113 protein-coding genes and 1 other RNA gene are annotated in these 111,543 nt (G+C 61.9%); 44 read left to right on the forward strand and 70 right to left on the reverse strand.

Features of this window, described 5'->3' with window-relative positions:
- Positions 1–120 precede the first annotated feature (120 nt).
- Positions 121–900 (reverse strand): hypothetical protein, encoded by a 780-nt coding sequence (locus C0Z16_RS20795; protein ID WP_102633991.1) that lies wholly within the window; start codon positions 898–900, stop codon positions 121–123.
- Between the two features lie 159 nt (positions 901–1,059).
- Complete coding sequence (locus tag C0Z16_RS20800) at positions 1,060–1,725, reverse strand: hypothetical protein (RefSeq protein WP_102633992.1); 666 nt, start codon at positions 1,723–1,725, stop codon at positions 1,060–1,062.
- A 228-nt stretch (positions 1,726–1,953) separates the two neighbouring features.
- Between C0Z16_RS20800 and C0Z16_RS20805 the strand changes: the two genes are divergently transcribed.
- The 4 genes from C0Z16_RS20805 to C0Z16_RS38840 all read left to right on the forward strand — a co-directional run bounded on the left by C0Z16_RS20805 (position 1,954) and on the right by C0Z16_RS38840 (position 3,646).
- On the forward strand, positions 1,954–2,619 hold the full coding sequence (locus tag C0Z16_RS20805; RefSeq protein ID WP_102634137.1) for a recombinase family protein: 666 nt from the start codon (positions 1,954–1,956) through the stop codon (positions 2,617–2,619).
- A gap of 141 nt (positions 2,620–2,760) precedes the next feature.
- Positions 2,761–3,093, forward strand: coding sequence for a HigA family addiction module antitoxin (locus tag C0Z16_RS20810; protein ID WP_244201300.1), 333 nt, complete (start codon positions 2,761–2,763; stop codon positions 3,091–3,093).
- Positions 3,094–3,099: 6 nt separating this feature from the next.
- Positions 3,100–3,489: an HVO_A0114 family putative DNA-binding protein gene (locus tag C0Z16_RS20815; protein ID WP_102633994.1), complete on the forward strand. Its 390-nt coding sequence runs from the start codon at positions 3,100–3,102 to the stop codon at positions 3,487–3,489.
- On the forward strand, positions 3,467–3,646 hold the full coding sequence (locus C0Z16_RS38840) for a BrnA antitoxin family protein (RefSeq protein ID WP_407070686.1): 180 nt from the start codon (positions 3,467–3,469) through the stop codon (positions 3,644–3,646). The genes C0Z16_RS20815 and C0Z16_RS38840 overlap by 23 nt, the downstream gene beginning before the upstream one ends.
- A gap of 42 nt (positions 3,647–3,688) precedes the next feature.
- On the opposite strand, the gene C0Z16_RS20825 is transcribed toward C0Z16_RS38840, so the two are convergent.
- Complete coding sequence (locus C0Z16_RS20825) at positions 3,689–3,901, reverse strand: hypothetical protein (RefSeq protein WP_102634138.1); 213 nt, start codon at positions 3,899–3,901, stop codon at positions 3,689–3,691.
- A gap of 5 nt (positions 3,902–3,906) precedes the next feature.
- Positions 3,907–4,098: an antitoxin MazE family protein gene (locus C0Z16_RS20830; protein WP_102633996.1), complete on the reverse strand. Its 192-nt coding sequence runs from the start codon at positions 4,096–4,098 to the stop codon at positions 3,907–3,909.
- Positions 4,099–4,458: 360 nt separating this feature from the next.
- Between C0Z16_RS20830 and C0Z16_RS20835 the strand changes: the two genes are divergently transcribed.
- Positions 4,459–6,063, forward strand: coding sequence for an HNH endonuclease (locus C0Z16_RS20835; protein WP_102633997.1), 1,605 nt, complete (start codon positions 4,459–4,461; stop codon positions 6,061–6,063).
- A 206-nt stretch (positions 6,064–6,269) separates the two neighbouring features.
- Here the strand turns inward: C0Z16_RS20835 and C0Z16_RS20840 are convergent, their stop codons facing one another.
- The 5 genes from C0Z16_RS20840 to C0Z16_RS20860 form a co-directional block, all read right to left on the reverse strand.
- Entirely contained in the window at positions 6,270–6,461 is a 192-nt protein-coding gene (locus C0Z16_RS20840; RefSeq protein WP_102633998.1) for a hypothetical protein, read from the reverse strand.
- Positions 6,462–6,530: 69 nt separating this feature from the next.
- Positions 6,531–6,818 (reverse strand): hypothetical protein, encoded by a 288-nt coding sequence (locus C0Z16_RS20845; RefSeq protein ID WP_102633999.1) that lies wholly within the window; start codon positions 6,816–6,818, stop codon positions 6,531–6,533.
- Positions 6,819–6,831: 13 nt separating this feature from the next.
- A complete protein-coding gene (locus C0Z16_RS20850; protein WP_102634000.1) occupies positions 6,832–7,203 on the reverse strand; it encodes an integrase arm-type DNA-binding domain-containing protein in 372 nt (123 codons plus the stop codon).
- The gene (locus C0Z16_RS20855) at positions 7,200–7,406 is read right to left on the reverse strand and encodes a helix-turn-helix transcriptional regulator (RefSeq protein WP_208638638.1); all 207 of its coding nucleotides are present in this window, start codon (positions 7,404–7,406) and stop codon (positions 7,200–7,202) included. Before C0Z16_RS20855 ends, C0Z16_RS20850 begins: the two co-directional genes overlap by 4 nt.
- 124 nt (positions 7,407–7,530) lie before the next feature.
- Positions 7,531–8,229 carry a hypothetical protein gene (locus C0Z16_RS20860; RefSeq protein ID WP_146014328.1) on the reverse strand — a complete coding sequence of 233 codons (699 nt, stop codon included), beginning with the start codon at positions 8,227–8,229 and terminating at the stop codon, positions 7,531–7,533.
- Positions 8,230–8,659: 430 nt separating this feature from the next.
- On the opposite strand from C0Z16_RS20860, the gene C0Z16_RS20865 reads away from it, so the two are divergent.
- Positions 8,660–9,424, forward strand: a complete 765-nt coding sequence (locus tag C0Z16_RS20865; protein WP_102634002.1) for a hypothetical protein — start codon at positions 8,660–8,662, stop codon at positions 9,422–9,424.
- A 518-nt stretch (positions 9,425–9,942) separates the two neighbouring features.
- Here the strand turns inward: C0Z16_RS20865 and C0Z16_RS20870 are convergent.
- From C0Z16_RS20870 to C0Z16_RS20880, 3 genes are all read right to left on the reverse strand, one after another.
- A complete protein-coding gene (locus C0Z16_RS20870; RefSeq protein WP_158244504.1) occupies positions 9,943–12,834 on the reverse strand; it encodes a toprim domain-containing protein in 2,892 nt (963 codons plus the stop codon).
- A 555-nt stretch (positions 12,835–13,389) separates the two neighbouring features.
- On the reverse strand, positions 13,390–13,926 hold the full coding sequence (locus C0Z16_RS20875) for a hypothetical protein (RefSeq protein ID WP_102634004.1): 537 nt from the start codon (positions 13,924–13,926) through the stop codon (positions 13,390–13,392).
- Entirely contained in the window at positions 13,923–14,138 is a 216-nt protein-coding gene (locus C0Z16_RS20880; RefSeq protein WP_102634005.1) for a helix-turn-helix transcriptional regulator, read from the reverse strand. Before C0Z16_RS20880 ends, C0Z16_RS20875 begins: the two co-directional genes overlap by 4 nt.
- 615 nt (positions 14,139–14,753) lie before the next feature.
- Between C0Z16_RS20880 and C0Z16_RS20885 the strand changes: the two genes are divergently transcribed.
- Positions 14,754–15,458, forward strand: coding sequence for a hypothetical protein (locus tag C0Z16_RS20885; protein ID WP_102634006.1), 705 nt, complete (start codon positions 14,754–14,756; stop codon positions 15,456–15,458).
- A 140-nt stretch (positions 15,459–15,598) separates the two neighbouring features.
- On the opposite strand, the gene C0Z16_RS20890 is transcribed toward C0Z16_RS20885, so the two are convergent.
- Positions 15,599–17,083 (reverse strand): hypothetical protein, encoded by a 1,485-nt coding sequence (locus tag C0Z16_RS20890; protein ID WP_102634007.1) that lies wholly within the window; start codon positions 17,081–17,083, stop codon positions 15,599–15,601.
- Positions 17,083–17,280 (reverse strand): helix-turn-helix transcriptional regulator, encoded by a 198-nt coding sequence (locus C0Z16_RS20895; RefSeq protein WP_102634008.1) that lies wholly within the window; start codon positions 17,278–17,280, stop codon positions 17,083–17,085. Before C0Z16_RS20895 ends, C0Z16_RS20890 begins: the two co-directional genes overlap by 1 nt.
- 176 nt (positions 17,281–17,456) lie before the next feature.
- Between C0Z16_RS20895 and C0Z16_RS20900 the strand changes: the two genes are divergently transcribed.
- On the forward strand, positions 17,457–18,311 hold the full coding sequence (locus C0Z16_RS20900) for a hypothetical protein (RefSeq protein WP_102634009.1): 855 nt from the start codon (positions 17,457–17,459) through the stop codon (positions 18,309–18,311).
- Between the two features lie 80 nt (positions 18,312–18,391).
- Here C0Z16_RS20900 and C0Z16_RS20905 read toward each other — a convergent pair whose 3' ends face one another.
- The 3 genes from C0Z16_RS20905 to C0Z16_RS20915 form a co-directional block, all read right to left on the reverse strand.
- Positions 18,392–18,595, reverse strand: coding sequence for a hypothetical protein (locus C0Z16_RS20905; protein ID WP_102634010.1), 204 nt, complete (start codon positions 18,593–18,595; stop codon positions 18,392–18,394).
- Positions 18,596–18,702: 107 nt separating this feature from the next.
- Positions 18,703–19,572 (reverse strand): hypothetical protein, encoded by an 870-nt coding sequence (locus tag C0Z16_RS20910; protein ID WP_146014329.1) that lies wholly within the window; start codon positions 19,570–19,572, stop codon positions 18,703–18,705.
- Between the two features lie 247 nt (positions 19,573–19,819).
- Entirely contained in the window at positions 19,820–20,707 is an 888-nt protein-coding gene (locus C0Z16_RS20915) for a restriction endonuclease (protein WP_158244505.1), read from the reverse strand.
- 435 nt (positions 20,708–21,142) lie between these two features.
- Here C0Z16_RS20915 and C0Z16_RS20920 point away from each other — a divergent pair, with 435 nt between their 5' ends.
- Positions 21,143–21,415 carry a hypothetical protein gene (locus C0Z16_RS20920; RefSeq protein ID WP_244201292.1) on the forward strand — a complete coding sequence of 91 codons (273 nt, stop codon included), beginning with the start codon at positions 21,143–21,145 and terminating at the stop codon, positions 21,413–21,415.
- A 60-nt stretch (positions 21,416–21,475) separates the two neighbouring features.
- Here the strand turns inward: C0Z16_RS20920 and C0Z16_RS20925 are convergent, their stop codons facing one another.
- From C0Z16_RS20925 to phaC, 7 genes are all read right to left on the reverse strand, one after another.
- Positions 21,476–22,003 (reverse strand): hypothetical protein, encoded by a 528-nt coding sequence (locus C0Z16_RS20925; RefSeq protein ID WP_102634013.1) that lies wholly within the window; start codon positions 22,001–22,003, stop codon positions 21,476–21,478.
- Positions 22,004–22,149: 146 nt separating this feature from the next.
- Positions 22,150–23,256 (reverse strand): type II toxin-antitoxin system antitoxin DNA ADP-ribosyl glycohydrolase DarG, encoded by a 1,107-nt coding sequence (darG, locus tag C0Z16_RS20930; protein ID WP_244201293.1) that lies wholly within the window; start codon positions 23,254–23,256, stop codon positions 22,150–22,152.
- Positions 23,207–23,851 (reverse strand): type II toxin-antitoxin system toxin DNA ADP-ribosyl transferase DarT, encoded by a 645-nt coding sequence (gene darT / locus C0Z16_RS20935; RefSeq protein WP_102634014.1) that lies wholly within the window; start codon positions 23,849–23,851, stop codon positions 23,207–23,209. Before darT ends, darG begins: the two co-directional genes overlap by 50 nt.
- Positions 23,852–24,311: 460 nt before the next feature.
- On the reverse strand, positions 24,312–24,974 hold the full coding sequence (phaR, locus tag C0Z16_RS20940; protein ID WP_102634015.1) for a polyhydroxyalkanoate synthesis repressor PhaR: 663 nt from the start codon (positions 24,972–24,974) through the stop codon (positions 24,312–24,314).
- A gap of 131 nt (positions 24,975–25,105) precedes the next feature.
- Positions 25,106–25,846 carry a 3-ketoacyl-ACP reductase gene (locus tag C0Z16_RS20945; protein WP_102634016.1) on the reverse strand — a complete coding sequence of 247 codons (741 nt, stop codon included), beginning with the start codon at positions 25,844–25,846 and terminating at the stop codon, positions 25,106–25,108.
- A gap of 211 nt (positions 25,847–26,057) precedes the next feature.
- Positions 26,058–27,239 carry an acetyl-CoA C-acetyltransferase gene (locus C0Z16_RS20950; RefSeq protein WP_102634142.1) on the reverse strand — a complete coding sequence of 394 codons (1,182 nt, stop codon included), beginning with the start codon at positions 27,237–27,239 and terminating at the stop codon, positions 26,058–26,060.
- A 121-nt stretch (positions 27,240–27,360) separates the two neighbouring features.
- On the reverse strand, positions 27,361–29,193 hold the full coding sequence (phaC, locus tag C0Z16_RS20955) for a class I poly(R)-hydroxyalkanoic acid synthase (RefSeq protein WP_102634017.1): 1,833 nt from the start codon (positions 29,191–29,193) through the stop codon (positions 27,361–27,363).
- Between the two features lie 245 nt (positions 29,194–29,438).
- Here phaC and C0Z16_RS37455 point away from each other — a divergent pair, with 245 nt between their 5' ends.
- On the forward strand, positions 29,439–29,696 hold the full coding sequence (locus C0Z16_RS37455; protein WP_146014330.1) for a hypothetical protein: 258 nt from the start codon (positions 29,439–29,441) through the stop codon (positions 29,694–29,696).
- Between the two features lie 90 nt (positions 29,697–29,786).
- Here C0Z16_RS37455 and pgeF read toward each other — a convergent pair whose 3' ends face one another.
- Both pgeF and C0Z16_RS20965 read right to left on the reverse strand, forming a co-directional pair.
- Positions 29,787–30,644, reverse strand: coding sequence for a peptidoglycan editing factor PgeF (gene pgeF, locus C0Z16_RS20960; protein WP_102634018.1), 858 nt, complete (start codon positions 30,642–30,644; stop codon positions 29,787–29,789).
- Positions 30,641–31,909: an RluA family pseudouridine synthase gene (locus tag C0Z16_RS20965; RefSeq protein ID WP_102634019.1), complete on the reverse strand. Its 1,269-nt coding sequence runs from the start codon at positions 31,907–31,909 to the stop codon at positions 30,641–30,643. Before C0Z16_RS20965 ends, pgeF begins: the two co-directional genes overlap by 4 nt.
- A 38-nt stretch (positions 31,910–31,947) precedes the next feature.
- Here C0Z16_RS20965 and C0Z16_RS20970 point away from each other — a divergent pair, with 38 nt between their 5' ends.
- Complete coding sequence (locus C0Z16_RS20970; protein ID WP_102634020.1) at positions 31,948–32,808, forward strand: outer membrane protein assembly factor BamD; 861 nt, start codon at positions 31,948–31,950, stop codon at positions 32,806–32,808.
- A gap of 107 nt (positions 32,809–32,915) precedes the next feature.
- Here the strand turns inward: C0Z16_RS20970 and rlmD are convergent, their stop codons facing one another.
- The 6 genes from rlmD to surE form a co-directional block, all read right to left on the reverse strand.
- The gene (gene rlmD, locus C0Z16_RS20975; protein ID WP_102634021.1) at positions 32,916–34,346 is read right to left on the reverse strand and encodes a 23S rRNA (uracil(1939)-C(5))-methyltransferase RlmD; all 1,431 of its coding nucleotides are present in this window, start codon (positions 34,344–34,346) and stop codon (positions 32,916–32,918) included.
- A 165-nt stretch (positions 34,347–34,511) separates the two neighbouring features.
- The gene (locus C0Z16_RS20980) at positions 34,512–35,288 is read right to left on the reverse strand and encodes a 3'-5' exonuclease (protein ID WP_102634022.1); all 777 of its coding nucleotides are present in this window, start codon (positions 35,286–35,288) and stop codon (positions 34,512–34,514) included.
- A gap of 4 nt (positions 35,289–35,292) precedes the next feature.
- The gene (rpoS, locus tag C0Z16_RS20985; RefSeq protein WP_102634023.1) at positions 35,293–36,372 is read right to left on the reverse strand and encodes an RNA polymerase sigma factor RpoS; all 1,080 of its coding nucleotides are present in this window, start codon (positions 36,370–36,372) and stop codon (positions 35,293–35,295) included.
- 11 nt (positions 36,373–36,383) lie between these two features.
- Complete coding sequence (locus tag C0Z16_RS20990) at positions 36,384–37,331, reverse strand: peptidoglycan DD-metalloendopeptidase family protein (RefSeq protein ID WP_102634024.1); 948 nt, start codon at positions 37,329–37,331, stop codon at positions 36,384–36,386.
- 5 nt (positions 37,332–37,336) lie between these two features.
- Positions 37,337–38,503, reverse strand: coding sequence for a protein-L-isoaspartate(D-aspartate) O-methyltransferase (locus tag C0Z16_RS20995; RefSeq protein WP_102634025.1), 1,167 nt, complete (start codon positions 38,501–38,503; stop codon positions 37,337–37,339).
- Positions 38,500–39,258, reverse strand: a complete 759-nt coding sequence (gene surE / locus C0Z16_RS21000) for a 5'/3'-nucleotidase SurE (RefSeq protein WP_102634143.1) — start codon at positions 39,256–39,258, stop codon at positions 38,500–38,502. The genes C0Z16_RS20995 and surE overlap by 4 nt, the downstream gene beginning before the upstream one ends.
- Before the next feature lie 210 nt (positions 39,259–39,468).
- Between surE and C0Z16_RS21005 the strand changes: the two genes are divergently transcribed.
- The gene (locus C0Z16_RS21005) at positions 39,469–40,443 is read left to right on the forward strand and encodes an NADPH:quinone oxidoreductase family protein (protein ID WP_102634026.1); all 975 of its coding nucleotides are present in this window, start codon (positions 39,469–39,471) and stop codon (positions 40,441–40,443) included.
- A gap of 125 nt (positions 40,444–40,568) precedes the next feature.
- Here the strand turns inward: C0Z16_RS21005 and C0Z16_RS21010 are convergent, their stop codons facing one another.
- The 8 genes from C0Z16_RS21010 to ffs all read right to left on the reverse strand — a co-directional run bounded on the left by C0Z16_RS21010 (position 40,569) and on the right by ffs (position 49,304).
- Positions 40,569–41,393 carry an ABC transporter permease gene (locus C0Z16_RS21010; protein ID WP_102634027.1) on the reverse strand — a complete coding sequence of 275 codons (825 nt, stop codon included), beginning with the start codon at positions 41,391–41,393 and terminating at the stop codon, positions 40,569–40,571.
- A gap of 57 nt (positions 41,394–41,450) precedes the next feature.
- On the reverse strand, positions 41,451–42,263 hold the full coding sequence (locus C0Z16_RS21015; protein ID WP_102634028.1) for an ABC transporter ATP-binding protein: 813 nt from the start codon (positions 42,261–42,263) through the stop codon (positions 41,451–41,453).
- A gap of 75 nt (positions 42,264–42,338) precedes the next feature.
- Complete coding sequence (locus tag C0Z16_RS21020; RefSeq protein WP_102634029.1) at positions 42,339–43,376, reverse strand: ABC transporter substrate-binding protein; 1,038 nt, start codon at positions 43,374–43,376, stop codon at positions 42,339–42,341.
- Positions 43,377–43,524: 148 nt separating this feature from the next.
- Positions 43,525–44,775: a CaiB/BaiF CoA transferase family protein gene (locus tag C0Z16_RS21025; protein ID WP_102634030.1), complete on the reverse strand. Its 1,251-nt coding sequence runs from the start codon at positions 44,773–44,775 to the stop codon at positions 43,525–43,527.
- A gap of 60 nt (positions 44,776–44,835) precedes the next feature.
- On the reverse strand, positions 44,836–45,432 hold the full coding sequence (recR, locus tag C0Z16_RS21030) for a recombination mediator RecR (protein ID WP_102634031.1): 597 nt from the start codon (positions 45,430–45,432) through the stop codon (positions 44,836–44,838).
- A 323-nt stretch (positions 45,433–45,755) separates the two neighbouring features.
- Positions 45,756–46,082 carry a YbaB/EbfC family nucleoid-associated protein gene (locus C0Z16_RS21035; protein ID WP_006048866.1) on the reverse strand — a complete coding sequence of 109 codons (327 nt, stop codon included), beginning with the start codon at positions 46,080–46,082 and terminating at the stop codon, positions 45,756–45,758.
- Positions 46,083–46,159: 77 nt separating this feature from the next.
- Positions 46,160–48,916: a DNA polymerase III subunit gamma/tau gene (gene dnaX, locus C0Z16_RS21040; protein ID WP_102634032.1), complete on the reverse strand. Its 2,757-nt coding sequence runs from the start codon at positions 48,914–48,916 to the stop codon at positions 46,160–46,162.
- A gap of 289 nt (positions 48,917–49,205) precedes the next feature.
- Positions 49,206–49,304: signal recognition particle sRNA small type (gene ffs, locus C0Z16_RS21045), an RNA gene on the reverse strand.
- 442 nt (positions 49,305–49,746) lie between these two features.
- On the opposite strand from ffs, the gene trxA reads away from it, so the two are divergent.
- The 8 genes from trxA to C0Z16_RS21085 all read left to right on the forward strand — a co-directional run bounded on the left by trxA (position 49,747) and on the right by C0Z16_RS21085 (position 58,585).
- Entirely contained in the window at positions 49,747–50,073 is a 327-nt protein-coding gene (gene trxA, locus C0Z16_RS21050) for a thioredoxin TrxA (RefSeq protein ID WP_006048864.1), read from the forward strand.
- A gap of 237 nt (positions 50,074–50,310) precedes the next feature.
- Entirely contained in the window at positions 50,311–51,579 is a 1,269-nt protein-coding gene (gene rho, locus C0Z16_RS21055) for a transcription termination factor Rho (protein WP_006048863.1), read from the forward strand.
- 176 nt (positions 51,580–51,755) lie between these two features.
- Complete coding sequence (locus tag C0Z16_RS21060) at positions 51,756–52,301, forward strand: MerR family transcriptional regulator (RefSeq protein ID WP_102634033.1); 546 nt, start codon at positions 51,756–51,758, stop codon at positions 52,299–52,301.
- On the forward strand, positions 52,298–53,854 hold the full coding sequence (locus C0Z16_RS21065) for an MFS transporter (protein WP_102634034.1): 1,557 nt from the start codon (positions 52,298–52,300) through the stop codon (positions 53,852–53,854). Before C0Z16_RS21060 ends, C0Z16_RS21065 begins: the two co-directional genes overlap by 4 nt.
- 14 nt (positions 53,855–53,868) lie before the next feature.
- Positions 53,869–54,702, forward strand: a complete 834-nt coding sequence (locus C0Z16_RS21070; protein ID WP_102634035.1) for a M90 family metallopeptidase — start codon at positions 53,869–53,871, stop codon at positions 54,700–54,702.
- A 169-nt stretch (positions 54,703–54,871) separates the two neighbouring features.
- A complete protein-coding gene (locus tag C0Z16_RS21075; protein WP_102634036.1) occupies positions 54,872–55,138 on the forward strand; it encodes a type B 50S ribosomal protein L31 in 267 nt (88 codons plus the stop codon).
- A gap of 307 nt (positions 55,139–55,445) precedes the next feature.
- On the forward strand, positions 55,446–57,203 hold the full coding sequence (locus C0Z16_RS21080; protein ID WP_102634037.1) for an ArnT family glycosyltransferase: 1,758 nt from the start codon (positions 55,446–55,448) through the stop codon (positions 57,201–57,203).
- Between the two features lie 2 nt (positions 57,204–57,205).
- Positions 57,206–58,585 carry an MATE family efflux transporter gene (locus tag C0Z16_RS21085; RefSeq protein ID WP_102634038.1) on the forward strand — a complete coding sequence of 460 codons (1,380 nt, stop codon included), beginning with the start codon at positions 57,206–57,208 and terminating at the stop codon, positions 58,583–58,585.
- A gap of 201 nt (positions 58,586–58,786) precedes the next feature.
- Here C0Z16_RS21085 and C0Z16_RS21090 read toward each other — a convergent pair whose 3' ends face one another.
- Together C0Z16_RS21090 and C0Z16_RS21095 are read right to left on the reverse strand one after the other, a co-directional pair.
- The gene (locus C0Z16_RS21090; RefSeq protein WP_102634039.1) at positions 58,787–59,224 is read right to left on the reverse strand and encodes a carboxymuconolactone decarboxylase family protein; all 438 of its coding nucleotides are present in this window, start codon (positions 59,222–59,224) and stop codon (positions 58,787–58,789) included.
- Positions 59,176–59,676, reverse strand: a complete 501-nt coding sequence (locus C0Z16_RS21095; protein ID WP_102634040.1) for a MerR family transcriptional regulator — start codon at positions 59,674–59,676, stop codon at positions 59,176–59,178. The genes C0Z16_RS21090 and C0Z16_RS21095 overlap by 49 nt, the downstream gene beginning before the upstream one ends.
- Positions 59,677–59,974: 298 nt before the next feature.
- Here C0Z16_RS21095 and C0Z16_RS21100 point away from each other — a divergent pair, with 298 nt between their 5' ends.
- On the forward strand, positions 59,975–60,592 hold the full coding sequence (locus tag C0Z16_RS21100) for a ComEA family DNA-binding protein (RefSeq protein WP_102634041.1): 618 nt from the start codon (positions 59,975–59,977) through the stop codon (positions 60,590–60,592).
- A 233-nt stretch (positions 60,593–60,825) separates the two neighbouring features.
- The gene (locus C0Z16_RS21105; protein ID WP_027778431.1) at positions 60,826–61,254 is read left to right on the forward strand and encodes a YidB family protein; all 429 of its coding nucleotides are present in this window, start codon (positions 60,826–60,828) and stop codon (positions 61,252–61,254) included.
- Between the two features lie 135 nt (positions 61,255–61,389).
- Here the strand turns inward: C0Z16_RS21105 and clpB are convergent, their stop codons facing one another.
- Both clpB and C0Z16_RS21115 read right to left on the reverse strand, forming a co-directional pair.
- Positions 61,390–63,987 (reverse strand): ATP-dependent chaperone ClpB, encoded by a 2,598-nt coding sequence (gene clpB / locus C0Z16_RS21110; RefSeq protein WP_102634042.1) that lies wholly within the window; start codon positions 63,985–63,987, stop codon positions 61,390–61,392.
- Positions 63,988–64,119: 132 nt separating this feature from the next.
- Complete coding sequence (locus C0Z16_RS21115; RefSeq protein WP_102634043.1) at positions 64,120–64,629, reverse strand: Rrf2 family transcriptional regulator; 510 nt, start codon at positions 64,627–64,629, stop codon at positions 64,120–64,122.
- 299 nt (positions 64,630–64,928) lie between these two features.
- Between C0Z16_RS21115 and C0Z16_RS21120 the strand changes: the two genes are divergently transcribed.
- Entirely contained in the window at positions 64,929–65,471 is a 543-nt protein-coding gene (locus C0Z16_RS21120; protein WP_102634044.1) for a group III truncated hemoglobin, read from the forward strand.
- 54 nt (positions 65,472–65,525) lie between these two features.
- Here the strand turns inward: C0Z16_RS21120 and C0Z16_RS21125 are convergent, their stop codons facing one another.
- The 6 genes from C0Z16_RS21125 to C0Z16_RS21150 all read right to left on the reverse strand — a co-directional run bounded on the left by C0Z16_RS21125 (position 65,526) and on the right by C0Z16_RS21150 (position 72,180).
- The gene (locus C0Z16_RS21125; protein ID WP_102634045.1) at positions 65,526–66,002 is read right to left on the reverse strand and encodes a molybdenum cofactor biosynthesis protein MoaE; all 477 of its coding nucleotides are present in this window, start codon (positions 66,000–66,002) and stop codon (positions 65,526–65,528) included.
- Positions 66,003–66,019: 17 nt separating this feature from the next.
- Complete coding sequence (moaD, locus tag C0Z16_RS21130) at positions 66,020–66,277, reverse strand: molybdopterin converting factor subunit 1 (RefSeq protein WP_102634046.1); 258 nt, start codon at positions 66,275–66,277, stop codon at positions 66,020–66,022.
- 24 nt (positions 66,278–66,301) lie between these two features.
- The gene (locus C0Z16_RS21135) at positions 66,302–67,552 is read right to left on the reverse strand and encodes a molybdopterin molybdotransferase MoeA (RefSeq protein WP_102634047.1); all 1,251 of its coding nucleotides are present in this window, start codon (positions 67,550–67,552) and stop codon (positions 66,302–66,304) included.
- 284 nt (positions 67,553–67,836) lie between these two features.
- Positions 67,837–69,288, reverse strand: a complete 1,452-nt coding sequence (gene thrC / locus C0Z16_RS21140; protein ID WP_102634048.1) for a threonine synthase — start codon at positions 69,286–69,288, stop codon at positions 67,837–67,839.
- A gap of 8 nt (positions 69,289–69,296) precedes the next feature.
- Positions 69,297–70,628: a homoserine dehydrogenase gene (locus C0Z16_RS21145; protein ID WP_102634049.1), complete on the reverse strand. Its 1,332-nt coding sequence runs from the start codon at positions 70,626–70,628 to the stop codon at positions 69,297–69,299.
- Positions 70,629–70,932: 304 nt separating this feature from the next.
- Positions 70,933–72,180, reverse strand: a complete 1,248-nt coding sequence (locus C0Z16_RS21150; RefSeq protein ID WP_102634050.1) for a pyridoxal phosphate-dependent aminotransferase — start codon at positions 72,178–72,180, stop codon at positions 70,933–70,935.
- A 536-nt stretch (positions 72,181–72,716) separates the two neighbouring features.
- On the opposite strand from C0Z16_RS21150, the gene C0Z16_RS21155 reads away from it, so the two are divergent.
- The 11 genes from C0Z16_RS21155 to C0Z16_RS21205 all read left to right on the forward strand — a co-directional run bounded on the left by C0Z16_RS21155 (position 72,717) and on the right by C0Z16_RS21205 (position 85,221).
- Positions 72,717–73,091, forward strand: a complete 375-nt coding sequence (locus tag C0Z16_RS21155; protein ID WP_102634051.1) for an Mth938-like domain-containing protein — start codon at positions 72,717–72,719, stop codon at positions 73,089–73,091.
- Between the two features lie 359 nt (positions 73,092–73,450).
- Positions 73,451–75,175 (forward strand): glycosyltransferase family 39 protein, encoded by a 1,725-nt coding sequence (locus tag C0Z16_RS21160; protein ID WP_102634052.1) that lies wholly within the window; start codon positions 73,451–73,453, stop codon positions 75,173–75,175.
- A gap of 25 nt (positions 75,176–75,200) precedes the next feature.
- Positions 75,201–75,572, forward strand: coding sequence for an SMR family transporter (locus C0Z16_RS21165; RefSeq protein ID WP_102634053.1), 372 nt, complete (start codon positions 75,201–75,203; stop codon positions 75,570–75,572).
- 185 nt (positions 75,573–75,757) lie between these two features.
- Entirely contained in the window at positions 75,758–76,918 is a 1,161-nt protein-coding gene (locus C0Z16_RS21170) for a DegT/DnrJ/EryC1/StrS family aminotransferase (RefSeq protein WP_102634054.1), read from the forward strand.
- A 6-nt stretch (positions 76,919–76,924) separates the two neighbouring features.
- Positions 76,925–77,995 carry a glycosyltransferase gene (locus C0Z16_RS21175; protein WP_102634055.1) on the forward strand — a complete coding sequence of 357 codons (1,071 nt, stop codon included), beginning with the start codon at positions 76,925–76,927 and terminating at the stop codon, positions 77,993–77,995.
- On the forward strand, positions 77,992–78,927 hold the full coding sequence (locus tag C0Z16_RS21180; protein WP_102634056.1) for a formyltransferase: 936 nt from the start codon (positions 77,992–77,994) through the stop codon (positions 78,925–78,927). The genes C0Z16_RS21175 and C0Z16_RS21180 overlap by 4 nt, the downstream gene beginning before the upstream one ends.
- Positions 78,924–79,988: a bifunctional UDP-4-keto-pentose/UDP-xylose synthase gene (locus C0Z16_RS21185; RefSeq protein WP_102634057.1), complete on the forward strand. Its 1,065-nt coding sequence runs from the start codon at positions 78,924–78,926 to the stop codon at positions 79,986–79,988. The genes C0Z16_RS21180 and C0Z16_RS21185 overlap by 4 nt, the downstream gene beginning before the upstream one ends.
- Positions 79,989–79,998: 10 nt before the next feature.
- The gene (locus C0Z16_RS21190; RefSeq protein WP_102634058.1) at positions 79,999–80,892 is read left to right on the forward strand and encodes a polysaccharide deacetylase family protein; all 894 of its coding nucleotides are present in this window, start codon (positions 79,999–80,001) and stop codon (positions 80,890–80,892) included.
- 197 nt (positions 80,893–81,089) lie between these two features.
- Positions 81,090–81,551 (forward strand): peroxiredoxin, encoded by a 462-nt coding sequence (locus C0Z16_RS21195; protein ID WP_102634059.1) that lies wholly within the window; start codon positions 81,090–81,092, stop codon positions 81,549–81,551.
- A 355-nt stretch (positions 81,552–81,906) separates the two neighbouring features.
- Positions 81,907–83,781, forward strand: a complete 1,875-nt coding sequence (locus C0Z16_RS21200) for a PhoH family protein (RefSeq protein WP_102634060.1) — start codon at positions 81,907–81,909, stop codon at positions 83,779–83,781.
- A 216-nt stretch (positions 83,782–83,997) separates the two neighbouring features.
- Positions 83,998–85,221 carry a C40 family peptidase gene (locus tag C0Z16_RS21205; RefSeq protein WP_102634061.1) on the forward strand — a complete coding sequence of 408 codons (1,224 nt, stop codon included), beginning with the start codon at positions 83,998–84,000 and terminating at the stop codon, positions 85,219–85,221.
- On the opposite strand, the gene C0Z16_RS21210 is transcribed toward C0Z16_RS21205, so the two are convergent.
- The gene (locus tag C0Z16_RS21210; protein ID WP_244201294.1) at positions 85,205–85,516 is read right to left on the reverse strand and encodes a PfkB family carbohydrate kinase; all 312 of its coding nucleotides are present in this window, start codon (positions 85,514–85,516) and stop codon (positions 85,205–85,207) included. The genes C0Z16_RS21205 and C0Z16_RS21210 overlap by 17 nt on opposite strands.
- A 353-nt stretch (positions 85,517–85,869) precedes the next feature.
- Between C0Z16_RS21210 and C0Z16_RS21215 the strand changes: the two genes are divergently transcribed.
- Positions 85,870–86,676 (forward strand): SDR family oxidoreductase, encoded by an 807-nt coding sequence (locus C0Z16_RS21215; protein ID WP_102634062.1) that lies wholly within the window; start codon positions 85,870–85,872, stop codon positions 86,674–86,676.
- A gap of 88 nt (positions 86,677–86,764) precedes the next feature.
- Here C0Z16_RS21215 and C0Z16_RS21220 read toward each other — a convergent pair whose 3' ends face one another.
- The 10 genes from C0Z16_RS21220 to C0Z16_RS21265 form a co-directional block, all read right to left on the reverse strand.
- Positions 86,765–87,775, reverse strand: coding sequence for an inorganic phosphate transporter (locus C0Z16_RS21220; protein ID WP_102634063.1), 1,011 nt, complete (start codon positions 87,773–87,775; stop codon positions 86,765–86,767).
- Positions 87,775–88,401: a DUF47 domain-containing protein gene (locus C0Z16_RS21225; RefSeq protein ID WP_027798850.1), complete on the reverse strand. Its 627-nt coding sequence runs from the start codon at positions 88,399–88,401 to the stop codon at positions 87,775–87,777. Before C0Z16_RS21225 ends, C0Z16_RS21220 begins: the two co-directional genes overlap by 1 nt.
- 137 nt (positions 88,402–88,538) lie before the next feature.
- The gene (locus tag C0Z16_RS21230; RefSeq protein ID WP_102634064.1) at positions 88,539–89,924 is read right to left on the reverse strand and encodes a replicative DNA helicase; all 1,386 of its coding nucleotides are present in this window, start codon (positions 89,922–89,924) and stop codon (positions 88,539–88,541) included.
- 162 nt (positions 89,925–90,086) lie between these two features.
- Positions 90,087–90,539: a 50S ribosomal protein L9 gene (rplI, locus tag C0Z16_RS21235; protein ID WP_102634065.1), complete on the reverse strand. Its 453-nt coding sequence runs from the start codon at positions 90,537–90,539 to the stop codon at positions 90,087–90,089.
- Between the two features lie 27 nt (positions 90,540–90,566).
- Positions 90,567–90,842: a 30S ribosomal protein S18 gene (gene rpsR, locus C0Z16_RS21240; RefSeq protein ID WP_012432802.1), complete on the reverse strand. Its 276-nt coding sequence runs from the start codon at positions 90,840–90,842 to the stop codon at positions 90,567–90,569.
- A 2-nt stretch (positions 90,843–90,844) separates the two neighbouring features.
- Positions 90,845–91,144 (reverse strand): primosomal replication protein N, encoded by a 300-nt coding sequence (gene priB / locus C0Z16_RS21245; protein WP_102634066.1) that lies wholly within the window; start codon positions 91,142–91,144, stop codon positions 90,845–90,847.
- Positions 91,145–91,194: 50 nt separating this feature from the next.
- Complete coding sequence (rpsF, locus tag C0Z16_RS21250; protein ID WP_006048823.1) at positions 91,195–91,569, reverse strand: 30S ribosomal protein S6; 375 nt, start codon at positions 91,567–91,569, stop codon at positions 91,195–91,197.
- Positions 91,570–91,861: 292 nt separating this feature from the next.
- Positions 91,862–92,806: an anti-sigma factor family protein gene (locus C0Z16_RS21255; protein ID WP_102634067.1), complete on the reverse strand. Its 945-nt coding sequence runs from the start codon at positions 92,804–92,806 to the stop codon at positions 91,862–91,864.
- Entirely contained in the window at positions 92,796–93,662 is an 867-nt protein-coding gene (locus C0Z16_RS21260) for an RNA polymerase sigma factor (RefSeq protein ID WP_102634068.1), read from the reverse strand. Before C0Z16_RS21260 ends, C0Z16_RS21255 begins: the two co-directional genes overlap by 11 nt.
- A gap of 155 nt (positions 93,663–93,817) precedes the next feature.
- Positions 93,818–94,732 (reverse strand): LysR family transcriptional regulator, encoded by a 915-nt coding sequence (locus C0Z16_RS21265; RefSeq protein WP_102634069.1) that lies wholly within the window; start codon positions 94,730–94,732, stop codon positions 93,818–93,820.
- A gap of 321 nt (positions 94,733–95,053) precedes the next feature.
- On the opposite strand from C0Z16_RS21265, the gene gcl reads away from it, so the two are divergent.
- The 4 genes from gcl to lysM all read left to right on the forward strand — a co-directional run bounded on the left by gcl (position 95,054) and on the right by lysM (position 99,853).
- The gene (gene gcl / locus C0Z16_RS21270; RefSeq protein WP_102634070.1) at positions 95,054–96,829 is read left to right on the forward strand and encodes a glyoxylate carboligase; all 1,776 of its coding nucleotides are present in this window, start codon (positions 95,054–95,056) and stop codon (positions 96,827–96,829) included.
- Positions 96,830–96,925: 96 nt separating this feature from the next.
- Complete coding sequence (gene hyi, locus C0Z16_RS21275; RefSeq protein ID WP_102634071.1) at positions 96,926–97,735, forward strand: hydroxypyruvate isomerase; 810 nt, start codon at positions 96,926–96,928, stop codon at positions 97,733–97,735.
- Between the two features lie 107 nt (positions 97,736–97,842).
- The gene (locus C0Z16_RS21280; RefSeq protein ID WP_102634072.1) at positions 97,843–98,751 is read left to right on the forward strand and encodes a 2-hydroxy-3-oxopropionate reductase; all 909 of its coding nucleotides are present in this window, start codon (positions 97,843–97,845) and stop codon (positions 98,749–98,751) included.
- Positions 98,752–99,355: 604 nt separating this feature from the next.
- The gene (gene lysM / locus C0Z16_RS21290) at positions 99,356–99,853 is read left to right on the forward strand and encodes a peptidoglycan-binding protein LysM (RefSeq protein WP_102634074.1); all 498 of its coding nucleotides are present in this window, start codon (positions 99,356–99,358) and stop codon (positions 99,851–99,853) included.
- Positions 99,854–99,987: 134 nt separating this feature from the next.
- Here lysM and C0Z16_RS21295 read toward each other — a convergent pair whose 3' ends face one another.
- The 7 genes from C0Z16_RS21295 to C0Z16_RS37810 all read right to left on the reverse strand — a co-directional run bounded on the left by C0Z16_RS21295 (position 99,988) and on the right by C0Z16_RS37810 (position 106,605).
- Entirely contained in the window at positions 99,988–101,016 is a 1,029-nt protein-coding gene (locus C0Z16_RS21295; protein WP_102634144.1) for an asparaginase, read from the reverse strand.
- Between the two features lie 50 nt (positions 101,017–101,066).
- Positions 101,067–101,993 carry a CysB family HTH-type transcriptional regulator gene (locus tag C0Z16_RS21300; protein WP_020065801.1) on the reverse strand — a complete coding sequence of 309 codons (927 nt, stop codon included), beginning with the start codon at positions 101,991–101,993 and terminating at the stop codon, positions 101,067–101,069.
- Between the two features lie 76 nt (positions 101,994–102,069).
- Positions 102,070–103,128 carry a sulfate/molybdate ABC transporter ATP-binding protein gene (locus tag C0Z16_RS21305; protein WP_102634075.1) on the reverse strand — a complete coding sequence of 353 codons (1,059 nt, stop codon included), beginning with the start codon at positions 103,126–103,128 and terminating at the stop codon, positions 102,070–102,072.
- Positions 103,128–104,216, reverse strand: coding sequence for a sulfate ABC transporter permease subunit CysW (gene cysW, locus C0Z16_RS21310; protein ID WP_244201295.1), 1,089 nt, complete (start codon positions 104,214–104,216; stop codon positions 103,128–103,130). The genes C0Z16_RS21305 and cysW overlap by 1 nt, the downstream gene beginning before the upstream one ends.
- The gene (gene cysT / locus C0Z16_RS21315) at positions 104,213–105,109 is read right to left on the reverse strand and encodes a sulfate ABC transporter permease subunit CysT (protein ID WP_102634076.1); all 897 of its coding nucleotides are present in this window, start codon (positions 105,107–105,109) and stop codon (positions 104,213–104,215) included. Before cysT ends, cysW begins: the two co-directional genes overlap by 4 nt.
- 146 nt (positions 105,110–105,255) lie before the next feature.
- Complete coding sequence (locus C0Z16_RS21320; RefSeq protein ID WP_102634077.1) at positions 105,256–106,305, reverse strand: sulfate ABC transporter substrate-binding protein; 1,050 nt, start codon at positions 106,303–106,305, stop codon at positions 105,256–105,258.
- Between the two features lie 126 nt (positions 106,306–106,431).
- Entirely contained in the window at positions 106,432–106,605 is a 174-nt protein-coding gene (locus C0Z16_RS37810) for a hypothetical protein (RefSeq protein ID WP_158244506.1), read from the reverse strand.
- Positions 106,606–106,616: 11 nt separating this feature from the next.
- On the opposite strand from C0Z16_RS37810, the gene lexA reads away from it, so the two are divergent.
- The 3 genes from lexA (at position 106,617) to C0Z16_RS21335 (ending at position 108,506) form a co-directional block, all read left to right on the forward strand.
- Positions 106,617–107,267, forward strand: coding sequence for a transcriptional repressor LexA (lexA, locus tag C0Z16_RS21325; protein WP_102634078.1), 651 nt, complete (start codon positions 106,617–106,619; stop codon positions 107,265–107,267).
- Positions 107,268–107,371: 104 nt separating this feature from the next.
- Positions 107,372–107,716, forward strand: coding sequence for a hypothetical protein (locus C0Z16_RS21330; RefSeq protein WP_102634079.1), 345 nt, complete (start codon positions 107,372–107,374; stop codon positions 107,714–107,716).
- Between the two features lie 115 nt (positions 107,717–107,831).
- On the forward strand, positions 107,832–108,506 hold the full coding sequence (locus tag C0Z16_RS21335) for a DUF2939 domain-containing protein (RefSeq protein ID WP_102634080.1): 675 nt from the start codon (positions 107,832–107,834) through the stop codon (positions 108,504–108,506).
- Between the two features lie 24 nt (positions 108,507–108,530).
- Here C0Z16_RS21335 and C0Z16_RS21340 read toward each other — a convergent pair whose 3' ends face one another.
- Positions 108,531–108,995, reverse strand: a complete 465-nt coding sequence (locus C0Z16_RS21340) for a universal stress protein (RefSeq protein ID WP_102634081.1) — start codon at positions 108,993–108,995, stop codon at positions 108,531–108,533.
- A 276-nt stretch (positions 108,996–109,271) separates the two neighbouring features.
- On the opposite strand from C0Z16_RS21340, the gene nodI reads away from it, so the two are divergent.
- Together nodI and C0Z16_RS21350 are read left to right on the forward strand one after the other, a co-directional pair.
- Positions 109,272–110,186 (forward strand): nodulation factor ABC transporter ATP-binding protein NodI, encoded by a 915-nt coding sequence (nodI, locus tag C0Z16_RS21345; RefSeq protein WP_102634082.1) that lies wholly within the window; start codon positions 109,272–109,274, stop codon positions 110,184–110,186.
- Positions 110,187–110,212: 26 nt separating this feature from the next.
- Positions 110,213–111,040 carry an ABC transporter permease gene (locus C0Z16_RS21350; protein WP_102634083.1) on the forward strand — a complete coding sequence of 276 codons (828 nt, stop codon included), beginning with the start codon at positions 110,213–110,215 and terminating at the stop codon, positions 111,038–111,040.
- A 78-nt stretch (positions 111,041–111,118) separates the two neighbouring features.
- Here the strand turns inward: C0Z16_RS21350 and C0Z16_RS21355 are convergent, their stop codons facing one another.
- Entirely contained in the window at positions 111,119–111,541 is a 423-nt protein-coding gene (locus tag C0Z16_RS21355) for a hypothetical protein (RefSeq protein WP_102634084.1), read from the reverse strand.
- Between the last annotated feature and the right edge of the window lie 2 nt (positions 111,542–111,543).

Here is a 111,543-nt window from a genome sequence, read left to right on the forward strand (position 1 = left end):
TCTGGGCGAACTGCACGCGAGCGCCCGCAACAAGCTCAAGAGCGCTCAAAAGCGGCCTTCGATCATTGCCGCTTGCTGGATGCAGGCTACGCTGTGGTGACGTCATGAATTATGGAAGTCTCAATAGTGGGCAAGCACACTCGAACCCCTGGTGGGCTGTTGAGCCACGCCGACGGCATAGGCGCCACGTACGGCCGCGAGCAACGCCTGCTCGGCATCGCGCACCTTTGCCTGCACCGCGTCGACTGCGACGGTCGATACAAGCGCCTTGACCTCCTGCTCGATTTTCGCGACCCATGTGCGCTCATTACTGGAGTCGACGCTCGAGAGCGTGTTGCGCAGCGGCTCCAGCATCGAACTCAGTGACACGATGTCGGCGCTGAGTGCGACGAATTCGTCAGCCGATCCCTTCTGATCGGCACCCGCCAGGCGTGCGGCCGTGATCGCGTCACGCTTCGCGTTCAGCTCGGAGATCTTCGATTCGACTTCATCGAGCTTATTGCCGGCGACCTCGACCTTATCCATGACGTGGGCCAGCTTCTGCCTTGCCAAGGACAGGGCATGTGCCGCCGCACCGAAACGGTCGTCACCTACGGAGATCGGGGCCACGCCATAAGGCGCGATGATGTCGTTCACGCGGGCGATTGTCTGCTCAGCGATCGCAACGCCGTCGGCCTCGACTGCAGCACGGTCGGCCTCAACCTGCTCGATGCTGGCCGCCTCCGCGTGACGCTGCGCTTCTTTCAGGTCATCATGAAGCGACGCCAACGTGCGCTTGTGCGAGGCCTGTGCTTTCGCGTCGTTCGCGATGATCGCGGCGTTCACACGGCCGACGGTTTCGGTGATCTTGCCGGTAATCGCGTCGATGGTGCGCTGGTGCGCTGCTGCAACTGAATTCATTTTCTACTCCGTCTATTCGTTTTGGGTTCTAGTCCGCCGCAACGTGCAGGAGGACATGAATCCATGGTCGTGTCACGACCTGCGTATCCGCGAAATTTTTCGTTCTATCGGGAAAGAATCGGGGATTTTGTGGACGACCAGAAGGCCGTCCGGTGATCGTCAGACGCCGAGCAACTCCACGAGGCGAGAATCGGGGGTATGGCTCATGCCGTCGCCCCCGAGATGCCTGGCTCCGATCTGGCCTACGGCGCGCATTGCTTCGACGGCGTCGATAAGCGCGCGCTCAGCGCGAATAACATGGCCAACCATAGTCTCCGTCAGGATGCCGTACCCGACTCGGTCCACTGCTGCGCTGCAGCGCGCGACGGCGGCAGCAGCAGCACCAGTATCGAGTTGCGCCAGCGCCGTCTGTGTCGCGGTCAGGCGCCTGATAGTCGCACAGCACTCCTCGCCAACCGCAGCGAAGCGGCGCAACTCATCGGAATCGAGATCGGCTAGCTGACGGTTTGCCAGGATTGCCTCCATGCGTGCGACACATTGAAAAAAACGCCGCTCGAGCGCGCCAAGAGATTGCTGCAATGTCGCCAGTTCCTCGCTGAACTTCAACTCGACGTGATTGGCCTTCGATAGTGCAGTGGCTACGTCGTTGAGGCGATCGTCGTCGAGCGGCACGCGGTAATCGAGGTCGAAGCGCTTGAGCGCCGCATTTATCGCGGTGATTGAGCGGGCCGCGATCAGCTCTGCGGATCCTTCAACGATCAGTTCATCGATGGTTTTCTCCGGCACGGTTGCCGGGTTGTCTTGGACTGCTGCTGAATGACTCATTTTTACCGCTCCGTTACGTGAGTATTGCGGGGCGCGTCGTGCGCCTCCGCTGATCAAATCGTCACGTCACGACTGATCACTTGGCGCCATCTATCGGGAGGGAAACGGAGAAAGAGACGCATAACCCGTTGCGCGCACAACACGAAGAATGAGCGCCGCAAGGGTCTTTCCGGTACAGTGCCACACATTAAACGAACGACCTGTCGTGTGGCATCGGAGAAAAACAAGATGGCAAACGGGAAATTTGTGACGTACCTGCGCGTCTCGACCGCCAAGCAAGGTCAATCCGGACTCGGACTGGAGGCGCAGCAGGGCGCCGTCGACGCATATCTGAGCGGCGACGCCTGGGAAGTTGTCGGCCGGTTCGTCGAGGTCGAAACCGGCAAAGGCGCGAACGCACTCGACAAGCGTCCCCAGCTGCGCGCAGCACTCGCGCTATGCAAGAAAGCCGGCGCCACACTGCTCATTGCCAAACTCGACCGTCTTGCGCGCAACGTGCACTTCATCACCGGTCTTATCGAGACCGGCGTCGACTTCATTGCCGCCGATATGCCGCAGGCGAACAAAGTCATGATCCAGATGCATGCGGTAATGTCTGAGTGGGAGCGCGACGAAATCAGCAGACGCACGAAAGCCGCGCTGGCAGCAGCGAAAGCCCGAGGAGTGAAGTTGGGTGGCGCCGGACCCGCGAACCTGCGGCCGAACGTTGAGGCTCGCCAGAAGGCGGCCAATGAGTTCGCAGCGAAACTGTCGGCCACGTTGAGCGGGTTCGTCGCGCAGGGAATGACGCAGATCGCGATGGTCGCCGAGTTGAACGCGATCGGCATAAAGACGCCCACTGGGAAGGCATGGGCCAGGACGCAGCTACAGCGCACTCTCGCGCGCTTAGCCTAGCCGCGCACTCGCTTGCATCACGATCTTGACGGCGCCGAGCAGAAAGCCGGTACCATTGCGCGGTAACAATCCGCGAGGAAATCGACCATGGATAAGGATCAAAAGCATCTCGAAGCAGCGCTGCTGCGCTCGGTGCGCGCCATGAAGGCCGGAACGAGCGCGCGCCCTAAAAATGGCATGCGCCCGATCCATCCTGGCGAAGTGCTTCGGGAAGACTATCTCGCGCCGCTGGGCATGACAACAAACGCGCTTGCGAGCGCGCTACGCACGGCACTTTCCAAAATTGAAGACGTCGTGCACGAACGAAGGCAAGTCGACGCGGAACTGGCTTTGCGGCTCGCGCGCTATTTCGGGGGAGACGCCGAGTCCTGGCTGAACCTGCAGCAGACGTATGACCTGAAGGTAGCGCGGCGCGCACACAGTCACCGGATCGAGGCGGAAATCACGCCACGTGAGGTGCTGGATGACGAGTGAAAGACGATGGCCACAGTAACCATCGGCGTCGCCACAGAGGCCGACGTCTCCGCGCGCACGATCGCCGCCGTAAAATCGGGGCGTGAGGCGAAGATCGCATACATCACCTTCGCGACGCTCGATCTGCTCGTAAAGACGCTCACACCAATGTGCTGGCAGATCATTCAGGAAATGACTGGCGCCGGCGCGATGTCGATTCGCGAGCTCGCGCGGCGCGTCGATCGCGACGTCACGGGCGTAGATGAGGACGTGCATGCCCTGCTCAATACTGGCGTTCTCGATCACGACGAGAGCGACGCGATCGTGTTCCCGTATGACAAGGTGCACGTCGACTTTTGGATTGAGCCGAAGCACCTTGAGCGCACCGGACAAGATGAAGATACGCCAAGTAGCTAAAACCCGGCTGTCGGTGCGCGGGGCACGAATGGCCGCCGAGGTTCTCACTGACGCCGATGTTGTCGAGGTATTCCGCGCGACCGGCGCCGGCTGCGAGCAAAGGATCAATGACGCATTGCGCGTCTACCTGCTGGAGCATCCGCTCAAAGCGGATTGAGGGAGACGCCGGTTTTGCTGCCCTTCGGGGGTGTCACGGCAGTCAGTCCGCAACCGGCTCACGGGACAGCCCTGGAAAATCGTACTCGTCGAACACAACCTCGACAGCATCTACGAAGGGGGGCGCCTCTTTAGCACCGGGATATCCGTCCTGCACCTGCACGGCCACGATCGTGCGCGATCCGACGTCGGTGCATCGCCACAGGCCCGACTCGGTATAAAACTCCGTGCCGATCTGGAAGTCTGAGTGCTCCACTGCTGTCACTCCCAGTCGTCCATATCAGTTGCCCGCTCGATGAAATCCATATCTTCCTTTTCTCCCGCGCTCTCGCTGACGGCGCGCGACTGGCGGGCGCATTCCTCCGCGAAACCCGGCCGGCGCGTGTCCCAAATCTCATTAGCACGTAGCACGGCTTGGCGAAGGGCTTCGCGCTTCTCGCGGGGTGACGTCATGGCAGTCTCCACAATGAACGAACCGATTATAGGCCGCTGCGCAGCCGCCTTCACCGAGTTCGCAGCAGATTGGAGATCTCGCCCCCGACCGTCCGGCGTAATCGACAATCCCGCTGGGTCGGGCCGTCACACGATGCGGGATTCGAGCAGAGACGTTGTATGCGCCTCAATCACCGCTCGCACCATTGGAAGTGCACCCTCCACCCATGCAGCATGCTTCCAATAAGGTTGCAGTTCGGTTGAATATGTGCCGACGTGCGACATACCAGAGAACCTTTGTCACGTGGCATATCGGCTAAACTCAACCGCACTCGACCGCGATCTTGTGGGCCGGTCACTGAAAACGAGGAGAAAACTGGAATGGCATCACTTTACCTTGGCCGTTTGAAACCGGAAGAGCGGCAGCAACTCGTGCAGAAGTTATACGGGATGCAGCACGGCTCGTGCTTCATCTGCGAGCAGCCGATTGATTTACAGGTCCAAAAGAATACAATCGACATCGATCATGTTGTCCCGCTTACGCTTGGCGGCAAGGATGACCAGAGCAACTTTGCGCTAACACACGATAGCTGCAACCGTTCAAAGCAGGCATCAAATCTTGAGGTTGCCCGGATATTGCATCGTTTTAAGCGTCTCAAGGACGATCTTGAAACAGAAGACCGCAGCCCGAACCTCGGCGATTTGCTACAGCAGGCCGGCGGCGGCGATCAGCGACTGGGATTCAAACTGATGAACGAGGCGCTAACGTACAGCTTCGGTGAAATCGGCGACAACACCTTGCGCACGGTGCCCGTTTACCAAGATGCACTCAGCGGGTTCCGATTTTTTTTCGCAAACCTGCCAATCCAGTACCTCGCCCACGACGACCATATCAATCCCCGATCTATCGGTCCGAATATCTCGAAGCTAGTGGAAGAGTTTTATCAGAAGCGACCGCAACTGCATGTGCCGTTGGCGTGGATAAAGAGTGCGGAAGGACGAAGTGCCATTCACGTGTTCGACGGCCAGCACAAAGCTGCCGCGCAGATCATGCTGGGAGCGCGTGAATTACCAGTGAGGGTGTTTATCGACCCCGATCCAGATACGTTGATCACAACCAATACCAATGCTGGCACAACACTCAAGCAAGTAGCCTTCGATAAGTCAGTACAGCGTCATCTCGGTAGCTCGCTTTATCAGGACCGTATCGAACGCTTTCGCAAGGAAACCGGGCGACCAGAAGGCGACCTCAGTTTTTCAGAACGGGATTTGGTAAGTCACTTCAAAGGGCAATCGCGCGAGATCAAGCGCTATATCCTTGATGCGGTGCGTAACGCAGTCACCTCAGACTCAAGTAACAAACTACGCGATTTCATCGACTTTGGTGGGCGGGGAAAGGAGTCGCCGCTGTCTTACAGCTCGGTGGAGAAGACGTTCTACTCGTTCTTTGTCTATCAGGAAGTGCTGGAGACCCCGATCAACTACCGCGCTGAAGAGGGAGAAAATCCGCGACTGGTAGAAAGCGCACAGATTCTGCGCTTGATGAACCTGATTGCGGACTTGCTCTATGTCGACAGGTTCGACCCTGAGATCGGCACGGACAAGATCGAAAGCAAGCTGCAGAAGGGCGAAGCCATTAAGCATGATCACCTACGCGCCTTCCGCATGAGCAAGGAAGAGATTCTCTACAACTGGCTTCAATATGTTGGCCAAGTTGCTCGAAATTACTTTATCACCTTGGGTAGGCCCGATCCCAAAGATCGCCTGTTCCAGATTCCTTTTCCCGATCAGGTCTGGGGGAACATTCAGAAATTCATCGATAACCTTCTAGCGCTACCATTGTGGGTAAATACGGACTTCTCAGAGACAATTTTTGGCGGAAAGCAGGTTACTGGTTTCTGGCGCGCTGTATTCGAGACCGGCCGAACGCCGCAGGGTATGCAAGTTCTGGCAAAACCGATCAATTTGATTGAGATGATCAATTAACTACATCGATTACTGAGATGGACGGACTGCCTGTTAGGGGTGGCCGCCAACAGATAGAAGATCTGTTGGCAGCGGCGCGCGGCGCCTTTATCGGTGAGAGTTTGCGGGAGACGAGGACGGGATCGGGCGCACATAGGGCACGCCATACGACGACGGACATGAAAACGGCGCCCGTAGGCGCCGCGTTGCAGGTATGCCGTGAGGGGTTACTGCTTCTCTGCTGCTCTTTCCTTGGCGGCTTCCGCAACCCTGGCCCGTATCGCTTCGGGCGCGCTCGCGAGGAGCTTTGCAATGTAGTCAGCTGACGGTTCCCGCGCCGCGCCATCGTAACCATCGAGCAAGCGATAGGCGACGCCATTCACCTCTTCTGCGTTTTCCGGTCTATTGGCTGCTGTCATGGCAGTCTCCGCTTGCGGATAAGGTGTGCTGAGCACCTAAACCATCGTACATTGCGGGTTTACGCCGCGTCAATCTTTCTTTCCCGTCGTCGCAACCGCCCAAAACAGCCGCGGCTCACGCCGCGCGAGCGTGCCGAAAGCGGGATCATCCATAAGCGCGTCGATCGCGCGGAACACACTGGCGATCGCCTGCGAGTCACCGCGCCGGTACATTCCGCTCAGCAGGCCGAGCTGCATGCGAATATCACGCGCGACCTGCAGCGCGTAGCCGGATAAGCCGCCTCGTGCCACGTCAGCGATGGCCGCGCGGTACCCGTTCAGATACGCTGCGTCGACGTCGGCGCACGCCGTTGCCATCGGCGCGCCATCGTCAGGGACATGCGCCTATGACGACATGCCGGTGCCGCACACCGCGTCCAGCCGGCGTCCGGAACTTGTCGACCAGCGACAGCATCACGCCGGACAACTCCTGCCGCCGATAAGCAGCCCCCTCCGGATCCCGCCGCAGGAATAGCCGATCGCGGCAGGCCTGAGCCAGTTCGCGCGCCCTGTCAATATGGAGATCGTCAGCGTCGCCGATCAGCTCCGCATGTACCAGGCCGTCGGCGAGCGCAGGTCGGAACACCCACTGCGCGCTGTTGTCATCGGCGATGACCAGGAACAGGCCGCCGCCGTCGTCGTGCCAGCCGGGATTGCACACCGCGTGTGTGTGAGACTCGTTCAGCAGGAGCAGGTGACTCATACCGTCGCCGCCTTAGTGCCGCACGACGCGACCCACTCCTGAACGGCCGACCGCTTCCAGGCCGTCATCCGCGCACCAGTGTCAACCTGGGCGGGGAACGCCCCCTGTGCCAGCAGCCGATAGATCACCGACCGAGACAGCCCCGTGATGGTCTGAACTTCCTGCAGCTTAACAATCCTGTCCATTTCTTTTGCGTTTTCCATCCCAGCTCCTGCTGTCGTTATCATGCTTGGGATGGTGGCATCACGACGGAGGACCTGGAAGGACTAGAGAGGACTGCATGCGAAGATGCGCAACGCCCTGATTGCCGCACGGCGCACCCCTCGCTCAACTGCAGAACCCAGTAAGCGCGTTCGCCATCTCCGGATCCACGCGCTCCATCTGAGCCTTCCGCTTCTCGACCAGCGCGCGGATCCGCTCAACGGCCGGGCGTCTCTGCGCCTCCGGGAACTCATTAATTGCTGTGCTGACGATTTGAACCATCGCCTCCGTCATCTCCGTCAACCGATCGATGGTATGCGCCGCTTCGGAATGCTCCATCTGCAGCTTCAAGTTAGCCCGGCCCTCGCGCACACAGAGCAGCAGCGCCGCTGGATTGACGATGCGTTCGTTTCCGGTCGTAGGATCGACCCGGATACAAGCGCTGCGTACTTTCGCCAGATCGCGCTCAAGCTCGTCGTACCGGTCGAAGAACGACACGGGCGTGCGGGAAGTCGCGCTGCGCGCGAGCTGGTGCCGGCCATTCGAGATCGCCTTGATCTCAGTGACGGGCATCGGCATCGGCGCCACGTCGAGCGGCGGCCGCCCTGGGCCGCGCGCGGGCATCGGCGCCTCCGCCGCGACGCGCTCGGCCAATTTACGGGCATCGCGTTTTTCCACAGCCACCCATCCTTTGAAGGTTTCGGGGTTCACTTCTGGAAAGGCGCGACGCGCGATCGCAGGCCCCTGATCTGGACCGTGCGTCACGATAGCTTCTCGTATGGCTCGACGCGCGGCCTCCCGGTTTTTGTCTGCTGGCTTCGGCACGATCGCCCTCCTTGGGCGCGGTTTGAACGGGTTTGATTCGATTCAAACCAATCATCGTGTTACGACCGTGAAGCCGCAACCAGCAAGGTTTCCGCCCGGTTGGGTTCGTATCCAACTTTTCGGATTTCGCGCCGAGGACGCCTGTTTGGCCGCCTGCACGCTTTTTCGTTACCTCCGACCCCGCAACTAGATCATCGCCACAGTCCACCCCGTCGCCTGCATACGCCGTGCATAGGAGCATCAGCGATCGCACGTCCAATCCCATAAAGCCGCGACTCGATGGGCGGCGAACGAGTATGCTCGGCCAGTGAGGACGTTGGCGGCGCTACAATTCAGCGGTCGTGTGTCAGTCTGAAGGACCAACCGAAGTGGCGCGGGAGCAGACGTTGGCCTAAGTTATTCATCAGCAGCACTTACTTCGGGGAAAACATTGAAAGCCATTCTTAATAAATGCGAGAAAGCTGATTTTGACTATATTAGCAGCGTTCTTGATAGCTATTTTTCTCTCACTGACGATAAAGAACTAAAGCGTCTTTTGTCCGTGAGTGAGGCCGATCCAGCCGCGATGAAGTCGATGATTGCTTTGATGGATAAACAAATTCGGTATTATGCGTCGTCCGATGTAGCATATCTCACGCGCCTTGTCTTCAGCGATGAGCCAGGGGTTTCAGCCGACGAACTTGTGCAAGATGTCTGCGATAAGCTCAAGGTCAACATCAAAATGGGCGGAAGTGTTGAGGCCAAGCTCGAGCGCCTCGTAGCTGCAACTGTTGAAAAGGAGCTTTCGTCGAAAAGCCCGGAAGACCTTGCCAAAGCGTTCGAAAAGATGGGCATCGCCGAGACAAAGCGAGAACTCATCATGCAGCACCTGAAAGCGAACGGAAAGGTTGCGATCCTTCCCATCGTTATGGAGATACTGGGGCCGAAGATTACGTTGGGCATCATCGAGACGATCATCGTCACACTGATCGCGCAAATTATAGGGCGAGAGGCAGCAAAGCAGTTGATCAAGGAGCTTCTAAAGCGCAACCCGTGGATCAATGCATTAGGACCTATTCTTTGGCTGCTGTCAGGAACTTGGCTTGCCATCGATCTGCAGGGCCCGGCGTTCCGAAAGACGATCCCCATCACTTTGTATCTAGGCATTGTTGCGTTGCGCGACGGCACCGTCGACGCCTCCGATGCCGCTTCGTAGTACATCGGTTTCAACCCGGATAACCGGCTTCATCGTTCATCCTTAGTGCGAAAAAACCGAGTGGTGCTGTGCCGTCCGAAGAGCGCAGCACCACTCGGACGTCTCCCAACCAGATGCTTATCACCTCGAGCAAGTCGCCAATGTTCGCGCGGTGCGGCCGAACTCGGGACCACTCTTACGCTTGAGCCAGAACGGTAAGAGACCGTAAGAGCGACCGTAAGACCGCAAACCTTTGCTGCGTATACCTTTCTTACTCTCTTACTCTTTTATAGAGAGAAATAGATAGATAGATGAGGAGGAGCGTAATCATTGTGTAATCCATATGATTATGGCGGGAGAGGGATAGAGGGATGTATCTCCGGGAAATTGCGTAAGATCGTAAGAGAATCGCTAACACCCGTACTGGATAAGGGTTTTCAGTCTTACGCGCCACTGTAAGAGAACCGCGAATCAGCGTAATAGTAAGAAAAAACCCGGCTCGGCCGGGTTTTTGGTTTGCTCCAGGACTTACGCGACCGCTAGAAGTTGCCCGCTGCAGCGTCATCTTGCGTGGCAAACAGTCCGGCGAGAGGAACCGACAGATATCGATCGGTGCCGGCGCCCTTGAAGTACACCGGTTTTTCGCCCGGCCTAGCGCCCGGGATGCGCAGGAGCTGGCCACGCAGATCCGCATTGAAATTCGTCTTTGCCATCAACTCGACGCGGGCGGCGTTCTTATTGGACACCTGAAGATCGTTCCCGCTGCGACGCAAACCGTAACGGCCCAGCATCCGCTCTGCGGCCGGAAGACCAAAACCCGAAAGGCCTTCGACCTCATCGCCGCCAGCGATCTGCACGAGTTCGAGGATCGTCGCGTCGCCTCGATCCGTCCTCACGATGCTGGACGTCAACGCCTTGAGCCCGTCGAATCGGTCATCAGCATCTGGCTCGACATACACGTTCCACTCGAGGGACTCGATCAGATCTGTCGCCTGCTCGTCCGTCGCAACGTCGCTTGAGAACAGCGACCACGCACCCGCCAGCAACGTCCCGTACTGATCGCCATCGCGCTGATTGCCAAACTTACGCGCCGCTGCGCTCACGAATGTGCGGATGTTCTTGATCGTGATCGGCATCAGGCGCAACGATCGATTGATGATGCGACGAGCGAAATCGCCATTGCCGCGCAGCTTCGACAGTTCAATCTCCAGATCGGACCACGCCAGATCCCCGGCCTTGTTGTCACGTTTGTCGCGCAGCCGCAGGACGGTCAGGCGTTCGACGTCGGCCTGCTGCTTCAGCGCCGTCTGAATCGACGCCAGCGCGAACATCGAGCGAATATGGAACGACATCGCTTCGCCGCCGGCCGTACCCTTCAGCGTCTTGAACTTCGACTCCGTCGATGCCTGCCGGATCAGCGACAGCACGTTCTGGATCCGATCTGCGTCTCTTTCACGGTTCGATTCGGACTCGTCGAACAGCACCGGCAGAGCGTCAGCCTTCAGGAACTGGCGGATGCCGGCCTCCGACGTGTTGCCATTGGCGAGCAGCGCAATCCCGTCCTCGCCGTCGTCGGCGCCACTCGCGAGGGGCGCGAGGAACTGATTCAAAATCGTCGACTTACCGCAGCCAGCGCCGCCGGTCAGCCAGATATGCGGCCGCCATGCAATCGCACCACAGAGCGGCGCCAACGCCGCCCAGCCGGCCACCAGTAGCGCGGACGCGGGTTTCTCCCAGCGGAATTTCTCAGCCGTTGCGATTACCCATTGCCCCTCCTCGTCCGTCGCGACGTCATCGCCAAGCACCGGAAGATCGCGCGCGACTTCATACACGAATCGCGACACGATATCCGTCACTTCAGTCTTCAACCCGTCAACCCGCAGATGACTGCCCGAATGGAACACGACGCGACCGCTATCAATCCACGCGCCACGACCACGCGTATTCGAAGGATCGTAGATCCCCCGCTCCAGACACGCACGGATCAGGAAGTTGACCGCTGCAGCCTTATTGAATTTGGTCCCCTTCCCGCCCGAAAAATGCAGTTCCCACCAATTCGGAGGAGCCAGCTCGTACAGACCGTTTTCGGAGAAGTCAGCCTTTGTGATGGCTTTGACCTGCTTAGCCTCGTTCTGGAAAACGTAATACGTGCCCCGGTCGTGCCCAAGCAGCTTGAAATACCGGTTATCTGTCGGGCGGTCGATCGTCTCGCCTTTCGGCGCCGCCGAGACAGGATCCGACTGCACAACGGTCACGCCCGGCAACTCGTCGTCGCCCGGCGCGTCGAGCACCGCGACGCCATCCGCGCTCTGAATGTCTTTCCACGGCGGGATCGGCGCAGCCGCGACATCGACCGCCGCAGCCTCAACCGGTCCGACCACCGCCGGCGGGTTCAGCGTATTCGCGATGACCGCGCGCACCGCGTCGTCGCCCTCGAGCATCGCCAGATCGTTGAAGTCGTTCGGGCCTTTGACCTTGCCGGCCTCGTTGGCGACGCCCAGCGAGGCATCGAAATGCGGGACCGCCATCAGTGCGCCGATCGCCGCGCGTACCTCATTGGCTCGCGTGACGCCGGGATTCTTCACCGGCTTGAGCGTCCATTGATCGTTATCCGCGCACACAACGATCGTTGCATCGCGGAATGCCTCGCGCATGCTTTCCGCCACCGGCATGAGGTTCGGCGCATCGAATGCGATGATCACCGCGTGACCTGTCGCCGCATGCAGGGAGGCGCCTGTCGCGTAACCCTCGCAGATCAAGATGACCTGTTTTCCCTCATGCTCGAGCGGCTTGCCAATTGAGTAGTAGTGCCCGTGCTTGTTCGCGCCGCTCAGATAGTCCTTGTCGCGGCCGAGCTTCTTCGCATCCGGCAGGATCGCCTGCAGCGAGTGGATGACCTTGCGCGACCAGATCGGGATCAGCAGCGCATTCTTCGAAATGATCGACACCTCGCCGGTACTCTGATCGACCTTCTCCCACGTGCCCACGCGCAGGCCATACGACTGAATGCCCTTGCGCTTCAGATACGGATGATCGTCACCCTCGACATGCGTCGCCGCGTCCCAAATTCGATTAGCCAGCACTGCGGCCGCCGCGTGGCGCGCAGACTCTTCAGCCGCGCGGCGCGCGCGATCCGCGTCCATCTTTTCGCGATACGCACGCTTTTCCTCCGCGCTCATCGGCGCGCGCTCGACCTTCATCGACCAGGGGAATGAGACGTCGTAACCGTACTTGCTGTTGTGCCCGAACTTGCCGGCGGGACGATCGTCCGCGTGCAGGACGAACCAGCAGTCCTTTACGTTCTTGCCATCCCCGTCCGCATGAATGCGATGGAGCTTGCCGTCGGCGATGATGTCGGCCGGGTTGACGCGGATGTCCTGCTCGAACATCGCATCTACGAAGTCTTCGATAGCCAGTGTCTCATGCACCATGATGACCGCCGATCGAAAACGCGAAGAATACTCTTCCTGCAGCCGTAGCTGCATCGTTGTTACCTAAGTTCCTTTGCATCTCTTCCGGTTCCTAAATCGCCATCTCGCCATGGCGCCAGGGATTGGCTGTTAGCCTCCACCTGGTAACTTTGATGAACGCAGATCCCTCTGCGTCGCCTGCACCGCATGGCCGCCGCGTTTGTTCGGAGTGCCATGCGACGAATTATCCACGGCGGGCGAGGCACTCGAAAGGACTATATTTTCGCGTGGACCGCCTGCAGGCCATTGACGCACCAGAAAGCAATCGGCTTGTCGTGACAGATCGAGATCCACGGATTTTTTTCGACATGGGACAACGCTGGGCGCAAGCGGTTGCGGTACAATATGTACATCCTTTGCATCACCCAAAGTGCCCCTGAATAGCCGGCTCGCCACTGGTCTCAGGGGTTTTGGCTTTTTGGACTCGGACTTCTCCAGCATTGTCTCGCCGACCACGTCGCGATTGATGTAGAGAAGCCCGGACAATGCCGGGCCTTCGTGGAGCTGGCGATCCGCTCACGCAGCCGCGAGCTCGATGTGGTCGACGCTCGACGCGCTACGTCGCACCAACTCGTAATCGCTCACATCCCGGTACAGCCCCCAGCAATGCGGCACGCGCCGGCCAAGCAGCCCCGCACCGTGCCGGTGGACGTCGCCGCAGTGCGGACACTGGACGTGGAAATACCCGCCCGTCTCGGCAACGATGACCGCCGCGGGCAGTCCGCTCTGGGTCAGCACAGGCGCCGGCTGTGCAGCACGCTTTTCGTCTGCGATTCGGCTAGCAATGGCCTCCTCCGCGTATGGCCCGCGCCGACTGCATGCCCGCACGAACGCCCGCTGCGCCGTCGTGCCCCGGCCGCGCAGCGACCAGCGCGAACTCCACCATGACATCGGCGCGATCAGTGAAAGCATCCAGTTGTTCGGTCGACCAATGAATCGTACCGTCGACCCTGAACTCTTTAGGCGAACGAGAAAGTCGTCGCCGGAATAACCCAGCGTCTCGAAATATTCGTTTTGGTCGAGCGCGTCGCGTTCAGTTTCCGGCATGCTCATACTGCGCTCCCATTGGTTCGCGCGTCGATCCACGCGCGGACGACGTCGACATTCCAGCCTTTGGCCTTCTCGCCAAGTCGAACTGCTGCTGGGAACCTGCCCGCCGCGCACCAGCGCTCGAGCGTCTTCCTGCTGATCGCCAGCACCGTGATCAGATCCTTCTCACGAACGAATCCAGCCAAAGGCATCTCGTAAACCGCTTTCTCACTCACGTCTTTTCTCCTGTTGCGATGAGCGAATTATTGCTGTCACGATCAACCGCAATGACGCAACAAGACGCAAAGAGAGTTTTTTGACGCAACAGAAACCAACGCTGGCGCGGCGCGAGCGACATGGAAGCGAAGTCACATTTACATCCGTAACCTTGAGGTTCCCTACCGCACACCAACAGATTTGAGATCTGTCGCGTGAGACCACAGTCACCAATGCCGGCGGGGCGTTGCAGGGATGTCACGTCGCGATTGGGCGCACATAGGGCGCATGTAAGAAACCGTCGCCCGGCGACGCCGAATACAGGGGTAGCTTCAGAATTCGGACAATAAAGCACGCTAAGCGGTGGGCGCAGGTTGCGGGCCGCGCGTTCGTGTCTGCCTCTTGTCGGCCATCAAGAGAGACTCTCGTCGCCCGGAACGCATCACTGCCGATCTTTGTGCCGATGCCGGCGGCAGACGAGGGGACCACACGTTGGCGGCGCGCGACCGATGCTTCGCGGCGGGCAAGGACTTCGGCACCTGCGTGGCCGTCAACTAAAAGCCGTGGTGGCCGTTAAACAGATGCCTAATTCAGCCCCGACACGATCGCCCGGGGCACAAACAAACGAGTAGACCATGAAGAGACTGATTCTTGGCGCAGCCATCGCTGCTTCGCTTACTGCTTGCACGAGTGTTTCATTCAACAAGGACGGCAGCTACTCAGTCACGCAGCCCAACGGTACGGTCTGTACCCATCAAGGCGCTATGGTGTCGTGTAGTCGGTCCCCTGAGCAGCTGGCGGCAGCGCAGCAACAGATCCTGCAACGGGATGGTTACTCCAACGCGGAGCGGGTGCCCGCAGCCAACCCGGCGGGGCTGGCACAGGCGCAGGCCGATCGTGAGCAAGTACAGGCTTGGCAAAACTCGCCTGAGGGTAAAGCCTCGGCGGCGGATTGGGAAGCGAAGCAGGCGGAGTGGAAGAGAAAGAGAAAGAGCGCCGCCGCGGCCGGCGCAGTCGCCCATGCCGCAGATCCACAGTGGATCAAGGTATCGACCAATGGTGCCCCACTGACGACCTATCTGGACGCAGGGAACGTCCAGTATGACGGCGATTCCGCCACTGCCTTTCTCAAGGACATGCAAGCTGATGGTGGCCATGAGATTGAGGTATTGAAAATTAACTGCACCTATAAGTCGTACTCGACGCTGCAAACGGTCGGATACGCTGCAAACGATCAAACTGTCTGGAGCCAAATGGGCCGGGGCACGTGGGCTAAAGCAGCGGTGGGATCGGTGGGCGAGGTCGTCATCGACGGTGTATGCAAGGCACGCCCGAACTAAACCATACGCCCGCTGCGCGCGGGTAACAGGAGACCGACATGGCATGGCCAGGCGAACAGACACTCAGGATCGGCGCCGTGCAGTGTGCACGGTGACCGTTGACGCCGATGCCGCCGACGGTGACCCTGCCCCAGCGCAGACTAGCCATTTGCCAACCCCGACTTCTCTGCGTTGGCCGGGCTTTGCACGCCAGCGCCCGCCGTTACCCGTTTGATGAACCCGTCACCGCGCTCGAGCGTGAGCGTCTGGAACAGGCCTTGATACGGGATAAAGTCCAGATCGACGCCAACGACATAGAACGTCGACGAGAACGACCCGCGCACGATCCGCACATAGCTCCCCGGCTTGACCGTTTCATTCGCGCGGATGCGCGCCGTGCCGCGCTCGAGCAGGACATTGTCCTTATTCGACGCGACGACGATCGCCCGCCGGTTGTTGATCCAGTTCATCATGCTGGCGCTGCGTGTCGCCTGCTGTGCCGCCGGTTGCCCGCTCGACATGGTCGTCACGTCGTTGCCGCCCTGCTGGGTCTCCGTCTCTAGCATGCGGACACCGTAGAACTGCGCGGCCGAGTTGGTGTAGTGGCCGAGATCCACCGATTCCGGATCGGCGCCTATGGCGAACTGCTGGCTGACGATGTTGTCGACGAGCTCGAAGCGCGGCGCGCGCGTCCAGTAATAGTTCGAGACGTTCTCATCGCCGCGAGAGACATTCAGGGCGATCACGTCCTTGGCGTCGATATCGATGGGCGTCAGATTCAGCGAATCCGGCTGAATGACATTACCGTTGATATCCCTGAGCGGGTTCGGCCGATAGACGACGTATTCCCCGTCCTCCCTCGACTCAATGTAAAGCTCGTTCCAGGCGCCGACGTCTCCGAAATAGGAGAGCAGGCCGTGGATGGTGCCCTGCTGGTTCTGGGCGCCACCAACGTCGACGACGCCATTCGCGACCGACACGTCGAGATTGAACGCCGTCGGATTCGGCGAATTCGGAGGCATGAGCGAACTCAGGAACGGATTCATGATGCTTTTCACCACCTCAGTGATGAACTCAGATGCTGTCATAGACGTCTTGAAGCCGAGTCCGAACCGCTCGAACAAACGGAAGCTCGAAAGATAGTTTTCGCCGACCACGTAGCCCGGCATGTACTTGATCTGCATGATCTGCCAGAGCTTTCCAAGGTCCTGGCCATTTATCGTGACCGTGCGCATCGGCTTGCCATCGTTGCCCATCGCCTCATTACGCGAGATTCCGGAAACGAAACCACGCATCAGAATAGGCGGCTTGGTCGGATTGCCCGTCGACGCACCGGGCAGGTTATGCCGCATGCGGATTTCGATGAAATCCATTGGCTCGATCAGCCCATACATCGACTCGAACGAATTGCCTTGCGCATAGGGCTTATCGGGCACGGTCAGCGACCAACCGCCCGCTGGCTCGCGAACCGACTTCGATACGCACAGGCGCCCGCCCTCACCGAGCCACGGTGTCAGATCGATCGTCCTGTTCGTGTCGAGCACGCGTTGCGATACCGGCGTCTGGCCGTCGACTGTCTGACGTCCGATAGTTTTGAAAACCACGACGCGCACGTCGGGCACGTAGAGCTGAACGTTTGTAGCCATTACGCAGCACCCCCAGCGACGCTGCGCGACGCGATAAACGCGTTCACGTCTTCCTGGCGCCACGCGACAACGCGCGCATTCAGCACGACGGGCTTAGCGAATTTGCCCTCTCGGATCAGGTTGTAAATCATGGACTTTTTCAGCCCTACCGCCGCGATCACCGCAGGCAGGCGCAATAGTTGGGTTGTGCCGCTCATCTGGATCTAGTCCCGTTGTTGGATGACCCATTCTTGCGTCACGACTTTGGCCTGCGTTGGCCGTCTTTGGGCTTCTGTGCACGAAACGCACGCAAAGAAAAAGCCGCTCGAAGCGGCCTGCCCGCCCTACTCCGCCACCCGTCGCGACATTACATTAGGGCGAAGGAGGTGCCCCAATGGCCCAATTCAAAGTCTCAGTCGACCTGTCGCAGATGCTGAATGCAGTGCCGATCATCACCCGGCAGGTCTTCCCGCTGGTTAATCAGGCGGTGCGTGCGATCGCCGAGCAGACAGCCGCCAACTGGCAAAAGGAGGTATACCGAGCGAAGCTATGGAGCGGCGAGAAAGACGCCTATGTGAAGTCGATCACGTGGGCAATGGCGGGCCACTTCGCGGCCGTCGTGCAGGCCGACTACAAGAACGCTGACGAGATCGAGACCGGGCGCCCGCCGCACGATCTTAAGACGATGCTTTCGACTAGCCCGAAGGTCCGTCGCACCAAGGACGGCCTGCGCTTCATGATCATTCCGCTGCGCGCGAATACGCCGGGTAACGACGCGCTCGCGCAATCCATGCCGACGGACGTCTATACCGCCGCGTCGCAACTGAAGGCCAGCACTATCGTCGCGCAGAGCAAACGCGCATCTGGCGAGATGACCTCGATGCACCCGCAATGGAGCGCCAAGCCCCTGAAGAAGCAGACGCCGTTCATGTCGTCGACGGCAACGCGCGGAACGTTTATGGTTCCGCGCAACGTCTACAAGTGGGGCGGAAAGCTCGATACATCGGGAATCGCGAACCTGAGCTCAGCCGATCAGAAGCGCTATCAGGGCATGGTCCGCATGGACAACAGGACGCCCGGCGGGAAAACGTACAGCAGCTATCTCACGTTTAGGGTGATGTCCGAGAACTCGCCAGGCTGGATAATTCCAGCGCGACCTGGGCTGTATCTGGCAAAGAAGACGGCGGACGCGATGCAGCCGCTTGCCGAGAAGGTTATCAACGAGGCAGTCGCACAGAGCCTCGACTGAAGCTGCTTGCATATCAAGTAGTGCACAGGCCGCTCGAAAGCGGCCTGTCTGCCCTACCCTACTGTCGACCATGTCGAGCGTTATGCGTACGGATTGGCAGGGAGGCGATGGAATTCTTCGATCGCGCGCTTCTTCGCGTCTGCGAGCTCCAGCTCCAAGCGTACCAGCACGCGACGCGCTTTCGTTGCGTCGACGCCCGCCGACACCGCCGCGTCGATTCGCGCCCTTGCTCTGGCGACTTCGATCGTCAGTCCGCCTACCAAACCTTCTGCTGCTGTTGCCATGTCCTTCCCTGTCATAGTGGATTGCCCACCGCGCTATTGCGGCCTGCTATGGCCTATTGTCGTGTCACGATTGGCCGCCCCTAGAGCCACGCGAACCGATTGAAGGATCAGCGATCCGTCAACTGCACCAGCGTTGACGGATCGCACTCCAAATAGCGCTCACTATCGTCATAGGCGGGTTTACCGTCTCGTCGCAGACACGTCACCCACCAGACGTCGTCACAACACGTACTAACCACGTAAATCTCGTCCGGCGCATCTGTCCTTCCTTTCTCCGCCCGTGACAACGCTTCTGCGACAAGGTCGTGGTTGGTTAGTTGGATGTCGTCTTCTTCGAGCACCAAGACGGTACATGCGTCGCAATTTCGCTTCCACGCCGCGAGCTTCCCGTACTTATCGTCACATGACTTGCTAATGCGATCGAACCTCGCCGCCTCAATGTTGCTTTCAACCAGATAGGCAACGCTGAACCGTCTACGAGGTCCCAATACGGCAAAGCGGTGAAGCGTGACGGCGAAAGGAACCCCGGTGAGCGTCACCTTTTGAATCGGCGTGACGTAACGGCCATATGGCGCGATCGGGAGAGTCGGCGCAGACTCCCGCACCCATTTCACGAGCACGTCTTGAATTTGCGCGATTTGAGCAGGCTTCAATCCCACCGTTGCGTCGACAGGGACGTGCAGCTCAAATGATTCAGCAAATTGCAAGGTGCTCGCGAGCTCGTGCTCGATCGGGCCGAAAAGGCGCCGATTATGTACCGCCATCTTGATCTGATCCGGGAAAGGCTCTATCCCAGTATGTTCAAATGCGAAGAGACGCCCGCCAATAGTGCATGCAAGATCAATCGGCACGGCATGCCCTTCCAGCTCTGGTGATCGAACATCATCGCCGCGACAAACTCCGTCTCGCGTCTCGATGTGACGGAGGACCGCATCAAGGGTTTTTCCCTCGTTGAACCTTTTGCTGATCGCTTTCAATCGATTTTGCTCAGAAATTGTGGCCGGCTCGGATAGCGGAATCTTCGCACGACGACGCCAGCGTGAACACATCCTAAATGTGTTGGGCAATCCACATGAGCGCCTAGTAGAGCAGGCCTACGCAAGATCGGCGGAATACCTCCGGGCGCAGGGCGGGCGCTGCGAAATGGCGACTAAGGTTGGGACGGTGCACCAAGCTGCAACAGAGATATTCGCTCATCTGTAGAACTGTGTGAGAACGACGCCGTCAATCCGTACCCCAACATGTAAGCCCTTGGAGCCGCAACACAGGTCGTATAGGCGGGGCGTCGCCGAGCGAGAGCTTTTTCCATCGACTCTCTATTTCCTCTGGACTCAGGCCGCCAGTTGTAAACGAGTTTGTCACCACTAGCCCTGTGTGCTCATCTAGGAATCCGCTGATGCGCTCTATGTCCAACTGCCCGAAGTAGACCTCGCTAGTAACTCTAAGGCCCACTGTCAGCGTGACTGGTATCAAGGTGCCGTAACCGTTGTCAATTTGTGTCACGTGTCCCGGGTAAATTAGCAGGCCCTCATGATCACCAACGTCGGTAGGCAGATCACCATTGTTCCACCTCGTGCTCGCGGTCTTGAGCGGTGAATCGAGGCGGTCGCCGGCTGACGTAAAGACCTCGAAATCAGCTGGGTGCTGCGATATTCGGATCGGCACAGCGGCGATCGAGCTGATTCCGAAACTCATTGCCGCTGATCGAAAATCGCAGACCACCGGGATCGCCGCCTTCACGCGCCACTTATGGTCGTCTGTATCGATTGGCCTATAGAGCTCGATCTGACGATGTTTTGCCGTTTTTTTTGCGGAGACGGAGAAGCCGGCGGGACAGACGAGCACGCCTTTGTGGGCACCTACGTCGCTGACAAGGCCGTAGAACTCCTCCACTCCCTTCGTATCGACCGGTTTTTTGTAGTCCTTGCAGTCGATGACGATCGACATCTCGTATTGTCCGATTTTCTGGCGCACGAGAATGTCAATCTGCCTTTCCCTTTCGGTGATCCTTCCGAGCAGATGTACGTTGTGCTGGACGTCAGCCTCGGGTGCGAGTTGCTTCTGAATGCGCGCCACCAGTTCTTCTAGTTTTAGCCAATCCTTGCTCGACATAGCGGCCCCCTGCACTTGGAGGATCATAGCGCAGGAGGAGCTCGGCACTAAATATTGAGGTACGCAGGCACACGCCTACGCTCCTACGTGCCCCGAATCACGACAGGCCGTGCCGTACACCGTTGCCGCCGTTCGCGTCGTCGACCTCGCAGGTCACCTTCGGCGCCGACGCCGAACCTGTGAGATGGGCAAGGTTTCACTGCAGGAACAATCGAGACCTTGCGCCCGAATGCGCCCGAACAATTGCAGAGCGCCCGGCGACGCCCACCAGACAAGCCTTCAAAGCAACGCGTAACAGAGTTTTAGTGTGTTTAGAAAATATCCTGTCAAATCAACCACTTGAGAGATTACTCATGCCACGGTATATTCCGTTCAATGAAGCGCGGGCGCAGTCCATCACGCGCGCAAACAACGAATTGATACTCGGAAAATTTGATGAAAGCACAACCAACTACTGCGATTGACGAACAGAAAATCGGCGACCTTCAAAACTCCATCATCAGCGCATTCAGCTACGCCGGGTTTGCCGTGACAACAGCAACCGGTGAATCGGCGACGTTAGCCGTGATCGACAAAGACGGCAACGTGCTCGACTCAGGCGCCGGCGTCGCCATTGCAGCTTGGAACGTCGCTCTCAACTCGTACCGCAATTTCCTTAGAGGAGCGGGCCACCTGCGCGTCCTCTCGAAGCCGCCCGAGCGGACCTAGAAGTAAGTGCTGGTGGCGCCTTATCGGGCGGCATTTTCGCTGTAGATCGGCAACCGCCGACTACAGGAAATCGAAGAAGTCGGCGAGTACCAGCCCATTCCTGTTGAGTTGACGAACGTCCAACGACATGACCTCTACCCGATCGTCGATGGAGTGCAAGTCAGCAAGCAAATCACGTCCGGGAATGAAATCACTTACGTCGACACCTTGATGGTTCGGGCTGAGCACCGCCACACGGATGCGTTCGGGTTCGAATGCATTGATAAAACCATCGATCGTCGTCACCGCATCCGGCATCTGTTTGAACGCGTCAGGATGTAGCGGACCTGCGAAACACCAGCGGCCGCTTGGCATCTTGCGTTCAGTCTTGATCAGAAATTGACGAAGATCCTCATTCGATTCATGCGGAGACGTCAGGCGAAGATACAGACGCCGTTCGTTGCTAATCGCGTAGTCATCCGGAAGCTTCGATTTATCCGGGATTTCGCCGTTGGTATGAAAACGGCGATCGAGAAACATCGATCGCAGAGTTGTGCTCTTGCCGAAGTGCCGCGGCGCCACAACAAATAAGGCACGCTCTAGATACATTCCCACCTTTCCCCGAATTTTATTGAATAATGAGTTGCCATCGTGCCACTTATGGTCGAGTCTGCAAGAGCGCCGCAGCAACAAAAAACGGCGCCTCGAAGGGCACCGTTTTTCACGGGCGAATACGCAGCCGTGGTGCGTACGAATCACACGGCGTGTTGGATCCACCCCTTCTTCGCGAGTACTTCGGCAGCCAGGCGAATCTGTCGCGGCGTGAACTGTCGTTTGCGATCGTTCCATCCATACACACGCTGCGTGATTTCGTCGACCGACGCCGATGGCTCATCTCTCGCGAGCCAGTGAACAGTTGCAAGCAACTCAAGGCCGTACGGCGACTCGAAGCCCTCCACCAACTCCGCAACCTTGTCGAATCGACCGCGCGTCTCGGCGGACTCAGACAGGAAGCGCGCCGCCTCATCTTCGGCGCCTGGCACAAGCGCCAGCAACTTCTCAGGATCGTCCCCGCCGTCGGCATAGCCCACGAGAAAATGCCCCTCGATCGCACTCATTACGTGGCGCAGGTTCTGAGCGTATGGACCATAGTGCGCTTTCTGGAACTGTAGGCGCAGCGGTTCGCCCGCCTCCTGCATGAAGTACATGAGCTTGTGAACCTCGAGCAGCGAGACGGTGGGGTCCAAAAGCCCCCGCAGATACCGCGAGACGAGTTCCACCAGCGCTGCGCGCCCGGCCGTCATCTTCGGCACGTCACGCTTATGCACCATCTTGTCGGACTCGGGCGCACCGTTCGGCTCGTAGACTCGCACGTCAACGTCGTCCATAGAAGCCATTGCCTGCTCAATGCGCGGCTTCACCTGGTTCCAGTCTAGGCCACCGAGCCCAGCACCGAGCGGCGGGATCGCGATCGAGCGGATGCCCTTGCGTCGGATGACCCTCTCCAGATCAACGAGGCCCGACTCGATGTCTTCCATACGGCTCTTGCCCTTCCAGTGCCGCTTCGTCGGGAAATTGATGATAAAGCGCGGATTCGTCAATCCCCCCATGTCGTAGACGAACATGCGGCCTGGTTGAACCTCTTCGGCCTTACACGCACGTGCGTACGCCGCGAAGTTCTCAGGATATGCGTTCTTGAATTGCAGCGCGATCCCACGCCCCATAATGCCGACGCAGTTCACCGTGTTGACCACCGCCTCAACGTCAGCATGAAGTATGTTTCCGCTGGTGTATCGGATCATGATCGCGTCCTTAGTAATACCAGTCATTCTTGATTTCCACTGTCGGTCGATGCCCATCATCGGGCAGCAAGTTAAGCACCTGCCGGTAGACCCGTTCCGAATGAACGCCAATCCTGCGCACCAGTCTCCAGGGAAAATGGTTTTCAACCAAGAACTCGGCTTGCTTGCCTTCCTTCAGACCGCCTCGCCAGTCGAGCGCGCGAACCGCGTCCCAGTTGATTTCTTCAAGGTCATCGAGGGAGCACCTATCCTCAAAATAATAGGAGCCAGCGTTCGAGAGCGTGAACGCCCAGCGTTTATCGTGCTCCTCAGCCCATTCTACTGCTTCATAAAGATCCGCCTCTAGGTGCACGATCGGCCCCTGCCCGCCTTTGTAAGCCAATTCATGATTCCGCATATGGATCAGAAACAGCATTACCGAGCGCGGGCAGAAATAAAACGGAACACATTCGCCAACAAACAACTCAGGGTGACTGTTCTCCAGCGTCAATTCCTCGAGGCGCCGCCGCTTGATGTCGGACATCCCAATGGTTGTTCCTTCAGCACCTTGGCGGATGACCCTGCCATCGCACCAAAGTGCTCCGCCGGCGATTATTGACGGGAGCCGGTCTACATGGACTATGTGATAAATCTTTGGATTTGCAGGAACAACCATCGTGCGTGGCACCCCAGGCCGGCGAAAGCGAGTTCATTACTGTGATTTCATCCACCCGGGAGTTTGCTTGACTTTCACTCCGAATTCCATCCCGCCGCCCGATATATTTTGAGTGACTTACGGGCAGCCGAGGGAGACGAAGCCGACCTTGGGACTTGAAGGCGTCGGCGAGGTGGTGGAACTGGTCTGCGACATAGATGAGTCCGGCGTATAGCGGTGACAGGGCGACAATGGGGACCGTGCGCAAGGGCCGCGGGAGTCGGAGGGTCATAACGCCCTGCCCCGAGAGAAAACGTCCCGCGCACGCAACCCGCCATTGTACCGCGCGCGGGGCAGCCGGCTTGCGCCGCGCGGCGATGGCCGCGCTTGCGTCACTATGCTTACGGCTGGGACCGTCGCGCCGGAACTGCAAGGCCGCAAGCCCCGACCGCTGCCTGATCCGTCGCGCCGCAATGAACCGCTACTTCTTCTCCGGCTCCGGATTCGTTTGCGGATTCGTTTGCGGAGTCGTTTGGGGACTAGCCTGCGGATTGGCGGCAGGCGCCGCAGCGTTCGCACCACCCGGCACATTCACCGCGCCGCCCGGCGTGAACGGGAATGTCGCGAACATCGACTTGGCCTGGTTCTGCATCTGCTCCTGCATCTGCACGAACATGTTCTTCGACTGCTCGATGTAGCTGGTCATCATGCCCTGCATCATCGGCGCCTGCATGTTCATGAACTGGGACCAGACCTCGGGGTTCATCGTCTTGCCTTCGTACAGGTTCTTCGACTGATCGGCGAGCTTCGCCTGGATGTCGATGAAAGCCTGGATGTTCTTTTCCAGATACGTGCCCATCATGCCCTGCATCGCATGGCCGTAGAAACGGATGATCTGCGACAGCATCGACGACGAGAACATCGGCAAGCCGCCGCTCTCTTCCTCGAGAATAATCTGGAGCAGGATCGCGCGCGTCAGGTCCTCGTTGCTCTTGGCATCGATGACCTTGAAATCCTCCTGGTCCAGCACGAGCTGTTTGACGTCCGTCAGCGTGATGTACGTGCTTGTCTCGGTATCGTAGAGCCGACGATTCGGATATTTCTTGATCAGTCGTTCGGCTGTTTTCTTTGTAGTAGTAGTCATGTAACGCCTTTGAGCGCAAGTAGAGCGCGAGCGGCGTCATGCCGGTTGCGCAATCGGGCCATTGCGCAACCGGGACGCCGCCGGAACCATCCGAGCCAAACGCGCTGCCTTGTGAGCGGCGCGCCTGTAACTCAGCCCATATGCAAACCGCCGTTGAGCGAAAAATCCGCGCCCGTGGAAAAACCGGATTCTTCCGACGCGAGCCACGCCACGATCGAGCCGATTTCGTCCGGCCGGCCGAGGCGGCGCACCGGAATCGTCGCGACGATCTTTTCCAGCACGTCAGGGCGGATCGACTTGACCATGTCGGTACCAATGTAGCCCGGCGACACAGTGTTGACCGTCACGCCCTTGGTGGCCACTTCCTGCGCGAGCGACATCGTGAAGCCGTGAATACCGGCCTTCGCGGTCGAGTAGTTGGTCTGACCGAACTGGCCCTTCTGCCCATTCACCGACGAAATGTTAATGATGCGGCCCCAGCCCCGCTCGACCATGCCGTCGATCACCTGCTTCGTGACGTTGAAGAGACTGGTCAGGTTGGTGTCGATCACCGCGGTCCAGTCTTCGTGCGTCATCTTGCGGAACACGACGTCGCGCGTAATGCCAGCATTGTTCACCAGCACGTCGATCTCGCCGACTTCGGCCTTGACCTTCTCGAACGCGAGCTTGGTCGACTCCCAGTCGCCGACATTACCTTCGGACGCGACGAAGTCAAAGCCGAGAGCCTTCTGTTCCTCGAGCCACTTCACGCGGCGCGGCGAATTCGGGCCGCAACCCGCGATGACCCTATAGCCCTCTTTGTGCAGCCGCTGGCAAATGCTCGTGCCGATGCCGCCCATCCCGCCCGTTACGTACGCAATTCGCTGTGTCATAAACTAGACTCCATTATCGTTGTCGAGGCGCCGACCGGCTGCCCCGATCGGCTACCTCTACCCTCGCCTGATGCTTTATCCACGCTGCCGCCGGGCGACCGGCCGGCAAGGCCGCTGCTGACCTCGCACCGCCTGTTGCCAGGCGGCGCGCGGCAACACTTTCTTCGACGCCTGGCGGCGTCTCGCGCGCGATTAATCCGCGCGCTCATCGTCAAACGCGCTCGAGTGCCAGCGCGACACCCATGCCGCCGCCGATGCACAGCGAAGCCAAACCCTTCTTCGCATCGCGCTTCTGCATTTCGTACAGCAGCGTGACGAGAATCCGGCAGCCGGATGCGCCGATCGGGTGGCCGATTGCAATCGCGCCGCCGTTCACGTTGACCTTCGACGTGTCCCAGCCCATCTGCTTGTGCACGGCCAGCGCCTGCGCGGCGAATGCTTCGTTGATCTCCATCAGGTCGAGATCGGCCGGGCTCCAGCCCGCGCGTTCAAGACAGCGGCGCGAAGCCGGCACCGGCCCCATACCCATGACCTTCGGATCGACGCCCGCGTTCGCGTAAGCCTTGATGCGCGCGAGCGGCGTCAAGCCGAGCGCTTCCGCTTTCTTCGCGGACATGACCAGCACTGCCGCCGCACCGTCGTTCAGACCGGACGCGTTGGCCGCCGTCACCGTGCCTTCCTTCGAGAAAGCCGGCTTCAGCCCGGCCAGCGATTCAGCGGTCACGCCGTGACGCACGAACTCGTCGGTGGCGAAACGCACCGGGTCGCCCTTGCGTTGCGGGATGTCAACCGGCACGATTTCGTCGTCGAAGCGACCCGCCTTCTGCGCGGCCTCAGCCTTGTTCTGCGACAGCGCCGCGAACGCGTCCTGCTGTTCGCGCGTGATGTCGAATTCCTTGGCGACGTTTTCCGCGGTCACGCCCATGTGGTACTGGTTGTATACGTCCCACAAGCCGTCGACGATCATCGAGTCGACCAGCTTCGCGTCGCCCATGCGGAAACCGTCGCGCGAGCCCGGCAGCACGTGCGGCGCCGCGCTCATGTTTTCCTGACCGCCGGCGATCACGATGTCCGCGTCGCCCGCGATGATCGCGTTGGCCGCGAGCATCACCGCTTTCAGGCCCGAACCGCATACCTTGTTGATCGTCATGCCGGGCACCGCCGACGGCAGCCCTGCCTTGATCAACGACTGGCGCGCCGGATTCTGGCCCGAGCCCGCCGTCAGTACCTGGCCCAGAATCACCTCGCTCACCTGCTCCGGCTTCAGGCCGGCGCGTTCGAGCACCGCGCGAATCACCGTCGCGCCGAGTTCGGGCGCGGCAATCTTCGCCAGCGACCCACCAAATTTACCTACTGCCGTACGGGCGGCCGATACGATCACAACATCAGTCATTTCCATATCCTCCGGGCACATCGGCTTGTTACGCCGCAGCCCGTCACGTTAAAAATCTCGTTGTTCGTCAAATCGCTAGCTCGTCTACCTTCTTGCGTTCGCTTTCAAGCAAACGCACCTCTTACTCGCGTTGCCGCACGTAGCGCCCCGGGGCCGGCTCGATGACCGGAAATTCCTCGGAGCCGGCCGCAGCGCGCGGCTTCACTTTCTTGCCGCCGTATTGATCGAGCCACGTGGTCCATTCGGGCCACCAGCTTCCAGGCACTTCCTTCGCGTCGCTGAACCATTCGTCCGGGCTTTCCGGCAACATCCTGGCGTCGCCTTCGAGCGTCCAGTAACTGCGCTTCTTTTTCGCGGGCGGATTGATCACACCGGCGATATGACCGGACGCGCCGAGCACGAACTTCAACGGCCCGGTGAGCAGCGGCGCCGACGCATAGGCGGTTTGCCACGGCACGATATGGTCTTCGCGCGAACCGTAGATGAAGGTAGGCACGTCGATCTTCGACAGGTCGACCGGTTCGCCGCACGTGGTCAATGCCCCGGGCTCGCGCAGACGGTTTTCCAGGTACGTGTTGCGCAGATACCAGACGTACATCGGACCCGGCAGGCTCGTGGAGTCGCTGTTCCAGTACAGAAGGTCGAACGGCACCGGCGTGCGCCCTTTGAGGTAGTTGTCGACGACGTAGTTCCACACCAGATCGTTAGGGCGCAGGAACGAAAACGTGTTGGCGAATTCGATGCCGCGCATCAGTCCCGGCGGCGCACCGTTCTTGCCGCCGATGGTCTGTTCGCGCATCTGCACATGCGCCTCGTCGACGAAAATGTCGAGCACGCCCGTGTCGGAGAAGTCGAGCATCGCCGTGAGCAGCGTCATCGACGCAGCCGGATGTTCGCCGCGCGCCGCCGCAACCGCGAGCGCGGTGGCGAGCAGCGTGCCGCCGACGCAGAAGCCGAGCGTGTTGATCTGCTCGCGGCCGCTGATCTTGCTCACCGTTTCTATCGCGGTGAGCACGCCTTCGCCGACGTAGTCGTCCCAGGTTTTATGCGCGATCGATGCGTCCGCGTTGCGCCATGAAATCAGGAACACCTGGTGTCCCGAATCGAGTGCATGCGCAACGAGTGAGTTTTCGGGCTGCAGATCGAGAATGTAGTACTTGTTGATGCATGGCGGCACGATCAGCAGCGGACGCTCGCGCACGGTGGCCGTGCGCGGCTTGTACTGAATCAACTGCATCAGGTCGTTTTCGAATACGATCGAGCCTTCGGTGGTCGCCAGATTTTCGCCGACCACGAAACGCGATTCATCCGTCTGCGAAATCTTGCCGCGCTGCATGTCGGCAAGCAGGTTCATCACGCCTTGCCGCAAGCTTTCGCCGTGGCTCTCGAGCAAGGTCTTTTGCGCCTCGGGATTCAACGCAAAGAAGTTGCTCGGCGAGGCGGCCGCCGTCCATTGCTGGATAGCGAAACGGATGCGCTCGCGCACCTTCGGTTCGGTCTCGAGCGCATCGACCATTTCCTGCAGATAGCGCGCGTTCAGCAGATACCATGCGGCGGTGAATGCGTAGGCCGGCGTGGAACTCCATGCGTCCGAGCTGAAGCGGCGGTCCTTGATTTCAGGCGCCTTCGGTGCCGAACCGCTCACCTGCTGGATCAGCGCCATGACTTCTCGCGAGTAGTCGGCTTGCAGTTTCTGCAGACGCTCCGCCGGGATCGCCGCGGCCGGTATGTTCAACGCGGTGAGGGACGGCATGGCGGGCATCCCGCCCGCCATCAGTTTGCTGAAGTCGGGCATACCTGGAAAGCCAGGGAAGGACGGCATCTGCGGCAGGCTCCAGGGCGGGGTGCCTTGGGTTGGAGGAACCTGCGGCATAGCGAAAGGCATGCCGTTGCCGTCGGGCGCGGTGCCCAGCGAACGCCATGCATTCGTCCATGCGTCGAATAATTGCTGCATGCCCGCGGCCGGTGTAGCGCCGCTGGTATCGGCCTGCTGCGAATGCTCCTTCGAGGAGTCTTTGCTGGGGGAAGCTGAGGAGTGAGAAGCTGCCATACCTGCTTTTGACCGGTGAGTCCTTGCGGACGGTTGAGAGGCAGGTTCTTGCGCACGTGGGCGATCGCTCGCGCCCTCGTCACGCCCTGTCCCATGTACGAGGAGCTGTGAGGAACATTCTTGCTCCCCATCGCAAGGCATGTCAATGCTTGTTCCCGATTTTGCCGCAGTGCGATAGTTTTTTAATTATCGTTTTCCCTGTATCGCTGCCCGTCCTTTTCGGACATATGTCAATCGCATGGCGGATAAGGAAAAAAGCGCGCGTATTGAGGCGCTTTATTCACATTTATGTATTTCCAGGGAATGCACAGGCGCAGCGGATTAATCAGCGCGCATGGCTTCCGGCGGCGCAGCAAAATGGCTGGCTGCGCGTCGGAAGTAATCCGCATACGCAGGTTCGTAACTAGGCGGCGCGCGACGCATCGGAGCTATCGCCGCACGTCATCGCAGCAACCCGTCGCCGCGCCTGATCATCAGGTCCATCGCCAATCGCGAGATCAATCGCCGAGCGTCTGCGCCTGATCGTCGAGCCAGATGAGCGCGGCCATCCGGCCGGTCTCATGATCTCGGCGGTACGAATAGAAGCGGTCGCGTTGCGTGACCGTGCACAGATCGCCCCCAACAATTCGCGTCACGCCTAGCCGCTGCAAGCGCAGGCGGGCCAGCGCCGGAAGGTCGGCGAGATATTTGCCTTTGTTTCGCGGATGCTCAACGAACGCGCTGGCCGTGGCATCGCGTTGCGCGACGTCCAGGCCGTCCATGAAGGCATCCCGCACATCCGCACCGACCTCGAAGGAGTCCGGTCCGATGCACGGGCCCAGGTAAGCATGCAGCGCGCCCGCTTCCACGCCGGCAAGTTCGGCGACTCGCCCGGCCGTCCGTTCGACGATGCCCGCAGCGAGCCCGCGCCAACCCGCGTGCGCCGCGCCCACCGCGCGCCCTGCTTCGTCGCAGAACAGCACGGGCATGCAATCGGCCACCATCACGACGCAGGCGACGCCGGCTCGATCGGTGACGCTCGCGTCGGCTTGCGTGGGCGCGCCGCTCGCGTGCATTTGTGCAAGCGCATCTTCCGCACGCACGATGCCGGCGCCGTGGACCTGATTAAGCCACGCGGCCCCGCTCACGCCGGTGAGGTTCAATAGCCGCGCGCGATTGGCAGCGACCGCGGCCGGATCGTCACCGGACTTCATCCCGAGATTCAGGCCGCCGGGCTGGTCCGTGCCGTCGCTCCAGCGGCCGAACGGCGGCTGGCTCACGCCGCCGTCGCGCGTGGTGACGAGCGCACGCACGCGCGGCGACACGTTCCATGCAGGTTGCACAACGTCGGCAAAGCTCAGTTCCGGCAAGTTCATGCGTGATCGTCCTCATCGTCCTCTGGATGGTCGCCGGCTGCGTCCTGTTCGTCGTGCTCGTCGATGTCCTCTTCGAGCGATGCGTCGTAGCCGTCTTCTTCATAGTACGTCTCATCGAACTCGCCCGCATCGTCGCGGCCAAGACCGAGCGCCGCCGACAACGCTTCAATGTCTTGCGGCACGTCGGCACGCCATTGCATCGTGCGGCCGGTTTTCGGATGAATCAGACCGAGACGCCATGCATGCAGCGCCTGACGCGCGAACTCGCCCGGCAGCGGCGTGACCGACCGCTTGCCGCGCGCGCGCCCATACACCGGATCGCCCAGCAGCGGATGCCCGATGTGCGCGCAATGCACGCGAATCTGATGCGTACGGCCGGTTTCCAGATCGCAATGGATCGCAGTGACCGGCTGCCGCTGCCAGATCGCCGTATCGACGCGCCGGAAATGCGTGCGCGCCGGTTTGCCCGACGCGCCCGTCACCACCGCCATGCGCGTGCGTTCGCGGGGATCGCGGCCGATCGGCGCGTCGATCGTGCCTTCTTCCGGCATGTTGCCCCACACGAGCGCGAGGTAGCGGCGCTTCACCGTGCGCGCCTGCAACTGGCGCACGAGATCGGTCTGCGCTTCGAGCGTGCGCGCGACCACCATCAGCCCGGACGTCTCCTTGTCGAGCCGATGCACGATGCCCGCGCGCGGCAATCCCGCAGCCGCATCGCCATAGCGGTACAGCAGACCGTTCAGCACCGTGCCGCTCCAGTTGCCGGCCGCCGGATGCACGACCATGCCTGCCGGCTTGTTGATGACCACGAGGGTGTCGTCCTCATAGACGATTTCGAGCGGCACCGGCTCCGGCGTGAATGCGAGCTGCTCGGGCAGCAGATCCGGCACGAGTTCGATGGTCGCGCCGAGCGGCACCGGCTGGCGGATCTTTGCGGGCTTACCGTCGATGCGCACGCGCTCCGCCTCGATCCAGCTTTGCATACGGTTGCGGGAGAACTCGGGGAACAGGCGAGCGATCACTTTGTCGAGGCGTTCGCCTGCCAGTTCGTCGGGTACGGCGACGCTGCGCGGCGTTTCGTCCGTGACACGGTTCGCCACGGTCGGCACCGTGCTTGCCGCACGGGCTGCGCCGAGCGCGTCGGCGCCGAGGTCGTCGTCGAGCGAATCGACGCCCAACGCGTCGGACGGGTCAGCGCTTACGCTATAATCTTCGTTGCTATTCCGGGCACCGGTTGCAGCGCCTGGAGTATTTGAGCGGGTCATTGAGTCTGGGTCACCTGGACGTAAAGCTAGACTGGAAAATGCGAGCCTTGAACACCATCACTAAAGCGGCGATCAATTTGAAGGCCATCAAGAAGGCGGCCCGGAAAGTGGCCGGATACATTGCGTGTGCCGCAGCCGTCGCGGTTGTTGCGGCTTGCCACGGCCTGCCGGAAAAGACCGACGAAACGGCAACGTGGAACAACAACAAATTATATACGGAGGCGAACGACGCCTTGAGCGGCGGAGATTTCGGCAAGTGCGCGAAATACTTCGAAATGCTCGAGGGCCGTGATCCGTTCGGCCACTTCGCGCAGCAGGCGCAGATCAACGTCGCGTACTGCAACTGGAAAGACAATGAAGCCGCAGCCGCCGACCAGGCTATCGACCGCTTCATCCAGCTGCACCCGGATCACCCGGACATCGCCTACGCGTATTACCTGAAGGGCATGATCCACTTCAACGACGACCTGGGTCTCTTCGGCCGCTTCTCCGGCCAGGACATGAGCGAGCGCGATCCGAAGTCGCTGCGCGAATCGTACGACGCGTTCAAGGTCGTCGTCGACCGTTATCCGAACAGCAAGTATGCGCCGGACGCCGCGCAACGCATGCGTTATATCGTGAACGCGCTGGCGTCACACGAAGTCCACGCGGCGGATTACTACTACCGCCGTGGCGCTTATGTCGCCGCGATCAACCGCGCGCAACTCGCGTTGAAGGAATACAAGAACGCACCGGCTATTGAAGACGCACTGCACATCATGATGCTGTCGTATGAGAAGCTGAACCAGCCGCAACTCGCCGACGACACGAAGCGCGTACTGGCCGGCACCTTCCCCGACAGCCCGTACGTCACGGGCCGTGCAAGGCCGGGTAAGGAAAAATCCTGGTGGCAGTTCTGAGCCGCGCGGCGCACTGAAAAATCGGCTTCAAGTGAAAACGCCACGACTTCGGTCGTGGCGTTTTGCTTTGTGCGTTCAGCTTTTGCGCTTATGCGTTTGTGCCTCGGTCAGTCCCGTTCGAACAACGCAATCGACTCCACATGCGACGTATGCGGGAACATGTTGACGACGCCCGCGCCCACCAGCCGGTAGCCTGCGTCGTGCACGAGCACGCCGGCGTCGCGGGCAAGCGTCGACGGATTGCACGACACGTAGACAATGCGCCTGGGCAGCGGCCCATTGCCGCTCTGAGCGATCTCCACCAGCGCCTTCGCGACTGCCAGCGCCCCTTCGCGCGGCGGGTCGACCAGGAACTTGTCGAAGTGGCCGAGCGCGCGGATGTCGTCGGCGGTGACTTCAAACAGATTGCGGCAGGCGAACGACGTATGTCCCGCCACGCCGTTCAACTCGGCGTTGGCGAGCGCGCGCGAAGTCAGCACTTCGCTGCCTTCGATACCCACCACTTCCTTCGCGATGCGCGCGAGCGGCAGCGTGAAGTTACCGATCCCGCAGAACAGATCGAGCACGCGGTCCGTGCGCGCTGGCGCCAGCAACCGCAGCGCGCGGCTCACGAGCACACGGTTGATCGCGTGATTGACTTGCGTGAAATCGGTCGGCTTGAACGGCATCCGGATGTCGTATTCCGGCAGCGTGTAGTCGAGCTGCTCGTCGAGCGGATACAGCGGCGCGACCGTGTCCGGGCCGCCGGGCTGGAGCCAGAACTGCACGTTGTGCTGGTCGGCGAACTCGCGCAGCACCTGCTCGTCGGCAGCATTCAGCGGTTCGAGGTTGCGCATCACCAGCGCCGTCACCGACGACCCGACGGCCAGTTCGAGCTGCGGCATGCGATCATAGATGGACAGCTTGCGCACCATGAAGCGCAGCGGCATCAGCATTGCCGACACATGCGGCGGCAGCACTTCGCAGGTTTTCATGTCCGCGATGTAGCTGCTCTTCTTCTCGTGAAAGCCGATGCGCATGCCGCCCTTTTCCGGCAGGAAACGCACCGCAAGGCGCGCGCGATAGCGATAACCCCATGCTGGTCCGTCAATCGGACGGAACACCGTTTCGGGGCGCAGCTTCGCCAGATGCTGAAGGTTGTCCTCGAGCACGCGCTGCTTCACCGCGACCTGAGCGCGAATATCGAGATGCTGCATCGAACAGCCGCCGCAAGTGTCGAAGTACGCGCACTTCGGCTTGGTGCGCATCACGCTTTCGCGCAACACCTGGACGACTTCGGCCTGCTCGAATTTAGGCTTGCTGCGATGTGTCGAGTAGCTCACGCGCTCGCCGGGCAGCGCGCCTTCGACGAAAATCACCTTGCCGGGCGTGCCGTCCTCGCTCTCGATGCGGCCGACGCCGCGCGCTTCCATATCGAGCGAAACGATTTCGATGACCGGCTCATTGCCGGTAATGACGAGCGCCGGAGCGGGAGCGGGCGCCCTCTGGCGCTTCGGCTGGCGCTTATGCGAGCGATGATTAGGGGCAGTTCGGGACACCTGCAACTTCCTGACAAACTTGGGGAAAGGCGAGATTGTAGACGAAGCGGCGGGCGACGAAACCCTGGGAAACGAAACGCCAGGCTTGCCGATTCACGCCATTCTCGGTCGGCGTTGACCAAGCCGACGCTACGAACGTCGCGCTCCGCCGCTCCCCTACTGACACTATTGATCGAAAGCCGCGAGATACTCCGCCCATTGCGGTGCCGTTTCGAGCGCCAGCGCGTTCTTCACCAGATTGATCTCGTCAGCATACTCCGCGGCGGAGAACGCGCCGCGAATCAACTGAAAGCGGCAATAGAGCAGATACGTATTGACGACGTCGGTTTCGCAGTAGTTGCGGATTTCCTCGATGCGCCCTTCCTGATACGCATGCCATACCTGGCTGCCATCCATGCCCATCTTGCCGGGAAAGCCGCACATCTTCGCGAGCGCGTCGAGCGGCGCGTTGGCGCGCGCCTGGTACATGGCGAGCACGTCCATCAGATCCGTGTGACGCGCGTGATAGCGGCTGATGTAGTTATTCCACTTGAACTCGCGGTCGTCCTCGCCGAGATCCCAGAACCGGTAAGCGGGAATCCCGTTGACGAGCGCGCGATAGCTCAGCACCGGCAAGTCAAAGCCGCCGCCGTTCCACGACACGAGCTGCGGCGTGTATTTTTCGATCACGCGATAAAACGACTGCACGAGCGCCGCTTCGCCGTCTTCGAGCGTGCCGAGCGAGCGTACGCGAAAGCCGTTGTTGTCGCGGAACACGCAAGAAATCGCGGCGATCCGCTGCAGATGATGCGGCAGAAAATCGCTGCCAGTTTTCTCACGGCGAGCGGCAAAGGCGTGCTCCGCTACTTCGGCGTCGCTCATCGTGGCGGGTAAATCTTCAAGGCGGCGGATGCCGGCGACATCGGGAATCGTCTCGATGTCGAAAACAAGAATCGGTGTCATCAGGTTAGAGAACGGCGTCCTTCCGAACGCCGTTGGAGGCGAAGAAGCGCTTTAACCGCACTAGCGCTTCCTGTTGGATCTGGCGCACACGCTCGCGCGTGAGGCCCATTTCATCGGCCAGCTCTTCGAGCGTGGCGGGTTCGATATGGTTCAGACCGAAGCGGCGTTCGATCACGTGCCGATGCTTGTCCGACAAACGCGCAAGCCAAGCGCGCGTAAGCGTTTCCAGTTCGCGATGCTGAACCTCCGCGTCCGGCGACTGACTCTGGTCGTCGGACAACAAGTCGAGCAGGCTGCTGGCCGGATCGAGGTCGAGCGGCGCATCGAGCGACGCCGTGTGCTCGTTCAGCGCGAGAATGTCGGTGACTTCGTCCGTGGTCTTGCCGGTCAGATAAGCGATGTCGTCAATGCTCGCGTCGCGGCGTTCGGCCGCTTCGCCGGAATTCATCGAATTCTTTTCCAGATGGCGCTTCGCGCGCAGCACCTGATTGAGCTCGCGAATCACGTGCACCGGCAGGCGCACGGTGCGCGCCTGGTTCATGATCGCGCGCTCGATGCTCTGGCGAATCCACCAGGTCGCATAAGTGGAAAACCGGAAGCCGCGCGTGGGATCGAATTTCTCGATGGCGTGCATCAGGCCGAGGTTGCCCTCTTCGATCAGATCCAGCAGCGGCACGCCGCGGTTCAGGTAACCTTTAGCGATGCTGACGACAAGCCGCAGATTGCGCTCGATCATCACCTGCCGCGCTTCGAACTCGCCCGCCTTCGCGAGACGCGAGTACTTCTGCTCTTCCTCGACAGTGAGGAGCGGCTTCACGCTGATGCGGTTGAGGTAATGCTGGATCGTGTCGGCCGTCAGCTCGGCTTGCAGCAGCGCGCGGAAATCGTCGGCGTCCGGCACGACTTCGGCCGCGCCTCCACGTGCGTCGCCACCTTCTTCCGCACTCTGGCGGTCGTCGAGCTCGCGCTCCTCGGCGATCTCGTCTTCCGCTTCCGACGCGCCGCTGTCGTCCACCGAAGCGGACGGGGCATCGCTGATCGTTTCAGATTCGGCTTGCGGCAGGCGGCGCTTCGGTTTCGGCATGGTCGTATCGCTTATTGCGGCGGCAAATACTTCAGTGGGTCGACAGGTTTACCCTGCCGGCGAACTTCGAAATGCAACATCACACGGTCGGAATCGCTGTTACCCATCTCAGCAATTTTCTGGCCTTTCGTTACGGCGTCCCCCTCTTTTACCATCAAAGAGCGGTTGTGTGCATACGCGGTGAGATAAGTTGCGTCATGCTTGATGATAATGAGATTGCCGTAACCACGCAGCCCATTTCCGGCATAAACGACGCGGCCATCTGCGGAAGCTTTCACGGCCTCGCCCGAGGCACCGCCGATATTGACGCCTTTGTTTGTCGAATCGTTAAAGGTACCTAGCAGCGGGCCGCGCACGGGCCAGGAGAAGTTCACATTGCCCGATGCGCCTGCGCTCGAATCGCTTGCTGCGCTCGCACTCGACGGCGGCGTGAGCGCTGCGTTATTCGCAGTCGAGCCGTAGATCGGCGGCGCCGCGACGCCGGCTGCCGCGCCCGTGGACGGCGACGTGCTGCTGAGCGGCGCGGTTTGCACAGCACCATTGCTGCCGAGCGGCGCGGTCGAGACGCCCGGCGTCAACGCGGCGGTGTTCGCGCCCGGCGGCGCGACGCGCAGCAATTGATCGACTTCGATCTGATTCGGGTTCGTGAGATTGTTCCACGCCGAAATGTCGCGATAGTTCTGGCCGTTCTCGAGCGCGATCCGATACAGCGTGTCGCCCGGCTTCACGCGATAGTAGCCAGGCGGCGGCGGTCCGAGCGGCACAGCGGGTTGCTGCCCAGCTTGCGCGGCTTGCGTGCCGAGCAGGCTGCCACCTGAGCGGTCGACGACCGGCGCCTGATCGAGCCGTGATGCGCAGGCCGTCATCAACAGGGACAAGGCGAGCACGCACACGCTACGCTGGGTTACGGTCATGGGGACATTGAGGCTGGTTCTTTGCATCGCGCGCAACATACTCATCGGTGTCAAATCACTCCGGATTTTAAGGGTACAAAGAAAACGCGATCAAGCCGCGACTCGCGCCACTGCGCCGGACCAAGACGCTCGACTAGTGTCAGCACCTGGCTCTGGCCTTCCTGCGAGCCGACCGGCGCGACCAGGCGGCCGCCGATCGCGAGTTGTTCAAGTAATGCTTGCGGTACGTCAAGGCCCGCGGCGGCGATCAGGATCGCATCGAACGGCGCCGCCGACGGCAGACCCAAACGTCCGTCGCCATAGTGAAGCCGGATATTCGGAATTCGCAGCGGACGCAAGTTTGTCTTCGCGCGCTCGGACAACGGCTTGATGCGTTCGATCGAATAGACCTCGCGCGCGACCTGACTCAAGACCGCGGCCTGGTAGCCGCAGCCGGTGCCGATTTCGAGCACGTTGTTCAACGCGCGGCCCGCCGCGGCCAGTTCGATCATTCGCGCGACCACCGAGGGCTTCGAGATAGTCTGGTGATGACCGATCGGCAGCGCCGCATCTTCATAGGCCTGCACTGCGAGGCCGGGGTCGACGAACATATGGCGCGGCACGACCGACATCGCGTTCAACACGCGCTGGTCGGTGACGCCGTTCGCACGCAGGCGTTCGACCATCCGTTCGCGAACGCGTTCCGACGTCAACGCCATCGCGCCGTTCAAAGCGACATTCGGTGCTGCGCTGCGCTCATTCGACCGGCTTGCGGGTTTCGCCGACGACGCCGACTGCGGCGCGGATTTATCGACCGTTCTCGCCGGCGTTGAAGTCCGCGTCGAAGGCGGCGCTGCAGTTGGCACTGACGTTGATGCTGACGTTGACGTTTTCTGCGGCGACACTGGACGCGCACTCGCGCTCTGCACCACGGGCCGCGCTGGCGCCTTCGCAGCCGGCGCCGCGAGCGGCTTGGGCGGCGCGATGATCTGCGGCTTTGCTTGTGCATTGGCGGACACCTTTGCCAACGTCTGCGTCTGTGCGCTACCCTGCTTCGCCGGCGTCTTACCTGGCGAGCCAGGCTTTAGATTTTTCGCCGGCTGCTGACGCGCATTCAGCGCGGCATTCGCCGCAAGCGCGGCCGCGCGCACTTCGCCCGGACGGCCTTCGGGCCGGCGCGGTTCGCGCACCAGATCCTCGAGGCCGAGCGGGAAGCGCTTCGCGCGCTCGCTCGTCATGAAGCGCTGCTGCCCGCACGCGCCCAGTCGCGCGCCGCCGGCAGCATTTGCGTGTGAGTCAGATCGAGTTGCAGCGGCGTGATCGACACATGGCCGTTCGCGACCGCGTGGAAATCCGTGCCTTCGCTCGCATCGCGCGCGCTGCCCGACGGCCCGATCCAGTAGATCGGCTCACCGCGCGGATTGGTCTGGCGGATCACCGGCTGCGACGGATGCCGCTTGCCAAGACGGGTGATGTGCCAACCGCCGAGTTGCTCATACGGCAGGTTCGGAATATTGACGTTCAAAAGCGGATGCCCCGGCAGCGGATTCGCGAGGTAATGCGCGACGATCTCCGCCGCGACGCGGACTGCGTCGTCGAGATGTACCCAGTCTTTGTCGACGAGCGAGAATGCAATGGCCGGCACGCCGAACATGATGCCTTCGGTCGCGGCCGCGACGGTGCCTGAATAGAGCGTGTCCTCGCCCATGTTCTGACCGTTGTTGATGCCCGACACGACGAGATCCGGCGTGTGGTCGAGCATGCCCGTCAGCGCGATGTGCACCGAGTCGGTGGGCGTGCCGTTCACGTAGTAGAAACCATTGGCCGAGCGCAGGACCGAAAGCGGCCGCGACAACGTCAAGGAATTCGACGCGCCGCTGCAGTTCTGTTCGGGCGCCATCACAGTCACATCCGCGAGCGGCTTGAGCGCTTCATAAAGCGCGGCAAGGCCGGGCGCCAGATAACCGTCGTCGTTGCTGAGTAGGATTCGCATGCGGCGATTGTAACCGAGGAAAGAAGACGCGCGAACGACACGGCAGGCGTCGCACGCCGACCTCGCGAAGCGCATGCGCCGGCCTCCCCGTGCACGCCGCAGACATGCGCTCGAACGCGAGGCGCGCAGTCAGCGAATCCGGGAAACGTACGGTCGTGCGGATGCTTTACACTCGAAGCGATTGCGAACCCTTGATCGAATGGAGACACGATGCGCGCGATTCGCTGTAATCAATACGGGCCGCCGGAAAGCCTCACCGTCGAAAACCTGCCGGACCTGGAGCCGCCACCCGGGCATGTCGTGATCGACGTGAAGGCCGCCTCCGTCAACTTTCCCGATGTGCTGATCATCGAGAACAAGTACCAGTTCAAACCACCGCTGCCGTTTACGCCCGGCTCCGAGGTCGCGGGCGTCGTGCGCGCGGTCGGCGCCGACGTGACGCAGTTCAGGCCCGGCTCGCGCGTGGTGGCGTTCACCGGTTCGGGCGGCTTCGCGGAGCAGGCGCTCGCGCCCGCCTCGGCATGCGTGCCGCTCGCGGAGAGCATCGACCTGGAACTCGCCGCAGCCTTCACGCTCGCGTACGGCACGTCGCATCACGCGGTGGTCGATCGCGGCGCGCTGCAAGCCGGCGAAACGATGCTCGTGCTGGGCGCGGCGGGCGGTGTCGGACTCGCAGCCGTCGAGATCGGCAAGGCACTCGGCGCGCGCGTGATCGCGGCGGCGTCGAGCGATGAAAAGCTCGCTATATGCGTCGAGCATGGCGCGGACGCGACGATCAACTACAGCACCGACGACCTGCGTGAGCGCATCAAGGCGCTCACCCACGGCCAGGGTCCGGACGTGATCTACGATCCGGTCGGCGGCGTGTATACAGAGCCGGCGTTTCGCAGCATCGGCTGGCGGGGGCGTTATCTGGTGGTCGGCTTTGCAAACGGCGAGATTCCGAAGCTGCCTCTCAATCTGACGCTGCTCAAAGGCGCGAGTGTGGTCGGCGTGTTCTGGGGAGATTTCGCGAAGCGCGAGGCCGAGCGCAATCACGCCGCCTTTCAGCAGATGACCGGCTGGATCGGCGAAGGCAAACTCAAACCGTACGTGTCGGCGCGCTATCCGCTGGAACAAACGGGGCGCGCGCTGCGAGACATGGCGGAGCGGCGTGTGATCGGGAAGGTGGTGATTACGCCTTAAGTCGCGGTGCCGGGTCGAAGGCTGATCGATACCTGGCCGATGCTTGACTCAGCCCCTGCAAAGCAAAACAGCGTGCGGTTCTTCAAATCGCACGCTGTTTTTGTCGAACTCCGCATTTGCGATGCCTACAGCTTTTCGGTATCGCCGGTCTTGGGCTGCCACTTCATCAGATGCCGCTCGCCCATGCCGACGATCGCATCAAGAACGAGCGCGAACGCGGTCAACACCAGAATACCGGCGAACACGGTATTGATATCGAACGTGCCTTCGGCTTGCAGAATCAGATAGCCGACGCCGCGCGCCGAACCGAGATACTCGCCCACCACCGAGCCCACGAACGCGAGGCCCACCGACGTATGCAAGCTCGAAAACACCCAGCTCATCGCGCTCGGCAAGTAGACGAAACGCAGCAGTTGCTTGCCGTTCGCGCCGAGCATGCGCGCGTTGGCGAGCACGACCGGGCTCACTTCCTTCACGCCCTGATAGACGTTGAAGAACACGATAAAGAACACCAGTGTGACGCCCAACGCCACCTTCGACCAGATGCCGAGACCGAACCACACGCCGAAGATCGGCGCGAGAATCACGCGCGGCATCGAGTTCGCGGCCTTGATATACGGATCGAATAGCGCGCTCGCGAGCGGCGACAGCGCGAGCCATAAACCAACGCCGAGTCCGAGCGCGGTGCCGAGCGCGAACGCGAGCACGGTCTCGAGCAGGGTGATCCACAGGTGCAGATAAATCTCGCCGCTCGTGAACCACTCCCAGATCCGCTGCAGCACTTTCTGCGGCTCGCCGAAGAAGAAGGCGGCCTTGTTGGGGTCGTCGAAATAGAACGCCGGCAGCAGCGTCGGGCTCGTCAGCACGTACCAGAGCACGAAGCACAGCACGAGCAGCAGCCATTGCCAGATCACCAGATTCGCCCGGTTCGGGCGCAACGTCTTCCACATGACTCGGTTTGCCTTGGACGATTGATAGACGTAAAACTCGACGCGCTCAGATAGCCGTCAGACAGCGGTGAGTTGCTGCTGATAACCTTTAAGCACTTCGTCGCGCAGCACGCTCCAGATCTGCGCGTGCAACTCGACAAAGCGCGGATGCGAGCGAATTTCCGCGACGTCGCGCGGACGCGGCAAGTCGATCGTGAATTCGCCCATGGGATGCGTGCCTGGCCCCGCCGACAGAACGACTACGCGGTCGGACATCGCGATCGCCTCGTCGAGGTCGTGTGTGATGAAGAGCACCGCCTTGCGTTTGGCTGCCCACAGGTCGAGCAACTCGTTTTCCATCAGCTGACGCGTCTGGATATCGAGCGCAGAAAACGGCTCGTCCATCAGGATGATGTCCGGATCGAGGATCAGCGTCTGCGCCATTGCGACGCGCTTGCGCATACCGCCCGACAATTGATGCGGATAGCGGTCGCCGAAACCGCCGAGGCCCACGCGCTTGAGCCACTCGTCCGCTTTGTCGCGCGCCTCGGCCGGCGGCACGCCGTGAAACGCGAGGCCTGCGAGCACGTTGTCGATCGCCGAGCGCCACGGCATCAGCGCATCGGCCTGGAACATATAGCCCGCGCGCCGGTTGATGCCGTTCAGCGGCTCGCCGAACACGCTGACCGTGCCCGAGGACGGCCCGAGCAAACCGGCGCCGACGTTCAGCAACGTGGACTTACCGCAACCGGTCGGCCCAACCACCGAGACGAACTCGCCTGGCGCGATCCGCAACGTGGTGTCCTTGACCGCCGTATAGCGCTGCGCGCGGTTGTCGCGCGCGGCGAACGTGCAAGTGATGTTTTCGAGCGCCAGGGCTGCAACGGTCATCGTTCGGCTCGCTTCGTGGATCGGTTCGGGAATGTGACGCCACGCGGCGAGCGCGGCGTGACGTGGTGGTAACGTTCAGGCCTTGACGGTGCTCAACGCTTTCCTGACGAAGTCGTTCGTCCACGTCTTCGACACGTCGATCGGCTTGCCCTGCACTGCCGGATCGAACGCCTGCAACGTCTTGAGCGACGTCGCGGGACCGTCGGTGGGCATCAGGCCATCGGGCGACATCGCTTCCTTCACGTGCTGCCATGCGTCCAGATACACCGCGCGATCGCCTAGCAAGTAGCCTTCCGGCACTGTGTTGATAAGCTCGGCGCCGGTCGCTGTCTGCAGCCACTTGAGCGCACGCACCATCGCATTGGTCAGCGCCTGCGTAGTGTTCGGATTCTTCGTGACGAAGCTTTGCGATGCATACAGGCACCCTGCCGGCATGTCGCCGCCGAACACATTGCGCGTATCGGCAAGCGTGCGCGTGTCGGAGACGATGCGAATCTCGCCCGTGCGCTCCAGCTTGGTCATCACTGGATCGAGATTGGCGAGCGCGTCGATCTGCCCGGATTGCAGCGCCGCGATTGCACCGGCGCCCGCGCCGACGCCGATGAACGCGACGTCTTTCGCGGTCAGCCCGCCTTTTGCCAGCACGAAGCTCGCCATAATCGCCGTCGATGAACCCGGCGCCGTCACGCCGATTTTCTTGCCCTTCAGATCGGCAATCGACTTGTAGTTCGGCATGGTCTTCTTCGACACCGCGAGCACGATCTGCGGCGCGCGTCCCTGCAACACGAATTCGCGGAACGACTGCTTCTGCGCCTGCAGCAGCAATGTGTGTTCGAACGCGCCGGACACGACATCGGCACTGCCGCCCACCGCCGCCTTCAACGCTTGCGAGCCGCCGGCGAAGTCGGAGATCTCGACGTCGAGCCCTTCGTCCTGGAAGTAATTGCGACGCTCGGCAATCGTGAGCGGCAAGTAGTAAAAGAGGTTCTTTCCGCCGACAGCGATGGCCACCTTCGTGGTTTCAGGTTTGCCCTGCGCGAAAGCGAGCGGCGTGGCCGTCAGCGTGGCGCCCGCAAGCGCGGCGGTACCGGCGAGGAAGCTTCTGCGATGCATGTTTGTTGTCTCCGGGGCTCTTGCAAACTCTGGTCTTGCGATATTTTTCTTCGGCCGCGATGGGCGTTGCTACATATGTTGCTCACATACGTTGCTCACATACCTTGCTCAAATACGGTGACCCCTATGCGCGGCTCAAGCATGTTGCTCACACGATTTGTTGCGCATGCAACCTTGCGATGTGGTCTGCATCATAACCTAGCGATTGCAGGACTTCATCCGTATGTTCACCCAGTTCGGGACCGAGCCAGCGCGTCTCGCCGGGCGTTTCGGAGAGCTTCGGCGTGACGGCCGGCAGCGTGATCTCGCGGCCGTCCTGCCACTTGAAGCGCTGGATCATCTGACGCGCCATGTACTGCGGATCCGTGAACATGTCGGCCACGCTGTAGATGCGGCCCACGGGCACGTCGGCGGCATTGAGCACTGCGAGCGCTTCGTCGATGGTACGCGTGGCGAGCCACGCCGCAATCGCGCCGTCGATTTCCTGGGTGCGCGGCACGCGGCCGTCGTTGTGCGCGAGACCAGGATCGTTTGCGAGATCTTCACGTTCGATCGCGATCATCAGACGCTTGAAGATCGGATCGCTATTGCCGCCGATCACGATGCTGCCGTCAAGACACGGATAGGTATTCGACGGCACGATGCCCGGCAGCGACGCGCCGGTGCGCTCGCGCACCATGCCGTACACGCCGTATTCGGGCACCACGCTTTCCATCATGTTGAAGACGGCCTCGTACAGCGCGACGTCGACCACCTGCCCCTTGCCGCCGTTCACCTGCTTGTGATGGAGCGCCATCAGCGCGCCGATCACACCGTGCAACGCCGCGATCGAATCGCCGATCGAGATGCCGATGCGCGGCGGCGGCAAATCCGGATAGCCGGTGATATGGCGCAAGCCGCCCATCGACTCCGCAATCGCGCCGAAGCCCGGCCGGTCGCGATACGGTCCGGTCTGGCCATAGCCCGACAGACGCACCATCACGAGCCCGGGATTTTCCGCCGACAGCACGTCATAACCGAGCCCCAGTTTCTCGAGCAAACCGGGCCGGAAATTCTCGACGACGATATCCGCTTCCCGCGCGAGACGCCGCACGATCTCCTTCCCCTCCTCGGCCTTCAGATTGATCGTGACGGATTTCTTGTTGCGCGCCTGCACGGCCCACCACAGCGACGTGCCGCCGACTTCCGGATAAAGCTTGCGCCATTTGCGCAGCGGATCGCCGCCTTTCGGGTCTTCGATCTTGATGACGTCCGCGCCGAACTCACCGAGAAAGCGGGCGGCGAACGGCCCCGCGATGAGCGTGCCGAGTTCCAGCACTTTCACGCCGGCAAGCGGGCCGGACCGAGTTTGCGGCGCGTCGTTCGCCTGGGTTGTGCGTGCTTCGGGAGTTGCGCTCATAGTCTCCTTTGTTCTGTTCGTGCGTCGACGCGGCGCTCTCGCTGCCCGGAATGCGCCGCGTTACATCGAGCGGCGGTCGAGCATCGCCCGGGCGATCGTGCCGGCGTCGACATATTCCAGTTCGCCGCCCACCGGCACGCCGCGAGCGAGGCGCGTGACGGCAAGGCCGCGCGCCTTCAGCGTCTGTCCGAGGTAATGCGCGGTGGCCTCGCCTTCGTTGGTGAAATTGGTTGCCAGCACGACTTCCTTCACGATGCCGTCCGACGCGCGCTTGACCAGCCGGTCGAAATGTATCTCCTTCGGACCGATGCCATCGAGCGGACTCAGACGGCCCATCAGCACGAAGTAGAGCCCGCGGTACGTCATTGTCTGTTCGAGCATGATCTGGTCGGCGGGCGTTTCGACGACGCACAGCAACGTGGGATCGCGTTCGGAGTCGAGGCACACTTCGCAGATCTGCGCTTCGGTGAAGGTGTTGCACTTCTCGCAGTGCTGCAGATGCTCGGTCGCGAACAGCAACGCGCGGCCGAGCTTTTCAGCGCCGTCGCGGTCGTGCTGCATCAGGTGGTACGCCATGCGTTGCGCGGACTTCGGCCCAACTCCCGGCAGCGCGCGCAGCGCTTCGACGAGCGCCGACAGGGCGGAAGGTTGTTTCATGCTTGTTTCACGCTGGTTTCACGCTCATCGGCGTCGAAGTGGGTGATGCCAGGGCAGGCGCATCGGCGATGCGGTTGCTGGCGCATCAGGTTCCATCCGGCTACGCCGGCCTGCGGACCGACCGCGCAGGCGCGGGTTGCGTCGGCAAAAACCGCTACCCAGCAAAACGTGGGCCGAACGGCGCGAGCCGCGCTACGGTTGCGCGGCGCCGGACGGCCGGCTCGAATGTGAGTTCGGCGCCTGCAACCCGCGCCCGTCACGCGACACCTGGAATTCATTCCGCGCTAGCGACCGTCTCGCGCCCGCTCCGCTTGCAGCGTCGCTCAGAACGGCAGTTTGAAGCCCGGCGGCAGCGGCAGGCCCGAAGTCATACCGCCCATCTTTTCCTGGGCAGTGGCTTCGGCCTTGCGTACGGCGTCGTTGAACGCAGCGGCGACGAGGTCTTCCAGCATGTCCTTGTCGTCGGCGAGCAGGCTCGGGTCGATCGATACGCGGCGCACGTCGTTCTTGCAAGTCATCGTCACCTTCACGAGACCGGCACCCGACTGCCCCTCGACTTCGATCTGCGCGAGTTGCTCCTGCATCTTCTTCATGTTTTCCTGCATCTGCTGGGCTTGTTTCATCAGCCCGGCGAGTTGACCTTTCATCATGGAAATGCTCCTTCTTGATAGCGTGAAATTCGGGATTCGCGCGCTATGGCGCGCTTCGGCCGCAACGGCGCGGCGAATCAGTGAACGGAGGACGCGCCGTTCCGGCCGGCGTCCGGATTAATGGAGCTAATCGGGCGGATCGAGCCCGGTACGATGCTCGCGCCGAACTCGCGGATCAGCGACTGCACGAACGGATCGGCGCCGATCTCGCGCTCCGCTTCCTGCTGACGCTGCGCGCGCAGGGCGGCGTCGTGAGCGGCCGCCGTGCGGCGCGCCGGACCGACTTCGACCAGCACATCGACATGCTGACCCAGCTTTTCGGCGAGTGCGCTTTTCAGTTTCGCGACCTGTGAGGCTTCCGCGTATTGCGGCACCGGCACGTTCAGTTTGAGCGTGTTGTCTTCGAGCGCCATCAGTTCGCTATTGAACGCGAGCTGATACGAGATGCCCTTGAGCGGCAGATCGACGGCGAGCGCCGGCCAGTCGCCCTTGAAGCCCAAGGGATCGAGCGACACGGCGGGCGGCAGCGGACGCTGATCGACAACCGGCGCGGGCGCCGACACCGCCGACGCGTTCACGCGGACGTCGTCCGGGCCGCTGTCGAACACGGGCATGTAGTTGTCGTCGGGTGGGCCGTAGTAGGCGTCGTCCGATGCCGAAAGCGGCATGTAGTCGTCGGGCGGCATGTCGTCCCACGGAGGAACCGGCGAGCCGTTTTGCTGCGAGTTCTTGCGCGCCGCCGACACAGGCGCCACCGGGGCGGACGCGCGAGCGCTCGTTGCGGACTCCTGCTGCGTCGCGCCGCGCGGCGCGCCGGGTGTCGGCACGGGAACGACCACGCGCGGCGCGGCGGGCTTCGGTGTGGCCGGCGCGGCGGGTTTCGCCGCCGACGCGGCGCTCGCGCGGCCACGATCGGACGACACCTTCAGGCCGGCGCTGCGCAGAACGTCGAGTGCGGCGCTCGCGCCGCCCGCGCGACGCGGCTGCGTGTCAGGCGAGGCCGAGGGCGCGCGTTCGCTTGCGGGTTCGCTTGTGGGTTCGTCTGAGCGTTCGTTTGAGCTCGTTGCCGGTATCGGTTCGTTAGCACGCGCGAGTGCCGCAGCGGCCGGTGCGTTGAGTGCGACATCCGGGGCAGTTTCCACAGGCATAGGCTCTGCGGACACGGACGCAGCCTCGGTCATGGCCGAGGCTTCTCCGCCACTCGCCGCGGATGCTGCACTGTTCGTCGCGGGCTTGGCGGGCGCGTCGTCCCAGGGAGCCAGGGCCGGCGCGGCGGCAACCTGGGAAGCTGGGGCAACGGAAGCAGCCGGCGCCGACGAGTCGACACGCGTGGGCGTCTGAGCTGAATCTGCCTTATCAACGATTGGCGCAGAGTCCGCGTCAACAGCCGAGTCTGATTTTGCGGTCGCCGGTTGTTGATCCACGTCTTGAGTGAGCTTCCCGGACGCCGACTGTGCGCTTGCCGCTGCGACCTGCATCTGATCGGCGCCGCGAGCTTGCCCGGCAAGCGTAGCCGCTGCGGGAGGCGCTTTAGCGGCAACACCTTGCGGCTCGCGAACTGGCGCGGCCGCGGGCACCGCGCCGCGCGAGCCCGTCGTCACTTGCGCTGTCGATGCGGAAACAGCCGACGGCGAACCCAACGCGCCTTGCTGCGCTGTGACCACCGGCGCCCCAGCATGCTTCGCGCCGCCCGCGGCCGCCTGGCCAGACTGGCGACCCGGCCCTGCCGCGCCGCCACCGCCGCCCGTCGGCGCGGGCTCGAAGGCCAGCATGCGCAACAGCGTCATCGTGAAGCCCGCGTATTCGTCCGGCGCGAGGCCCAGTTCGCTTCGCCCGATCGTCGCGATCTGATAGAACAACTGCACCTGCTCGGCGCTGAGCGTGTCGGCGAAACGGCGTAAATCGCCTGCCTCGGGCCACTCGTCCAGCACCGACGACGGCGCGAACTGCGCCCACGCAATGCGATGAAGCAGGCTCGCGAGATCCTGCAACGCCGTGGAGAACGACAGACTGCGCAGCGCCATTTCATCGGCGACCGACAGCACGGCCGCGCCGTCGCCCTGTGCGAGCGCATCGAGCAGACGAATCAGGTAGCTCTGATCGAGCGCGCCGAGCATGCCGCGCACGGCCTCTTCATTCACCTGATTGGCCGAATACGCGATCGCCTGATCGGTCAAAGAGAGCGCGTCGCGCATCGAACCGTCGGCGGCGCGGGCAAGCAGGCGCAACGCCTGCACCTCGTACGGCACCGTCTCTTCGCCAAGAATGTGTTCAAGGTGCGACACGATGTGGCCGGCCGGCATCTGCTTCAGATTGAATTGCAGACAGCGCGACAGCACCGTGACCGGAATTTTCTGAGGATCGGTGGTGGCAAGGATGAACTTGACGTGCGACGGCGGCTCTTCCAGCGTCTTCAACATCGCATTGAAGGCGTGGTTCGTCAGCATGTGCACTTCGTCGATCATGTAGACCTTGAAGCGCGCATCGACCGGCGCGTATACCGCGCGCTCAAGCAGCGCCGCCATTTCGTCGACACCGCGATTGCTAGCCGCGTCCATCTCGACATAATCGACAAAGCGCCCTTCATCGATTTCACGGCAAGCTCGACAGACGCCGCACGGCGTCGACGTCACGCCGGTTTCGCAATTCAGCGCCTTGGCAAAGATGCGCGACAGTGTCGTCTTGCCGACGCCCCGCGTGCCGGTAAACAGATAAGCGTGATGCAGACGGCCGCCGTCGAGCGCGTGCGTGAGCGCGCGCACCACGTGCTCCTGTCCGACGAGCGACGCGAAATCTTTCGGCCGCCATTTGCGTGCGAGAACTTGATAGGTCATCGGGAAATTGTATCAGTAACAATGCCGCGCAAAACCGATTCGAGACGCCGCGCGAACGCGTGCCGCGGCCTCATTGATAGTAGCTAACGCACCAATAGAAAAAAATAGTGCGGCCCGCGGTGAGTGGGTTGGGCATGCTGCACCAGCGGCGCTTATAAGCGCATGTGGCCAAAGCCTGGATGCAGTCGACGCGCGCGGGAAGAGAACGCATAGCGCAAAGATAACCGGCATCCGGATAGGTGCGATATGGGGAAATGCTTTGGGAAGAAAACAAGGAACACAAGAGGAAGGTGACGAGCCTGACCCTCGGCACTGGTGGAAAACGGCTGTGGCTGCTTCGTTCCCGACCTGACCAAGTTGACCATCCCTCCATGCGAGGAGGCCCGTCACGAAACATTCTATCATCGCTTGGGTCCTCGTGCGACTGTTAATACGACCAAAGTCGCAAGCGCGCGCCGAATACCCGCCGTTCCCGCTTTCCCGCAAGGTCTCTAGCAAAGCGCGCGCCGCCCACTTGAGTTTGTCTGCCGAGCCTCCAGATAGGCTATGTCGCAATTGATGGAAACACGGTGGCACTTCTTCGGCAGCCGTCGGTCCCACTGCCCCTGATGGGTACTATCGCCCCCGGCAACGCATAGCGAATTAAGCTAAACTGCCGTACGGATGACCCGCAAACGCGAGCCTTCCGCCTATGCCGAACGGTCCTGGATCTTTCGCGCATAAGTGGGCAAGGCTTCAGATGCGGCAAAGCGAACGGAAGTTTCCCTAGGTTTTTACGTATCGTGGCGAGCAATTCAGGCGGGCCTCGAACCGATAGAGGTATTCATACAATGAGCGAACAAATCAAGCATATTAGCGACGCATCGTTCGAACAGGACGTCGTGAAATCCGATAAACCCGTGCTGCTCGATTTCTGGGCTGAATGGTGCGGTCCGTGCAAGATGATCGCGCCGATCCTCGACGAAGTCGCGAAGGATTACGCCGATCGCCTGCAAATCGCCAAGATCAACGTCGACGAACATCAATCGACGCCGGTCAAGTTCGGCGTGCGCGGCATTCCCACGCTGATCCTGTTCAAGAACGGCGCTGTCGCTGCGCAGAAGGTCGGTGCGTTGTCGAAGTCGCAACTCACCGCGTTCCTCGACGGCAACCTGTAACACGGGCACCCAGGCGCGCCGCGCAGTCCACCGAGACCCGCGCGCGCCTTGACCGGCGTGTTGTCAGCCGGCAACATATCTCAGAAGAAAGATGCCATGCCGCGCCACTGGCGGAAACTGGCGTGTGCTATGCTAGAATCCGCAAAACGTCGAAAAGACGTGTAAGTCCTTGAGCGGTTCCGCTCACTTCTCCTCCCAGATTCCATTTCGTCGCACCTTCTCCTGCGGGTTCTCCGTATGCATTTATCCGAGCTTAAGACTCTGCACGTGTCCGAATTGATCGAGATGGCCAATGGCCTCGAGATCGAAAGTGCGAACCGCCTGCGCAAGCAGGAATTGATGTTCGCCATTCTAAAAAAACGAGCCAAAACGGGCGACACGATCTTCGGCGACGGCACGCTTGAAGTGCTGCCCGACGGCTTCGGCTTCCTGCGTTCGCCGGAAACCTCCTATCTCGCCAGCACGGATGACATCTACATCAGCCCGTCGCAAATCCGCCGCTTTAACCTGCATACGGGCGACACGATCGAAGGCGAAGTGCGTACGCCGAAAGACGGCGAGCGCTATTTCGCACTGGTGAAGGTGGACAAGGTCAACGGCCAGCCGCCGGAAGCCTCGAAGCACAAAATCATGTTCGAAAATCTGACGCCGCTGCACCCGAACAAGGTGCTGCTGCTTGAACGTGAAATGCGTGGCGAAGAAAATGTCACCGGCCGCATCATCGACATGATTGCGCCGATCGGCAAAGGTCAGCGCGGCCTGCTGGTTGCGTCGCCGAAGTCCGGCAAGACCGTGATGCTCCAGCACATCGCGCATGCCATCAAGCAGAACCATCCGGACGTCGTGCTGTTTGTTCTACTGATCGACGAGCGCCCGGAAGAAGTGACGGAAATGCAGCGTTCGGTGGCGGGCGAAGTGATCGCTTCCACGTTCGACGAACCCGCCGCGCGTCACGTGCAGGTCGCCGAAATGGTGATCGAGAAAGCCAAGCGCCTCGTCGAAATGAAGAACGACGTGGTGATTCTGCTCGACTCCATCACGCGTCTCGCGCGTGCCTACAACACGGTCGTGCCGGCCTCCGGCAAGGTGCTGACGGGCGGTGTCGACGCCAACGCGCTGCAACGTCCGAAGCGCTTCTTCGGCGCAGCGCGCAATATCGAGGAAGGCGGGTCGCTGACCATCATCGGCACGGCGCTCATCGAAACGGGCAGCCGCATGGATGACGTGATCTATGAAGAGTTCAAGGGCACCGGCAATATGGAAGTGCACCTGGAGCGCCGTCTTGCAGAAAAGCGCGTGTACCCGTCGATCAACCTGAACAAGTCCGGCACGCGCCGTGAAGAACTGCTGATCAAGCCCGAAGTGCTGCAAAAAATCTGGGTGTTGCGTAAGTTCATTCACGACATGGACGAAGTCGAGTCGATGGAATTCCTGCTCGACAAGATCCGCCAGACCAAGAGCAACTCTGAGTTCTTCGACATGATGCGTCGTGGCGGCGGCAGCTAAAGCTGCACGCGAGGCCACATAAAAAACCGCTCGTCAGCAACGAGCGGTTTTTTTTCACCCATCGTTTTTGCGCGTGGATTCAGGCCGCGGCTTTCCCGTCGCGCAAAGCCGCAACCTGCACGTGAACGTGCACGTTAGCGTACAATGAGACCGATCTTTCCTGTCCGCCACCGCTCATGCCGAACGACTCGCCTGCCCTGCTGACCGTGCGTGACGCCGCCGAGCGCCTCGGCGTGACACCGCGCACATTGAAATACTACGAGGAGCGCGGACTCGTCTCGCCGACGCGCAGCGAGGGCCGCTACCGGCTTTACAACGATGAAGACTTGCAGCGTTTCGGGCGCATTCTGCGTTTGCGTTCGTTGGGTTTTTCGCTGCATGGCATCACCGAAATGCTGAAGCGGCCGCTCGAACGCGCCGAGGGAGGTCACCGTTTTTCGACGGAGTCTCTGCAGCAGATTCACAACGCCATCGCAGAACAGGTGAGCGCGCTCGACGCGCGCATCGAAGCCATGCGGCGCGAGCTCAAGGAAGCGCAGAAGCTGCGCAACGAACTCAGCCCCGACCTCGACTATCTGAAGCGCCGTCTCGCGGGCGAGAATGCGGATGCGCTACTCGAGCAACGCCGCAGGGCGCTCGCGAAAACTGTTAATGCCGGCAAAACACCCGAAGCCAAGCGCGAAAAAAAGCCGCACGCCTCAGCGACAGGCAAGCGCTCATGAGCGCTGCGCCACCTCGCGCGACATGGCTAAGCGCGGCGAAGCTGCGCGGCGATTTTTTCCCGTGGGTATTGGCGGTCGTCACCGGTCTCGACTACTTTGACAATTCCGTCTTCTCGTTTTTTACCAGCTATATCGCCGGTGGCATCAACGCGTCGCCCGACGAACCGGTGTGGGCTTCCAGCGCCTACGCGGTGGCGGCGGTGTTGGGCATCCTGCAACAGGAATGGTGGGTGGAACGTTTCGGCTACCGACGCTACGTGGCCGGCTGCATGCTGTCCTATTCGGCTGGCTCGGTGGTCGCGGCGCTATGCGAGTCGTCGATTGAACTTGCCTTCGCCCGCGGTTTTCAGGGCTATTTCATCGGCCCGATGATGGGCACGTGCCGCATTCTCATCCAGATGAGCTTCACGCCTAAACAGCGGCCGGCGGCAACCCGCGCATTCCTGATTCTGATCGTATTGAGCAGTGCCCTTGCGTCTTTGATAGGCGGTCAACTGCTCGCATATTTTGGCTGGCGCGCGCTGTTCGCGTGCACCGCGCCCGCCGGCATGCTGTTCGCGGTTCTCGCCCTGCTCGCGTTACCCGATGCGGGCAACCGCCTGCCCGAGGAGCGCGGCTCCGCGCATTTCTGGCCGTACATCATTTTTGCGTTTGCGCAAGGCGCGCTGCAAATCGTCATGCAGCAGGTGCGCTTCCAGTTGTTCAGCGCATCGCCCGGTCTCATTTTGCTGACGGTCGCGGGACTGGTTGCGTTGGGCTGGTTCGCGTATCACCAGTGGCATCACCCGGCGCCCCTCATGCGCCTGCATGCGTTGCGCGAAAAGGTGTTCCAGGTCGGCCTCGTGCTTTACATGTTTTACTACTACATCTCGACCGCATTCAGCTATCTGATTTCGCGCTTTCTCGAGAGCGGTCTCGGTTATCCGGTCGAGAACACCGGGCAACTCGTTGGTGTCACGTCACTGATTTCCGCGAGCGCATTATTCATCTATCTGCGCTTCGCAAAACTTCTGACGCGCAAGAAGTGGATCATCGTGCCGGGGTTCGCGGTCGCCGCGGTCACGGCGGCGTGGATGACGCGCATGTCGCCGGACGCCGGCGAAGCGGCGCTCGTCGGGCCGCTCCTGTTGCGCGGCCTGCTGCTGTTGTTCATCGTGCTGCCCGTCGCCAATCTGACCTTCCGTATCTTCGCGATCGAGGAATTCACGCACGGCTACCGGCTCAAAAACATCGTCCGGCAACTGACGATATCATTCGCGACGGCCTCGGTGATCATCGTGGAACAGCATCGGCAGGCATTGCATCAAGCCCGACTCGCGGAGTTCGTGAATCCGTACAATCCATTGTTTCAGAACTCGCTTGCCGCGCTGACCCGAGCGTTTTCCGCCGCGGGACGCTCGCCGTCGGACGCGCGTTCGCTTGCAGTCGTGGAAATCAGCCGGACAGTCGCGCGACAGGCGAGCTTTCTGACGTCGCTCGACGGCTTCTATTTCCTGATCGGCATCGCGATATGCGGCGGAATTTTTGCCGCGTGGCAAAAACAGATCGATTAACGTTTCATCGGCCCATGCTTTCGAAACTCACTCAATGGTTCGGCGCCCGCCGGCGCGAGCGCGCGCTGCGCGAGTACGCGATCGACGACGCGCTGTGGCAGGCCACGCTCGACGGCTTGCCGTTTCTCGTGCATTTGAGCGCGCCGGATCTCGCGCGCCTGCGCGAACTGAGCAGTCTTTTCATCGCGCAGAAGGAATTTTCGACCGCGCACGATCTGGAACTGACCGACGCAATGACTGTGGCGATTGCCGCCCAGGCGTGCTTGCCGGTGCTGAATCTGAGTCTGGATCTGTATCGCGGATGGGTCGGCGTGATCGTCTATCCCGGCGAATTCGTGATCCGCAAGACCGTTGAGGACGAAGACGGCGTCGTTCACGAAGTCGAACACGACGCGAGCGGCGAAGCGTGGGAAGGCGGCCCCGTTGTGCTGTCATGGGAAGACGCGCAGATGACGGACGGTGCCGATGCGTACAACGTGGTCATCCACGAATTCGCGCACAAGATCGATATGCTGAACGGCGAAGCGGACGGCCATCCGCCGCTCGTGCGCCGTTGGCACGCGCCGCTCGACTCGCAGGCGTGGGCGGACGTGTTCGATTCCGCCTACGATCAATTCTGCGCCCGCATCGACGCGGTGCCTCAGCGGCGCTGGACGCGTTTCGAGCGCGAGTCGCTGATCGATCCGTACGCCGCGGACCATCCGTCGGAATTTTTTGCCGTGTGCAGCGAGGCGCTGTTCGTCAAGCCACAGGCCTTTGAAGCGGAATATCCCGAGTTATATCGCCTCCTCGCACGTTATTACCGCCAGGACCCGGCGCGAGTCGGTCTCACGTTTGCGTCGCCGTAATAACTTGAATCCGGATAAGGCGGGCAAAAACCTCCCGGAATTCGTCAAGCGACTGATTTTCTGGCATAATCGCCGTTTTTCGACCATAGGCAAGTGGCTCGCGCCTAGATGCGGTCCGCGCTCAAGCGGCTGCACGCGGGTTGGCTACCGCCAGATTAAAGGAAAGACCATGAAAGAAGGCATTCACCCGAATTATCGCGAAGTGCTGTTCATCGACATGTCGAACGACTTCAAGTTTGTAACGCGCTCGACCATCCAGACGCGTGAAACCGCCGAATTCAACGGCAAGACCTACCCGCTCGCCAAGATCGAAGTGTCGTCGGAATCGCATCCGTTCTACACCGGCCAGCAAAAGATCATGGACACGGCAGGCCGCGTCGAGAAGTTCAACAAGAAGTTCGGTTCGCGCGCTACCGGCAAGGCAGCAGCGAAGTAATACCCGCCGCTCCGGCTCGTTCGGCCGATTTATGCAGGTTTGGCCGGCAGCGAAGCAGCAAAAGAAGGGCAGCGCAAGCTGCCCTTTTTTGTCGCCTGCGCGCAGATGCCGGGTCGCGAGTGTTCGACCCGGCGCACGCGTCACACAACCGGCATCGTGTAACAACATGCTCGACGCCGTTGCAGGCCATTACCGGCCGTGACGCGTACAGCCCCGCCCGACTACAATGCCGGATGCTCCAATCAGGCCATTCAAGCCCGACATGCCGTCCGGTGACGGCTTTCGCTTATCCAAGATCCCAAACCGCATGAGACCTGTCGTTCGACTGACTGCTTCTGCGACCAGTGCGTTGCCGCGCTGGCTGCTGCTGACCATCTGTATCGTCTATGCATCGTTCGGACTGTTTGGCCGCGATCCGTGGAAGAACGAGGACGCAGCCGGCTTCGGCGTAATGTGGACCATGGCGAACGGCAGCGCGCACGACTGGCTTCTGCCGAATCTGGTCGGCAAGTATCTGACTGAAGACGGCCCGCTCGGCTACTGGCTTGGCGCCAGCGCGATCCGCGTGCTCGCGCCGTGGGTCGATGCAAGCAATGCATCCCGCGTCGTCACGGGCTTGCTGTTTTGCGCGGGCTGCGCGTTCGTCTGGTACGCCGCCTATCTGCTGGGACGGCGCGCCGAAGTACAGCCGTTCAAATATGCATTCGGCGGCGAGCCGGAACCTCGCGATTACGGCCGCACGCTCGCCGACGGTGCCCTTCTCATTTTGCTCGCCTGCTTCGGCCTCGCAGAACGCGGCCACGAAACCACGCCTCAGTTGGCGCAATTCGTGTGCATAGCGATGCTCGTCTACGGGCTAGTGCGGATGATCGACAAGCCGATTCAAGGCGCGTTGATCTGGGGCTTCGCGCTCGGCCTTGTCACACTCGCGAGCAGCCCCGTGCTGGTCGGCGCGCTTCTGCTCGGCACGCTCGCCATGACGCTGATCGTGCGCGAAACGCGCTCGCGCTGGCTGCTGTTGGCCGGCCTGCCGGTTGCGCTCGCGATCTCGGTCGCGTGGCCCATTGCCGCGCTTGCCGCCTTTCCCGTCGATGCCGTCTGGTATCTAAACCAATGGGTGCATGTCAGCCTGAGTTCGTTCGCCGGCCCACCCGGCTCGGTCGCAGCGTACGCGCTGAAAAACCTGCCGCTCTTCACATGGCCCGCGTGGCCGCTCGCGCTGTGGGCCTGGTTTAGCTGGTCGGGTCTGCGCCGCGCGCCGCACGTCGCGATTCCGCTTTCGGTGATCGGGCCGCTGCTGGTGCTGGTGATCCTCCAGAGCCATCAGTCGAACCGGCTTTATATGTTGCTGCTGCCGGCGCTTGCGGTGCTGGCCACGTTCGCGTTGCCCACGCTCAAGCGCGGCGCGATCAACGCGATCGACTGGTTCGCATTGCTCAGCTTCACGATTCTGGGCAGCTTCGTCTGGCTCGTGTATGTGGCCGGCCTGACGGGTTTCCCGCATCCGCTCGCGCGCAACCTCGCGCGTCTCGCTCCGGGCTTCGCGCCGCAGTTCAAGGTTCTTTCGTTCATCTGCGCGGTCGCGGTAACCATTTGCTGGTTCGTGCTGGTGCAATGGCGGCTTGCGCGTCATCCGAAGGTGCTGTGGCGCAGCGTGGTGCTCTCGAGCGCGGGCACGACGCTGATGTGGGTGCTGCTGATGACCTTGTGGCTGCCGGTCGTCAACTACAGCCGGACCTATAAGGACGTCGCGCAACAGATCGCGAGCCATCTGCCGGAGGACTACACGTGCATATCGCCCGTGCGGCTCGGCAATGCGCAGATCGCGACCTTCGCGTATTTCGGCGACATGCACTTTGCGTTCGATCAGGACTGCGACGTCATTCTGCGTCAGGACACGCAGGAATACGGCGAGCCGAGTGCGATGTCCGACTTTGTGTGGAAGCTCGTGTGGGAAGGCCGCCGCGTGGCCGACCGCGATGAACGCTTCAGGCTGTATGTGCGTATCGATCGTCCGAAACCGCCTGTCGTCAAACGGCGCAACTGGCACAAGAAATCCGGCTGACCATGCTCGCCGACGTACGAAAAATCGCCGGGCTCGCGTGGCCCGTGCTGATCGGCCAACTGGCGATCATCGCGTTTGGCGTAATCGATACGGCCATGGTCGGGCGCTACTCGGCGGTCGATCTCGCCGCGCTGGGCCTCGGCTCGTCGATCTATATTTCCGTGTATATCGGCTTGACCGGCATTCTCACCGCGCTGCAACCGATCACCGCGCAACTGTACGGCGCGCGCCGCTATCTCGAGATCGGGGAAGAGGTCCGGCAAGCCTTGTGGCTCGGGCTGGCACTCACGGTGATCGGCTTCCTGATCCTGTACTTCCCGGGCTACCTGCTGCATCTCGCGCGCGTGCCCGAAGCACTGCATGAGCGCACGATCTCGTATCTGCGGATACTCGCGTTCGGCCTGCCGGCCGGCCTCGCCTTTCGCATTTACGGTTCGATCAGCAATGCGGTCGGCCAGCCACGGCTCGTAATGATCCTCCAGATCGGCGCGCTGTTGCTGAAGGTGCCGCTCAATACGTGGTTCATTTTCGGCGGTCTCGGCGTGCCGGCGCTCGGCGGCCCCGGCTGTGCTCTTGCAAGTAGCATGATCAACTGGGGCCTGGCGCTGGTAGGCATGTTGCTGCTGACGCGTGTCGACGTATTTACGCCTTTCGCGATCTTCAAGCGCTTCTGCTGGCCGGTCTGGCGGCGTCAAGCCGCACAGTTGCGCCTCGGCATTCCGATGGGACTGTCGTATCTGATCGAAGTCACGTCTTATACATTCATGGCGCTCTTCATCGCGCGCTTCGGCACGACGACGCTCGCCGGCCATCAGATCGCCGGCAACATCGGCGCGGTGCTGTATATGACACCGCTGTCGATCGGCATCGCATCGTCGACGCTGGTCGCTCAGGCGCTCGGCGCGCATCGCCCTGAGGCTGCGCGCACGCTGTCGCGTCACGGCATCATGATGGCCGTCGCGATCGCCTGCTGTTACGGCGCGATCGTGTTGGTGCTGCGGCCCTACGTGATCGAGGGCTATACGCCGAACGCGCAAGTGTTGGCTGCGGCGATGCCGTTAGTGCTGATCGTCGTCTGTTATCACCTGTTCGACGCGTTGCAGATCACCACCGCGTTCGTGCTGCGCGCCTACAAGGTCGCAGTCGTGCCGACCGTGATCTACGCGGTCGCGCTGTGGGGCGTGGGTCTCGGCGGGGGTTATCTGCTCGGCTTCAATGTGACCGGCACGATCCCGTCATGGTTGACCGGGGCACGCGGATTCTGGGTCGCCAATACGGCGAGTCTGGCGATTGCCGGCATTGGCTTGCTGCTCTACTGGCGCGTGATCAGCAGGCGGCACGTGCGCGCGGCGGCGGCGCTGCGGCCGGATGTCACCGTCTGACATCACCGTCTGACAGCATCGTTTGACACGACCGTCTGACACCACCGTTTGACGCTGAGGCCGCGCGCGCCGTCGCGGCCACCATCTGACGCCGGGGCCCCACGCATAGCCCAGCACCGCTTGACTCTGATACCGCGCGTAGACGCCACCGCTCGACGCTAGGGCCGCCCGCGCGGGTAACGCACATGGCCCACGCGCTACTCAAGCCACCTGCGCGACCTGCACAGCCCTTTCCGATTGTGCCTTTTTCGATGCCTGATCATGGCGCTCGAAAATCTCGCGCGCCGCGAACAACGCGTTCAACGCCGCCGGAAAGCCAGCGTACAGCGTCATCTGCATGAACACCTCGACGATTTCCTCGCGCGTGCAGCCGACGTTCAACGCGGCTTCGATATGCACCTTCAACTGCGGTTGAGCACAGCCGAGCGTCGCGAGAGAAGCGATCGCCGCAATTTCTCTCGCGCGCAGATCGAGCTGCGGGCGGCTGTAAATATCGCCGAAACCGAATTCGATCAGGAGACGCCCGAAGTCCGGCGCAATCGGCGCGAGCGCGGCGATCACCTGCTCGCCGGCCGAACCGTCGATTTCCCTCAGTTTGTTCCAGCCTTGCGTGTAGCGGTCGTTTTGTGCGTGGTCCATGGTGAGTCCTTTTCCGAGTGTGAAAACGATGACGTGTCGTCGATCTGTCGTGTCGCACTATCCGCGGCGGACGCTTGCGCGGCCGCTTCGCCTTCGTAGTACGCGATCTTGTCGGTGATCGCGCCCAGGCTGGTCTGCAACTCGGCGATCCGCGCCAGAACCGCATCGCGATGCGCCACCAGCAGATCGCGGCGTGCGCCGATCGTAGGCTGACCCTCGGCACGCAGCGCTGCGAACGCCTGCATGCCCGCGACCGGCATGCCGGTCGCTTTCAGGCGCATCACGAATTGCAGCCAGTCGAGATCGGCCGGCGAATACAGGCGATGTCCCGCCTGGGTGCGACCCACCGTGCGAATCAGCCCGGCCTGCTCGTAGTAACGCAGCGTGTGCGTGGAGACGCCGATGGTTTCGGCGACTTGCCCGATGGTGAGTGCGTTCGACGTTTTCGACATGACAGGACTCAGGTTAGGACTTCGAGTGCACTCTAAGTCAAGTGCGCCGCGCTGTCATTTTTGGCGCCAACCCCGGCGCGTGATAGATCGAGCCGATTAATCGGCTCACAACCGCCCCATTAGCAGGCAAAAGGTTTAAATATTGTCCACAGTGATTTACTTGCCATCAATCGATCGGTATAAATCGTCGGCGTTCGCAAATAAGGGCGCGCATTTGTTCTATGCTTAAGCGCACCGTCTACCGACAGGTTGCGTCGTCTATTCCGGCTAACTTTTTGCCCTCTGTGGAGTGCTTGCCATGCTGAAAAAGCTTCTGATGCTTTGTGTTGCTTTGGCCTTGTCGCTGTCAGCCGGATTCGCGGCCGCAGTGGAAGTGAATTCCGCCGATCAGGCGGCGCTCGAATCAGTCAAGGGCATCGGGCCGGCCCACGCGAAGGCGATCATCGAAGAGCGCTCGAAGAACGGTCCGTTCAAGGACGCCGACGATCTGGCCGCGCGCGTCAAAGGCATCGGCAGCAAGTCGGTTGTGAATCTCGAAGCGGCGGGCTTGACGATCAACGGTTCGTCGACGCCGCCGGCGGGCGCGAAGCCTGCCACGAAGGCCGCGAACACGGGCAGCACCGCCAGCACGAAGGCCGCGCCTGCGGCGACTACTGCGGCAACCACTTCCGCGGCAACGACCGCAGCGCCCGCCACGCCTGTCGAGGCGTCCGGCGCGAAGCCGTCGAAGTCATCGAAGAAGAAGGCGAAGGCTGCCGCTTCGGAAGCCGCGGCGGCGTCCGCGCCGGCAACGACTGCCGCGGCACCCGCGGCCTCAGCAAGCGCGCCTGCCGATGCATCCGGCGCGAAGGCGTCGAAGAAGAAAGCGAAGAAGAGCAAGGCCGCGTCCGCGGCGGCCGCTTCGGGCGGCGCTTAAGCGGACTTGCGTAAGAACACTGAGGCAAGTGCACTCACAAGAGAGAGATTTCATCAACCCAGCAAGGTCGAGCGCCCGGAGCGACGTTCCTGTGCAATCACCGCCCAGCCGGCGCGTGACCAGCACATCGGCATCGCCCTGTCGCGCGCCTTCCTTCCCACGACGCCGCGCGACCGCACGGCGCGTCACCCGCCGACTCGTCATCCACGTGTCGGCATTCAAGAGAGACCGTCATGAGCTTACTCGACACCCTCGGTTCCCTGGTTGGCAAATCGCCCGAAGGCGGCGGCCAGCAAGCGCTGATCGCAGCCGCACTCGAATTCGTCAATAGCCAGCCAGGCGGCCTGAACGGCCTGATCCAGCGCTTTCAGGAAAAAGGCCTCGGCGACGTCGTGTCGTCGTGGGTCAGCAACGGCGAGAACCAGCCGATTGCAGCCGATGCGCTGCATAGCGTACTCGGCTCCGAAGCCGTTACAGGCCTCGCCGCAAAAGCCGGCGTGCAACCCGACCAGGTCACCGGCCTGCTTTCGCAGATCCTGCCGCACGTGGTCAACGCCGCGACGCCGGACGGCGAAGTGCCGGCCGAAGGCAAGCTGAATGCGACCACCGTGCTCGGCGCACTCGGCGGCCTGTCGGCACTGTTCGGCAAGGGCACCGCGTAAGGCACCTCGCCTGTCCATTGAGATGGCAAAAAAAAGCGGCAACGAAGGTGACTTCGTTGCCGCTTTGCCATGTGCGCGAGTTTCGGCGTGACGGGCCTTAATTCAATTCAACGCGCCACGCCAACGCGCGCCTCATCAATGCACCACGCGCTCGAACACCAGGTTGCCGTCTTCCAGCTCGACCGGAATGACATCCTTCGGACCGAACTTGCCGGCCAGAATCAGCTTGGCGACCGGGTTCTCGATCTCCTGCTGGATCGCCCGCTTCAACGGCCGGGCGCCGAACAGCGGATCGTAGCCGACCTTGCCGACGTGCTCCAGCGCCTCGTCCGACACCACCAGTTGCATGTCGAGCTTGGCAAGCCGCTCGTGTAGACGCTGCAACTGGATTCGCGCGATAGACTGCACGTTCGAACGATCGAGCGCATGGAACACCACGACGTCGTCGATCCGGTTCAGGAACTCGGGCCGGAAGTGCAACCTCACCTCTTCCCACACCGCGTCCTTCACCGCTTCCTGCGGCTCGCCGACCATCGACTGGATCACCTGCGAACCGAGGTTCGACGTCATCACGATGACCGTGTTCTTGAAGTCCACGGTACGGCCCTGGCCATCGGTCATACGGCCGTCGTCGAGCACTTGCAGCAGCACGTTGAACACATCCGGATGCGCCTTCTCGATTTCGTCGAGCAGGATCACGCTATACGGCTTGCGACGCACGGCTTCCGTGAGATAACCGCCCTCCTCGTAACCGACGTATCCCGGCGGCGCGCCGATCAAACGCGCGACGCTATGCTTCTCCATGAACTCGCTCATGTCGATACGGACCAGATGGTCTTCCGAATCGAACAGGAACGCCGCCAGCGCCTTGCACAATTCCGTCTTGCCCACACCGGTCGGCCCCAGGAAAAGGAACGAACCGTACGGACGGTTCGGATCCGACAGACCGGCACGCGAGCGGCGGATCGCATCGGCCACCGCGCTGATCGCCTCGTCCTGGCCGATCACGCGCTCATGCAGCTTTTCTTCGATCTGCAGCAGCTTTTCGCGCTCGCCCTGCATCATGCGCGAAACCGGAATGCCGGTGGAGCGCGACACGACTTCCGCGATTTCTTCCGCGCCGACCTGCGTGCGCAACAGGCGCGGACGCGTCGGATTGTTCTGCTCCTTCGCCTCGGCCTGCGTCACTTCCTTCAGTTGCGCCTCGAGACCCGGCAGCTTGCCGTATTGCAGTTCGGCGACCTTTTCGAGCTTGCCTTCGCGCTGCAAGCGCGTGATTTCCGCCCGCGTCTTCTCGATCTCTTCCTTCAGTTGCGCGCTGCCCTGCACCGCGGCTTTTTCCGCTGTCCAGATTTCTTCCAGGTCCGAATATTCGCGATCGAGCCGCTCGATTTCTTCTTCGATCAATTGCAGACGCTTTTGCGACGCTTCGTCCTTCTCCTTCTTCACGGCCTCGCGCTCGATCTTCAACTGGATCAAACGACGGTCGAGCCGGTCCATCTCTTCCGGCTTCGAGTCGATTTCCATCTTGATCTTCGACGCGGCTTCGTCGATCAGATCGATTGCCTTGTCCGGCAGGAAGCGATCCGTGATGTAGCGGTGCGATAGCTCGGCGGCCGCGACAATGGCCGGGTCCGTGATGTCGACGCCATGATGCAGCTCGTACTTCTCCTGCAAGCCGCGCAGAATCGCGATCGTGGCTTCGACCGTCGGTTCGTCGACGAGCACTTTCTGGAAGCGGCGTTCGAGCGCGGCATCCTTTTCGATGTACTTCCGGTATTCGTCGAGCGTGGTCGCTCCGACGCAATGCAGTTCGCCGCGCGAGAGCGCCGGCTTCAGCATGTTGCCCGCGTCCATCGCGCCTTCGGCCTTACCCGCGCCGACCATCGTGTGAATTTCGTCGATAAAGACGATGGTCTGCCCTTCGTCCTTCGCGATGTCGTTCAGCACGGCCTTCAGACGCTCTTCAAACTCACCGCGATACTTGGCGCCGGCCAGCAACGCGGCCATGTCGAGCGACAGCACGCGCTTGCCCTTGAGCGTTTCCGGCACTTCGCCGTTGACGATCCGCTGCGCGAGCCCTTCGACGATCGCAGTCTTGCCCACACCCGGCTCGCCGATCAGCACCGGATTGTTCTTGGTGCGGCGTTGCAGGATCTGAATGGAGCGGCGGATTTCGTCGTCACGGCCGATCACCGGGTCGAGCTTGCCGGCCCGCGCACGTTCGGTCAGATCGACGGTGTACTTCTTCAGCGCCTCGCGCTGGCTTTCGGCGTCCTGGCTGTGGACTTGCGAGCCGCCGCGCACCGCCGCGATCGCGCTTTCGAGCGACTTGCGCGACAAGCCATGCTGACGTGCGAGACGGCCGACTTCGCCTTTATCGTCTGCGACCGCCAGCAGGAACATTTCACTTGCGATGAACGTGTCGTTGAGCTTTTGCGCTTCCTTGTCGGCCTGATTCAACAGACCGGTAAGTTCGCGGCCGATCTGCACGTTACCGTCGGTGCCCTGCACTTGCGGCAGACGCGTGATGGCCTCGTCGAGAGCGGTTTGCAGCGCCTGCACGTGCACGCCGGCGCGCGACAGCAGCGAGCGCGCCGAGCCGTCCTGCTGCGCGACGAGCGCTGCAAGAACATGAACTGGCTCGATGTATTGATTGTCATGGCCGACCGCGAGACTCTGCGCGTCCGCCAACGCTTCCTGGAATTTAGTGGTGAGTTTGTCGATTCTCATGCGAGACCTCCAATTTCGATTACCACCAAAATGAGGCGTTTTATTCAGGTTTCAAGCGCTTTCTTGCGGGCCCGGCCGGCTTTTGAATAGTTGACACGAAGAAAATTGCCTTGCTGGCCTTGGCGGCCGCGTTCAGGCGATCGGCACGGGATTGTCGCTCGCTGGCGCGACAGGCGCCACCGGCACTACCGGAATGATGGCGCGTATGCCGAGCAACGCCGCCAGCGGACCCTGCGGACCCGCGACCTCGCCGATCGTATGGCGGTCGAGTTCCGCGAGAAAAGCGTGGCGCGCTGCCTCCAGTGCGCTGCGCAACCGGCATTGCGGTGTAATGACGCAAGGACGGCGCTCGCCGTTCTGGTCCGGCAGACAGGCGACCAGCGCGAAATCGCTTTCCGTTGCGCGCACGACCTCGCCGACGGTCCGCGCGCGGGTTTGCTCGGCAAGCCGCAAGCCGCCATTGCGTCCGCGCACGGTCTCCACCCAGCCAAGTTCGCTAAGTTGCTGCACCACTTTCATCAAGTGATTCTTGGAAATGCCGTACGCATCGGAAATGTCCTGGATCGTCGACAAGCCCTGGTCACGGACAGCCAGGTATAACAGGACGCGCAGCGAGTAGTCGGTATAGTCGGTCAGTCTCATAGGTGCAGTATCACGATGAGCGCAAGCCGCGATCCGTGGGATAACCGCGTCGACGCAAGGGTTGCCGGGGGCCGCGGCTTCGCCATAAGATGCAGAGGTGGCACATATTTAATTATGCTGCATGATTGAAGCCGGACCTTCGACACCAATGGTAACGTTTCCCGCCGTGCCTATTCACATGAAAAGCATGGTATTTACCGCGCACTTCGGAGCAACTGGCCCTATTTGAGGTCATTCGTCACGGTCTGTGGCGCGGTGTGGCGAGCCGGATGAAATCGTCGCACACTTCTGGAACTTGCATGAACCCTTCTTTTCCCGCCGCGCCGGTCGTCGAGCGCGCCGCCGAACCTACTGAAGCGAATATCCGCGAGCTTGTCTACGCTTTCTACGATCGCGTTCGCGCCGATCCGCTGCTGGGGCCGGTGTTCGATGCGACGCTCGCCGGCCGCTGGGACGATCATCTGCCGAAGATGTGCACCTTCTGGGCGAGTCTCGTGCTGGGCGCGAAGCAGTACCGCGGCAATGTGCAGCAGGCGCATCAGCCACTCGAAGGAATCGAGCCGCAGCATTTCAGCCGCTGGCTGTATCTGTTCCTGGACACCGTCGAGACGCGTTACGAGCCGGTCGCAGCTATCCGCTTCATGGAACCGGCGCTGCGTATTGCGCAGAGCTTGCAACTGAGCCGATTTGGCTGGGACTACAAGATTCCGGCGGAACAGCAGGCTTTGCTCGAGCGCGTCGCGCCAAAGCGCCAGCCACGTGAGGAGGAGCCGCAGCTTCCCGCGCGGCCTGCTGGGGAGCCGTTTCCGGCACGCATCATCGGACGGGCGCGGGACCAGTGACGATGCTGGCCGGCGCGAGCCGCGCCTATAACGGGACAGGCCCGGGCCAGGCGCCTACTCCAAACCACCGTTCACCGATTCGATGCCCCATCGTGCGAGCGCGGCATCGTCGGTCACGCGAGCGTCGACCCAGCGCTCGCCCGCCTCAGTTTTCTCCTTCTTCCAGAACGGCGCCTGGGTCTTCAAATAGTCCATCACGAATTCACACGACGCAAACGCATCCCCGCGATGCGCAGCCGTAGTCGCGACCAGCACGATCTGATCGAGCGGATGAAGCTTGCCGACGCGATGCACGATCAGCACCTCGATGCCCGGCCAGCGCTCCCGCGCACTCACGATAATCGCTTCCAGCGACTTCTCGGTCATGCCGGGATAATGCTCGAGCTCCATGGCCTCGACGGCGCTGCCGTCGTTCAGATCGCGCACGGTGCCGATGAAGCACGCCACGGCGCCTATCTTCGGATTGCGCGCGCGCAGCGCGGCGACCTCCGCGGTGAGGTCGAAATCTTCGGTTTGGACACGTACGGGCATGGCGGGCTCCTCGCGGGTCAACCGCCTGTAACAGGTGGAAAAAACGCGACCTCGCAACCCTCGGTGATCCGCGTGCCGGCGCCCGTCATCACGTGATTGCAAGCCATGCGCAGCGCGCGGCCTTCGGCGAGCGTGTCGGCCCAGATGCCGCCGCGCGCGCGCAGCCACGCGCGCACGTCGCCGACCGTTGCCACGCCCTCGGGCACCTCGACCGTTTCGTCGGCCAGATCGAGCGCTTCACGCACGCTCGCAAAATATCGGAGTTGAATCTTCATCGGATGCTGCCGGCTTTGCCGGCCTCAATTCAGCAATTCAGAAAAGGGAATGAAGCGCACGGTTTCGCCGGCGCTGATCGCATGATTTGGCGGATTGTCGATGAGGCCGTCGCCCCATACCGTCGATGTCAGCACCGCCGAACTCTGGTTCGGGAACAGATCGAGGCCACCGGCGCAATTGATGCGCGCACGCAGAAATTCGTTGCGGCGATCCGCCTTGCTCTGCGTGAAGTCGGCGCGCAGCGACAACGCACGCGGCGCGACGGCCTGCACGCCGGCCAAACGCAAAACGAATGGACGCACGAACAGCAGAAAGGTTACGAAACTCGAAACCGGGTTGCCGGGCAGACCGATAAAAAACGTCTCGGCGGAGGCTGATGCGAAGCCAGCCGGTCCGGCGTTGCCACTGCCCGCGCCGCGCCGAACAGCGCCGAACGCGAGCGGCTTGCCGGGCTTCATCGCAATTTGCCACATCGCGATGCGCCCTTCCGCTTCAACAGCCGGCTTCACGTGATCTTCGTCGCCGACCGACACGCCGCCGCAGGTCAGAATGAGATCGTGCGCGTGCGCAGCCCCACGCAGCGTGGCGCGCGTCGCATCGAGCTGGTCGGCGACGATACCAAAGTCGCTGACCTCGCAGCCGAGCTTCTCCAGCAATCCGCGCAGCGTAAAGCGATTCGAGTTGTAGATCGCGCCGGGCTTCAGCGGCTCCCCTGGCATGGTCAACTCGTCGCCGGTGAAGAAAACGGCAACTTTCACTCGCCGGCGCACTTCGAGTTCGGCGCAACCGACCGACGCAGCGAGCCCCAACGCCTGTGGCGTGAGCCGCGTTCCCGCCGGGAGGATGACCGAGCCGCTGCGGATGTCCGCCCCTTGCACGGTGATCCATTCGCCGGATTTAGGACTGTGCAGAATGGTGACTTCGTCACCGGCGGCTTCGGTTTGCTCCTGCATTACGATCGCGTCGGCGCCTGGCGGCACCGTTGCGCCGGTGAAAATGCGGGCTGCGGTGCCCGGCGCCAGCGGCTCCGGTGCGTGACCGGCGGGAATGCGTTGCGAGACCGGCAGCCGACGATTGCCGTGGGTCGTCACGTCGGCGGCGTGGATCGCGTAGCCGTCCATTGAACTCGTGTTCATGGGCGGCACATCGAGCGGCGACACGACGTCGGCCGAAAGCACGCGGCCCAGCGCTTCGAGCGTCGGAATGGATTCGGTGCCGACGACCGGGCTCGCAGCGTTCAGCAGTGTCGCCAATGCTTCGGCGGTAGCGAGCATCGGAGCGCGGGGGGTGGGTGTGGACATCTGATTCGAAGCCGCAGATTAAAACAACATTGTAGCGGTCGATGGCGGCGCCCTGTCGGCCCTGCGCTTATGAAGGGTTTTCCCGGTTTTTTGCCGGGTTTTTGGGCGCTCACCGCGCGCGGCTGCGGCAAGCGCCTTTCGGTCGTATCCAGTGTCAACTGGATCGCGCAGCGGGAATTGCAACGTGGATCGCGTAGTGCCGACTCAGCTTTCGCGCGGGCCGCCGGCCCGCACGAAATTCACGCGCTTCAGGAGAATTACGCCCCCGTGTTCGCCACGATAAAGTCCTTCACGCGCTGCGCGTCCGCGGGCAGGACTTCGAAACGCTGCGGCAGCGACTCCAGCCCCGAGAACGCAGCCGGACGCCCTGGTTCGCGCAACAGCGCTTCGCGAATCGTCTCGCCGAACTTGATCGGCTGCGCGGTCTCGAGCACGATCATCGGAACGCCCGGTTGCAGATGTTCGCGCGCCACCTTCAGGCCGTCGGCCGTATGGGTGTCGATCATCGTGTCGTAGCGCTGGAACACATCGCGGATCGTCTCAACGCGGCTATCGTGGCTGCTGCTGCCCGACACGAAACCGAATTCCTTCACGCGAGCAAAGTCGCCGCTCGCCGCAAGGTCGAAACCGCCCTTTTCCTCGACGTCGCGGAACAGTTGCAACACGCGCGCAGGATCGCGGCCGAGCAGGTCGAACACAAAACGCTCGAAGTTCGACGCCTTCGAAATATCCATGCTCGGGCTGCTCGTGTGATAAGTCTCGGCGGCCTTGCGCACGCGGTAGATGCCGGTGCGGAAGAACTCGTCGAGCACGTCGTTTTCGTTGGTCGCGACCACGAGTTGCTCGATCGGCAGACCCATCATGCGCGCGATGTGACCCGCGCACACATTGCCGAAGTTACCCGACGGCACCGTGAACGACACCCGCTCGTCGTTCGACTTCGTCGCGGCGAAATAGCCCTTGAAGTAGTACACGACCTGCGCGACGACGCGCGCCCAGTTGATCGAGTTGACCGTGCCGATCTTGTACTTCGCCTTGAACGCGTGATCGTTCGAGACGGCCTTGACGATGTCCTGCGCGTCGTCGAACACGCCTTCAACCGCGATGTTGAAGATGTTCGGGTCCTGCAGGCTGTACATCTGCGCAGTCTGGAACGCGCTCATCTTCTTGTGCGGCGACAGCATGAAGACGCGAATGCCCTGCTTGCCGCGCATTGCGTATTCCGCGGCGCTGCCGGTGTCGCCCGACGTCGCGCCGAGAATATTCAGCGTTTGGCCGTGCCTGGCGAGCGCGTATTCGAACAGGTTGCCGATCAGTTGCATCGCCATGTCCTTGAACGCGAGCGTCGGACCGTTCGACAGTTCCAGCAGCGACAGCGGCGCGCCGTTCTCGATGCCGAGCGTTTTCAGCGGCGTGATCTGCTCCGCGCTTTCGTCATCGCGCACGTTGCAGTAGGTCTGCGCCGTGTAGGTCTTGCGGGTGAGCGCGCGCAGGTCTTCAGCGGGAATATCGTCGCTGAATCTGGACAGGATCTCGAATGCGAGGTCCGCGTACGGCAACGCGCGCCAACGCGTGAGTTCGTCGGCGCTGACACGCGGGTATTCGGCCGGCAGATACAGGCCGCCGTCTTTTGCCAGACCGCCCAGCAGGATGTCGGAAAAGGTGTGGCGCTCGCCGGCTCCGGCGCCGCGCGTGGAGAGATAGTTCATAGTTCGGCCTAGTTCAGCGCTTCCATGCGCAGCTTCGTGACTTGCGAGACAACGGTCTGCAACGCTTCGATCGACCTGATCGCCACGTTGACGTTCTTTTCAACCGTTTCGTGCGTAATCAGGATGATGTCGGTCTCGCCCTTGCCGTTCGCGTCGACCTGCTCCGATTCCTTCTGCAACAACGCGTCGATGGAGATGCCCCTATCGGCCAGGATGCGCGTGATGTCGGCCAGCACGCCGGTCACGTCCGCTACACGCAGACGCAGGTAATAGCCGCTCGTCACTTCGTCGATAGGCAGAATCGGGGTGCTCGACAACCGGTCCGGCTGGAAAGCCAGATGCGGCACGCGATGCTCGGGGTCAGCCGTATGCAGGCGCGTCACGTCGACCAGATCGGCGACCACGGCCGACGCCGTCGGCTCCGCGCCCGCGCCCTTGCCGTAATACAGCGTGGCGCCGACTGCATCGCCGTGCACGACGACCGCGTTCATCGCGCCTTCCACATTCGCGAGCAGGCGCTTTTCCGGAATCAGCGTGGGATGCACGCGCAGTTCGATGCCCTTGTCGGTGCGCCGCGCGATGCCGAGCAGCTTGATGCGATAGCCGAGTTCCTCGGCGTATTTGATGTCGATCGCCGCCAGCTTGCTGATGCCTTCCACGTAAGCACGGTCAAACTGCACCGGCACGCCGAACGCGATCGCGCTCATGATCGTTGCCTTGTGCGCGGCGTCCACGCCTTCGATGTCGAAGGTCGGATCGGCTTCGGCGTAACCGAGTTCCTGCGCGGCTTTGAGCGCAGTCGCGAAGTCGAGCCCGCGGTCGCGCATTTCCGAAAGAATGTAGTTCGTGGTGCCGTTGATAATGCCTGCGATGTACTGGATGCGATTGGCCGTCAGCCCTTCGCGCAGCGCCTTGATGATCGGAATACCGCCCGCGACCGCCGCCTCGAAAGCCACCATGACGCCGTTCGCGCGTGCCGCTTCGAAGATCTCCGTGCCGTGCACCGCGAGCAGCGCCTTGTTAGCCGTGACCACGTGCTTGCGGTTTCTTATCGCGCGCAGAACGAGGTCGCGCGCGACGCCCGTGCCGCCGATCATCTCCGCCACGATGTCGATCGACGGATCGTCGACCACCGCGTTGAAGTCGTCGGTCAGCGCGACGCTGGCGGCGTCGGCGCCGAGAGCCGCGGTCGCCTTCGCGGGATTACGCACGGCAATGCGCGCAATCTCGATGCCGCGGCCCGCGCGGCGTTTGATTTCTTCCTGATTGCGGCGCAGTACCGTGAAGGTGCCGCTGCCTACCGTGCCGAAGCCCAGCAGTCCAACTTTGATCGGTTCCATGCAGCGTGTCGTCGAATAGATGTTTAAAAAGTGCCCCAACCCTGGCGCTTCGCGCCAGGCCCCCCGAGGGGGCGAGAAAACTTGGGGTCGGCCCGGCGTTTTCAAATGCCCCCAACCCTGGCGCTTCGCGCCAGGCCCCCCGAGGGGGCGAGAAAACTTGGGGGCGGCCCGGCGTTTTCAAGTGCCCCCAACCCTGGCGCTTCGCGCCAGGCCCCCCGAGGGGGCGAGAAAACTTGGGGGCGGCCCGGCGTTTTCTCACAAGGAAACGGATATCGGTGTGGCGCGCCGTGCACCACATTGTGCGCTAGGCCGTATGACGTTTGCGATAACCGTCGAGAAAGCGCGCGATCCGGTTGATGGAATCCGCGAGGTCGTCCACGTTCGGCAGGAACACGACGCGGAAATGATCCGGCGTTTTCCAGTTGAAGCCCGTGCCCTGCACGAGCAGCACGCGCTCTTCCAGCAACAGATCGAGAATGAACTGCTGATCGTTCTGGATCGGATAAACCTTTGGATCGAGGCGCGGGAACATGTACAGCGCCGCTTCGGGCTTCACGCAGCTTACCCCGGGAATCGACGTCAGCATGTCGTAGGCGAGTTCGCGCTGTTTGTAGAGGCGCCCGCTTGGCATGATCAGGTCGTTGATGCTCTGATAGCCGCCAAGCGCGGTCTGGATCGCGTACTGGCCGGGCACGTTCGGACACAGGCGCATCGACGCAAGAATGCCGAGCCCTTCGAAATAGTCTTTACCGTGACGGCGGTTCTCGCCAGTCAGGCCCGAAATGAACATCCAGCCCGCGCGATAGCCGCACGAGCGGTAGCTCTTCGACAGGCTGTTGAACGTGACGGTCAGCACGTCTTCGGAGAGCGCCGCCATCGACGTATGCGTTTTGCCGTCGTAGACGATTTTGTCGTAGACCTCGTCGGCGAAGATCACGAGGCCGTGCTGGCGCGCGATTTCGATCAGGCCGAGCAGCAGTTCGTCCGAATAGAGCGCGCCGGTCGGATTGTTCGGGTTGATGACGACGAGCGCGCGCGTGTTCGGCGTGATTTTCGCGCGGATGTCGTCGAGGTCCGGCATCCAGCGGTTCCCTTCGTCGCAGATGTAATGCACCGGCGTTCCGCCCGCGAGGCTCACGCCCGCGGTCCACAGCGGATAGTCGGGCGCGGGCAGCAGCACCTCGTCGCCGTCGTTGAGCAGCCCCTGAAGCGCCATCACAATCAGCTCGGACGCGCCGTTGCCGATGTAGATGTCGTCCAGCTCGACGCCATGCACGCCTTTTTGCTGCGTGTAATGCATGATCGCCTTGCGCGCGGCGAACACGCCTTTGGAATCCGAATAGCCAGACGAGCCCGGCAGATTCAGGATCATGTCCTGAATGATTTCGTCCGGCGCCTCGAAACCGAACGGCGCCAGATTGCCGATGTTCAGCTTGATGATGCGGTGGCCTTCTTCTTCAAGCCGTTTCGCATGTTCGAGGACGGGCCCGCGAATGTCGTAGCAGACATTCAACAACTTGTTGGATTTGAGAATCGGTTTCACGGCGGGCACTTCATCCTGGTTAATGGGGCTTAGGGCTTAGGGCTTAGGGCTGGGGCCTCGAGCCTGGGCGAAAAAGCGCCGACAGACTAGTCAACGCGCAACGCTACGCGCGGGGCAGATTCGCCGGGACTGGAAACCGGACGCGGTGGGCCCAGATCGAGGCCGCCCTTTGCAGCCACTTCTTGAAGCCCTTGCTGAACCTGTTCAGCGCTTCGCGGCGAATTGCGCCGGGCAGCAGCGAAAGTGACAAAAGCAGACAAAAAGCGGAACAAAAGTGGACGAAAGCGGGCAAAACCAGGGCAGGTAGCCGATGGGCCCGCCCCCGGATCGTCAGCGCGGCTTATGGCGGCGGTGAGCGGAGGGCGCCGCTGGGCGGCTAAAAAGTTATAATTTAGCGGATTTTGGCCGACTTCCGCAATGCACCAACCGCAACGGGAGCTTTTTCGGCCCTCTCGTGTCCCACTCGCGTCTGACCGCCCTGTTCGCATTTCCCCGATCAGGCCGCCAACACGCATGATGTCTCGCGACGATTTCGGAAAACGAATTTGAAATTACATCAGGATTCCAGCGGCGCCCTCAACACTGTGACCGGCTACGGCGCCGGCTATGTCGAAATCAACCTCGTGCGTCATTCGGGCAGCCTCCTCGTGCTGCCTGAAACGCCAGTCATTGCCTGGCCTGTTTCGTCCTTCGAGCAACTGAGCCCCGAACTTTTCGCCATGCTGGTGGACCCCGCGCCCGAGGTGGTGATATTCGGCAGCGGCGAGCGGCTACGCTTTCCGCATCCGCGGCTGACCGCCGCGCTCACCGCTAAACGCATCGGCGTCGAAACCATGGACTTCAAGGCCGCCTGCCGCACCTACAACATTCTGATGGCCGAGGGCCGCAAGGTCGCGGCCGCATTGCTGATCGAAGCGTAGCGCGTGCCGAACCGGTAATCGCGGCTGGTCCCGGCGGCGGCGCGACGGTTCAAGGTCGATGCCGACGCACCGCCCGCCCTCGCCGCGTCACGCACGATCACGTACACTGCGCGCCATCGGCGCCATGCCGGCAGCTCAATACGCGCGATTGCGGCATGCATCGTCATGAGTACGCGAACTGTTTGGGCGGTCGCCGCGGATGCCGGCGGCGGATCACCGGGGCACGCAACGCATAAGCAACGGCGCACGAAGCCCGCTGCGCATGAGCGCACAGAACTGGCCGTCGGGCGTAGGCGGCCGCCATTTCCGAATAACAACGCAGCGCCGCCGATGCGGCGTCGCCAGAAAGGTTTAAATTCATGAACGATACGCCGTCGAGGCTACCGCTCAACCGCACCACGATCCTGCTGCTGGTGCTGGCCCTTGCCGTCATCTGGTTTGTACCGCTCGGCTGGCGCCATCTGCTGCCGAGCGACGAAGGGCGCTACGCCGAAATGGCGCGCGAAATGTTCGTCACCGGCGACTGGATCACGCCGCGCTACAACGGCTATAAGTACTTCGAGAAGCCGCCGCTGCAAACGTGGGCGAACGCGCTCACGTTCGCGTGGTTCGGCATCGGCGAATGGCAGGCACGGCTCTACACTGCGCTCACGGGCTTTGCCGGCGTGCTGCTGATCGGCTTCACCGGCGCGCGCGTGTTCAACGCGGCGACGGGCGTGTTCGCGGCGCTCGTGCTGGCGACCTCGCCGTACTGGAACCTGATGGGCCACTTCAACACGCTCGACATGGGCCTGTCGTTCTGGATGGAGCTGACGCTGTGTGCATTGCTGCTCGCGCAGCGCCCCGATCTGAAGACCTCGTGCGTACGCGGCTGGATGTGGGTGTGCTGGGGCTCGATGGCGCTCGCGGTGCTGTCCAAGGGCCTCGTCGGAGTAATACTGCCGGGCGCCGTGCTGGTGCTCTATACGCTGATCGCTCGCGATTGGGCGCTGTGGAAACGCCTGCATCTAATCGGCGGCGTGATCGTGTTCTTCGCGATCGTCACGCCGTGGTTCGTGCTGGTGCAGCAGCGCAATCCGGAATTCCTCAATTTCTTCTTTATCGTTCAGCAGTTCAAGCGCTATCTGACGCCCGAGCAGAACCGGCCGGGGGCGTTCTATTACTTCGTGCCGGTGCTGATCATCGGTTTCCTGCCGTGGCTTTCGGTAACCGTGCAAAGCGTGCGTCACGCATGGCGCCTGCCGCGCCAGCCGAATGGCTTTGCGCCGGTCACGATAATGCTGGTTTGGACCGTCTTCATCTTCCTGTTTTTCAGCGCGTCGCATTCGAAGCTGCTCTCATACACACTGCCGATCGCGCCGCCCATTGCGCTGCTGATCGGCATGTACCTGCCGCTCGTCACGCGCGACCAGTTGCGCCGCCACCTGGCTGGCTATGCACTGTTTCTCGTAGTCGCCGCGTTCGCCGCGCTGTTTCTGCCGCGCTTCGGCACCCAGCGCAATCCCGCCGAACTCTATGCGGAGTACCGCACCTGGGTTCTTGCGGCGCTCGCCGTCGCCTTCGCACTGACGCTCGCCGCGCTCTGGCTGAATCGCCGCAGCCGCGCCGGCAGTCTCGCTACCATCGCCAGTTTCGGCGCGGCGTGGCTGCTGCTCGGCACGATCGCGGGCATCGGTCATGACATCTTCGGCCGCCTCAGTTCCGGCGCGCCGCTCGCGCCCGCGATCAAGGCGCAGATGGCGAAATTGCCGGCCGACACGCCCTTCTACTCGGTCGGCGTACTCGATCACACAATGCCGTTCTACGTCGGCCACACGATGACCATGGTCGAGCATCCGGACGAGCTGGCGTTCGGCGTGTCCGTGGAGCCGCAGAAATGGCTGCCGTCGGTCGATGCGTGGATCGAGCGCTGGAAGGCGGATCGCTACGCGCTGGCGCTGATCCCGCCGTCGACCTACGACCGGCTTCTCAAGGAAGGCTTGCCGATGCAGGTGATCGCCCGCGACTCCCGCCGCGTCGTCGTGATGAAGCCGCTTCCGGCGTCGGGCGCAGCGGCCGCGCCGGTAGAAAAACCACAACAATGACCCCATATCAGGATCTGATCATTCGATGAACCCGATTTCCCTCTTTTGTATCCTCGCCGGCGTCACGTTGAACGCAGGCGCGCAGTTGCTGCTCAAAGCCGGAACGAATGCCGTTGGACACTTCGAATTCACCCGTGCGAACATCGTGCCCATCGCCTTTCGCCTTGCGACGCAGCCGCCGATTATCGGCGGCCTCGCCTGCTATGTGATCAGCGTTGCGGTCTGGGTGATCGGGCTGTCGCGCGTGGATGTGTCGATCGCGTATCCGATGCTGTCGCTCGGCTATATCGTCAACGCTTTCGCGGCGTGGTATCTGTTCGGTGAAGTGCTGTCGGTGCAGAAGCTGGTCGGCATCGGCGTCATCCTGCTCGGTGTGGTGATCCTCGCGCGCAGCTAGCCGCGCCGCGGCAAAGCTGCCGCAAAGATAACGTAAGCCGGCATCCATGCCGACCAAGCAAAACGTAAGGTTGATCGCGGTATGCTCCGCGGTTTGCACCCTTTTTAGCCTTGTCCTGGATTTGCGCGTAGTGTGTGTCGACTGCGCCCTTCGGGCCGCGGCCCTTTCGATCGAGCGAAGCATTCATGACCCAGTCAACCGTTCCGTCTCTGCCGTTCCTGCCGTTCGTAAAACCGGAAATCGATGAAGAAACGATTCGCGGCGTAGCCGACGTCCTGCGCTCCGGCTGGATCACCACCGGCCCGCAGAATCAGAAATTCGAGGCGGCGCTGTCCGAGTTCTGCGGCGGCCGTCCGGTGCGGACCTTCAACTCCGGCACGGCGACGCTCGAAATCGGGCTGCGCATTGCCGGCGTGGGCGAAGGCGACGAAGTGATCACGACGCCGGCCTCCTGGGTCTCGACCAGCAACGTGATCTATGAAGTCGGCGCGACGCCGGTGTTTGCCGACATCGATCCAGTCACGCGCAACATCGACCTGAACCTGCTCGAGAAGGCGATCACGCCGCGCACCAAGGCGCTGATTCCGGTTTACCTGTCCGGCCTGCCCGTCGACATGGACCGTCTCTATGCGATCGCCCGCGCGCACAAGCTGCGCGTGGTGGAAGACGCCGCGCAGGCGTTCGGCTCGACGTGGAACGGCAAGCGCATCGGCGCGATCGGCGACATGGTCTCGTTCAGCTTCCACGCGAACAAGAACCTCACGTCGATCGAAGGCGGCGCGCTGGTGCTGAACAATGAGGAAGAAGCCGTCCTTGCCCAGAAATACCGGCTACAAGGCATCACGCGCACGGGTTTTGACGGCATGGACTGCGACGTGCTCGGCGGCAAGTACAACCTGACGGACGTCGCCGCACGTGTCGGCCTGGGCCAACTACCGCATCTGGAACGCTTCCTCGCGCAGCGCAAGAAACTCGTGCGCGCATACTTCGACGGGCTGGAAGGCGGCGCGGCACTGAAGCTGGGTGTCGGCCTGCCGTTCGCCGACTTCGAGAACAGCAACTGGCACATGTTCCAGATCACGCTGCCGCTCGAAAAACTTTCCATCGACCGCGCCGGTTTCATGAGCCAGTTGAAAGAACGCGGCATCGGCTCGGGCGTGCACTATCCGGCCATTCATCTGTTCTCGCTCTACCGCGCGCGCGGCTTTACAGAAGGCATGTTCCCGCACGCCGAGCGTTTCGGCGCGACGAACGTCACGCTGCCGCTCTTCACGCTGATGAATGAAGGCGACGTGGAGCGCGTATGCCGCGCGGTCAACGAAATTTGCGAACAACACGGAAAATAAGCGGAAATGATTTATACGGAACAACGCGCCGCCGCACCGGAAGTGTCGATCATCATTCCGGTGTACAACGAGGAAGCCGGGCTGGCGGAGCTCTTCGTGCGACTCTATCCAGCGCTCGACGCGCTCGGCACGTCGTATGAAGTGATCTTCATCAACGACGGCAGCCGCGACAAATCGGCCGCGCTGCTCGCCGAGCAGTTCCGCGCGCGCCCCGACACGACTCGCGTGATCCTGCTGAACGGCAACTACGGTCAGCACATGGCGATTCTCGCGGGCTTCGAGCAGTCGCGCGGCGAGATCGTCATCACGCTCGACGCCGATCTGCAAAACCCGCCGGAAGAAATCGGCAAACTCGTTTCGAAGATGCGCGAAGGCTTCGACTACGTCGGCACGATCCGCCTGCAACGCCAGGACAGCTTGTGGCGCCGCAAGGCTTCGCGCGCGATGAACCGGCTGCGCGAGCGGATCACGCGCATCAAGATGACAGACCAGGGCTGCATGCTGCGCGCGTACAGCCGGCACATCATCGACACGATCAATCGCTGCGGCGAGATCAACACGTTCATTCCAGCGCTTGCGTACACCTTCGCGCAGAATCCGGTCGAGATCGAAGTCGCGCACGAGGAGCGCTTCGCCGGCGAATCGAAGTACTCGCTGTATTCGCTGATCCGCCTGAATTTCGACCTGGTCACCGGCTTCTCGGTTGTGCCGCTGCAGTGGCTGTCGTTCATCGGCGTGATCCTGTCGCTCGGCTCGGCGGCGCTGTTCGTGCTGCTGCTGATTCGCCGCTTCATCATCGGGGCGGAAGTTCAGGGTGTGTTCACGCTGTTCGCCATCACGTTCTTCCTGCTCGGCGTGATCATCTTCGCGCTCGGGCTGCTCGGCGAGTACATTGGCCGCATTTATCAGCAAGTGCGCGCACGTCCGCGCTATCTTGTGCAGACTATTCTCGAACAGCGGGACGGCACGGCAGTGGCCGAAACGCCGCGTCAAACGCTCGTGCAAGGCGTGCAAAGCGTTCAAGGCATTCAGTCCGCGCCGCTCGCCGATCATCACGACGAGGGTCCGAACCGATGAAACCGCGCGCCGTCGTATTCGCGTATCACAACGTCGGCGTGCGCTGCCTGCAGGTGCTGCTGGCGCGGGGCGTCGACGTCGCGCTCGTTGTCACCCACGAAGACAGCCCGACCGAGAACATCTGGTTCGGCAGCGTGGCAACGGTCGCGGCCGAACACGGCATTCCGGTCGTCAAACCCAACGACCCAAAGAGCCTGGAACTGCGTGCGGCCATCAGCGCGGCGCGCCCGGACTTCATCTTTTCGTTCTACTACCGCCATATGTTGCCGGTGGAATTGCTCGCGCTCGCCGCACGCGGCGCTTACAACATGCACGGCTCGCTGCTGCCGAAGTATCGCGGCCGCGTGCCGACGAACTGGGCCGTGCTGCACGGCGAAACCGAAACCGGCGCGACGCTGCACGAAATGGCCGCGAAGCCCGACGCGGGCGCGATCCTCGCACAAACGCCGGTGCCGATCCTGCCCGACGACACGGCCGCGCAGGTGTTCGACAAGGTCACAGTGGCCGCGGAGCAGACGCTCTGGCGCGTCTTGCCCGCTTTGCTCGCAGGCGAAGCGCCGCATCTGCCGAACGATCTGTCACACGGCAGCTACTACAGCGGGCGCAAGCCGGAAGACGGCCGCATCGACTGGACCCAGCCGGCGCAGCAGGTCTACAACCTGATCCGCGCAGTCGCGCCGCCGTATCCCGGCGCGTTTACCGAAGTCGGCGGCCGGCGTTTTGTCGTTGCGCGGGCGCGTCTTGCGGCGCCCGGCGCGCTTCGTTCAGATTTGCCGCCGGGCCTGCACGTAAGCGATAATGCCGTTTTTGCGATATGCGGCGACGGCCGCGCGCTCACCATCCACGAATTGCGGCATCAGCACGACGGCACCGAAACCGTTGTCACGCCGGCCGAATTCGCCCAGTTCATCCAAACTCCCCGTCATTCATGAAAACCGAAGGTTTCGCTAAAAAAGTCCTGATTCTCGGTGTGAACGGCTTCATCGGCCATCACCTGTCCAAACGCATTCTCGAAACGACCGATTGGGAAGTCTTCGGGATGGACATGCAGACCGAACGTCTCGGCGATCTCATCAATCATGAGCGGATGCACTTCTTCGAAGGCGACATCACGATCAACAAGGAGTGGGTCGAATATCACATCAAGAAATGCGATGTGATCCTCCCGCTGGTCGCGATCGCCACGCCGGCCACGTACGTGAAGCAGCCGCTGCGCGTGTTCGAACTCGACTTCGAGGCGAACCTGCCGATCGTGCGTTCGGCCGTGAAGTACGGCAAGCACCTCGTGTTTCCGTCGACCTCCGAGGTCTACGGCATGTGCACGGACGAGCAGTTCGATCCGGAAGAATCGCAGCTGTCGTACGGCCCGATCAACAAGCCGCGCTGGATCTACGCGTGCTCGAAGCAGTTGATGGACCGCGTGATCTGGGGCTACGGCATGGAGGGCCTCAACTTCACGCTGTTCCGTCCGTTCAACTGGATCGGCCCGGGCCTCGACTCGATCTACACGCCGAAGGAAGGCAGCTCGCGCGTGGTCACACAGTTCCTTGGCCACATCGTGCGCGGCGAGAACATCAGCCTCGTCGACGGCGGCGCGCAAAAGCGAGCGTTCACGGACATCGACGACGGCATCGGCGCGCTCATGAAAATCATCGAGAACAAGAACAGCATCGCCACGGGCAAGATCTACAACATCGGCAATCCGACCAACAACTTCTCGGTGCGTGAACTCGCGCACAAGATGCTCGCGCTCGCTGCGGAATTCCCGGAATACGCCGACACTGCGAAGAACGTCCAGCTCGTCGAAACGTCGTCGGGCGCTTACTACGGCGCGGGCTACCAGGACGTGCAGAACCGTGTGCCGAAGATCGACAACACGATGCAGGAACTCGGCTGGGCGCCGAAGTCGACTTTCGACGAAGCGCTGCGCAAGATTTTCGAAGCGTATCGCGGCCACGTCGGCGACGCGCGCGCGCTCGTCGAACAGCAATAAGGGCCGATCCTTGGCCCGTATTGTCCTGAAGATCGACGTCGACACGCTGCGCGGCACGCGTGAAGGCGTGCCGAATCTCGCGCGCATTTTCGACCGCTTCAAGGCGCGCGCCACCTTCCTTTTCAGCCTCGGTCCCGACCACACCGGTTGGGCCATGCGCCGCGTGCTGCGCCCCGGCTTTCTACAGAAGGTGTCGCGCACGTCGGTGGTCGAACATTACGGCGTCAAGCAGTTGATGTACGGCGTGCTGCTGCCGGGGCCGGACATTGGAGCCAAGGCGTCGGCGGAAATGCGCGCGATCCACGAAGCCGGCTTCGAGTGCGGCATTCATACGTGGGATCACGTGTACTGGCAGGACAACGTGCGCTCGAAAGATCGTGCGTGGACCGCGGCGCAAATGCAGAAAAGCCACGACCGTTTCGTCGAAATTTTCGGCGGGCCGCCGCTCACGCATGGCGCGGCCGGCTGGCAGATGAACGGGCATGCGTTCGAGCAGATCGACGCGTGGGGCATGCACTACGCGTCCGATGGCCGCGGCCACTCGCCGTATCTGCCGGTCGTCGACGGCAAAACGCTCGCGCATGTGCAGATGCCCACTACGCTGCCCACGCTCGACGAAGTGCTCGGCGTCGACGGCGTGGACGAGCGGAACGTAGCCGCCTTCATGCTGAAGCACACCGAAAACAATCCGCACGATCAGGTGTTCACGCTGCATGCGGAACTCGAAGGACAGAAGCTCGCGCCGATCTTCGAACAATTGCTGGAAGGCTGGCGCGCACAAGGCCACACGTTCGCGACAATGGGCGACTACTACGTCACGCTGGACCGCGGCGCGCTGCCATCGTACCCTGTTACGTGGGGCGAAATTCCAGGGCGCTCCGGCGAGCTGATCGTCCAGCCCTGACCGGTCAGTTGGCATGCTCAGTTGACGCACTCTGTTGACATATGCATTGAGATGCCTGGCTGCCGCCGGCCCTGACGACCCAACCGCCACGCGAGAATCTGCGCGCACCGGTAGCCCCTCCCCCCAACTCGATGCCAGGCCGGCGCCGCCGTGTCGGATTCACACGGCGGCGCCGGCCATAACAACCGGAGAACCTCGTGCCCATCGCAGTCGACCAACTCATCCCCGACTTCACCGCTCCCGCTACCGGAGGCGAGATCACGCTGTCCAAACTGCGGGGCAAGAAGGTGGTGCTGTATTTTTATCCGAAGGACAACACGCCCGGCTGCACGACTGAAGGTCTGCAGTTTCGCGATCTGTATCCGAAGTTCAAAAAGGCCGGCGCGGAAATCCTCGGCGTGTCACGCGACAGCCTGCGCTCGCATGAGAACTTCAAGGCAAAGCTCGAACTGCCCTTTCCGCTGGTTTCGGATCCGGAAGAAAAACTGTGCGCGCTCTTCAATGTCATCAAAATGAAGAAAATGTATGGCAAAGAAGTACGGGGAATCGAACGCTCCACGTTCCTCATCGACGGTGAAGGTGTGCTGCGCCAGGAGTGGCGCGGCGTCAAAGTGCCCGGGCATGTCGACGAAATTCTGGAGGCTGTACAAGCGCTTTGAGGCGCGTTATATTGGGTTGCAATGAGTGCCTGTCCACCCCAAATCTTTCGTCGCTGCGCCGGACTTGACGGCCGCTTTGCCCGACTTGTCGGGCCCGTCCGAGTCATCAGGCGCAACGCGAGTACCGTAGGCGAGCCGCTTGTCCCGTACGCCGGGGCGGCGGCTTTTTTAATTGCGCGCAGCCGTTCGTTTACTCGGCCGCGCGTTTCCGTTAAGGAGCCGATCGAAGACCAGGCGAACCGGCATCTCTAGACCGAATGCGCGCCTCCGGGCGCAAACTGCGTGCGCAACATCGGCACCGGCAGAATGCGACAGGCGGCGCACGATATGTGACCCGATTATTTCGAGGGAAACCATGCCTTTGCCTACCCCCCCGAGCAAGCTCGGCAATCTCCTGCCACCTGACGAATACAAGGCCAAAGCCGCCACGCCGGCGCGCTCCGCCGCGAAGAAACAGGCTGAAGGGGAATCCGCGGAGTCGGCCGATTACGGCCGCACGAACGTCGCCACGCCAATGGCGCATGCCGCCAATGCCGCGACCACCTTGCGACCGGTGCCGGCATCGTCGGCTGCCGCTACGGCGTCCGCAGTCGTGGGCCAGGCCGCCCAGGCGCGCGGCGCGTCGGGCTCCGGGCGCAAGACCAAGCAAACCGCAGCGCTGCTGCAACCGGTTCCCGCTAGCCGTCCGCAAGCCGAGCCTTCCGCACCCGCTGCGGCGCCGCAGCCGGCCATCGCACGTGCGCCGAGCGCAAAGCAACCCGCGGCGACCCCACCCGCGGCCGCGCCCGCCGCACGCGGCACGACGAAAAAAGGTGGGACGGCCGGCCAGCCGGCCGACGTCCAGAAGCTCTTCGTGCTCGACACGAATGTGCTGATGCACGACCCAAGCTGCCTGTTCCGTTTCGAGGAACACGACGTCTATCTGCCTATGATGACGTTGGAAGAACTCGACAACCACAAGAAAGGCATGTCGGAAGTCGCGCGCAACGCTCGCCAGGTGAGCCGCACGCTGGACGCGCTAGTGGCGAACGCCGGCAATATGTCCGACGGCATTTCGCTCGCGCGTCTGGGCAGCCGCGAGGCGTCCGGGCGTCTGTACTTCCAGACCAAGCTCACCGCGATCGAGCCGGTCGAAGGTCTGCCGCAAGGCAAAGCCGACAACCAGATTCTCGGCGTCGTGCGCGCATTGCAGCGCGACCGGTCGGATCGTCAGGTCGTGCTGGTGTCGAAAGACATCAACATGCGCATCAAGGCGCATGCGCTGGGTCTGCCCGCCGAAGACTACTTCAACGACCAGGTGCTCGAAGACAGCGACCTGCTGTATTCGGGCATCCGCGCGTTGCCGCAAGACTTCTGGACGAGGCACGCCAAGGGCATGGAGAGCTGGCAGGACACCAAGACTGGAACCACGTATTACCGCGTGACCGGTCCGCTGTGCCCCTCGATGCTGGTCAACGAGTTTGTGTATCTCGAGCCGCAGAACGGCGAGCCGGCGTTTCACGCGCTGGTGCGCGAGTTGAACGGCAAGACGGCGTTGCTGCAAACACTGCGCGACTACGGTCACCACAAGAACAACGTGTGGGGCATCACGGCGCGCAATCGCGAGCAGAACTTCGCACTGAACCTGTTGATGAATCCCGAGATCGACTTCGTGACGCTGCTCGGCCAGGCGGGTACCGGCAAGACGCTGGTTGCGCTCGCGGCGGGCCTCGCGCAGGTACTCGACGACAAACGCTATAACGAGATCATCGTGACGCGTGCGACGGTGCCGGTCGGCGAAGACATCGGCTTCCTGCCCGGTACGGAAGAGGAAAAAATGCAGCCGTGGATGGGCGCATTCGACGACAACCTCGAAGTGCTGCAGAAAACCGACGACGCCGCGGGCGAATGGGGCCGCGCCGCGACCCAGGAGTTGATCCGCTCGCGCCTGAAGATCAAGAGCATGAACTTCATGCGCGGCCGGACGTTCGTCGACAAGTATCTGATCATCGACGAGGCGCAAAATCTGACGCCGAAACAGATGAAGACGCTGGTCACGCGCGCGGGTCCGGGCACGAAGATCATCTGTCTGGGCAACATCGCGCAGATCGACACGCCTTATCTGACGGAAGGCAGTTCGGGTCTGACGTACGTTGTCGATCGCTTCAAGGGCTGGGCTCACAGCGGGCATGTGACGCTGGCGCGCGGCGAGCGTTCGCGTCTTGCGGATTACGCGTCGGAAATTCTTTAAGAAATCAGCCGCCTGGCCTTAATGCGAAGCCGCGCCCCGAATATCCGGGGCGCGGCTTTTTTATTGCCACATTCATTGCCGCGGCGTCTTTGGCGAACAACACTTAGCGCATGAACTTCAAGTAATTTGTCAAGAATTCTTGCCGCTCCTTCGTTTCACCGGCTACCATCCGGACATCGTCCGTCTTTAAACGAGCGTTTACCGCTTTCCTTTTTCATGCGCCGACTTGCCTTCTCGCTGCTGACCGTCCTGCTGCTCGCCGCCTGCGCCGGCGCGCCGCAAAAGACGTCGTCGCGCGGCTCGGCAAGCTCGCTCGCCGTGGCAAACGGCGCTTACCGCGCGCCGCCGCCGGGTTTTCTGAACTTCGTGGATCACAGCATCGGCCGCGAGGAAATCTCGATTCAGGCGATGAGCCTCGTCGGCGTGCCGTACCGCTGGGGCGGAAACACGCCCGATAGCGGCTTCGATTGCAGCGGCCTAGTACGCTATGTCGTCGCGCGCGCGGCTTCCGTGAACCTGCCGCGCACGACCGCCGACATGAGCGGGCGTGGCGAATCAGTGGAACCGGACGGGATCGCGCCGGGCGATCTGATTTTCTTCAACACGACCGGTCGCCCGCACTCGCACGTGGGCATCTACGTGGGCAAGCTGCGCTTTGTCAATGCGCCGTCGACGGGTGGCACAGTGCGGCTCGATTATTTGACCAATCCGTATTGGGCAAAGCGCTTTGACGGCATCCGCCGCGTGGCCGGCCCGGCCGCGAAGCCGGCGCCGTTCGATGCGCCAAGCTATCAGGCTGCGGCGCCGCAGCAAGAAGGTGCGGCGGGACTGGCGACGGCGGCGACCGTGGCATATGCAGGCGGTCAAACTAGTGCGGCAAATGCACCACCGCCAGCGACGAAGGCAGCACCGGGCTATGCCGCAGGTGCTTCGCCGTCTCGGACACTCACTCGCGTGACAGCCGCGCCGCACGCGCCATCGACCGCTGACTCCGCTTCTGCGGCCATCGCCGTCGCGCGGACACCGCAAGCGGATCCATTTGAACCACCGCCGCCCGGTATGAGCGCGGCGCAGATTCAGGCGCGCGCAGCAGGTGCGGTGTCGCCTGTGCCAGTTGCGTCCGCTCAAGCAAGTGCCTATGACGCCAGCGGCAGCGCTTCAGCTCAACGGCAGCCCACCCCGGCCGCACGCGCGGCGATTTCGCAGGCGGCAACCTCTGGCGCACCGGACGCAATCGATGCCGCCGCCGATGCGTTCGAACCGCCACCGCCCGCTTCTGTTGCCGCACGTCAGGCGCGCCAGGCACAGCAGACGCCGCAGGCACAAGCCGACGATGGCAGCGTGCAGATCATGCGAGCCTCGACGGCCTCACGAGGCATGCCCGTGCCCTCACAAACTAGCGATGATCCGATTGCCCGTTTTGCTAATGGGAATTTTTAACGGAAAGGTGGCTCGCTTGTGCGGCGGCAGGGAAACAGCGATTCGTGATCCGGACGCTGTTCGAAGTCAGCGCGCACGATCTGCTGGTTGCTTGAAATGACGCGGAGCTTAACGGTGGTTTGCCGCGCAGGAACGTGCAGTGAACGTTGCGAGACTCCAACAAGGACTGCAAGGCACGCCCATCCTGATCGTCGCCGGCGACCGACAGCAGCGTGGTCCGGGCGCCAAGATTGATCGTGTTGACGACCACATTGGCCGCCCCGCCCGCCACGTGCACATCAACCGCCTCCAACATTGCGGGACGTCTTAACGACACGCACCGGCGCTTCGATGACGCGATAGTTCGGCTCGCGAGTACTTTCTATAAGAACTTGGAGTGCGCGCATTAAGTCGGTTCCGTTTTTATTACTTCGTTATCCTTAGTTATTAACACTGAGCACAGAAAAACCGCGCAACCCAGACGCGCACGCTTTTTCACAAATGAGACGGGCAACCGAGGCCACGCTGATGTCCCCACTCAACGAATGATGCAAATCGGACTCGTCCGACTGGCACATTCATTAATCTTCTCCGATCGCGGCTCACCGAGCACACACCGACCGCCGATCTGCTATCGTCATCGGTATTCTTCCGAAGCGGGTGGCGATAATGGATCTCGGACTGAAAGAAAAAGTGGTGCTGATCACGGGCGGCAGCAAGGGAATCGGTTTTGCGTGCGCCCGGGCTTTTGCGCTGGAGGGCGCGAAGGTTGCAATCGTCTCGCGCGATCCCGCCAATCTGGCGCGCGCCTATGAACAGTTGAAACAGGAAGGTCTGCATGTGCATCGCACACGCGCAGATCTGCACGAACCGCACGGCGCCGCCGACATCGTCGAGGAAGTCAGCGCCGCCGTCGGCCCAATCGACGTGCTGGTGAACAGCGCGGGCGCGGCGCGCCGCTATGACCCCGAAACGCTCGACGCCGACGCATTCCGGGCCACGATGGAAGCCAAGTATTTCCCCTACATCTATCCACAGCAGGAAGTGCTGCGCCGCATGGCCGAGCGCGCGAAATCGGGCCATGGCGGCGATCCGGGCGCCATCGTCAATATCATCGGTATGGGCGGGAAGATTGCGAGCGATATCCACATCGCCGGCGGCGCCGCCAACGCCGCCCTGATGCTGGCGACCGTCGGCCTCGCCCACTACTACGCGCGCTACGGCATTCGCATCAACGCGATCAATCCGGGCGCGACGCTGACCGAGCGCGTCGAAGAAGCGGTCACGCTGGAAGCAACGCAGCAGGGCATTCAGAGCGCGGAAGCGCTGGCTCGTGGGCAGGCCAAGGTGCCGCTCGGACGCTATGCGAAGCCGGAGGAAATCGCCGATGTCGCGCTGTTTCTGGCGAGCCGCCGCGCGAGCTATGTCACGGGCGCCATTGTGCCGATGGATGGAGGCAGCACGCCGCTGATCTGATCGGCGTGCTGCTTGGGCGCTTTGAGAGCTTTGTCGTAGGGTTGTGGTCGGCTGCGGACGGTCTTTGCGTCCGCACTGCAACCGTGACTTACAGCAAGCGGTGCCCGAGCCACCAGGCGGCGGCGGCGAGCGCCGCTGAGGCCGGAATCGTCAGAATCCACGCCCAGACGATGTTGCCGGCCACGCCCCAGCGCACCGCGCTCAGTTTCTGCGTCGCGCCCACGCCGACAATCGCGCCGGTAATCGTATGGGTGGTGGATACCGGAATGCCAAGCCACGAGGCCGTGAACAGCGTGATCGCCCCACCCGACTCCGCGCAAAAGCCGCCGACCGGCTTCAGCTTAGTAATTTTCTGACCCATCGTCCGGACGATTCGCCAGCCGCCAAATAAGGTGCCTACACCCATCGACAGATAGCAGCCCCCGATCACCCACAACGGCGGCGCCTCCGCGATCGACGACGCATAGCCGGTCGCGATCAGCAGCATCCAGATGATGCCGATGGTTTTCTGCGCGTCGTTACCGCCGTGGCCCAGGCTGTACAAACCGGCGGATACAAGCTGCAGGCGCCGGAACCGCCGGTCGACCTTGCTGGGCGGCGTACGGAAATAGATCCAGGACACCGCCAGCATGAAAAACGAGCCCAGCACGAAGCCAAGCAGCGGCGAAACGAAAATGAACGTCACCGTCTTCATGAGGCCGTCGAAATTGAGCGAGCCCCAGCCGGACTTGGCAAGCGCCGAGCCCACGAGCCCCCCGATCAGCGCGTGCGACGAACTCGACGGAATGCCGTAATGCCAGGTGATCACGTTCCAGCCGATCGCGCCCACCAGCGCGCCGAAAATCACGTAATGATCGACGATGTTCGGATCGATTGTGCCCTTGCCAACAGTCGCGGCCACTTTCAGGTGAAACACGAAATACGCGATGACGTTGAACGCGGCGGCGAACGCCACCGCCTGCTGGGGCTTCAGCACGCCGGTGGACACCACGGTGGCGATCGAGTTGGCCGCGTCGTGAAAGCCGTTCATGAAGTCGAAAACGAGCGCGACGGCGACCAGGCCGGCGACGACCCAGATAGCGAGTTGTATCGATTGCATTATGCGTTTTCCAGCACGATGCCTTCGATGATGTTCGCTACGTCTTCACACTTGTCCGTGATCGTTTCGAGCAGTTCGTAAATAGCTTTCAGCTTGATCAGGGTCTTGACGTTGTCTTCCTCGCGGAAGAGTTTCGACATAGCCGAGCGCAGCACGCGGTCGGCCTCGGACTCGAGGCGGTCGATTTCCTCGCAGGCTTTCAGAATCTGGCTGGCCTGTTTCATATCCGACAACAGGCTGACGGCGAACTGCACGCGCTCGGAAGTCGCCGTGCAGATGTGCGCGAGCTGGCTCGCCTCGGAGGTGACCGACTGAACGTCGTAAAGGGAAATTGCGGTGGCGACGTCCTCCATCAGATCGAGGATATCGTCCATCGTAGTGATCAGCTTATGGATCTCATCACGGTCGAGCGGCGTGATGAACGTCTTGTGCAGCAGGTCGATGGTTTCGTGGGTGAGCTTGTCGGCAGCCTTTTCGGCCTTCTGCACGTTTTGTTTGTGGGTTTCGGCGTCTTGCAGATTGTCGATCAGCAGCTCGAGTTCGCGGCTTGCAGAGACGATGCACTGTGCGTGCGCATTGAAAATATCAAAGAACTTGCCCTCGGTGGGCATGAATCGACCGAACATTGGGATCCCGAAAATTGGTCACATAATGGCTGACATAAAACCGCCATATTGTACCGTTGCGGGATCGATGTAGCACTTTGCAAAGCGCCGTTACAACGCCCGATTGCCTTGGCGCCGCTTTTTTCGCTGATTGCGCTTTACTCGCTGTAGAAATTCTGGGCGCCGGCAAAGTTATCGAACTTCGTATATTGACCGTGGAACGTGAGCCGAACGGGTCCGATCGGGCCATTCCGCTGCTTGCCGATAATGATTTCGGCGGTGCCTTTATCGGGGCTGTCCGGGTTATACACTTCGTCCCGGTAGATAAACAGGATCACGTCGGCGTCCTGTTCGATAGCGCCGGATTCCCGCAGGTCCGACATGATCGGCCGCTTATTCGGCCGTTGTTCCAGACCCCGGTTGAGCTGGGACAAAGCAATGACCGGTACATCGAGTTCCTTGGCGAGACTCTTGAGGGAACGCGAAATTTCGGAGATTTCCGTTGCACGGTTTTCGCCGGACGACGACCCGCTCATCAATTGCAGATAATCGATGATGATCAAACCCAGCTTGCCGCACTGGCGCGACAGCCGGCGCGCGCGGGAGCGCAGTTCCATCGGGTTCAGGCCGCCGGTTTCGTCGATGAAAATCTGCGCCTCGCTCATTTTCTGCACGGCGTGCGTCAGCTTCGGCCAATCCTCGTCGGTCAGACGGCCCGTTCGCATGCGGTGCTGATCGAGCCGGCCAACCGAGCCGAGCATACGCATGGTGAGTTGGGAGCCCGGCATTTCCATCGAGAACACGGCGACTGGCAAGCCGTACTCCACGGCCACGTATTCGCCAACGTTCATCGAAAACGCCGTTTTACCCATCGACGGACGCCCCGCGACGATGATCAGTTCGCCGCCATGCATGCCCGAGGTCATGCGGTCGAGGTCGACGAAGCCAGTCGGCGTGCCGGTCACGTCGCTCGGATTGGCGGTGTGATACAGCGTGTCGATCCGCTCGACCACCTGGGTTAGCAGCGGTCCGATTTCGAGGAAGCCCTGCGTGCCGCGCGCGCCGTCCTCGGCGATCGAAAAAACCTTCGATTCGGCCTCGTCCAGCAGTTGCCGGACCTCCTTGCCTTGAGGATTGAACGCGTCGGCCGAGATTTCGTCGGCGACGGAAACCAGCCGGCGCAGCACCGCGCGGTCGCGCACGATTTCCGCGTAGCGGCGAATATTGGCGGCGCTCGGTGTGTTCTGCGCGAGTGCGTTCAGATAGGCGAGACCGCCGACCTCTTCCGCCTTGCCCGCGGTGCCGAGCGCTTCATAAACGGTGATGACGTCGGCCGGACGCGTGGCCGCGATCAATTTGCCGATGTGCTCGAAAATGAGGCGGTGATCGTAGCGGTAGAAATCGCTTTGCGACAGAAAGTCGGCGATGCGGTCCCATGCCGCATTGTCGAGCAGCAAGCCGCCCAGCACCGATTGCTCGGCCTCGATCGAATGCGGCGGGACTTTCAGCGACTCGAGCTGGGGATCTTTGGACGGTGCGTTCATGGAGACGAATTATCGTGGAATCGGGCGACCGCGGCCAGCGGGAGAATCAAAAATGACGGGCACAAAAAAGGCAGGGGCCGGTTGCCCGGCCCCTGCCTTCAGCCAGCAACATCCTGGCCAATACTATCTGATGCGTGATGCGGTCGGCTTGGACGCGTCGGCTTAAACGTGCTCGCCGAGCACCGACACCGTCACATCCACAACCACGTCGGTGTGCAGCGAAACCTGAACCGGGTGGTCGCCCACCAGCTTCAGCGGGCCTTCCGGCAGGCGCACTTGCGCCTTTTCCACTGCGAAGCCTTGCTTGACCAGTGCTTCGGCGATGTCGGCGTTCGTGACCGAGCCGAACAGACGGCCGTCGACACCGGCCTTCTGACCGATCTGGACCGTCGAGCCTGCCAGCTTTTCGCCTTGAGCCTGAGCGGCAGCCAGCTTTTCAGCGGCGGTCTTTTCGAGTTCAGCGCGGCGGACCTCGAATTCAGCCAGCGCTTCTTTCGTTGCACGGCGAGCCTGCTTGTTCGGGATCAGGAAGTTACGTGCGTAACCGTCCTTGACCTTCACGATATCGCCCAGGTTGCCCAGATTGACGACTTTTTCCAGAAGAATGATTTGCATTCGGATGCTCCTTATCGCGTCGTCGGGTTAGGCCTTGTGCTGGTCGGTGTACGGCACCAGCGCGAGGAAACGTGCGCGCTTGATTGCCGTGTCCAGCTGGCGTTGATAGTGCGACTTCGTACCCGTGAGACGCGCCGGCGTGATCTTGCCGTTTTCGCCGATGAAGTCCTTCAGCGTTTCGAGGTCCTTGTAGTCGATATGATCGACGTTAGCGGCCGTGAAACGGCAGAACTTCTTGCGCTTGAAGAGCGGATTTTGTTGCTGACGACGCTTGTCGAATTTCTTACCAGTCGGGCGGGGCATGTTCAGTCCTTTCCAATGTCCTGCAATGCTGTGATGTGAAATACCAGAGTTCTCGCGTTGCGGTGCTTTTTCGCCAGGAAGCCTGTGAAGAGCGTTTCCACGCCCATCGGACAGCTTTCCAGCTTACCGCTCGCCTCGCCCGCGGCTACCGCCTGCATGGTCAGTTCGACTTGCCGGGCAATGCCGGCTTCGACCACTTCCGTGCGGTGGTGCAACGTGCAGCCTGCAATCGGAACGCCGGCGGGGGTATACCGCACCGCTTCGCGTTCGACGACGCTGGCCTTGAGTTGCAGCCGGTTCATGAAGCCTTTGACGAGGGTGACGCTTGGTCTGGTAGCTTAAATAATGTGTCTTAAGCCTGCGCTTCGGACGGTTGCGTAGCAGCCGACTTCTTGGCTTCTTCGCGCTGCACTTCCTTCATCATCGGCGACGGGCCGGTTTCGGCCTTCTTCATCTTGACGATGAGATGACGCAGAACGGCGTCGTTGAACTTGAACGCGTGTTCCAGTTCGTCGAGCGTGGTCTGGTCGCATTCGATGTTCATGCAGACGTAGTGAGCCTTCGCGAGTTTCTCGATCATGTAGGCCAGTTGGCGACGGCCCCAGTCTTCGATACGGTGGATCTGGCCACCGTGCGACGTGATCGTGCTCTTGTAACGCTCGATCATGGCGGGCACTTGCTCGCTCTGATCGGGATGCACGATAAAGACGATTTCATAATGACGCATACACACTCCTTGTGCTGACTTTTGGATAGAAGCCACCCGGGCGTCTGAACCGGTGTGGCAAGTGAGAAGCCGAAGAGTGTAACCCGGTTGGGGCCGGGTTGCAAGGCACCGCATTGTCCCGTCACGTGATTCAGGCGTGTTTTCAAGGATTTAGGGGCACTTGCCGAGCCGGGCTCGCTCATCACGCGATGGCCACCGCGGGGCGTCCTGCCTCAAAAACGCCGCCGAGACGATTGCCTCCCGCTGTCCGCATACGCGAACCGGCAAGCCGTCCGCCGTTTGCGGGCCGCTTCTACGAGCCCGCCTCCGTCCGTTCGCTGCCGCCTTGCAGGCGCGCGGTCAGCGCCTTCTCCAACGCGCTAAGCGCATCCGGCGCCGCATCGCTAATGGCCCACCACGTCATGCCTTCCGCGTTCCAGTGAGCGATCGAATAGCCTTCCCGGCCAAGCGTCGCCGGGGCCGCACCGCTCGCAGCGCGGGCTTCCACGGACTGCGGAAAAACGTACACGTCGATGACATGCTTCTGGTAGCGGTACACCAGCACGGCAACCCGCTGATGCGCAAGGTAATCGAGCCGGCCGCCTTCCAGCGCAAAGCCGCTCGCCGCCAGATTCTCGACCGGCGGCGAATAGTCCAGCCGGCCGTTGAACCAGGGCTTGACGGTATGCCGGTCCGTCGAAATTACGTCGATGTCGCGCCCCGACACCTGCGCGCGCACGTGGCTCGCGACGAGTTCGTCCGCAAACGGCGCGAAGTCCGCGGGACGGCGCAGGTTCAGCGTAACAGCCACGCCCACGGCGCACAGCGCGACGACCAGCGCCGCCAGCCAGCCTGACGCGAATGGCCCCCCCGAACCACCGAACGCTACCGGCCCGCCCGTGCCGCCTTGCGCAAGACGCCCGCCGCTCAACCATCTGTCGAGCCAGCCGAACCGCCACCGGGGCGAACGCCGCGGCTGCGGCAGCGTGCCGGCGGCGACCGCGTCGGGCGTTTCCGTCGTCGTAGGGTCAGCGCTTTCTGCGTCCGGCAGACCAGCCACGATACGCGCCCGCAGCGACTGCGGCGCGCGATGATAAGGCGCCGTGCGCAGCGCACGGCTCATCGCGTGAAGGTTTTTGCTTTCGCGCCGGCAGGCCTCGCAGCTCTCGATATGCTGCTGCACGCGCCGCGCATCCGGCGCGGGCAATTCATGATCGGCGTTCGCATCGAGGAGCGGCCGCGCTTCGCTACAGTCCATCTGGCGTCTCCTGAGCGTTGCCGGCGGCAGCGCCGCCGGGGTTGTTGAGCGGCCGGGCATTGGCCACTGCGCGAAGCGGCGTCACGGAGGCTGTCGGTATGACGGATGGCGAACCCCGCGCCGCGCCGCTTTGTCGGCCTCCTGCGTCGTCTTGAAAACCTGACTCAGTGCCGGAACGCGCCTGACACGCCGATTCAGCCCCCGACTCAGACCCGCCCCCCGCGGCTTGCTGCGACTTCCGCGGCGCGCCGCGCGAAACCGGCCCCGGCGGCGTTCCTGGCAAACCGTTGCGCGGCTCCGCGAGCAGCGCCGCCAGCTTGCGACGCCCGCGCGCGAGCCGCGACATCACCGTGCCGATCGGCACATCGGCCACGTGCGCGATCTCGCGGTAGCCCATCTCTTCCAGCTCGCGCAAGATCAGTACTTCGCGATACTCAACCGGCAACAGCGCGAGCGCTTCGTGCACGCGCCTCGTATCCTCGTCGCGAATCAGCAGCGCCTGCGGATCGGCGCCGCCCGCGCTCCAGCCGTCGAAAACGGCGTCGTCCATCGTGTCGTCGAACTCGACCGTTTCGTGCGACGACGCGCGCCGCCGCCACTCCGTGTACCAGGTCCGCCGCACGATCGCGAGCAGCCAGGGCCGCGCCGAATCGCCGCGAAAGGTGTCGAAGAAGCGGAACGCGCGCATGAACGCTTCCTGCACGACGTCGTCGGCATCGCTCGGATTGCCGCATAGCCAGCGCGCGAGGTTGTACGCGGCGTCCAGATGCGGCAGCACGAGCTGCTGGAAACGGCGGCTTTGCGCGGCATCGGTCTCACCATTTATGCGAACGGCGTCTGAATCGGTCTGGACCACCTCGGCCCTCCGGGGGATGTGCGGCTACGCTGTGCGGTTCGTCGTGACGCTTCACACCGCATAACCGGCCATGCGCCGAGTTTATTCCCGCTGCGTGCCTGGTCCGCAAAATCACCCGCAAAAAAACGATCGGCAAAAAGAGCCGACCGCTCCCGCTAATAGGCCGGGCGGTTCCAGTAGTCCTCGCTCGCGTAAACTTCCTTCAGATAATCGATGAAGTAGCGCACCCTGGCCGGCACGTAGCGCTGTTGCGGATAGACCGCAAGAATGTCGTAGTCGGGCAGCGCGAATTCGTCGAGCACGGTTTCCAGTTCGCCGCGCGCGAGTTGCTGCTGGATTTCCCAGGTGGAACGCCAGCCGAGCCCGAGCCCTTCCGATACCCAGCGGTGCAGCAGTTCGCCGTCGTTGCAATCGAGCGTGCCGCCGACCCGCACCGTAACGAGCTTGCCATTGCGGCGGAAGTACCAGCCGCGGTTCTGGCCGCCTTGCAGATTGAACGCGAGACAGTTGTGGCGCGGCAGATCTTCGAGCGTTTTCGGCTTACCGTGCTTGCGAAAATAGTCGGGCGTGCCGCATACCACGCGTCGGTTCGAGGCGAGCTTCACCGCGACGAAGTTCGGATCGACCGCGCCGCCGATACGGATCGACAGGTCATAGCCCTCGCGCACCAGATCCACAACGCGGTCGGTCAGATTGAATGACACCTGCAATTCCGGCTTGTCGGCGACAAAGGCTGGCGCGAGGGGCGCCACGTGCTTGCGGCCGAATGCGGCCGGCGCCGACACGATCAGGTGGCCGTTCACCGCGCGTCGTCCGGCGCTCAGTTCATTTTCCGCCTGATCCCATTCGCTCAGGAGCCCCCGGCAGCGTTCGAGAAACGCGGCGCCCTCTTCGCTGACGACGAGCCGCCGTGTGGAGCGGTACATCAGCTTCACGCCGAGGCGCTTTTCGAGCGCGTCGATGCGGCGGCCGAGAATCACCGGCGACACGCCCTCCTCCAGTGCAGCCGCCGCGAGGCTGCCCGCATCCGCGACGCGCACAAAGGTTTCGATCTGCTTGAAGCGGTCCATGTCGTCTCCTATGTCGACCGGAGTTGGCGCTTTAGCTGTCGGCCGGAGTTCGCGCTTTAGCGTGTTACTCCGGCCCCATGCAAAGCACTTACTCCGGTCCCATGCAAAACGGTCGACCCGAGTTCGCGCTTTAGCGCGCTACTCGGGCCACAAGCAAAGCACTTGCTCCGGTCCACACAAAGCGTTAGCGCCGCCTTCCCCATTCCATACTTTTTGTCTCGAAATAAGCGACGCGGACTGATCTTATCAAACCTTTCCGTCAGGCCTAAAGTGCTTTCAACAGCTTTGTTAGCCAATTTCCCAGACATTCAGGAGACATTCATGGCCAAGATGAGAGCCGTCGACGCCGCCGTGCTGGTGCTCGAAAAAGAAGGTATCGACACCGCGTTCGGCGTGCCGGGTGCAGCCATCAATCCGTTCTACTCGGCCATGCGCCGCGCCGGCAACATCAGCCACGTGCTGGCGCGTCACGTCGAAGGCGCTTCGCACATGGCCGAAGGCTACACGCGCGCCCAGCCCGGCAATATCGGCGTGTGTATCGGCACGTCCGGTCCAGCGGGCACCGACATGATCACCGGTTTGTACTCTGCGCAGGCCGACTCGATTCCTATTCTGGCTATCACGGGCCAGGCACCGCGTGCGCGTCTCTACAAGGAAGATTTCCAGGCCGTCGATATCGAATCGATCGCCAAGCCCGTCACCAAGTGGGCCGTCACCGTGCGTGAGCCGGCGTTGGTGCCGCGCGTGTTCCAGCAGGCTTTTCATCTGATGCGCTCGGGCCGTCCGGGCCCCGTGCTGGTCGACTTGCCGATCGACGTGCAACTCGCCGAGATCGAGTTCGACATCGACACGTACGAACCGCTGCCGGTCTACAAGCCGAAGGCGACTCGCAAGCAGATCGAAGCCGCGTTGACGATGCTCAACAACTCGGACAAGCCGCTGATCGTCTCCGGCGGCGGCGTGCTGAACGCAGCCGCAGAGGATCTGCTCGTCACGTTCGCCGAAGCGGTCGGCGTGCCGGTGATTCCCACACTGATGTCGTGGGGCGCGATTCCCGACGACCATCCGCTGATGGCCGGCATGGTCGGCCTGCAAACGTCGCACCGTTACGGCAACGCGACTATGCTCGCGTCGGACTTCGTCCTCGGCATCGGCAACCGCTGGGCGAACCGTCACACGGGCAGCATCGAGGTCTATACGAAAGGCCGCAAGTTCGTGCACGTAGACATCGAGCCGACGCAAATCGGCCGCGTGTTTGGCCCGGACCTCGGCATCGTATCGGACGCGAAGGCCGCGCTCGAACTGTTCGTCGAAGTCGCCAACGAATGGAAGGCCGCCGGCAAGCTGAAGGATCGCAGCGCATGGGTCGCAGATTGCCAGCAGCGCAAGCAGACCATGCATCGCAAGACGCACTTCGACAACGTGCCGATGAAGCCGCAGCGCGTCTACGAAGAGATGAACCAGGTGTTCGGCCGCGACACGTGCTACGTGAGCACGATCGGTCTGTCGCAGATCGCCGGCGCGCAGTTCCTGCATGTCTACAAGGCGCGCAACTGGATCAACTGCGGCCAGGCCGGCCCGCTCGGCTGGACGATTCCTGCAGCGCTCGGCGTGCGCGCCGCTGACCCACAGCGGCCGATCGTCGCGCTCTCGGGCGACTACGACTTCCAGTTCATGATCGAAGAACTCGCGGCGGGCGCGCAGTTCAAGCTGCCGTACGTGCACGTGGTCGTGAACAACTCGTATCTCGGCCTGATCCGCCAAGCACAGCGCGCATTCGACATGGACTTCTGCGTGCAGCTCGGCTTCGAGAACATCAACTCGCCGGAAATGAACGGCTACGGCGTGGATCACGTCGCCGTCGCGGAAGGTTTGGGTTGCAAGGCGATTCGCGTGTTCAAGCCGGAAGAACTCAAGCCAGCGCTGCAAAAAGCGCAGTCGATGCTCTACGAGTTCAACGTGCCGGTGATCGTCGAAGTGATTCTGGAACGCGTGACCAATATCTCGATGGGCACGGAGATCGACGCGATCAACGAGTTCGAGGAACTGGCCGTGAAGCGCGAAGACGCGCCGACTGCGATCAGCATGCTCGATTGAGCTTTAGGACTTCAATCGCGTGAGCGCGATTGCACGATCACGTTGCAATCGTCTCACGAAGTTTTTCCACTGACCGACCAAAGAGACCTACGCACTATGCCGAAATTTGCAGCGAATCTCACGATGCTCTTCAACGAAGTTCCGTTCCTCGACCGCTTCGCGGCCGCAGCGGACGCGGGCTTTCACGCCGTCGAATTCCTGTTCCCGTATCCGTATCAAATCGCCGAATTGAGCGAGCGTCTTCAGCAGAACCGGCTGAAGCTGGTGCTGCACAACCTGCCCGCGGGCAACTGGGAAGCCGGCGAGCGTGGCATTGCCTGCCTGCCCGATCGCGTGAGCGAGTTCCGGGAAGGCGTGGGCCGTGCGATCGAATACGCGAGCGCCCTCAAGGTATCGCAACTGAATTGCCTCGTGGGCATTCCGACTGCGGGCGTCGATGCCGACAAGGTGCGCTCGACTATCGTCGATAACCTGCGTTTTGCAGCGGGTGAATTGAAGAAGGCTGGCATCAAGCTACTGGTCGAGCCGTGCAATTCCTACGACATTCCGGGTTTCGCGTTGAACCGTTCGAGCGAAGGTCTCGACGTGATTCGCGCGGTGGGCTCGGACAATGTGTTCCTGCAATACGACATCTATCACATGCAACGGATGGAAGGCGAACTGGCGGCGACGATCAAAAAGAATCTGCCGCAAATCGCCCATATCCAGCTCGCCGACAACCCCGGGCGCAATGAACCGGGCACCGGCGAAATCAACTACCCGTACCTGTTCGACCTGCTCGACTCGATTGGCTACGACGGCTACGTCGGCTGCGAATACAAGCCGCGCACGACGACCACCGCCGGGCTCGGCTGGGTCCAGAGCGTCGCAGGGCAAACGCGCGGCGCCGCGCACGCCGCGGCTTGAGCGATGTATTGAATACGACATCGGTCAAATCAGGCGCATGACGCGTTGAAGGAAGCCCCCCCTAAAGGGGCAGCAAACAACACTGGAAACACTGGAGATTCAGACACATGGCAAAGATTGGCTTCATCGGGCTCGGCATCATGGGCGCGCATATGGCGCGCAACCTCATCAAGGGCGGTCACACGCTGTTCGTGAACGGCGCGTACCCGGTGCCCGAAGACCTGGGCAAGAGCACGAACGTGGTGGCCAATTCCACTGCTGTCGCGCAAGCCGCCGACATCGTCATCATCATGGTGCCGGACACGCCTGACGTGGCCAACGTTCTGTTTGCCGACGACGGCGTTGCCGCCGGCCTCTCGGCGGGCAAACTCGTTATCGACATGAGCTCGATCTCGCCGCTGGATACGCAGGCGTTCGCTAAAAAGATCAATGCACTCGGCGTGGATTATCTCGACGCGCCGGTGTCCGGCGGCGAAGTCGGCGCGCGCGAAGCAACGCTGACGATCATGGTGGGCGGCCCGGAAAAAGCCTTCGCGCAAGCAAAGCCGCTGTTCGACCTGATGGGCAAGAATATCTCGCTGATCGGCGAGAACGGCGCGGGTCAGACGTGCAAGGTCGCGAACCAGATCATCGTCGCGCTGAACATCGAGGCGGTGGCCGAAGCATTGCTCTTCGCCTCGCGCTCCGGCGCCGATCCGGAGCGTGTGCGCAAGGCGTTGATGGGCGGCTTCGCTTCGTCGCGCATTCTCGAAGTGCACGGCGAGCGCATGACGAAGCGCACGTTCAATCCGGGCTTCCGCATCGAACTGCATCAAAAGGATTTGAACCTCGCACTCGACGGCGCGCGCAAGCTCGGCATCGCGCTGCCGCATACTGCGAGCGCCCAGCAATTGTTCAGCGTGTGCGCGGCGAACGGCGGGAAGGCATGGGATCACTCGGCGATGGTTCGCGCACTCGAAATCATGGCGAATTATGAAGTCGCGCAAGCGCCGGATAGCGAGGCGAAGGCAGCTTGATCCTGACGCGTTGCTGTGCGAGTTGCGGCTTCGCGATCAGAGATCAGCGATTAGCCACAGCCGCTTGCATAGCGACACGTGAATAACGCAGTAACACAGATTGCCGCAAGCGTTGCTTCGTCGACGTCACGGCAATCGCAGGTGGGGCGCCCGGTTCGTCGCGCGGCATCGCGGCGGAACGGGCAAATCGTGCCGCTCTGGGCTGAGAGCGGCAAAGTGGGGTCCGCAGCGGCACCCGGCGGCGCCGGGGAAGCCTTGGTCGGTCAGACGTCGTCGTCGGGTGTCCGGCTGTCGGATTTCATCATCATGCTTTTTCCGCCACACACTCTGCTCTTCATGCCGCGGTTCATCATGTGCGCCGCCGGCTTGCACGTTCGCTTGCATTTGCTTGCAACTCCGTGCCTTTTCCCCTACCTTTCTTGACACATCGCCGCGGGCTTTTCTCCTACACTCGTGAGTCTGTTGCATGCATTTGAACGCTCGCGCCGCTTCGGCCCGGCATGCGGGTTCCGCGGATCGTTCGCGCCTGATATTCGCGTGCATCGCAACCAGTGCTTAACCCGTACGCAAGCATGCTTGCGTACCAACATGAGGAGTGTGATCGATGGGTATTCTCAGTTTCATCAAGGAAGCCGGCGAAAAACTGTTCAGCGCCGCGTCCACGCCGGCCAAGGCTGAATCCGCGCCTGCCGCACCCGACCTTGCCGCGCTCAACAAGACCGCGGGCGACGCAATCGCCACTTACATCCGCAGCCAGGGCCTCGACGCAACCGACCTGCAAGTCACGTACGACGGCACGAGCCACACCGTGACCGTGGCTGGTGAAGCCGCGGACCAGCCGACCAAGGACAAGATCCTGGTCGCAGCCGGCAATGTGCAGAACGTCGACAAGGTCGACGATCAACTGAGCGTCACCACGCCCGCCGCGGCGCCCACGCAGTTCCACACGGTTGTGCCGGGCGACAATCTGTGGAAGATCGCGGAGAAGTACTACGGCAGCGGCGCGAAAAACGACGTGATTTTCCAGGCTAACACGCCGATGCTGAAAGGCCCGGACAAGATCTATCCGGGCCAGGTGCTGGTGATTCCAGCGCTGCAATAAGCCAACCCGCGGGCTCGCATCGCGCGAACACAACACGGCAGTAAACGACAACACGGCGACAACACGGCGCTCGAGTAACCACCTCGAGCGCCGTGTTTTTTATTGAGCGCGTTGCTATTGAACGTTGAGCAGCATCAGTACGTATCGAACGCCTTCTGCAGCGCGACTGGCCCCGTGGCTCCCGCGGCCAACGCTAGCATCAGTAGCACGCGCGCCTTATACGGATTCAGCGAGCCCGCGCTGACGAAGCCGAGCGCGTCGTCGGCGGCCGCGCCGTTGCGCATCACATGCCCCGAGCCCACGCGCGACGAACGCACCACCGCCACGCCTTGCGAGGCGGCATCGGCGAGCGCTTGCGCGAGCGACACGTGAATCGAACCATTACCCGTGCCCGCCACCACGATGCCGCGCACGCCAGCTGTCACGAGCGCATCCACTGCAATGCGCGACACGCCGGCATAGCTCACGACGATTTCCACATGCGGCCAGTTCGAGCCAATCACGAACTCGGTCGCGAGCGTGTGCGGACGCACCACGTTCCGCTGGAATTCGACGCGCCCGTCCTGCACCCAGCCAAGCGCGCCGATCTCCGGCGAGTGGAAAGCATCGACGGCATAAGTGCTCGTCTTGACCACGTCACGCGCGCTGTGAATCCTGTTGTTGAACGCGACCAGCACGCCCTGCCCGCGCACGCCGGAATTCGCCGCGACCGTCACGGCGTTCAGCAGATTGAGCGGACCGTCGGCGGACAAAGCGGACGCCGGCCGCATCGCGGCGGTCAGCACGACCGGCTTGTCGGACTTGATGGTCAGATGCAGCAGATAAGCGGTTTCTTCGAGCGTATCCGTGCCATGTGTGACGACCACGCCGTCGATGTCGTCGGCGTCAAGCAGTGTATTGATGCGTTGCGCGAGCGTGGTCCAGAGCGGCATCGCCATGTCTTTGCTGTCGATGCTCGCAATCTGCTCGGGCGCAATCCGGGCCACCGTGGACAAAGCCGGCACCACAGCCAGCAGTTGTTCGACGCCGACCACGCCCGCCTGATAGCCGGAGGTGTTGGTGGCGTCCGCGGCCGCGCCCGCAATCGTGCCGCCAGTGGCGAGCACGGCGATGCGCGGCAGCGGCGCAATGATGGACGAAGGAGAGGAAGTCGGTGTATTCATGGCGGCGATTGTAAGCGATGATGCGCTGCCCACGCGCGCCTAAAAAACCCTTAAACCGCCTCGCGCAACTGCGCGGCGATTTCCGCCTCGGTCAGTTGCGGCGCGAACATCTCGATCAGCCGATACGCATACGCGCGCAGGAACGCGCCTTTGCGCAAACCGACCCGCGTCGTGCTCGCTTCGAACAGATGCTGCGTATCGAGCGCGACGAGTTCGCTGTCGCGCTTCGGATCGTAGGCCATTGCCGCGACGACGCCGATACCCATGCCGAGCTCGACGTAGGTCTTGATCACGTCGGCGTCGATCGCGGTCAGCACCACGTCGGGCAGCGCGCCCGCTTTCGCAAACGCCTGGTCGATATGCGAGCGGCCCGTGAAATCCTGGTCATACGTGACGATCGGGAATTCGGCGATTTCGTCGAGTGTCAGATTCGGGCGGCCCACCAGCGGATGATCCTTCGGCACGACCACGACGTGATGCCACGAATAGCACGGGAACGTGACGATATCGGGGAAACGGTCCAACGCTTCCGTCGAAATGCCAATATCCGCCTCGCCGTTGATGATCATCTGTGCGATCTGTTGCGGACTGCCCTGGCGCAGCGCCAGATGCACCTTCGGGAAGACCTCGGTGAACTGACGAATCACCTTCGGCAACGCGTAACGCGCCTGGGTGTGCGTGGTCGCCACCACCAGATGGCCGCTGTCCTGATCGGCGTACTGGCGTGCGACGCGGCGCAGATTCTCCGCGTCGAGCAGCATCCGCTCGATCAGCTGATGCACCGCCTTGCCCGGCTCGGTGAGGCCCGTGAGCCGCTTGCCGCGTCGAATGAAAATGTCGACGCCGAGTTCGTCCTCGAGGTCCTTGATCTGTTTCGACACGCCCGACTGCGACGTGTACAGCACGTTCGCCACCTCGGTCAGATTCATGTTCTGACGCACGGCCTCGCGCACGAAGCGCAGTTGCTGGAAATTCATCTTGAAGTGTCCGGTTCAGCGAGAGTTGAATTGTTGGTATCGGATCGCATCCTGTCGTGTTTGCAGCGGTCGCCGCTCACTGCGCGGGAAATACCCGCAACGCGCGCGGCACCGCCGTCACGCCGTCGCCGACCGCCAGTTGCAGATCGCGCCACGCTTCACGATCGAGTTCGGCTTCGAGCAGGTTGCCCTCGCGGCCCGCGAGTTCGACCCGCACGGAGCCGCCCAATGTCACGACGCGCCGTACATCAACGACGATACCCTCGCGATGCCCCGACGACTGCGGATACAACTGCAGATCGTGCGGACGCACATAGGCGAAAGCCGGACCGCTGAAATCGGTGCTGATCGCGACCGGCAACGCGGCGCCGTCCACGACGAAACCGCTTGCATCGACCTTGCCATGCAGACGGTTCGCCGCGCCGAGAAACTCATAGACGAACGACGTTTGCGGGTGGTCGTACACGTCCTGCGGACTGCCGACCTGTTCCACGTGTCCGCGATTGAGCACGACGATGCGATCCGCCACTTCGAGCGCCTCTTCCTGATCGTGCGTGACGAAGATAGTCGAAATATGCAGATCGTCATGCAGGCGCCGCAGCCAGCTGCGCAATTCCTTGCGCACTTTGGCGTCGAGCGCGCCGAACGGTTCGTCGAGCAGCAGCACTTTGGGCTCGACGGCGAGCGCGCGAGCCAGCGCGATACGTTGGCGCTGACCGCCCGACAGTTCCGACGGATACCGTTGCGCGAGCCAGTCGAGTTGCACGAGCTTGAGCAGTTCATGCACCTTCTCGCGGATCACGGCTTCCGACGGGCGCTCTTTCCTCGGCTTCACGCGCAGCCCGAACGCCACGTTCTCGAACACCGTCATATGGCGGAACAACGCGTAATGCTGGAACACGAAGCCCACTTCGCGCTCACGCGCGCCGACCGTCGCGACGTCCTGGCCTTGCAGCACGACCTGGCCGCCGTCCGCGTATTCGAGGCCCGCGATCACGCGCAGCAACGTGGTCTTGCCGCAACCCGACGGCCCAAGCAGCGCAACCAGTTCGCCTGGCGGAAAATCGAGCGAGACGTTATCGAGCGCGACGAAATCGCCGAAGCGCTTTTGCAGGTTACGTACGGTGATACCCATTACAGCTCTCCTTGCTTGAGCGGGTGTTGCTGCGAGGCTTGCGTTTTTTGCGGCTGTGCAGTGGACGGCAAAGCGGACGACGAGGCGGACGGAGATGCTGACGAAGATACGGACGACAAGGCCGCAGGCAGCGTGACGGGACCGGCGTGCGCGGGCACATCGCGCGCGTCCGACAGTTCCGCCGACATATGACGCTCGGCGAGCAGCTTGAGTGCGAGCGTCACGAGCGCGAGCAAGGCCAGCACCGACGCCACGGCGAACGCTGCCGAGAAGTTGTATTCGTTGTAGAGAATTTCGACATGCAGCGGCATCGTGTCGGTCTGGCCACGAATATGGCCCGACACGACCGACACCGCGCCGAACTCGCCCATTGCCCGCGCATTGCACAGAATCACGCCATACAGCAGGCCCCATTTCACATTGGGCAGCGTGACGCGCCGAAATATCTGCCAGCCCGACGCGCCGAGCACATGCGCGGCTTCTTCTTCGTCGTTGCCTTGCGCCTGCATCAGCGGAATCAGTTCGCGCGCGACGAACGGGAACGTGACGAAGATGGTCGCCAGCACAATGCCCGGCACTGCGAAAATGATCTGCACGTTATGCGCTTGCAGCCACGGACCGAACCATCCTTGCGCGCCGAACATCAACACGTAGATCAGACCGGAGATCACCGGCGACACAGAGAACGGCAGATCAATGAGCGTAGTCAGCAGCGCCTTGCCGCGAAACTCGAACTTCGCGATGCACCACGAAGCCGCCAGGCCGAACACGAGATTCAGCGGCACCGCAATCCCGGCAGTAATCGCCGTCAGTTTGATGGCCGCAAGCGCGTCGGGATCGGCGAGCGATTCCAGATAGAAACCGAGCCCCTTGTTCAACGCCTGATAAAACACGGCGACGAGCGGCACCACGAGAAAGAGCGAGAGAAACAGCAACGCGATGCCGGTCAGAATCCAGCGCACGAGTGGCGGTTCGGTGATCGGATCGGGCCGGCGCGCAACGTTCAGCGGCGCGCGCGCCAATTGCTGAGGCGCAGCCACTGCGTGCGCCTGCACGCCGGTTGTGGGATCGGTGGAACGGCGGCTCATTGCACACCTCCGCCGATGCTTGCGACGCTCGCCGCGGCCGGCGCCGGACCCGAGCCGCCGCGGCTCGTCCGGCGCTGCAAATACCACTGCAGTGTGTTGATGAACAACAGCATCAGGAACGACACGACAAGCATCACGACGGCGAGAGCGGTAGCGCCGGCATAGTCGTACTGTTCGAGCTTCGTGATGATCAGCAGCGACGTGATCTCCGACTTCATCGGCACATTGCCGGCAATAAAAATGACCGAGCCGTATTCGCCGAGCGCACGCGCGAACGCGAGCGCGAAACCCGTCAGCAACGCCGGGAAAACGGCCGGCAACACCACGCGTCGAAACGTCAGCCAGCGCAATGCGCCGAGGCACGCGGCGGCCTCTTCCTGTTCGCGCTCGAACTCTTCGAGCACCGGCTGCACCGTGCGTACGACGAACGGCAAGCCGATGAACGTCAGCGCAACCAGCACGCCCGCCGGCGTGAAAGCGATCTTCAGTCCGAGCGGCTCGAGGAACTGGCCGATCCAGCCGTTGCCCGCGTACACGGCCGCGAGCGAAATGCCGGCAACCGAGGTGGGCAGCGCGAACGGCAGATCGACCACGGCGTCGACGATGCGCTTGAACGGGAACCGGTATCGCACGAGCACCCATGCGACCAGGAAGCCGAACACCGCGTTGATCAACGCGCCGCCGAGCGCGGAAAAGAACGTCAGCCGATACGAGGCGAGCACGCGCGGCGAGCTGACGGCGCGCACGAACTGACTCCAGTCGAGCGTCGCGGTTTTGAGAAAGGTTGCCGCGAGCGGAATCAGCACCACGAGGCTCAGATAAGCCACCGTGATGCCGAGTGTCAGGCCAAAACCGGGCAAGGCGCTCGGCTTTCGGAAGGTCAACGTCGTCATGCTCGTTACTCTTTCAGGTTGATGCTTGTGTTGCAGGCCGTCTGGTCCTGATCGGCCAAAAGCGCGCCAGTGGGCGCGCTCCGGGTGACGCGCGTTCGTGTCGCGTCGCTCTGCCCACGCCGGCTACGGCGCGGACGTCGGCGGTATTACTGCGGTTGATAGATCGAATCGAACACCCCGCCGTCGGCAAAATGCGTCTTCTGCGCGGTCGCCCAGCCGCCGAACGAATCGTCGACCGTATAGAGCTTCAGCTTCGGAAACTTCGCGGTCAACTCGGCCGGGACCTTGTTCGAACGCGGACGGTAGAAGTTCTTCGCGGCGATTTCCTGACCCTGCTCGCTGTAGAGAAAGTTCAGATACGCTTCGGCCAGCTTGCGCGTGCCGTGCTTTTCGACGACCTTGTCCACCACCGCCACCGGCGGCTCGGCCAGAATGCTCACGGACGGCACGACGATTTCGAACTTGTCCGGACCGAACTCCTTCAGCGATAGAAACGCCTCGTTTTCCCAAGCGATCAACACGTCGCCGATGCCGCGTTGCACGAAGCTGGTGGTCGCGCCGCGCGCGCCCGAATCCAGCACGCCGGCATTCCTGTAGAGTTTCCCGACGAATTCCTTGGCCTTCTGGTCATTGCCGCCCGGCTGATGCGCGGCATACGCCCACGCGGCCAGGTAGTTCCAGCGCGCGCCGCCCGAGGTCTTCGGATTCGGCGTCACGATCGACACACCCGGTTTGGTCAGATCGTTCCAATCCTTGATGTGCTTCGGATTGCCTTTGCGCACCAGAAACACGATCGTCGATGTGTACGGCGACGCGTTGTCCGGCAAGCGCTTTTGCCAGCCCTTGTCGATCAACCCCTTGTTCGCGATGGCGTCGATGTCATAGGCCAGCGCGAGCGTCACCACATCCGCCTGCAAGCCGTCGAGCACCGAGCGCGCCTGGGCGCCGGAACCGCCGTGCGACTGCTTGAACGTGACGCTCTCGCCCGTCTTCGCCTTCCATTCCTTGCCGAAGGCCTGATTCACGTCCTGATAGAGTTCGCGAGTCGGGTCGTAGGAAACGTTCAGCAGCGTGCTGTCGGCGGCTTGCGCGTGACCCACTGCACCAAGCGCGCCGAGCGCGGCTGCCGCGCCGAAGGAGAGCGCCGCGATGAGTTTTCGGGTCCTGCCTGCCCGCCCCGTGTCCTGATGGTTCATGCCAAGTTCTCCGCGTGTTGGTCCGCTGAAACAGCGTATGGTGTTGTTTTGCGTCGGGTCACGTGCACATGAGCGACTGGAAGGCCAGTCTATCGAAGGGCTTTCATCATTAAAAATAATGTTTCTTCATTTTTTAATACGCAAAAGTGGTAATGACAGCCGGACAAGGCGTTGCGGCATAAAAAGGGAACGTTCCGACGTCGATTTGCGACGTTGCGGCAGCGCGGCACCGCGCGAACTTAAAGTAAAGCTTGAATTGCGCCGGATACTGTATAAAAATACAGCCACCTGTTCATCCATACAGTGGCGCTATGACCAAACTCACCGCACGACAGCAGCAGGTTTTCGATCTCATCCGCCGGGCCATTGAACGCACCGGTTTTCCGCCTACCCGCGCGGAGATCGCCGCGGAGCTGGGCTTCAGCTCGGCCAATTCGGCTGAAGAGCATTTGCGGGCGCTTGCACGCAAGGGCGTGATCGAACTCGCGGCCGGCGCGTCGCGCGGCATTCGTCTACTGGCAGGCCCAGACGACGCACCGCATCAGTTCACGCTGCCGCACGCCAGCATCATGCAACTGTCGCTGCCGCTGATCGGCCGGGTTGCCGCCGGTAGCCCGATCCTCGCGCAGGAACATATCGCACAGCACTATGCGTGCGATCCGGCGCTCTTCTCGAGTAAGCCCGATTACCTGCTTAAGGTGCGCGGCCTGTCCATGCGCGACGCGGGCATCTTCGACGGCGATCTGCTCGCGGTGCAGAAACGAAGCGAGGCCAAAGACGGCCAGATCATCATTGCGCGGCTCGGCGACGACGTCACCGTCAAGCGCCTGAAGCGGCGGCCGAACGGCATCGAGCTGATTGCGGAGAATCCCGATTACGAAAACATTTTCGTTGAGACCGGCAGTGCGGACTTCGCACTGGAGGGCATCGCTGTCGGGCTGATCCGCCCCGGCGAGTTTTGATCGCGTTCGCTGCGTTGACTCACTGCGCCAACCGCTCGATGGCCCAAACGCTCGCTGCTTCACCGACTAAAGCTGTCCCAACGTTGAATCGCCCGGAGACACTCATGGAACGCCTTGCCCGCCTGTTGCCTTTTCGCCAGTTCGGCCGTCTGCGCCATTTGCGCAAGCTGGTGCCCTGCTCACCGATCGAGGCGTCCACGGCCAGCACTGCATCGCTGTTCGACTCGCCCGCGAGCGCTTCGAGCCTGCCGTCTTCATTGCCCGCATTTGCCCGCGTGTCCCTGAATTCGGGACTCAATACTGCGGAACCGGCGCGTCGCGCACCGGTGCGGGTCTATCACGGCCCGTCGCGGCTGATCATGGTTGGCACTGTGGATGCCGTGTGCCGCATGATCGATCGCTGCATCGCGGACGAAACGAACGTCCACGGTGCCGTATTCGAGTCCTGAAGATGTGAGAGGCGTGCGGGTGCATCCGTGGATTCACTGTTCAAGGCATCGCACCGGATCGTTTCGGCGTGGCCCCGGTCCACGTTAGATCGCACCTGATGGAGAGTCCCACCCGATGGCAGTTTCAACACGGACCAAGCGCGGCGCCCGTCCGCTGATCGTCACCCTGATCGTTATTGTGGTGATTGCCGCGTTGGGCTTTGCTTATGCATCGCCGTATATCGCGCTCAATAACCTCAAACGCGCCGCCGATGCGCGTGACGCGCAGACGGTGAATCAATACGTCGATTTTCCCGCGTTGCGCGAGAGCCTCAAGCAGCAGGTCGCGGGCCTGTTGACGCGCCGGCTTGGCTCGCATGGAAACGGCAATCCGTTGGCCGCGATCGGCGCGATGATCGGCGTGGCATTGATCGGTCCGCTGGTAGATGCCTATGCGACGCCCGATGGCGTGGCCGCGCTGCTGAACGGCATGCCGCCGCGCGGCGAGCCCGGTGAGCAACCACCCGCGCCACCCGCCGCGAGCAATCCTCCGGCCGCTAATGTGCGCTCGGTGCCGGCGCCTGCATCGCCCGGTGCGGGTAACAACGCGGGTAACCGCGCGAATAACAGCGCCACGTCGCCGCAGCCGCCGCAGCCGCCGCAGCCGCCGCAAACCACGGCGGGCTATCGCGGCCTCAACGAATTTGCGGTCACCTATCAGCACGGCGTCGGCGACGCGCGTTATTCCGCGATCTTCCTGCGCGAAGGCCTCTTCACGTGGAAGCTGGCTGCAGTCAATCTGAACGAGTAAGCAGAACGCGCGGCCTCGCGCGTCTCAAGCCGCCTCTTGCTGCTGCTCCTGTGCGGAAGAACATGCGACCAGAATGCTGCACGACACGCGATCGAGCAGCGGCGTATTGCCCGCGCCCATCCACCATCGGGACAAGCCGGTGCGGCAACGGTGGCCGACCACTACGAGGTCGACATGCAATTCATTGGCGAGATTCGCGATCTCGTCGATCGGATAGCCAAACGCAAAGTGCCCTTGCGCGTTGACGCCCCGCTCGGTCAGCCAGTTCACGCCCTCTTGCAGAATGTCCCGCGCCGTCTTTTCGAAGCTGCCGCACGCGACATCGGTCAGCAGGCCCGCGCTTTGCGCAATGCTCGAACGCATGTCCACCACCGAGAGCAGGTGCGTTTCCGCTTTCAGGTCCAGCGCGAGATCCGCGCCGCAACGTAATGCTTTGCGGCCTTCACGCGAGCCGTCGTAGCACAGCAGGATTTTCTGGTAGCTCGCCATCGTTTTCTCCCTTTTCCGCAAAGACGCGGTCTGGTTTAAATCATGGTGCGCCGCAATTCAGCTTGCAAGGGATGGAAAACGCTAAGTGTCAACGAAGCGTGCCCCTGCCTTGTGCATCGGAGGCTCGCGCCTTGACAGCGGCTTCTTCGACAACCATGCGGCGGTGCAAGAACCGGCCGGAAAGCGTCCGGCGCGAGCCAACGGTTCGCAGCCGATGACCTAGAATGAGCAGCCTTTCCCGCCATTCGGGTCTTTTCCGGAGCCTCGGTCCAAGCCATGCCTGAAGCCGCCATCGAATTTCATCAGGTTCAAAAAAGCTACGGCGAAAAAAAGGTCGTCGACGGACTGTCGTTTCATGTCGACACCGGCGAGTGCTTCGGACTGCTCGGACCGAACGGCGCGGGCAAGACCACGACGTTGCGCATGCTGCTGGGCATCGCGGCGCCGGACGCCGGTGCGATCCATCTCTGCGGCGAGCCGATCCCCGGTCGCGCCCGCATCGCGCGGGCACGCGTTGGCGTAGTGCCGCAGTTCGACAACCTCGATCCGGATTTCACCGTACGCGAGAATCTGCTGGTGTTCGGCCGCTACTTCGGCCTGAGCGCCGCGCAATGCCGCGCGATGGTGCCGTCGCTGCTCGAGTTCGCGCGTCTCGAAAGCAAGGCGGACGCGCGCGTGAGCGAACTGTCGGGCGGCATGAAGCGGCGTCTGACGCTGGCTCGCGCGCTCGTCAACGATCCCGATGTGCTGATCATGGACGAGCCGACCACCGGCCTCGATCCGCAGGCGCGGCATCTGATCTGGGAGCGGCTGCGCTCGCTGCTCGCGCGCGGCAAGACGATTCTACTGACCACGCATTTCATGGAAGAAGCCGAGCGCCTGTGCGACCGGCTGTGCGTGATCGAAGAAGGACGCAAGATCGCAGAAGGCGCGCCGAGGGCGCTGATCGAGTCGGAGATCGGCTGCGATGTGATCGAGATTTTCGGCCCGGATCCGGTCGCGTTGCGCGACGAGCTTGCGTCGCTTGCCGAGCGCACGGAGATCAGCGGCGAGACGCTCTTCTGCTATGTGAACGACGCGCAGCCGGTGCACGCGCGACTGAAGCAGCGCGCGGATCTGCGTTATCTGCACCGCCCGGCGAATCTTGAAGATGTGTTCCTGCGGCTGACCGGCCGTGAGATGCAGGACTGACTTCTATCGACTGCACGAGACACGCAATGGATGCACGCACCTACCGAAGCCGCGACGACACTCTGTCAATGCAAGCCCCGCTCGCCGCCCTGCCCGCCAACGCGATCAACTGGATTGCGGTGTGGCGCCGCAACTATCTCGTATGGAAGAAGCTCGCGCTCGCGTCGATGTTCGGCAATCTCGCCGATCCGATGATCTATCTGTTCGGCCTCGGCTTCGGCCTGGGACTGATGGTGGGTCGTGTGGATGGCGTGTCGTACATCGCCTTCCTCGCGGCGGGCACGGTCGCGTCGAGCGTGATGATGTCCGCGAGCTTCGAGTCGATGTATTCGGGATTCTCGCGCATGCACGTGCAGCGCACGTGGGAAGCTATCATGCACACGCCGCTGACGCTCGGCGACATCGTGCTCGGCGAAGTGATCTGGGCGGCCAGCAAGTCGGTGCTGTCGGGTGCGGCGATCATGCTGGTGGCCGGCGCACTCGGCTACGCCAACTTTCCGTCGATGCTGCTGGCGTTGCCAGTGATCGTGCTAACGGGGCTCGCGTTCGCAAGCGTCGCGATGGTCGTGACGGCGCTCGCGCCGTCGTACGACTTTTTCATGTTTTACCAAACGCTGGTGTTGACGCCGATGCTGCTGCTCTCCGGCGTGTTCTTCCCGATTTCGCAATTGCCCGCGACCGCGCGCGGTGCGGCCGAAGTGCTGCCTTTGGCGCATGCTGTCGATCTGATCCGGCCCGCGATGCTCGCTCGGCCTCTCGACAATGCGCTGTGGCATGTCGCGGTGCTGGCGGTTTATGCGGTGGGTGGGTTTATCGTTTCGGCGGTTCTGTTCCGGCGCAGGATGATGAAGTAGCGTCGGGCACGCAAGTGCGTTGAGATTCTTCGCGGGCGCGAGACAGTGGCAATCAGCGCCCGTGAAGAACCTATGAACTCAGTCCTCGTCGTCGGTCCAGGGAATGTCGACGTCGGAGATGAAGGCGACCGTCGCGAACGGACCGCCCTCCTGACGCCCGATCTTGCCGTCGGCACGCTGCCATTCGACCCGGAACACGGTGCCCGGATCGTCGGCGATTAGCCGCACCGTGCGAATCTCGTCGGGATCGGCGTCTTCGACGGGACCGTCGAGCGAGATTTGCAGCTCTTGCGGCCATAGTCCGTCGGCCGGATCGTAAATCTTGTCGCCATCGGGGATCAGCGTGAACGCCTCCACGCCGATGGTCGCCGAGGCATCCACGATCATCTTGGCCAGCGCGCGCAACAACGCGGTTGCCCGCGCGGAGTTCGCCTGACGGATTGCAAGGTCCCCGCGCGTCAGCGCCTGCTCAAGTTTTGGGTTTGTTTTTTGTTGCGCCATTG

Source organism: Paraburkholderia rhynchosiae (assembly GCF_002879865.1).
GTDB lineage: Bacteria > Pseudomonadota > Gammaproteobacteria > Burkholderiales > Burkholderiaceae > Paraburkholderia > Paraburkholderia rhynchosiae.

Bases quoted from the DNA above. Each gene is read 5' to 3' on its own strand.
- C0Z16_RS20795 (WP_102633991.1), bottom strand. From the start codon at position 900: ATGAATTCAGTTGCAGCAGCGCACCAGCGCACCATCGACGCGATTACC.
- C0Z16_RS20800 (WP_102633992.1), bottom strand. From the start codon at position 1,725: ATGAGTCATTCAGCAGCAGTCCAAGACAACCCGGCAACCGTGCCGGAG.
- C0Z16_RS20805 (WP_102634137.1), top strand. From the start codon at position 1,954: ATGGCAAACGGGAAATTTGTGACGTACCTGCGCGTCTCGACCGCCAAG.
- C0Z16_RS20810 (WP_244201300.1), top strand. From the start codon at position 2,761: ATGAAGGCCGGAACGAGCGCGCGCCCTAAAAATGGCATGCGCCCGATC.
- C0Z16_RS20815 (WP_102633994.1), top strand. From the start codon at position 3,100: ATGGCCACAGTAACCATCGGCGTCGCCACAGAGGCCGACGTCTCCGCG.
- C0Z16_RS38840 (WP_407070686.1), top strand. From the start codon at position 3,467: ATGAAGATACGCCAAGTAGCTAAAACCCGGCTGTCGGTGCGCGGGGCA.
- C0Z16_RS20830 (WP_102633996.1), bottom strand. From the start codon at position 4,098: ATGACGTCACCCCGCGAGAAGCGCGAAGCCCTTCGCCAAGCCGTGCTA.
- C0Z16_RS20835 (WP_102633997.1), top strand. From the start codon at position 4,459: ATGGCATCACTTTACCTTGGCCGTTTGAAACCGGAAGAGCGGCAGCAA.
- C0Z16_RS20840 (WP_102633998.1), bottom strand. From the start codon at position 6,461: ATGACAGCAGCCAATAGACCGGAAAACGCAGAAGAGGTGAATGGCGTC.
- C0Z16_RS20845 (WP_102633999.1), bottom strand. From the start codon at position 6,818: ATGGCAACGGCGTGCGCCGACGTCGACGCAGCGTATCTGAACGGGTAC.
- C0Z16_RS20850 (WP_102634000.1), bottom strand. From the start codon at position 7,203: ATGAGTCACCTGCTCCTGCTGAACGAGTCTCACACACACGCGGTGTGC.
- C0Z16_RS20855 (WP_208638638.1), bottom strand. From the start codon at position 7,406: ATGGAAAACGCAAAAGAAATGGACAGGATTGTTAAGCTGCAGGAAGTT.
- C0Z16_RS20870 (WP_158244504.1), bottom strand. From the start codon at position 12,834: ATGGTGCATGAGACACTGGCTATCGAAGACTTCGTAGATGCGATGTTC.
- C0Z16_RS20875 (WP_102634004.1), bottom strand. From the start codon at position 13,926: ATGAGCATGCCGGAAACTGAACGCGACGCGCTCGACCAAAACGAATAT.
- C0Z16_RS20885 (WP_102634006.1), top strand. From the start codon at position 14,754: ATGAAGAGACTGATTCTTGGCGCAGCCATCGCTGCTTCGCTTACTGCT.
- C0Z16_RS20890 (WP_102634007.1), bottom strand. From the start codon at position 17,083: ATGGCTACAAACGTTCAGCTCTACGTGCCCGACGTGCGCGTCGTGGTT.
- C0Z16_RS20895 (WP_102634008.1), bottom strand. From the start codon at position 17,280: ATGAGCGGCACAACCCAACTATTGCGCCTGCCTGCGGTGATCGCGGCG.
- C0Z16_RS20900 (WP_102634009.1), top strand. From the start codon at position 17,457: ATGGCCCAATTCAAAGTCTCAGTCGACCTGTCGCAGATGCTGAATGCA.
- C0Z16_RS20905 (WP_102634010.1), bottom strand. From the start codon at position 18,595: ATGGCAACAGCAGCAGAAGGTTTGGTAGGCGGACTGACGATCGAAGTC.
- C0Z16_RS20915 (WP_158244505.1), bottom strand. From the start codon at position 20,707: ATGTCGAGCAAGGATTGGCTAAAACTAGAAGAACTGGTGGCGCGCATT.
- C0Z16_RS20920 (WP_244201292.1), top strand. From the start codon at position 21,143: ATGAAAGCACAACCAACTACTGCGATTGACGAACAGAAAATCGGCGAC.
- C0Z16_RS20925 (WP_102634013.1), bottom strand. From the start codon at position 22,003: ATGTATCTAGAGCGTGCCTTATTTGTTGTGGCGCCGCGGCACTTCGGC.
- darG (WP_244201293.1), bottom strand. From the start codon at position 23,256: ATGATGGGCATCGACCGACAGTGGAAATCAAGAATGACTGGTATTACT.
- darT (WP_102634014.1), bottom strand. From the start codon at position 23,851: ATGGTTGTTCCTGCAAATCCAAAGATTTATCACATAGTCCATGTAGAC.
- phaR (WP_102634015.1), bottom strand. From the start codon at position 24,974: ATGACTACTACTACAAAGAAAACAGCCGAACGACTGATCAAGAAATAT.
- C0Z16_RS20945 (WP_102634016.1), bottom strand. From the start codon at position 25,846: ATGACACAGCGAATTGCGTACGTAACGGGCGGGATGGGCGGCATCGGC.
- C0Z16_RS20950 (WP_102634142.1), bottom strand. From the start codon at position 27,239: ATGACTGATGTTGTGATCGTATCGGCCGCCCGTACGGCAGTAGGTAAA.
- phaC (WP_102634017.1), bottom strand. From the start codon at position 29,193: ATGCAGCAATTATTCGACGCATGGACGAATGCATGGCGTTCGCTGGGC.
- pgeF (WP_102634018.1), bottom strand. From the start codon at position 30,644: ATGAACTTGCCGGAACTGAGCTTTGCCGACGTTGTGCAACCTGCATGG.
- C0Z16_RS20965 (WP_102634019.1), bottom strand. From the start codon at position 31,909: ATGACCCGCTCAAATACTCCAGGCGCTGCAACCGGTGCCCGGAATAGC.
- C0Z16_RS20970 (WP_102634020.1), top strand. From the start codon at position 31,948: ATGCGAGCCTTGAACACCATCACTAAAGCGGCGATCAATTTGAAGGCC.
- C0Z16_RS20980 (WP_102634022.1), bottom strand. From the start codon at position 35,288: ATGACACCGATTCTTGTTTTCGACATCGAGACGATTCCCGATGTCGCC.
- rpoS (WP_102634023.1), bottom strand. From the start codon at position 36,372: ATGCCGAAACCGAAGCGCCGCCTGCCGCAAGCCGAATCTGAAACGATC.
- C0Z16_RS20990 (WP_102634024.1), bottom strand. From the start codon at position 37,331: ATGAGTATGTTGCGCGCGATGCAAAGAACCAGCCTCAATGTCCCCATG.
- C0Z16_RS20995 (WP_102634025.1), bottom strand. From the start codon at position 38,503: ATGACGAGCGAGCGCGCGAAGCGCTTCCCGCTCGGCCTCGAGGATCTG.
- surE (WP_102634143.1), bottom strand. From the start codon at position 39,258: ATGCGAATCCTACTCAGCAACGACGACGGTTATCTGGCGCCCGGCCTT.
- C0Z16_RS21005 (WP_102634026.1), top strand. From the start codon at position 39,469: ATGCGCGCGATTCGCTGTAATCAATACGGGCCGCCGGAAAGCCTCACC.
- C0Z16_RS21010 (WP_102634027.1), bottom strand. From the start codon at position 41,393: ATGTGGAAGACGTTGCGCCCGAACCGGGCGAATCTGGTGATCTGGCAA.
- C0Z16_RS21015 (WP_102634028.1), bottom strand. From the start codon at position 42,263: ATGACCGTTGCAGCCCTGGCGCTCGAAAACATCACTTGCACGTTCGCC.
- C0Z16_RS21020 (WP_102634029.1), bottom strand. From the start codon at position 43,376: ATGCATCGCAGAAGCTTCCTCGCCGGTACCGCCGCGCTTGCGGGCGCC.
- C0Z16_RS21025 (WP_102634030.1), bottom strand. From the start codon at position 44,775: ATGAGCGCAACTCCCGAAGCACGCACAACCCAGGCGAACGACGCGCCG.
- recR (WP_102634031.1), bottom strand. From the start codon at position 45,432: ATGAAACAACCTTCCGCCCTGTCGGCGCTCGTCGAAGCGCTGCGCGCG.
- C0Z16_RS21035 (WP_006048866.1), bottom strand. From the start codon at position 46,082: ATGATGAAAGGTCAACTCGCCGGGCTGATGAAACAAGCCCAGCAGATG.
- dnaX (WP_102634032.1), bottom strand. From the start codon at position 48,916: ATGACCTATCAAGTTCTCGCACGCAAATGGCGGCCGAAAGATTTCGCG.
- trxA (WP_006048864.1), top strand. From the start codon at position 49,747: ATGAGCGAACAAATCAAGCATATTAGCGACGCATCGTTCGAACAGGAC.
- rho (WP_006048863.1), top strand. From the start codon at position 50,311: ATGCATTTATCCGAGCTTAAGACTCTGCACGTGTCCGAATTGATCGAG.
- C0Z16_RS21060 (WP_102634033.1), top strand. From the start codon at position 51,756: ATGCCGAACGACTCGCCTGCCCTGCTGACCGTGCGTGACGCCGCCGAG.
- C0Z16_RS21065 (WP_102634034.1), top strand. From the start codon at position 52,298: ATGAGCGCTGCGCCACCTCGCGCGACATGGCTAAGCGCGGCGAAGCTG.
- C0Z16_RS21070 (WP_102634035.1), top strand. From the start codon at position 53,869: ATGCTTTCGAAACTCACTCAATGGTTCGGCGCCCGCCGGCGCGAGCGC.
- C0Z16_RS21075 (WP_102634036.1), top strand. From the start codon at position 54,872: ATGAAAGAAGGCATTCACCCGAATTATCGCGAAGTGCTGTTCATCGAC.
- C0Z16_RS21080 (WP_102634037.1), top strand. From the start codon at position 55,446: ATGAGACCTGTCGTTCGACTGACTGCTTCTGCGACCAGTGCGTTGCCG.
- C0Z16_RS21085 (WP_102634038.1), top strand. From the start codon at position 57,206: ATGCTCGCCGACGTACGAAAAATCGCCGGGCTCGCGTGGCCCGTGCTG.
- C0Z16_RS21090 (WP_102634039.1), bottom strand. From the start codon at position 59,224: ATGGACCACGCACAAAACGACCGCTACACGCAAGGCTGGAACAAACTG.
- C0Z16_RS21095 (WP_102634040.1), bottom strand. From the start codon at position 59,676: ATGTCGAAAACGTCGAACGCACTCACCATCGGGCAAGTCGCCGAAACC.
- C0Z16_RS21100 (WP_102634041.1), top strand. From the start codon at position 59,975: ATGCTGAAAAAGCTTCTGATGCTTTGTGTTGCTTTGGCCTTGTCGCTG.
- C0Z16_RS21105 (WP_027778431.1), top strand. From the start codon at position 60,826: ATGAGCTTACTCGACACCCTCGGTTCCCTGGTTGGCAAATCGCCCGAA.
- clpB (WP_102634042.1), bottom strand. From the start codon at position 63,987: ATGAGAATCGACAAACTCACCACTAAATTCCAGGAAGCGTTGGCGGAC.
- C0Z16_RS21115 (WP_102634043.1), bottom strand. From the start codon at position 64,629: ATGAGACTGACCGACTATACCGACTACTCGCTGCGCGTCCTGTTATAC.
- C0Z16_RS21120 (WP_102634044.1), top strand. From the start codon at position 64,929: ATGAACCCTTCTTTTCCCGCCGCGCCGGTCGTCGAGCGCGCCGCCGAA.
- C0Z16_RS21125 (WP_102634045.1), bottom strand. From the start codon at position 66,002: ATGCCCGTACGTGTCCAAACCGAAGATTTCGACCTCACCGCGGAGGTC.
- moaD (WP_102634046.1), bottom strand. From the start codon at position 66,277: ATGAAGATTCAACTCCGATATTTTGCGAGCGTGCGTGAAGCGCTCGAT.
- C0Z16_RS21135 (WP_102634047.1), bottom strand. From the start codon at position 67,552: ATGCTCGCTACCGCCGAAGCATTGGCGACACTGCTGAACGCTGCGAGC.
- thrC (WP_102634048.1), bottom strand. From the start codon at position 69,288: ATGAACTATCTCTCCACGCGCGGCGCCGGAGCCGGCGAGCGCCACACC.
- C0Z16_RS21145 (WP_102634049.1), bottom strand. From the start codon at position 70,628: ATGGAACCGATCAAAGTTGGACTGCTGGGCTTCGGCACGGTAGGCAGC.
- C0Z16_RS21160 (WP_102634052.1), top strand. From the start codon at position 73,451: ATGAACGATACGCCGTCGAGGCTACCGCTCAACCGCACCACGATCCTG.
- C0Z16_RS21165 (WP_102634053.1), top strand. From the start codon at position 75,201: ATGAACCCGATTTCCCTCTTTTGTATCCTCGCCGGCGTCACGTTGAAC.
- C0Z16_RS21170 (WP_102634054.1), top strand. From the start codon at position 75,758: ATGACCCAGTCAACCGTTCCGTCTCTGCCGTTCCTGCCGTTCGTAAAA.
- C0Z16_RS21175 (WP_102634055.1), top strand. From the start codon at position 76,925: ATGATTTATACGGAACAACGCGCCGCCGCACCGGAAGTGTCGATCATC.
- C0Z16_RS21180 (WP_102634056.1), top strand. From the start codon at position 77,992: ATGAAACCGCGCGCCGTCGTATTCGCGTATCACAACGTCGGCGTGCGC.
- C0Z16_RS21185 (WP_102634057.1), top strand. From the start codon at position 78,924: ATGAAAACCGAAGGTTTCGCTAAAAAAGTCCTGATTCTCGGTGTGAAC.
- C0Z16_RS21200 (WP_102634060.1), top strand. From the start codon at position 81,907: ATGCCTTTGCCTACCCCCCCGAGCAAGCTCGGCAATCTCCTGCCACCT.
- C0Z16_RS21205 (WP_102634061.1), top strand. From the start codon at position 83,998: ATGCGCCGACTTGCCTTCTCGCTGCTGACCGTCCTGCTGCTCGCCGCC.
- C0Z16_RS21210 (WP_244201294.1), bottom strand. From the start codon at position 85,516: ATGTTGGAGGCGGTTGATGTGCACGTGGCGGGCGGGGCGGCCAATGTG.
- C0Z16_RS21215 (WP_102634062.1), top strand. From the start codon at position 85,870: ATGGATCTCGGACTGAAAGAAAAAGTGGTGCTGATCACGGGCGGCAGC.
- C0Z16_RS21220 (WP_102634063.1), bottom strand. From the start codon at position 87,775: ATGCAATCGATACAACTCGCTATCTGGGTCGTCGCCGGCCTGGTCGCC.
- C0Z16_RS21225 (WP_027798850.1), bottom strand. From the start codon at position 88,401: ATGTTCGGTCGATTCATGCCCACCGAGGGCAAGTTCTTTGATATTTTC.
- C0Z16_RS21230 (WP_102634064.1), bottom strand. From the start codon at position 89,924: ATGAACGCACCGTCCAAAGATCCCCAGCTCGAGTCGCTGAAAGTCCCG.
- rplI (WP_102634065.1), bottom strand. From the start codon at position 90,539: ATGCAAATCATTCTTCTGGAAAAAGTCGTCAATCTGGGCAACCTGGGC.
- rpsR (WP_012432802.1), bottom strand. From the start codon at position 90,842: ATGCCCCGCCCGACTGGTAAGAAATTCGACAAGCGTCGTCAGCAACAA.
- priB (WP_102634066.1), bottom strand. From the start codon at position 91,144: ATGAACCGGCTGCAACTCAAGGCCAGCGTCGTCGAACGCGAAGCGGTG.
- rpsF (WP_006048823.1), bottom strand. From the start codon at position 91,569: ATGCGTCATTATGAAATCGTCTTTATCGTGCATCCCGATCAGAGCGAG.
- C0Z16_RS21255 (WP_102634067.1), bottom strand. From the start codon at position 92,806: ATGGACTGTAGCGAAGCGCGGCCGCTCCTCGATGCGAACGCCGATCAT.
- C0Z16_RS21265 (WP_102634069.1), bottom strand. From the start codon at position 94,732: ATGGACCGCTTCAAGCAGATCGAAACCTTTGTGCGCGTCGCGGATGCG.
- gcl (WP_102634070.1), top strand. From the start codon at position 95,054: ATGGCCAAGATGAGAGCCGTCGACGCCGCCGTGCTGGTGCTCGAAAAA.
- hyi (WP_102634071.1), top strand. From the start codon at position 96,926: ATGCCGAAATTTGCAGCGAATCTCACGATGCTCTTCAACGAAGTTCCG.
- C0Z16_RS21280 (WP_102634072.1), top strand. From the start codon at position 97,843: ATGGCAAAGATTGGCTTCATCGGGCTCGGCATCATGGGCGCGCATATG.
- lysM (WP_102634074.1), top strand. From the start codon at position 99,356: ATGGGTATTCTCAGTTTCATCAAGGAAGCCGGCGAAAAACTGTTCAGC.
- C0Z16_RS21295 (WP_102634144.1), bottom strand. From the start codon at position 101,016: ATGAATACACCGACTTCCTCTCCTTCGTCCATCATTGCGCCGCTGCCG.
- C0Z16_RS21300 (WP_020065801.1), bottom strand. From the start codon at position 101,993: ATGAATTTCCAGCAACTGCGCTTCGTGCGCGAGGCCGTGCGTCAGAAC.
- C0Z16_RS21305 (WP_102634075.1), bottom strand. From the start codon at position 103,128: ATGGGTATCACCGTACGTAACCTGCAAAAGCGCTTCGGCGATTTCGTC.
- cysW (WP_244201295.1), bottom strand. From the start codon at position 104,216: ATGAGCCGCCGTTCCACCGATCCCACAACCGGCGTGCAGGCGCACGCA.
- cysT (WP_102634076.1), bottom strand. From the start codon at position 105,109: ATGACGACGTTGACCTTCCGAAAGCCGAGCGCCTTGCCCGGTTTTGGC.
- C0Z16_RS21320 (WP_102634077.1), bottom strand. From the start codon at position 106,305: ATGAACCATCAGGACACGGGGCGGGCAGGCAGGACCCGAAAACTCATC.
- C0Z16_RS37810 (WP_158244506.1), bottom strand. From the start codon at position 106,605: ATGGATGAACAGGTGGCTGTATTTTTATACAGTATCCGGCGCAATTCA.
- lexA (WP_102634078.1), top strand. From the start codon at position 106,617: ATGACCAAACTCACCGCACGACAGCAGCAGGTTTTCGATCTCATCCGC.
- C0Z16_RS21330 (WP_102634079.1), top strand. From the start codon at position 107,372: ATGGAACGCCTTGCCCGCCTGTTGCCTTTTCGCCAGTTCGGCCGTCTG.
- C0Z16_RS21335 (WP_102634080.1), top strand. From the start codon at position 107,832: ATGGCAGTTTCAACACGGACCAAGCGCGGCGCCCGTCCGCTGATCGTC.
- C0Z16_RS21340 (WP_102634081.1), bottom strand. From the start codon at position 108,995: ATGGCGAGCTACCAGAAAATCCTGCTGTGCTACGACGGCTCGCGTGAA.
- nodI (WP_102634082.1), top strand. From the start codon at position 109,272: ATGCCTGAAGCCGCCATCGAATTTCATCAGGTTCAAAAAAGCTACGGC.
- C0Z16_RS21350 (WP_102634083.1), top strand. From the start codon at position 110,213: ATGGATGCACGCACCTACCGAAGCCGCGACGACACTCTGTCAATGCAA.
- C0Z16_RS21355 (WP_102634084.1), bottom strand. From the start codon at position 111,541: ATGGCGCAACAAAAAACAAACCCAAAACTTGAGCAGGCGCTGACGCGC.